Genomic DNA, 115,343 nt, shown 5'->3' on the forward strand with positions numbered 1-115,343 from the left:
GGGCCCATTAACAGAATATACACTCAAATTGCCTCCTTCTTATTTTACAAAGCCTTGGTACTGTTTATTCAGCACCAACGATTCGGCCTGCTTCATCGTATCGATGGCGACACCGACGACGATAAGGACGGCCGTGCCGCCGAAGTAGACGCCCTGAATGCCTGTAATCCAACCGATAAAATTCGGCAAGATGGCAACAAAAGCCAAAAAGATAGCGCCTGCCAAGGTAATGCGCGTCATGATTCGATCAATAAACCTTGCCGTCGGCTGCCCCGGGCGAATCCCCGGAATAAAGCCGCCGTACTTCTGCATATTTTCGGTCATCTGCGGAATATTAAGTGAAATGGCCGTATAGAAGTATGTGAAGAATATAATTAAAACCGCATAGGCAATAGTATTGCCCAAGGTACCCCACCCGAATACAGTCGCCAACCACTGAATGGTGTCATTTTGGATAAACTGGGCGATCGTAATCGGAAACATGAGTACGGACGAGGCGAAAATAATGGGAATAACGCCTGCCTGGTTTACTTTCAAGGGAATATGAGTCGAATGACCGCCGTACATTTTACGGCCCACAATTCGTTTCGCATATTGCACGGAAATTCGCCGCTGTCCCTGTGTTACTTCCACGACGATAACGATCATGAGCAGGGCAATGAGCGCAAAGAGCGCCGCCTGAAATACATTAATTGTTCCTGCCTGTACATATTGATACAGTGTGTTGACGCCGTTCGGGAAACGGGCGACGATACCCGCAAAGATAATCAGCGAAATACCGTTGCCGATGCCGCCAGCCGTAATCTGATCGCCGAGCCACATAAGAAAGCATGTGCCTGCCGTCAGAATGACGGCAACCATGAGAACCATGGTCCAACTGTTGTCGATTAAGGCGTTATTAACTTTCAGGGCATAGCTCATGGCAAAGGCCTGAATAAAGCCGAGAAGGACCGTACCGTAACGAGTGACCTTTTGAATCTTGTCACGACCGTCCTGATTGTCCTTGGACCACTGCTCAAAGGTAGGGACGACCGCCGTCAACAACTGCATAATAATGGAAGCGTTGATGTACGGCGTAATACTCATAGCCAATACGGAAAACTTGCTCAATGCACCGCCGGAGAATAAATCAAGGAGGCCGAACAGGTTACCGCTGTTAAAGAGGCTTTCTATCGCCGTCGCGTCTACACCCGGAACGGGAATATGGACGCCGAGACGAAAGATGACGAACATTATCAAGGTGAATACTGCACGTTTACGAAATTCAGGAACATTTAAGACATTCCGAATGCTGTCCCACACCTTATACCACCTCTACTTTACCGCCGGCTGCTTCAATTTTCGCCTGTGCAGACTTGGTAAAGCCCTGGGCTACGACCGTAAGTTTCTTTTCGAGCTCGCCGCTGCCCAATATACGAACGCCGTCGCGGACATTCTTCAGTATTCCCGCTTCAACGAGAGCTACCGGATCGACAGTCGTACCGTCTTCAAAGCGATTCAATGTGGAAACATTAACTTCCGCATATTCTTTAGCCCAAATATTCTTAAAACCGCGTTTCGGCAGTAAACGATACAGGGGCATCTGGCCGCCTTCAAAGCCGGGACGTACACCGCCGCCGCTACGGGAGTTCTGGCCCTTCATGCCTCTGCCGGCAGTCTTGCCGTTGCCGGAGCCGATACCGCGACCGACGCGATTGCGTTTCTTCTTGGAACCGGGAATAATGCTCATTTCATGAAGTTTCAATTCAGCACACCTCCTTCGTATTAAATTTCTTCTACTTTAATCAAGTGTTCCACCTTGTGCAGCATACCCTTGATCTGGGGCGTGGCTTCTTTGACAACGGTGGAATTCGTTTTATGCAAGCCGAGAGCCGTAACGGTTGCGCGCTGATCGGCAGGACGTCCTGCCAAGCTCCGTACAAGCGTAACTTTAACTTGTGCCATTATTCATATCCTCCTTATTAACCGTAAATTTCTTCTACAGTCTTGCCGCGGAGTTCTGCCACTTTCTTGACATCCTTCAATTGCGCCAATCCTTGAATCGTAGCGCGAACCACGTTGTTCGGGTTGGAAGAACCGAGAGACTTCGTAAGGATATTACGCACGCCGACCAATTCCAATACGGCACGAACAGGACCGCCGGCAATAACGCCGGTACCTTCTGCAGCCGGTTTCAAGAGAACCTGACCTGCACCGAAAACACCTGTCGTCTGATAAGGAATGGTACCGTTTTTTAAGGACACTGTAACTAAATGTTTCTTCGCATCTTCAACACCTTTGCGGATAGCTTCGGGAACTTCACCGGCTTTACCCAATCCTGCACCTACACGGCCGTTTCCGTCACCGACTACAACCAAGGCACTGAAGGAAAAACGACGGCCGCCTTTAACTACTTTAGCAACACGGTTGATAAATACGACATTTTCTTGTAACTCAAGACCTGTATGGTCAACTTTTGCCATGTCTTATTTCCTCCTGATTAGAACTTCAAGCCCGCTTCACGAGCTGCATCGGCCAAAGCCGCTACGCGACCGTGATACAAGTAACCGCCGCGGTCGAATACTACCGTTGTAATGCCCTTTGCCACAGCCCGTTCGGCAACTAATTTGCCGACTGCCTTGGCGCCTTCTTTATTGCCGCCGTTAGCTTGGCCTTTCAATTCTTTATCCAATGTGCAGGCCGATACGAGGGTCGTACCGTTTACATCATCGATGAGCTGTGCGTAAATATGGTTCAAGCTGCGAAATACGTTTAAACGCGGACGTTCCGCCGTACCGCTTATATGCTTGCGCAAACGCCAATGACGCTTTACGCGAATCGCATTCTTACTGGATTTCAAGGAATTCACTCCTTTCTGTGAGAACAGATTATTATTTCTTCGTGCCGGCCTTGCCTGCTTTACGCCGTACATGTTCGCCTGCATAGCGAATACCTTTTCCCTTGTACGGTTCAGGCAAACGATAGCCGCGAATCTTAGCCGCAAACTCGCCTACGTGTTCCTTATTTATGCCGGATACGACGATTTGTGTAGCGCTCGGGCATTCTACGCTGATACCTGCAGGCGGATCCAATTCGAGGGGATGAGAGAAACCGAGCGTCAATGCCAGTTTCGCTCCTTTCATCTGCGCTCTGTAGCCGACGCCGACGATTTCCAGTTCTTTTTTAAATCCTTCCGTAACGCCTTGCACCATATTGGCAACAAGAGCCCGTGTAAGGCCGTGCAGGGCGCGATGGTTCTTTTCTTCCGTCGGACGTTCTACTGTAATAACGTTATCCTGTACTGTTACTTTCATATCCTGATGGAGCGTGCGGGTCAGTTCACCCTTCGGTCCTTTCACCGTAATGACCGGACCGTCAAGTTTAACCGTTACGCCTGCCGGGACATCAATAGGCATTCTACCTATACGTGACATATTGACACCTCCAAATTTACCAGACGTAGGCGATAACCTCGCCGCCTAACCCTAATTTACGCGCCGTCTTATCACTCATCACACCTTTGGACGTAGAGATTACGGCGATCCCCAAGCCGCCTAGGACGCGAGGGAGTTCTTCCTTTTTCGCATAAACGCGCAGGCCCGGTTTGGAAATCCGTTTAATACCGCTAATTACTTTTTCTTTATTGGAACCGTATTTCAACGTAACCTTCAAGGTCTTGCCGTCGTTTACGGACTCAAAATTCTTTACAAAGCCTTCTTCTTTCAGGATGTTAAGCACTGCCGCTTTCATCGTGGAAGCGGGCATTTCCACTTTTTCGTGATATGCCGAATTGGCATTGCGGATTCGCGTGAGCATATCCGCAATCGGATCGGACATTGCCATGTGTAAAAACCTCCCTTCGTTTATACGTTACCAGCTGGCTTTACGAACGCCAGGAATTTGGCCTTTATAGGCCAATTCACGGAATGTGATACGGCTGATACCGAATTTACGCATATAGCCGTGAGGACGACCGGTCACTTTGCAACGATTATGCAGCCGTACCGGCGACGCGTTGGCCGGCAGGCGGGAAAGTGCTTCATAGTCGCCTTTAGCTTTTAATTCCGCACGAAGCGCGGCATACTTGGCTACTATCTTTTCGCGTTTCTTTTCGCGTTCAAGCATCGACTTCTTTGCCATCTATATTTTCCTCCTTATTGCTGCTTTTCAAAAGGCATTCCCATTAAGGCCAGCAAATCGCGGCTTTCTTCGTCGCTGTTTGCCGACGTGACAATCGTAATATCCATGCCGCGAACCTTGTCGATCTTATCGTATTCAATTTCCGGGAAGATCAACTGTTCTTTCAAGCCGAGTGTATAGTTGCCGCGGCCGTCAAAACCGGTTGCGCTGATGCCGTGAAAATCACGAACGCGAGGTAATGCCAAATTCATCAGTTTGTCGAGGAATTCATACATGCGTCGGCCGCGAAGCGTAACTTTGCAGCCCAAATTCATGCCTTCACGAATTTTGAACGCCGCAATGGATTTTTTGGCTTTCGTAATAACCGGTTTCTGGCCGGAAATAATCGTCATATCACCGACAGCCGCGTCCAATGCTTTAGAGTTACCGACAGCTTCGCCTACGGCCATATTGATTACGACTTTCGTCACCTTCGGAATCTGCATTACGTTTTTGTAAGTATATTTTTCCTGTAAGCCTTTTACAACTTCAGAAAGATATTTGTCTTTTAATCTGGACACTCTCAAGGCCCTCCCTTCCTATTAGATAGCTTTGCCGCTCTTTACGGCAGTGCGCACTTTTGTGCCGTCCGCCTGAATAACGGTTCTGACGCGAGTCGGTTTACCGCTTTCCGGGTCGACGAGCATAACGTTGGAAACGTGAAGGGGAGCTTCCTTGGTGATAATACCGCCTTGAGGATTGTTCTGACTCGGTTTTGTGTGGCGTTTAACCTGATTGAGGCCTTCTACGACAACGCGGTCCTTTTTCGGATACGCGGCAATGACCTTACCCTTCTTGCCTTTATCTTTACCTGCGATGATAACGACCGTATCACCGGTTTTGATATGCATCTTTCCCATCTTGGAACACCTCCTCCGCTCTACAACACTTCCGGTGCCAAGGAGATGATTTTCATGAAATCTTTTTCACGCAATTCTCTGGCAACGGGCCCGAAGATACGAGTACCTTTAGGGCTTTTATCTGCATTGATCACGACTGCCGCATTTTCATCAAACCGGATATATGATCCGTCGGCGCGACGCAATCCCTTCTTGGAACGAACAATAACAGCCTTGACGACGTCACCTTTCTTGACAACGCCTCCGGGTGTTGCATCTTTGACAGTGGCAGTGATAATATCACCGATATTGCCGTATTTACGATACGAACCGCCCATGACTTGAATGCACAAGACTTTTTTAGCTCCCGTGTTATCGGCAACGTTCAACATAGTTTCTTGCTGAATCATGGCTTAACCTCCTAATTAATCAAGCTTATTTAGCTTTTTCGACTACCGTCACGACTCGCCAATGCTTCTGCTTGGACAAGGGACGCGTTTCTTCAATACGCACAATATCGCCCATACGGCATTCATTGTTTTCATCATGCGCCTTGAACTTTACAGTCGTAATCATCGGCTTCTTATAAAGCTTATGTTGTTCTTTATATTCAACGGCAACGACAACGGTCTTATCCATTTTATCGCTGACAACTTTGCCTACGCGGACTTTCCGTTCATTTCTTTCCATCTGTGTTGTGACCTCCTTTTAGATTTCCAAGTTCCGACTTATATGTTATGCACGTAATTCAGCTTCACGCTGGATTGTCTTAATACGGGCAATCGTCTTTTTTACTTCACGAATACGCATCGGATTCTCTAATTGGCCGGTCGCATGTTGAAAACGGAGGTTAAACAATTCTTCCTTAAGGCTAACCACCTTTTCATCCATTTCGGCAGCGCTCAGAGCACGGATTTCTTTAACCTTCATTTTATTCACCACCTAATTCTTGACCTTTAATAACGAACTTCGTCTTAATCGGCAGTTTATGTCCTGCAAGACGCATAGCTTCCCGGGCAATTACGGGATTAACACCGCCCATTTCAAAAAGGACGCGGCCCGGTTTTACTACGGCTACCCAGTATTCGGGAGCACCCTTACCGGAACCCATACGCGTTTCAGCCGGTTTGGCCGTGACAGGCTTATCCGGGAAAATTTTAATCCAAACCTTACCGCCACGTTTGATGTAACGGGTCATAGCAATACGAGCCGCTTCGATTTGACGGTTCGTAATCCAAGCCGGTTCCAACGCGACCAAGCCGTAATCGCCGTGAGCGACTTTATTGCCGCGCTGCGCTGTCCCTTTCATACGGCCGCGGAACTGCTTACGATGCTTTACTCTCTTCGGAATTAACATTATTCAGCACTCCCTTTCCGTCTTTTCTGTTGCGGAGCCTTCTTCGCTTCCGGCAAGATTTCACCCTTGTAAATCCAGCATTTAATGCCGATGCAGCCGTAAGTTGTATGCGCTTCGGCCGTACCGTAGTCAATGTCGGCACGAAGCGTATGCAAGGGAATGGAGCCGTCGCGAACACTTTCGCTGCGCGCGATTTCCGCACCGCCCAAACGTCCGGAACACATGATTTTAATCCCCTGTGCACCCATACGCATAGTGCGGCCGATGCTCTGTTTCATGGCGCGGCGGAAACCGATACGGCGTTCGAGCTGGCCTGCAACGTTTTCCGCAACCAAGGTGGCATCCAATTCGGACTGCTTGATTTCAGCGATATTGACATCGACGGTCTTCGTCGTAAACGCTTTCAAGGCTTTTTTAATATCTTCAATGCCCGCACCGCCGCGACCGATTACCATCCCCGGTTTTGCCGTGTGGATAACCAATTTGATTCTCTTGGCGGAACGTTCGATTTCAATACGTGAAACACCTGCAACATAAAGCTGTTTCTTTAAAAATTCACGGATTCGCACATCTTCATTCAAAAGCGTTGCATAATCCTTCTCAGCATACCATCTGGCATCCCAAGGTTTTACAACACCGACACGAAACCCATGGGCATTTACTTTTTGACCCACTACCTTTCCCTCCTTATGCTTTTTCTTTTACTACGACAGTCACATGACTGGATTTTTTAAGAATTTTAAACGCCTGCCCGCGGCTGCGCGGATGAATTCGCTTCATTGTCGAATCCTGGTCGACAAAAATTTCCGAAATGAACAGGGAACCTACGTTCATGTCGTTGTTGTGTTCCGCATTAGCAGCTGCAGAGCGAATAACTTTTTCTACAACCTTGGAGCCTACTTTCGGTGTAAACTTCAAAATTGCCAAAGCTTCGCTCACATCTTTGCCCCGAACCAAATTAGCTACAATACGGATTTTACGGGGAGCTATACGGATATGTTTAGCAATTGCTCTTGCTTCCATCTGTGGTTACCTCCCTTATCCTGTAACTTTTTCCGATTTAGCGTGGCCTTTAAATGTACGGGTAGGCGCGAACTCACCCAATTTATGGCCAACCATATCTTCTGTAATATATACGGGCACGTGTTTGCGGCCATCGTGAACGGCGATTGTATGTCCCACGAAGTTCGGCAAAATCGTAGATGCGCGCGACCATGTTTTTACTACTTTCTTTTCATTGGCTTCGTTCATGGCGTCAATCTTTTTAACCAGATGAGCTGCAACGAACGGGCCTTTTTTTACGGATCTGGACACTTATATATCTCCTTTCACGACTTATTTGCGTCTCTTCACAATGAACTTGCCGGAAGCTTTCTTCGCATCACGCGTCTTTACGCCGTATGCAGGTTTACCCCAAGGCGTAACGGGACGTTTACGGCCGACAGGCGACTTACCTTCACCGCCGCCATGGGGATGATCGCACGGATTCATGACAACACCGCGGTTGCCCGGACGGATACCCAGCCACCGGCTGCGGCCCGCTTTACCTATAGTAATGTTTTCATGATCCGGATTGCTGACGGCACCGACTGTAGCACGGCAGTTTACATGTACTTGACGCAATTCGCCGGAAGGAAGTCTGAGCAACGCGTAATTTCCTTCCTTGGCAATAAGCTGTGCCGACGAACCGGCAGAACGAACGATCTGCGCACCCTTGCCGATTTTCAGTTCCACATTGTGGACAATCGTACCCAAGGGAATGCGGCCTAAGGGCAAGGCGTTGCCGATCTTTATATCCGATTCGGGACCGCTGACTATGACAGTGCCGACAGTCAGTCCGTGCGGAGCAATGATATATTTCTTTTCGCCGTCCGCATAAACAAGCAACGCAATGTTGGCGGAACGGTTAGGATCGTATTCGATCGTAGCTACCTTAGCCGGAATATTATCTTTAATACGTTTAAAATCGATCAAACGATAACGGCGCTTGTGCCCGCCGCCCTGATGACGAACCGTCATTCTGCCGCTGTTATTACGACCGCCCTTATTGGTTACTTTAGCCAACAGAGATTTTTCCGGTTTCGACGTTGTAATTTCATCGAACGACGAAACGGTCATGAACCGACGGCCGGCAGAGTACGGTTTAAATGATTTAATGGCCATTATATAGTGCCTCCTCCTTTATCTCGTTTCTTAAGCCCCTTCAAAGAATTCGATTGTTTCGCCCTCTTGAAGTGTTACGACAGCTTTCTTGTAATCCGGCCGCTTGCCGACATATTTACCCATACGTTTCATCTTGCCGGTTATGCGCAGCGTATTTACGCTTTTGACCTTCACACCGAAAATGGCTTCAACGGCTTTACGGATTTCTACTTTATTGGCACTAAGAGGCACCTTAAAGGTGTATTTACCGTCAGACATGAGCATGGTGGTCTTTTCCGTAACGACCGGTTTTAATAAGATATCATGCATAATCATTATGCGAGCACCTCCTCAATCTTTGCCACGGCACTCTTCGTGATGAACAGCTTCGTATAATGAAGAAGATCGAAGATATTCATATTTTCCGCAGAAACGGATTTTACGCCTTGAATGTTATGAGAGCAACGTGCCATAACATCATCGCCGTCTGTAATAAACAATACTTTCTCGCCGCCGAATTTGAAGTTGTTAACTACTTTAACGACTTCTTTCGTCTTCGGTGCGGCTAAGGTGATTTCATCCAATACGAACAATTCATTCGTGTTTACCTTGTCGCTTAAAGCGGATTTTACGGCAAGGCGCCTTGCTTTACGGGGCATCTTCTGTTCGTACGAACGGGGATGCGGTCCGAACACGGTACCGCCGCCGACCCACAAAGGACTGCGCGTGCTGCCTACACGTGCCCGGCCGGTTCCTTTTTGTCTCCACGGTTTTCTGCCGCCGCCGCGTACGAGGCCTCTCGTCTTCGTGGCATGCGTGCCCAACCGTTCATTAGCCAATTGGCGAAGCACAGCCTGTCTCATAACGGCTTCGTTCACTTCAACGCCAAATACGTTGTCGTTTAATTCTATTTCACCGGTCTGTGCGCCGGTAATATCATACGTACTTACTTTCGGCATTCTATATATCCTCCTTCCCGTTTACACGTTTTATCGGGGTTTTACAGTATCGCGAATCATGACAAGGCTGCCCTTGGCACCGGGGATACCGCCTTTAATCAAAATAAGGTTCTTTTCCATGTCGACTTTTACAACGGAAAGGTGAAGAACCGTAGCCTGATTACCACCCATCTGTCCAGGAAGTTTTTTACCTTTGATGACCTTACCGCCACCGCCGGAAATCATAGGTCCGAGAGACCCCGGTTCACGATGAGACTTGGAACCGTGACCCATAGGTCCGCGGTGAAAACCGTGACGTTTAATCGTGCCGGCAAATCCTTTCCCTTTCGTGGTGCCAACTACGTCGACGAGATCGCCGCTTGCGAAAATATCAGCTGCCAGAGTTTGGCCTACCGTATATTCCGGTGTATCTGTCAGACGCAGTTCGCGCAAATATTTGACAGGGCTTACGCCTGCCTTGTCGAACTGACCCTTAACGGGTTTGGTTAAGTGTTTTTCTTTGATTTCGCCGTAGCCCAGCTGAATGGAATTGTAACCGTCCGTATCAACGGTCTTTACACGTACAACTACATTCGGAGAAGCTTCTACGACGGTGACGGGAACTACCGCGCCTTCTTCGGTGAAGATCTGGGTCATTCCCAACTTCTTACCCAAAATAGCTTTAGACATAATCGCACCTCCTCCTATAATTTGATTTCAATGTCCACACCTGCAGGCAGATCAAGCCGCATGAGAGCATCGACTGTTTTATTGGACGCTTCCAATATGTCAATCAGCCGCTTGTGTGTGCGTAACTCGAACTGTTCACGAGAGTCTTTGTTTACATGCGGTGAACGCAGAATCGTGAAGATGTTCTTTTCCGTCGGCAAGGGAATCGGGCCGGATACCATTGCGCCTGTCCGTTTTGCCGTGTCGACGATTTTCGCCGCGCTCTGATCCAATGTTTTGTGATCGTACGCTTTGAGGCGAATTCTGATTCTTTCCTGTTTTGCCATTACGTAATTCCTCCTATCGTTCGTTTCCCGGAACGAACTGCTCCGCGGGAGTTTCCCCGAAACCGGGCAACATCCCGTTTCATAGTTTTCTACGCAGCCGTAAAAAGGGCATACGAATCCCATTGCCGCGTACTTGACCATTTTACTACAAAACCATATGGTATGCAAGCCGTTTTTTACCATATTTTTGCCTTTTCCGGACACTTTTTTCGCAGCCTTTTCTGCAGGCGCTCCCCAACTCGACAGGATACAAAATCCGTTACGCCGATACAAAGCTGCCGGACCGGTTCCCATAATAGGCGATGCGTTTTATGAGTAAGCATCAGGCCTCGCCGGAGCGAACGAATAAAATGCATCGTCTCCCCCGCAAATGCAAAGAGCCCCGCACTGCCGAAACAATGCGAGACTCCTCTCACTATCCCTATATGCTATGCTTACGCTTCGATTTCCGATACCACGCCGGCTCCCACCGTTCTGCCGCCTTCGCGTATTGCAAATCGCAATCCCACTTCCACCGCAATCGGCGTAATCAGTTCCACGTCCATCTTTACGTTGTCCCCGGGCATGCACATTTCTACCCCTTCCGGCAACTGAATCACTCCCGTCACGTCCGTCGTTCTGAAGTAGAACTGCGGCCGGTAGTTCGTGAAGAACGGCGTATGTCGTCCCCCTTCATCCTTCGTCAATACGTATACCTGTGCCTTGAACTTCGTATGCGGATGTATCGACCCCGGCTTTGCCAATACCTGTCCCCGTTCGATTTCCTTGCGGTCTATCCCCCGCAGCAGGGCACCGATGTTGTCCCCCGCTTCTGCTAGGTCAAGGAGCTTACGGAACATTTCTACGCCCGTTACTACCGTCGTCTTCGCTTCTTCCGACATGCCCACGATTTCTACCGTGTCGCCGACCTTCACCGTGCCCCGTTCTACGCGCCCCGTCGCTACCGTGCCGCGCCCCGTTATGGTGAAGACGTCTTCTATCGGCATCAGGAACGGTTTGTCCGTCGGCCGGTCCGGCGTCGGAATGTAGTCGTCTATGGCATCCATCAGATCCAGAATGCTCTTCTTCGCTTCTTCGTCGCCTTCCAACGCTTTCAACGCCGACCCTACGATGATGGGGATTTCATCTCCCGGGAAATCATAGGAGCTCAACAATTCCCGTACTTCCATTTCCACCAGTTCGATCAGTTCCGGATCATCTACCTGGTCCGCCTTGTTCAGGTATACGACCATTGCCGGTACGCCTACCTGACGGGCCAGCAGGATATGTTCACGCGTCTGCGGCATGGGGCCGTCGGCTGCGCTTACCACCAGGATGGCGCCGTCCATCTGTGCGGCACCGGTAATCATGTTCTTTACATAGTCCGCGTGGCCCGGGCAGTCTACGTGTGCATAGTGGCGCTTATCCGTTTCATATTCCACGTGTGCCGTATTAATCGTAATACCGCGTTCCCGTTCTTCCGGCGCCTTATCGATATTGGCATAGTCGGAGAATTCGGCATAGCCCTTTTCCGACAAGACTTTCGTAATTGCCGCGGTCAGTGTTGTTTTGCCGTGGTCGACGTGACCGATCGTTCCGATATTGACATGCGGTTTGGTTCTTTCATATTTTTCTTTTGCCATGTTACTTTTCCTCCAATGCGATTAAATTTTAGCCTTTTTCACTGATAACTTTTTCCGCTACGTTTTTAGGAACTTCTTCGTAGTGGTCGAAAGTCATCGTATACACACCACGGCCTTGCGTCTTGGAACGCAGGTCCGTTGCATAGCCGAACATTTCAGCCAACGGAACGAAGGCATTGATATGTTCCGCACCGCTGCGCATTTCCATGCCGTCTACACGACCGCGGCGGGAGTTCAGGTCGCCGATGACGTCGCCCATGTAATCTTCCGGAACGACGACTTCAACCTTCACATACGGCTCGAGAAGGACGGGATCCGCTTTGCGGGCGCCTTCTTTAAAGCCCATGGAGCCGGCAATTTTAAATGCCATTTCCGACGAGTCCACATCGTGATAGGAACCGTCAAAGACAACCACCTTGACGTCAACTACAGGAAAACCTGCAAGCACACCCGTTTCCATCGCTTCCTTAACACCTGCTTCAACGGAACCGATGTATTCGCGGGGAATAGCGCCGCCGACGATTTTATTTTCAAACTCGAAGCCTGTGCCCGGTTCCTGCGGAATGAGCTCAAGCCAGCAATCGCCGTACTGACCGCGGCCGCCGGACTGCCGCACGAAACGGCCTTCCTGCTTAACGGTCTTGCGAATCGTTTCACGATATGCAACCTGAGGCTTACCTACGTTGCAATCGACCTTAAATTCGCGGGACATACGGTCGACGATAATGTCCAAGTGCAATTCACCCATGCCGGAAATAATGGTCTGACCCGTTTCGGCATCGGTCTTAACCTTGAACGTCGGGTCTTCTTCGGCCAGGCGCGAGAGGGCAACACCCATCTTTTCCTGATCCGCTTTCGTCTTCGGCTCAACGGCAACGGAAATAACCGGTTCGGGGAATTCCATTTTTTCCAAAATAATCGGGGCCTTTTCATCGCAGAGCGTATCACCTGTCGTTGTGTCTTTCAGGCCGACAATGGCACCGATATCACCGGTATACGCCGTTTGAACTTCTTCACGATGATTGGCATGCATACGCAGGATACGGCCGACACGTTCTTTCTTCCCTTTCGTTGAGTTGAATACATACGTACCCGCTTCCAACGTACCCGAATAGACGCGGAAGAATGCGAGTTTGCCGACGAAGGGGTCGGCCATGATTTTAAATGCCAAGGCGGAGAACGGTTCCTTGTCGTCCGCTTTTCGTTCAGCCGGTTCTTCCGTTTCCGGAATGATACCCTTTACCGGGGGGATGTCCAACGGCGACGGCATATAATCGACAACGGCATCAAGCAACATCTGTACGCCCTTGTTCTTGTAAGCGGAACCGCAGAGCACGGGGAACATAGCGTTCGTTACAACCGCTTTGCGAATAGCTTTCTTCATCTCATCAACCGTCAGTTCTTCGCCTTCCAGGTATTTTTCCATGAGAGCGTCATCCGTTTCGCAGATTGCTTCAATCATGATTTGATGATATTCTTCAGCCCGGTCTTTCATGTCGTCGGGAATTTCGACAACATTGATTTCCTTACCGAGATCATCACCGTAAATTTCAGCCTTCATCGTAACGAGGTCGATAATACCGGTGAAGTCGTTTTCAGCACCGATAGGCAGCTGAATGGCAACGGCATTGGCTTGGAGACGATCCTTCATCATATCTACACAATTCAGGAAGTCTGCACCTGTCGTATCCATCTTATTAATAAAGGCAATGCGCGGTACCTTGTAGTGTTCAGCCTGGCGCCATACGGTTTCGGACTGAGGTTCCACACCGCCCTTTGCGGAGAAAACGGCAACGGAGCCGTCAAGTACACGCAAAGAACGTTCAACTTCGACAGTGAAGTCAACGTGCCCCGGCGTATCGATAATGTTAATGCGGTGATCCTTCCAATGGGCCGTTGTAGCCGCAGAGGTAATCGTGATCCCCCGTTCCTGTTCCTGTGCCATCCAGTCCATTGTTGCGGCGCCGTCATGAACTTCGCCGATTTTATGAACGCGACCGGTATAGAAAAGGATACGTTCCGTCGTCGTGGTTTTACCGGCATCGATGTGAGCCATGATACCGATATTTCTCGTTTTTTCCAAGGAATATTCTCTTGCCACGATGTTCTTCCACTCCTCAATAATAGTAACTTGCTCTTACCAACGATAATGAGCGAACGCCTTGTTGGCTTCAGCCATTTTATGCGTGTCTTCCTTCTTCTTGACGGCAGCACCGGCATTATTGAAGGCATCCATCAATTCAGCGGCAAGTTTCTCTTTCATCGTCCGTTCACCGCGCTTGCGGGCGTAGCCGACAGTCCAGCGAATACCGAGGGAGAGGCGACGATCCGCCCGTACTTCAACGGGAACCTGATAGTTGGCGCCGCCGACACGACGGGCGCGAACTTCGAGTACAGGCATAACATTGTTGAGAGCCTGTTCAAACACTTCCATAGGATCTTTGTTCATTTTTGAACGGATAATATCGAACGCATCATATACGATCGATTCGGCAATGCCTTTTTTACCGTCCAACATAACTTTATTAATGAAGCGCGTTACCAGCTTGGAATGATATACCGGATCCGGCAACACATCGCGCTTCGGCACGGGGCCTTTTCTGGGCATGTTCAATTCCTCCTTAAATGTAAGTCATCAAATTACTGCGGCAAAAACCTATTTGCTCTTTTTAGCGCCGTATTTCGAACGGGACTGCTTGCGATCTGTAACACCTGCAGTATCCAAAGCGCCGCGCACGATATGATAACGTACACCGGGAAGATCCTTGACACGACCGCCGCGGATCAGTACAACACTGTGTTCCTGTAAGTTATGACCAATGCCGGGAATATAAGCCGTTACTTCGATGGAATTCGTCAAGCGAACACGGGCAACCTTACGCAAAGCGGAGTTGGGCTTCTTAGGCGTAGCCGTGTATACACGCGTGCAAACACCACGCTTTTGCGGGCATTCCTTCAAGGCCGGCGCCGTAGATTTCTTTACGGAACGCAGACGACCTTTGCGCACCAATTGGCTGATTGTTGGCATATGGACACCTCCTCTCCAAACAATTAGATTTATATTGTAACCATCATAGGACAAGGCCCTTCAGATGATATTACCGAAAATCAATCCAACAGACCGACGGCTGCCGCTTTTACTTTAATGCGGCATGCCGCGCCGAGTTCTTCCATAGTGTATTCGGAATTAAGGGGTATTCCCGTTTCGGCGGCACAGTCCGTAAGCGGACAAGTAACACGGGCATCACTGTCTTTAGCGACGTATACCAAGGTCACTTCATTTCGTTTCATTGCTTTTAAGGTTTGTTTGGCACCTACCGTCTTGCGGGCCTTGTGCAACGCTTCCAAGCTCACGAAATTCACTCCTTACCCATGCAAATTAGACGCAACACTCATTGCGACACTTACGTATTGTAGCATTCCTATATTTCCCTGTCAATCTTTTTACCGTAACATGCCGCAAATAAATAACATTCATTATTACACGTCCCCTAGTGTCCCATAGTATCTTGTACATCTATTTTGACGGGCAAAAGAAAAGAGGCGAAACCCCTATTCCGCCCCTTTCATCATAATTATTCAACTATGTTTTGTCTTACAGGCTTGCTTTTAAAATATCTACGACTTCATCGCGGCTGAGTACTTTATATCCGCCCTTCAGAATGAACGTACCGTCGGCAACGCCCTCGATCATATCTTCCGTCAGGCCCAGTTCACGGGCGTGCATGACAACACCGATTTCTTCCATATATGCACGCATCCGTTCCAGTCCTTCTTTAGCCGTTTCTTCATCCGTCCTGCCGTTCGGGTCGACATTCCAGACATTTACGGCATAGCGCTTAAACTTAGGCAGGCCAGCCGCAAGGATGTGATAATAATACGGCAAGGACACGGCAGACAGCGTCATGCCGTGCGTTGCATCCGTATAGGCGCCGATGGACTGGCCGAGCATGTGAACCATCCAATCCGTTTTCTTGCCTTTGGCGACGAATGTGTTGAGCGCCCACGTGGCAATCCACATGATGTTGCTGCGCGCTTCATAGTCCTGTGGATTTTTGACGGCAATGCGCGCCGAATGAATGAGAGAGCGCAGGAGACCTTCCATGACATAATCGGACGTGTTGTCGTCTTCGCCGGAAAAATACTGTTCCAGTATATGGGACATAATATCGAAAAAACCGGCTACCATTTGATACTTCGGCAAGGTCAGGGTGTATTCCGGGTTGAGTATGGAAAATTTAGGAAATACATCTTCCTTAAAGACGCGGCCGATTTTACGATTTACACGGCGATTCGTAATGACGGATCCGCCGTTCATTTCAGATCCCGTGCCGACCATAGTGAGGACACAGCCGACGGGGATAACGGGATTGTCGATGTTTTCCATACGGATAAAGTACTTTTCCCACGGGTCGTCGTCACAATAGGCCGAAACGGAAACGGCCTTGGCATAGTCGCAGACGGACCCTCCACCGACGGCAAGGAGCAGATCCGCCTTATGGGCTTTGGCGATTTTCGCACCTTCTATAAGCTTATCGCTCGTCGGATTCGGCATGACGCCTGCGTCTTCGACGACATTTTTATCACAGGCTTTGAGGATTTCCAAGACCTGATCGTAAATACCGTTCTTCTTAATAGAACCGCCACCGTAAATAAGGACAATATTCTTACCGTACTTGAGCAGCTCTTTCTGTAAATAATCGAGAGACTTATTGCCAAAATATAATTTTGTCGGATTGACATATTCAAAATTCCCCAGCATATGCATCCCTCCTTGTAATACCGGGCACCGGTGTCATTTTATTGTAGCATATATTGTCAAAAAGAGGCCGCCTCGCAGCGGCCTCCTGCCCTTATTCTTCCCCTGCAAATACGGGATCTGCCGGGCTTGCTTCGTTTGTATCACATTCAATGATGGGAATCGGCTTTACTACCTTTACCTTGCGGTACCGGCTCATGCCCGTACCGGCAGGAATGAGTTTACCGATAATGACGTTCTCTTTAAGGCCCAGCAGAGGGTCCACTTTTCCCTTAATGGCCGCATCGGTCAAAACACGGGTCGTTTCCTGGAAGGATGCGGCCGACAGGAAGGATTCCGTCGCCAAGGCGGCCTTCGTAATACCGAGGAGCATGACCTTGCCGACTGCCGGTTTGCCGCCGGACGCCTGAATGCGCCGATTCATATCTTCGTACGTATTCATTTCCACATAATCACCGGGCAGTACTTCCGCGTCACCGGAGTCTTCAATCTTCATCTTTCGCAACATCTGGCGAACGATGACCTCAATGTGCTTGTCATTGATTTCAACACCCTGCGATTTATAGACCTTCTGCACTTCGTAAACGAGGTAGCGCTGCGTATCTTCTACTCCCTGAATGCGCAGAATATCGTGCGGATTGATGGACCCTGCCGTAATGCGGCTTCCCTTTTCAATTGTATCGCCTTCATGAACGACGAGGTGTGCGCCGTACGGAATGGTATAGCTTTTTTCTTCGCCGTCTTCAGCCGTAACGTGAACAATATGAATGTCTTCGTGATCTTCTTTTTCCGTAATGGAGACAACGCCGTCGATTTCCGTGACAATAGCGTTCCCCTTCGGTTTACGCGCTTCAAACAATTCTTCGACACGCGGCAACCCTTGCGTAATATCGCCGGCCGATGCGACGCCGCCCGTATGGAAAGTACGCATGGTCAGCTGTGTGCCCGGTTCGCCGATGGACTGAGCCGCAATGATGCCGACGGATTCACCTACATTGACCTTGCCGCCCGTGCCTAAATCCCGGCCGTAGCACTTGGCGCAAACACCGTATCGACTGCGGCAGGTAAGAACGGAGCGAATGCGGACTTTGTCGTAATACTTGACGACCTCCTTCGCCTGGGCTTCCATAATTTCTTCGTTAATGGGCACGATGACTTCGCCCGTATCGGAGTTTACCAGCGTTTCTGCAGCCGTTCTGCCGACGATGCGGTCTTCGAGCGGTTCAATAACCCCGTCACCTTCGACGATGGCCGTCACTTCGACACCGCGAATATCGTTGTTGCGGACGCGAATTTCCGTTGCGTCGCTCACGAGAATGCGTTCAATCGCGTCTTCCGTCAAGGCCGTGCCGGCCGGGCAAATTTCCACGCCCGTTGAATCGTAGACCGTCTTTTCCACGGTCTTGCCGAGCATGTTTTCCACCATGGCATCGCGCAGGGCCGCACGAATGCTTTCTTCCGGCGCACCGAGAGCGACCGTTTCGATGACGTTCGTGTGGTTGAGGTCATCGTTAATATCCATCTGGCTGCCGCGCAGGAGAAGCTGCGGAATCTTGCGCTCCACTACTACATCCAGGTCATCATTGCTGAGAATATGATCTTCCGCAAAGACGAGCTCGCCCGTTTCCGCGTCGATCACATCACGCGCAAGGACGCGGCCGATTAACTTTTCCCGCAACAGATTGACTGCCTGCCGGACGGATCCGGCGAGGCGCGCCCGTTCACGCACAATGTCGAGACCGAATACATCACAATCGTCCTCACGGACGATGACGTCCTGCGATACGTCAACAAGACGACGCGTTAAATACCCCGAGTCGGCCGTACGCAGGGCCGTATCGGCCAAACCCTTGCGGGCGCCGTGACTGGACGTAAAGTAATCCAATACGGACAGGCCTTCACGGAAATTGGCCTTAATAGGCAGATCGATAATTCGACCGGACGGGTCGGCCATAAGGCCGCGCATACCCGCAACCTGACGAATCTGCTGTTTGTTGCCGCGAGCACCCGAATCGGCCATCATGAAGATAGAGTTAAACGGATCCATATTGTCCATCATGGCTTCCGTTACGTCGTCCGTCGCTTTTTCCCAAAGGGCGATGGTTTTGCGATACCGTTCATCTTCCGTAATGAGACCGCGCATAAACATTTGTGTGACCCGGAGTACTTGCGCATCCGTTTTGCCGAGAATGGCTTTTTTCTCGTCCGGCACCTGAATGTCCGAAATGGCAATGGACATGCCGGCCTGACGCGCATAGTGGTAACCGATGGCCTTAATACGGTCGAGGAGAGTTGCCGTTTCCGTATTGCCTACGAGGTGGAAGCAGTCCGCAACGAGCTTGCCGATTTGCTTCTTGTTCATAAGAACGCCGAGGCAATGCACATCAACGTATTCCTTATCCTTTTCAAAAGCTGCAACAGCTTCTTTATCCACTTTACGTGCGACCTTCGGACGCACTGCCAAAAGATCGATACCGCAGTGTTCTTTCAGGGCGCTGAAGCTCCAATCACGGATACGGCCGCCCTCTTCTTTAATTCTGACAAGATGATTGTCATCAATGAGGCCGTTTTCGTAAGCGAAAATCGTATCATGAGGATCCGCAAAGACCATGACTTTGTCCGTATGGTAGCGGCGCAGCTCTTCAAAAAGCTGGTTGTTGTAAAGCATACGACCTGCCGTCGTTTCAATCATGCCGTGGCCGGGAATTCGCACCTTAATAAGGGCACCGATATCTATGACCTTGGCATCGTATGCCAGCATGACTTCGTCGAAATTGGAGAAGGATTTGCCTTCGCCCATGGCACCGGGTTTGACCATAGTCAAGTAATACGCGCCGAGCACCATGTCCTGTGTCGGTACGGCAACAGGTTTGCCGTCTTTCGGCGCCAGGATATTGTGAGCAGAAAGCATAAGTGTCCGTGCTTCGGACTGAGCTTCTACGGAAAGGGGCAAATGGCAGGCCATCTGGTCGCCGTCAAAGTCGGCATTGTACGCCGTGCAGACCAGGGGATGAAGTTTGATGGCCCGTCCTTCCCAAAGAATCGGTTCAAATGCCTGTATGCCTAATCTGTGCAGCGTCGGGGCGCGGTTCAAAAGAACGGGATGTTCTTTAATAACATCTTCCAAAACGTCCCAAACATTGGAATTAACGCGTTCCACCTGCTTTTTTGCATTCTTAATATTCGTAGCCTGTCCGTTTTCAACAAGCTTTTTCATAACAAAGGGCTTGAACAGTTCCAAGGCCATTTCTTTCGGCAAGCCGCACTGGTGCATTTTCAGTTCCGGCCCGACAACGATAACGGAACGGCCCGAATAGTCGACACGTTTGCCCAGAAGATTCTGACGGAAACGGCCCTGTTTCCCCTTGAGCATGTCCGAAAGGGATTTCAACGCTCTGTTTCCGGGACCCGTTACGGGACGGCCGCGGCGGCCGTTATCGATAAGCGCATCGACCGCTTCCTGGAGCATACGCTTTTCATTACGTACGATAATATCGGGAGCTCCCAATTCAAGAAGGCGGCTCAAGCGGTTGTTCCGGTTAATAACGCGGCGATAGAGATCATTCAAGTCGGAGGTGGCAAAGCGGCCGCCGTCAAGTTGTACCATAGGCCGCAATTCGGGCGGAATGACGGGGATTGCGTCCATAATCATCCATTCCGGTTTGTTTCCCGAGTGGAGGAAAGCTTCAATGACTTCCAGTCGACGGATAGCGCGAACACGGCGCTGACCGGAGGAATCGTGCAGTTCTTCGCGCAATTCCCTGTCGAGTGCTTCCAAATCAAGTGCCTGGAGCAATTCTTTAATAGCCGCGGCACCCATGCCGACGCGGAATTTTTCGCCGTACATGTCCAAATTCTGACGATATTCCATCTCCGTGAGCAGCTGTTTTTTCTGCAAAGGCGTGTCGCCCGGATCGAGAACGATATACGATGCAAAGTAAAGCACCTTCTCCAAAGAGCGCGGCGAGATATCGAGGACAAGGCCCATGCGGCTGGGAATACCCTTGAAATACCAAATATGAGAAACAGGTGTAGCCAGTTTAATATGGCCCATCCGTTCACGCCGCACTTTCGAGCGGGTTACTTCGACACCGCAGCGATCGCAGACAATACCTTTATAGCGAATACGTTTATATTTGCCGCAATGACACTCCCAGTCCTTTGTAGGCCCGAAAATGCGTTCACAGAATAAACCGTCCCGTTCCGGCTTTAACGTACGATAATTAATGGTTTCCGGTTTTTTCACTTCGCCGTGAGACCATTCAAGAATCTTTTCCGACGAAGCCAGGCCGATTCGCATGGAATCAAATTCATTTACGTCCAGCACTAATACCGCTCCCTTCTGTACTGCATCCTTATTCTTCCGTATCCTTGTCATCGTCGGCGAGAGCCGTATCATAACTCATACCGATTAACTCCGCTTCATCACCGTTGTCGACAGCTTCCGCTTCTTCAGCAGGCGCTTCTTCATCGGTGCGAACGACCGGTTCCGTTACTGCTTCACTTTCCATAATATGGCGAATTTCATCGTTCTTACCCGTATCCGGTTCCGCATCGTCTTCATCATCCAATTCCTTAATGACCACTTCTTCGCTGTCTTCATTGAGGATTTGGACATCTAACCCGATGGCCTGCAATTCCTTCAAAAGAACCTTGAACGATTCGGGAACTCCCGGTTCGGGAATATTTTCACCTTTGACGATTTTCTCGTACGCCTTGACACGACCGACGACATCATCGGACTTAACCGTAAGCATTTCCTGTAATGTGTATGCCGCACCGTATGCTTCCAGAGCCCAAACTTCCATTTCACCGAAGCGCTGGCCGCCAAACTGGGCTTTACCGCCGAGAGGCTGCTGCGTAACGAGAGAGTACGGGCCGGTCGAACGTGCGTGAATCTTGTCATCTACGAGGTGATGCAGCTTGAGGAAGTACGTATAGCCGACCGTAACGCGGCGATCCATAGGTTCGCCCGTACGGCCGTCGTAAAGAACGGTTTTGCCGTCTTCCGGCAAACTTACGGCACGCAATACGTCAAAGACATCTTCCGCATGGGCACCGTCAAAGACGGGCGTCGCAATGTGGACACCTGCTTTATCGGCCTTAACCATACCGTATGCATCGAGATCGTAACCGACTTCCTTTAATTTTTCGGCGAGCTTATTATCGGGATTCATAATCTGAACACCGATTTCGTGCATGGCCCAACCGAGGTGGGTTTCCAAAATCTGTCCGATGTTCATACGGGACGGAACGCCCAAAGGGTTGAGAACGATTTGTACGGATGTGCCGTCCGGAAGGAAAGGCATATCTTCCTGACGCATGACGCGGGAAACGACGCCTTTGTTACCATGACGGCCGGCCATTTTATCGCCTTCGTGAATCTTACGTTTCTGGGCGATATAGACGCGGACGAGGTTGTTTACGCCCGGCGGCAGTTCGTCATTATTTTCCCGGGAGAAGACGCGCACTTTGACGACCTTGCCCGATTCGCCGTGCGGCACGCGCAGCGACGTATCGCGGACTTCCCGTTCTTTGTCGCCGAAAATAGCGCGCAAAAGGCGTTCTTCCGGGGTCAATTCCGTTTCCCCCTTAGGCGTAACCTTACCGACGAGTACATCACCGGGAAATACGTCGGCACCAACCATGATAATCCCGTTTTCATCAAGGTTTTTCGTACTGTCTTCGCTGACGTTCGGAATTTCGCGCGTAATTTCTTCGGCGCCCAATTTAGTATCGCGGGCGTCGCATTCATATTCTTCTACGTGAATGGACGTGTAAATATCGTTTTTCGGCAGTTCTTCGCTGAGAAGGACGGCATCTTCATAGTTGTACCCTTCCCAAGGCATATAAGCGACAAGGATATTGTAACCCAAGGCCAATTCACCGCCGTCCGTAGCCATGCCGTCGGCAAGGACCTGATCTTTTTCGACGTAATCGCCCTTATAGACAATGGGCCGCTGATTGATACAGGTACTCTGGTTGGAGCGGACGAACTTGATGAGTTTGTACGTGTCAATGCCGCCATCATCGGCAAGAACAATGATTTCATCGCCTGTAACGCGCGTTACCTTACCGGCCCGTTTGGCGAGAACGCAAACTCCCGAGTCGCAGGCGGCCTTATATTCCATACCCGTACCTACGAGCGGAGCCTGTGTGCGGAGCAAGGGAACGGCTTGGCGCTGCATATTCGCGCCCATAAGCGCACGATTGGCGTCATCATTTTCGAGAAAAGGAATCATGGATGTACCGACGGAAACCACTTCCTTAGGCGATACGTCCATAAAATCGACGCGATCCCGTTCCACTTCCAAAACCGCTTCACCGTGACGGCAGGCGACGCGTTCGTTGACGAAGGTGCCGTCCGCCGCAAGCGGTTCGTTCGCCTGGGCAATAATATACTGTTCTTCTTCATCGGCCGTAATGTAATAGACATCGTCCGTAACAATGTGTGTCGCCTTATCGACTCGTCTATAGGGCGCTTCAATAAAACCGAATTCATTTACTTTGCTGAAACATGCAAGGGACGAAATCAAACCGATATTCGGTCCTTCCGGCGTCTCAACGGGGCACATGCGGCCGTAGTGTGAATGATGTACGTCACGCACTTCAAAGCCCGCCCGTTCACGCGATAAACCGCCGGGTCCCAACGCACTGAGACGACGCTTATGCGTAAGCTCCGCAAGGGGATTCGTCTGATCCATGAACTGAGACAACTGGCTGGAGCCGAAAAACTCTTTAATTGCCGCCACAACAGGGCGGATGTTGATCAGCACCTGCGGCGTAATCGTTTCCGAATCCTGCACGGTCATGCGTTCGCGCACAACCCGTTCCATCCGTGTCAGGCCGATACGGAACTGATTCTGCAACAATTCACCGACACAGCGCAGGCGACGGTTGCCGAGGTGATCAATATCGTCCACGTTGCCGAAGCCGTCCATGAGATTCAGCAAATAGCTGATATTGGCAATAATGTCTTCCCGCGTAATCGTACGGTGATCGTAAGGCAAATTGCTGTTATTGCAAATAATTTTATAAACGGAGCCGTCCTGTTTTTCAACGAATACTTCCACCAGACCGTCATGGTTGAATACACCGCTGTCTTTAATCGTCCCGATTTCATTGGCACCGATTTCCGTATGCGCCGCCACAACTACTTCTCCCGTCTCGGGGTCGACAACGGGTTGATGGAGAGTCAAACCGAAAAGGCGGTGCTCCCAACCGAGCTTGCGTCCCGCTTTATAACGGCCGACGCGTGCCATATCATAACGCCGGGGGTCAAAGAAAAGACCTTCAAAAAGGCTGCGCGCGCTCTCTTCCGACGGCGGTTCGCCGGGGCGGAGTTTTTTATAAATTTCGATCAATGCCTCTTCCTGCGTTTCTGTCGTATCTTTTTCAAAGGTGGCCTGCAGACGGGCATCATTATAGAAAAGCTCCATAATATCGCCGTTGGTCTGCCATCCGAGTGCACGAATCAGTACGGTTACGGGAATTTTTCGATTTCTGTCAATACGGGCGTAGACGATTCCGTTCGTATCCGTTTCCAGTTCAATCCAGGCGCCGCGATTCGGAATAATCGTGGAACTGTAGAGACGAATACCCATAGGATCTATTTCACGGCCGTAATACACGCCGGGGGAACGGACCAACTGGCTGACAATAACGCGTTCAGCGCCGTTAATGATGAACGTGCCCGTGTCCGTAATCAAAGGGAAATCACCCATGAATACTTCCTGGTCTTTGATTTCACCGGTTTCTTTATTTAAGAGGCGAATTTGCACGCGAAGAGGCGCTGCATACGTCGTATCCCGCTCCTTACATTCGCGAATATCATATTTCGGTTCTCCGAGGGAAAAGTTTTCAAAGGACAGCGAGAGATTCCCTGCCGCGTCTTCAATAGGAGAAATATCTCTGAAAATATCTTTCAGCCCTTTTTCCAAAAACCATTCGTAAGATTTGATTTGCAAATCCAACAAATGAGGCATCTTCAGGACCTCGTTAATTTTTGCATACGTATACCGAGTTCGTTTCCCTACCTGTACAGGTTTGAACATGCTGTTACTTCACCCCTTATAAAAAGTACATCTCTTTAAAGCCGAAAGTTTTTGCTTACGGAAAAAGCGACAAAAAAGCAAGGCTCTGACGTAACGTGAACCTTGCTTGATTTTCTTCTGATCCGGAATCATTCCTCCGTAGACAAAAATAAACCTTCTGCCGGATATTCTGCAATGAGTTATTATAGCATACGAAAGTGTCTCGGTCAATAATTAATATTTAATCACATCCTTGGAATTTTTATTCTTTTACTTTCGCCAAGGTATATGTCTTCTTCCCCTTACGGACGATAATATATTTCCCTTCCGAGTTTTTGTGCGGCGTAACGACCGCATCGAGGTCCGTCACTCTTACACCGTTGATCGTAACGGCACCGTTCTGCACGTCTTCACGGGCCTGGCGCTTGGACTTGTAAATGGTCGAATCAACAAGCCAGTCGACAATATTTTTCTCATCCGCTCCGACCGTTACGGTCGGCATCTTTCCGAATGCCTGTTCCAATTCGCTCTTCTTGAGCTCCGCAATGCTGCCGTGATACAGGGCTTCCGTAATTCGTTGCGCTTCTTCAAGTGCCGCATCGTCATGAACAAAGCGCGTAACTTCTTCCGCCAGCCGGCGCTGAGCCAATCGTTTTTCCGGCTCTTCCAGAACGGCCGTTGCCAACTCTTCGATGTCCTTCTGACCGAGGAAAGTAAAGAATTTCAAATACCGCACTACATCGGCATCATCCTGGTTAAGCCAAAATTGGTAGAATTCAAAGGGCGATGTCTTTTCCGGATCAAGCCAGATAGCGCCGCCGGCCGTCTTGCCGAATTTCGTGCCGTCCGACTTGAGCATGAGAGGAATCGTAAGACCGTATGCTTCCTGTTCGGCTCCTTCAATCTTATGAATCATATCGATGCCGGACGTAATATTTCCCCACTGATCGGCACCGCCTATTTGCAGCTGCACGTCATACGTTTTCAGTAAATGATGAAAGTCGACGGACTGAAGAATCTGGTATGAAAATTCCGTAAAAGAAATGCCCGCGTCGAGGCGGCTCGCAACAACGTCTTTTGCAAGCATTACGTTAATACTGAACAATTTTCCATAGTCGCGCAAAAAGCCGAGAAGATCCAATTTAGACAGCCAGTCATAGTTGTTGACAACGGAAATATTCGAATTTTCGCCGAAAAGGTGGGTAAACTGTTTTTTCAGTTTTTCACCGTTAGCCGCAATTTGTTCCACTGTTTGCAGTTGCCGTTCCGTCTTACGCCCGCTCGGATCTCCGATAACACCTGTGCCGGCACCAATAACGATATACGGATGATGACCTGCCAATTGAAAGCGTTTTAACATCATAAAGGGAATTAAGTGCCCGATATGCATGCTGTCGCCCGTCGGATCGACGCCGCAATACAAAGAGACACTCTTTTCTTCCGTCAATTTACGCAATCCCGCTTCATCAGTCATTTGGTTGACCGCACCGCGCCAAGTCAATTCATCAACAATGTTCATGGCTCTTCTCCTTTTTCTCATAATTGTATTTATTATATATATAAGAGCAGAGGGCGTCAAATTTTCTATCCTTCGGAATTCTCCTGCAACGACGGTATAATTTTTCTCTTTCATATCAAAAACGACGAGACTCGGAAAGAGAATCGCCGTTTTGTATGATTAGCCGATATTTTGTAAATCCTCTACTGCCGCATCGGCCGTAAGCCATGTGTGAGGCGGCTTAAAACCGGCTTTTTCGAAATCGAGCTGGCAGGCGAATATTTGCGGCACGGCACTCTTGCACACATTGTGTTCGTACATGTAGCGCAAGGTCGTTTCCAAGTCGCTGTCGCAAAGAACGCGCCCTTCTTCCAATAGAACAAGGCGATTGGCATAAGGTACGACCGCTTCCAAGGACTGTTCATTGACTATGAGCGTATGGCCGTATTTTACGTTCAATTCATGCACGAGCTCATAAAATTCATGAGTTCCCTCCGGATCGAGAGCCGACGTAGGTTCGTCAAAAACGAGAATTTCCGGGTTCGTCGCCAAAACGCCGGCAATGACGAGGCGCTGCCGCTGACCGCCCGAAAGGTCGGAAAGCTTTCGCTTCCTGTATTCCGTCAGGCCGACTTTTTCCAAAGCCGCTTCGATGGCCGTTTCGATCTCCGCCGTCTTCATGCCCATATTTTCTAAACTGAAAGCAATTTCTTCTTCTACCGTCATGGCAACCAGTTGGCTGTCATAGTCGTCCAGCATCATGCCGACGTGCTTGGCCAGTTCCACAATGGTCGACTGCGTCGTCGCCTGTCCTTTCACGTAAACCATGCCCTTCATGACGCCGCCGAAGTAATGCGGTACGGCACCCGTCACGGCGAGGCACAGGGTACTTTTACCGCTGCCGCTCTCACCGGTGACGACGAGAAAGTCTCCTTTATTCACAGTAAGCGAAACATCGCTTAATATCGGTATTTTTCGCTTGTTATAAATATAGCTTACGTGCTCGAGAGAAATAAGTGCATCCGTGGCAGGCTTCAGATCGTATTCGCTGTGGTCGGAAACACACTCGCCTTCACTTTCATCCAAAAAGCCTCGAGCCGCAAAGAGGCGCTGTGCAGGAAAATACATGAGCGGTGTAACGACACCGTTTAAGAGGCCGATAGCCGCGACGAGAGGCAGCATGGCCGTAAAATAAACTCCATCAGGCAGGTTCATGACGAACTTCAAAATTGTCACAAAGGCACCGCCGCTGACACAGGTCGCGAGAAACCCGCTGAGAACAGGTAAAAGTGAATATTTTTTAATCTTCAAAAAATCCAGATTCTTCACAAGAAAAGCGCAGGTCAAGGCACCGCAAGGTTCGCTGACCAGATTGCCGTAGGGAAAGCCCGACTTGGACGTAAGTACATTGACAAGAGCCGCCACGAGGCCGATGCCGAAGGCCTGTCGGTACGACGGTTTCGTCAGGCAAATGGCCACGCAATACGTGGCAATGGTCCAATTCGGCGTAATGCCGAAGACGCTCGGCGAAACGAGATGCAAAATCGTACCGATGGCGAGGAGGAGCGTGGAAATAGTAATCCAGCGGAATTGTCCGCCCTGGCGATGATGAAATTCCAGCGTGCTTATATCATTTACAGATTTCACAATATCTTCTCCTTATCCCAAGATTTGAAATAACAACGAATAATCGGTCATTCGCCCGTACACGACGAAAACACTGACAAGAACCATCACGGCCATGAGCGCGTAATCGGCGAAACGCGGCGCCACATTACTCATAAAGCTGTGTTCATTACTGCCGAAAGCGCGCAGTTCCAAACTGAGAGCCATCGTTTCGGAACGGCTCAGGGACTTTAAGATAAGCGGCTGAATGACGGCCATGTAATTTTTTATTTTCTTAAAGATATTCCCCTTCGCCGAAAGTCCTCGGCATGATTGTGCTTCCCGAACGTACCTGCTTTCGGCAATGAAGTCGGGCACGAAGCGCAGAGCCGCAGTAAACATGAAGGCGTATTCGTAAGGGATTTTAATCTGCTTTACAAGAGCTGCCGTCAAGTCCTGAAGGCGTGTAGTCGTCAGCAGGATAATGAAGACTACGGTCATGGAAAGCATGCGCAGGCCCGTAATATATGCCGATTCGAGGCTGCCGCCGCCGAGGAGCTGTACGAGACCGAGAAAAACGGAGAACACACAAAGGCTGAAAAAAGCTTTAAGATTACGCCTCAAATTGCCGCACGCCGCAAGAAGCATCACTTCTACGACGACCAGACCCAAGAGCGGAGCCGGCGTATTAAATACGAGGGCCCAGAACGAAAAAGCAATAGTGCCGAAGAGTTTAGTCAGGGGAACGAGATTTTTTAACATACTCTTACACCTCCCACCCGTTTCAGCATGGCATCGCGAAAGGCCTCCATAGTCGCGCAATAAGGCAGGCCCGGAACCGCCATGGACAGAGTCACCGCATCGGGCCGGTTCAGCCCCAATTCATACAGATCACCGCGCTTCGTAAAAAGCTCTTCCGCTGTGCCGTCAAAGGCCTTCGTCCGATTGCCGATGACAACGACACGACGGCAATAGGCAGCGAAGATATCCATGTCGTGTGTAATGACAAGAATCGTAATGCCCTGTTTGTTCAAATCGGCAAGCAGCTCCATCAGCCGTTCTTTGCCGTTTTTATCCTGACCGCTTGTAGGTTCATCCAAAATAAGGTAGCGCGTTTTCATGGCCAAGGCGGACGCTATGGCAACACGCTGTTTTTCACTGCGGTTCAGGTTGGGCGGATAAGCTGCCGCCAAATCCGTCAGATTTGCGGCTTCCAGCGCCGCATTCACATCAGCACTCACTTCTTCGGGAGTGCGGCCTAATTGCTCAGGCCCGTATGCAACTTCTTCGGCAACGGTGGAACGAAACATCTGCCGCTCCGGCCGCTGAAATACATAACCTATGAAGCGGCTTCGTTCGGCCGCACCTGCAGCGGTCACATCGCGGCCGTCCAAGCGGACAATCCCGCTCGTCGGTTTTTCAAGTCCCATGAGCAATCTCGTAACAGTTGTCTTTCCCGAGCCGTTTCGACCGCCCAGACCGATAAATTCGCCTTCCCGGATTTGCACGTTCAAATGCTCCAAAATCGGCTCGCCGCCGGCGTAAGCGAAACTTACATCTCTCAATTCCAGCATCATTTACTCCTCCTACATACAAAAAACCTTTCGTCCCTGCAATACTACAGGGACGAAAGGTTAATATACTTTCGCGGTGCCACCCTTATTGGTCTTATGACCCGGCTCTACATGTACGGCCTAAGCGATACACGTCTCTGCAATAACGGCTGAGATACACCGTCGCACCCTACTTGTCACCTTTCAGGCCGAAGTCTCGCGAAGCCATTCCGTTTGTTGACCCGTACCGGCCTCTCACCGCCGCCGACTCGCTGCAACCGTCTTCACAAACGTACTTATTTCGTTCATAGACCGAATTTAAAATTATGTACATAATGTACCCGCTTTTTCAATCCTTGTCAATAGGTAAATTTCATTTCTCCATGCTCCGCCGTCGTTCATTCAAACGCCTGACTAAGCTCCAACATGAAGCAAATTGAAATACTGCTTCGACGAAAGGTTCCTAAACGGCATATGGTAAAAATCGCCGGCAGCAACTGCATTTTATTTTATGACGGCATGTTGAATGATGGCCGCAAAGTCGTCAGCCTTCAAGCTGGCGCCGCCTACAAGGCCGCCGTCAATATCGGGCGCGCTCGTAAGTGCCGCAATATTTTCGGCCTTTACACTGCCGCCATAGAGGACGGAAACTGCAGCTGCAAGGTCTTTGCCATATAATCCGGCAATTTTACGGCGTATGGCCGAGCACGCCTCCTGCGCTTCCGCAACGCCGGCAGTCTTGCCCGTACCGATAGCCCAAACAGGTTCATAAGCGACAATAATTCGGTCTATTTCTTCACGGTTGATTCCGTCCAGCGCCGTCGCAATCTGCGCTTCAATGACGGCCGTTGCACTGCCCCGCTCCCTCTGCTCCAAGGTTTCGCCGCAGCAAAGAACGGGCATCAGACCGTGCGCAAGGGCGGCCTTCACCTTTAAATTGACCGTCCCGTCAGTCTCGTTAAAATACGTGCGGCGTTCGGAGTGGCCTAAAATAACATGGGAAACGCCCACGTCAACAAGCATGGCCGGTGAGACTTCTCCCGTATAGGCTCCGCTGTCCTTCCAGTGCATGTTCTGCGCCGCAATTCGCACACCCGTCTCTTTGGCGAGAGAAACCGCTTCGCCCAAATAAGGAAACACAGGCGCCACAATGACTTCCGGCATACCCTTGTCCGCCACATATCCGATCAGAGCCGAAAGTGTTTCTCTTACCTCCGCCCCGGTATGGTTCATCTTCCAATTCCCTGCAATAATCGTTTTTCTCATAAGAGCTCCCGCTTATCTCATTTATCGCGCAAGGCGGCAATGCCGGGCAACGTCTTGCCTTCCAAGTATTCCAACGAAGCGCCGCCGCCTGTAGATATGTGCGTAATCCGATCGGCCAGGCCGGCCTTATTGACTGCCGCAACGGAATCGCCGCCGCCGACTATGGAGACTGCCGAAGCTTCGGCTACAGCCTTGGCAACAGCTTCCGTGCCGCCGGCAAAATGTTCCATTTCAAAGACCCCCATAGGCCCGTTCCAGACAATGAGCCTCATGGCTTGCAGCTTATCTGCAAAAAGCTTGCGGCTTTTTGTGCCGATATCCAAAATCATCCAATCTGCCGGTACATCCGTTACATCCGTTTCTTTAAACGGCGAGTCCGGCGCAAATTCCGATGCCACGACGACGTCGACGGGCAACAGCAGTTCCGTATGCTCTTCTGCGGCCTTTTCCATGAGGGAAGCGGCCAACTCCAGCTTGTCCGTTTCGACGAGAGACTTGCCGATACCCAACCCCTTAGCGGCTAAAAACGTATTGGCCATACCGCCGCCGATAATCATAACGTCCACTTTCGGCAGTAAATTGGAAATAACTTCAATTTTATCGGACACCTTGGCGCCGCCGATAATGGCCGCAAAGGGATGTTCCGGATGATTTACGGCCCCGCCGATAAAGCGAATTTCTTTTTCCAACAGAAAGCCTGCGGCCATGGGCAAAAATTCCGTTATACCCGCAACCGACGCGTGAGCGCGGTGAGAGCAGCCGAAGGCATCGTTAATCCCCACATCGGCAAGTTCCGCCAAGGCTTTCGCAAAAGCGGGGTCGTTTTTTTCCTCTTCCTTATGGTAACGCAAATTCTCCAACAGCAGAACTTCGCCGCTCTTCAGCTCGCGGGCCATCTGCTTTACGACTTCACCGACGCAGTCGGGTGCCAGTTTAACAGGTACGCCCAAAAGTTCGGTCAGTGCTTCCGCTACCGGGCGCAACGAAAATTCCGGCTTTACTTCGCCCTTCGGCCGGCCCAGATGGCTTGCCAAAATAACCGCACTGCCCCGCTCCAGCAGATACTGTATAGTCGGCAAGGTCTTGCGGATTCGCGTGTTATCCGTAATTTGTCCCTTCTCGTTGAGGGGGACGTTAAAGTCGGCCCGTACAAATACGCGCTTATTGTTCAAGCGTATGTCCGTAATCGTTTGTTTCATTGAAAGTACTCCTCCTGTTTCCCCGGATAAAAATCGACTTCATGTTTAATTCCATCCTTTTTCGGCAAGGAACCGCACCATATCAACAATACGGCGGGAGTAGCCCCATTCATTATCGTACCAGGCGACGATTTTCACCATACCGCCGTCCATCGCAAGGGTCAAGGGAAGATCGACGATGGCCGTGTTTTCATTGCCTCTGAAGTCAACCGATACGAGTTCATCGTCATTTGTGTCAATATAGCCCTTGTACGTACCGGCAGCGGCTTTTTGGAAAACTTCATTTACATCTTCCGCCGTCACGTCTTCCCGTTCTAATTCCAGTACAATATCGATAATCGACACGTCCGGCGTCGGTACGCGAACGGCATGGCAGCTGAGCTTACCGGCACACTGAGGCAATACTTTGGCAATCGCTTCGGCGGCGCCTGTCGTCGTCGGAATGATGGACATACCGGCTGCGCGGGCACGACGCAAATCACGATGAGATACATCCAAAATTTTCTGATCCACCGTATACGAATGAACGGATGTAGTCATGCCGCGCTTTACGCCATACGTTTCATCCATCAGTTTAAAGATAACGGCTAAGCATCCCGTCGTGCAGGACGCACCGGAAATGACATGATGCTTTGCCGGATTATATTCATTTTCATTGACACCCATAACCAACGTAATGTCTTCAATCGTGGAAGGGGCCGTAATAATTACTTTTTTGACCGTGCCGCCTAAAGGCAGCTTATCCTGTGACGATTCGTTGACACGACCTGCGTACTTTCCGGAAGCGTCAATGACGATTTCCGCACCCAAGCCGTTCCAGTCGACCTTCTTAATGTCTTTTTCTTTAAAAAGAGGATAGGCGACGCCGTCCATAATGATATGTCCGTCATCATAAGCGATATCGTTGGGCAGCGTTCCGAATATACTGTCATATTTCAACAGATGTGCCATTTGTTTCGGCGTACCTATGTCGTTAATAGCAACGATTTCAATATCATTTCTATACTGCTGCACAATTTTAAACACTTGCCTGCCGATTCTGCCGAAGCCGTTAATTCCGATTTTTACCATTCTCTACACCCTTTCCGCCGATCATTTTTCTGCAAAGAAATTTCCGCCGTCTTTATAATCCTTTAGAGCCGATATATGCGGCCAAGTCATTTACGCGCAGGGAATAGCCCCATTCGTTATCATACCAGGCAACGACTTTTATCATATTGCCGTCAATAACCTGTGTGTCCAAGGCATCTACAATAGAGCTGTGTGTATCGCTGATATAGTCGGAAGAAACGGTAGCATCCTCGGAATAAGCCAAAATTCCTTTTAACGGACCGTCAGCCCATTTCTTCAACGCCCCGTTCACTTCTTCTTTGGTTACGTTCTTTGCCAAAACGGCAACGAGATCCGTCATGGATACGTTCGGCGTAGGCACGCGCAAAGCCATACCGGTAAACTTCCCCTTCAATTCGGGCAAAACGAGAGCTACGGCTTGAGCGGCACCGGTAGAGGTAGGAATGATCGACTGTGTCGCACAACGAGCGCGGCGCAGATCCTTATGCACGGAGTCGACGAGGTGCTGGTCGTTCGTATACGAGTGAACGGTCGTCATCATACCGCGCACAATGCCGAATTCCTGCGACAGAACCTTGGCAACGGGCGCCAAACAGTTGGTCGTGCAGGAGCCGTTGGAAATAATGTGATGTTTCGCGGGGTTATAGGTTTCTTCATTAACACCCATGACAATAGTTGCGTCCGGATTCTTCCCCGGAGCTGTAATAACCACTTTTTTCGCACCGCCGGCCAAATGCTTCGACGCCGATTCACGGTCTTTAAACTTGCCTGTCGATTCGACGACGACGTCGACATCCAACTTTTTCCAAGGAATATCGGCCGGATCCGTTTCATTCGTCACGGGAATCGCTTTTCCGTCTACAACAAGCGTATTTTTCTGTGTATCATATGAAACATCATGCCGCCATGTGCCGTGAACCGTATCAAATTTCAGCAAATCGGCCATGATCGGTCCGACAGAACGATTGTTAATCGCCGCGATTTCCACATCAGGTTGCGAAAGAGCCGTTCTGAATGTACATCTGCCGATTCTTCCGAAGCCGCTGATTCCGATTTTTATTGCCATTATGTTTCCTCCTTACCGCTGTCGTCATGTATCGCCGTAAAACAAAGAATTAAAGGAGACACATTTTCGTCGTTTACTATTTATAAATATATATTAACTTCCTTATATTGTAAACTCTATATATAGCTTATTTTATTTTTTCTCAATAAGCGCAATATCTCAAATTTTAATAGTATATACTATTTATTCCGTATTCCTTCTTAATCGTCGATTAAATTATGTCCCGTCATTTCTGCAGGTTGTTTTATTCCTGCCAAGTACAGCAGCGTAGGCGCCACATCGGCAAGAATTCCGTCATGGAGATGCGCTTTTTTACGGACTTCACTGACGAGAAGGCAAGGCACGTGGTTTGTCGTATGGGCCGTATAAGGGCAGCCGGTTTCCTCATCAGCCATTTTCTCCGCGTTGCCGTGGTCCGCAATGATAAGTGCCTGGCCGCCCTGCTTTCGCAAAACCGCCACGATTTTTCCGATACACTCATCAACCGTTTCCACGGCCTTCTTCGCCGCAGCAAAAACGCCCGTATGCCCGACCATATCGGCATTGGCAAAGTTCAGGATGATCATGTCATACACATTGGTCTCAAGCGCCTCGATGACGCGCTTTGTCACTTCGGGAGCACTCATTTCAGGCAGTAAATCATAAGTCGCCACCTTCGGCGAAGCGATGAGCAGACGATCTTCACCGGCATTTTTTTCTTCTTCACCGCCGTTAAAAAAATACGTTACATGGGCATATTTTTCCGTTTCCGCAATACGGAGCTGTGTTTTGCCCGCTTCGGCAAGAACTTCACCGAGCGTATTATGCAAATGTTCTTTATGATATACGACATGAACGGGAAGAGAGTCTTCATATGCGGTCATGGTCACAAAAAAGAGGTTTTGCAGCGGTCTTCTTGTAAATCCCGTGAAACCGGTACTGACAAAAGCTTCCGTCAATTGTCTCGCTCTGTCGGGGCGGAAATTAAAGAAGACGACACTGTCGCCGTCTTTTATGGGGCAACTGCGTAAAACCGTAGGAACGACAAATTCATCGGACACGCCGGCCGCATAAGATCGTGCCAGGCATTCTTCAGGCGTCTTCGCGTTTTCGCCCTCTCCTGAAGCAACAGCCTTATACGCTTTTTCTACGCGTTCCCACCGTTTATCCCTGTCCATGGCAAAGTATCTGCCGCTGATTGTAACAATTTCACCGACACCGAGCCGTTTCATTTCTTCTTCCAGTTCACGCAAGTATTCTTCCGCACTGCGCGGCAATACGTCGCGGCCGTCGAGGAAAGCATGGATATATACGCGTTCCACCCCATATTGCCTGGCCATTGCCAAAAGGCCGTAGAGATGCTTTTCGCTGCTGTGCACACCGCCCGGTGAAACAAGACCCATAATGTGCAGTGAACGGTCCCTGCGGCGCGCATTTTCCATGGCCTCCTGCAAGACTTTTTTCTTAAAGAATGCTCCCGATTCTATGTCCTTAGTGATCTTCGTCAAAGATTGGTAGACGATACGGCCGGCACCGATATTCAAGTGCCCCACTTCCGAATTGCCGATCTGTCCGTGCGGCAAGCCGACAGCCTCTGCCGACGCTTCCAGATGGGAATGAGGATATTCACGCCAAAGAGCAGGCAATGCCTTTAAATCGGCCTGAGCCACGGCATTATGTTCCATCGCTTCGCTGCAGCCGAAACCGTCCATAATGATCAACATAACCGTTTCTTTCTTTGCCATTATCATTCTCCTTTTACAGATATAATCTAAACGATATGGGAGCACAATACGGACAGGCGGGAGAGGAGCTCTCCGGCCTGTCCGGTGTCAATACTGCAGCCTTATTGCCTGCATAAGCGGCTCAATGCGTGCTGTTATATTCATTCATTGTTGCGATTAAGCGGCACATCGTCTCGGCATAACCGATTTCATTATCATACCATGCGACTACTTTAACGAAGGTATCCGTCAATGCGATCCCCGCTTTTGCATCAAAAACGGCCGTCAAGGGGCATCCCAGAAAATCCGATGAAACGACGGGTTCTTCCGTATAGCCGAGAATGCCTTTTAACTCTCCTTCACTTGCCGTTTTCATGGCCGCGCAGATCTCTTCATATGCAGCGGGCTTCTCCAAATTAACTGTCAAATCGACAACTGATACATCCAGCGTAGGTACTCGCATAGCCATGCCCGTCAATTTACCGGCCAAGGCCGGAATGACCTTGCCGACAGCCTTTGCCGCACCTGTCGAGGAAGGAATAATATTGCCTGAAGCGGCACGTCCGCCGCGCCAATCTTTGGCAGACAGTCCATCAACGGTATTTTGAGTAGCCGTCGTAGAGTGGATGGTCGTCATCAAACCGTCTTTAATGCCGAATGTGTCGTTCAGCACTTTGGCAATCGGCGCCAGGCAGTTCGTCGTACAGGAAGCATTCGACACGATCTGCTGGCCCGCATACAGATCCGTATTAACGCCGCAAACAAACATATCCGCCAAGCGTCCGTCGGAGCCTTTCTTGGAAGGAGCGGAAAGAACGACATATTTCGCACCGGCCTGCAAATGCTTTTCCGCCGCTTCCACCGTAAGAAAACGGCCCGTCGCCTCGACAATATATTCGGCACCTGCTTCATGCCATTTCAGGTTTGCCGGATCCGCTTCGGCAGTTACACGAATACGCTTGCCGTTGACGATGAGCAGGCCTTTCTCTTTATCCGCTTCAACAGTCCCGTTAAAGCGGCCGTGCATGGTATCATATTTCAGCATATATGCCATGTAATCAACAGGGCACAGATCATTTATACCTGTAATTTCCATATCGTCACGAGCCTGCACCAGCCGAAGAACAAAGCGACCGACACGTCCGAAACCGTTGATGCCGATTTTGATCATAACCGATTCCCCCTTGCACAATAAATCACAGTCCGCAGTCTTTATGTAATACATTATGACACATCGGGACATGCTTTTTCAAATATCGGAATGCCCTGAATCCCGATATTTTTCTATGATGCGCAACCGAATTACGGCACTGTTCTTCGTGCAGCCTGCCCTATTTCTTCACATCAATGAGAACTGCGCCGCCCTTACGGGCATACCCCGTATTCCACAACTCATAAAGAGAAAACCAGCGGAACGTACCGTAACTGATAACCTTGACCATAAGCGTGTCTCCAAATTCTCTATAGCCGGCCAACCAAAACCAGTGCCAAACATAGTCACTCAGATTTTTGCTCTGATGCTTAAGATTCAAATACGGTACGGGCATGGACCTGTCAAGTTGTGCTTTAATTTTGTCCGCATAATCTCCGTACGCAGAAGCGCCGCTCAAACCGCGTAAAGAGACGGACGTTACGCCGCAGTCACCAAGATACCGCCTATATCCGTCCGTCCAAATATCAAGTGTATCAATTCCGGTCATGCGGGGACTCAAATAAGGTTTCATTATCTGAGAGAAACGAACATAGTCCGATTCTTTTATTTTTTTCTCATTAAAGGGATAAATGGACACCAAATCACAGCGCCGTGCCAAGTAAATGCTCACATCACAGGCAACAACGGCACCGCAGCCGCCGCGGTTCATCCACCAATCCGTAAAGCGTTCCTGATTATATCCATATCCGTTATTGACTTTAAAAAGCCGTAACTCCCCCACGTTTCTCACCTCTTACAGCAAGCCGACCTTATATCGGTATGAAAATACCGGCTGCGCTATATGCAGCCGGCTAATTGTGCCCGCACAATATTTTTATCTGTTCTCTAACGGCTTAATACCCGCGTTCCGCTTCTGTCTGTCCCACCAAAGATGCAAGCGTACCTATAAATGAATTTCCCGTCATTTCGCTTGCATTCACGGAATAGGAATATAGACCGCTGCGCCAGTATGCCGCATAATTGACGCCGTCATCAGTCGTTACGGAAACAACCGTACGTCCGATGATAACCGGCATCCAGTTATCCGAATAATACCCCGATAAAGCACGCGGTGATAACTCTGCCGCCGCTGCTTTGCGAATCATGAGGCGATTATTATTTTTTACATCGCTTTCCTTATACACAAGTTGCGCCATCTTATCGATGGTTTCGCAGGCAATTAAAGTATAATGCTCATTGCCGGCCAACGTAAGCGGGGCAAAGCCGACCGCATTCGCAACGGCCTGCACGCTCTTATATTCTTTAATGGGGCTGGGTATTTGAACCGCTTGTCCTACGGCAGCCTGCTCCATCCGGGAACTTCCGTTTACAGGCTGCTGCCCTGCGGCAAAAACACCGGCCGACATAGTGAACGCCGCCAAAGCGGCACAGGTAATTTTCTTAATCATCGACATATATCCCCCTTACTGTACCAATTTGTCAAAAACAGCCTTGATTTTGTACTTCGTTTCGCCGTACGATTCTTCGGGCTGCGCTTCATACAACTTCTTGTCACCCTGGAAAAATACGGGCACATAGTCATACATATGACCGGCCGTAACGTCGGGGTTTTCCGTTTCTTCATACCATTCAAGCGGTATATTGCCGTAAGCCGGATTGGCTTCCGTCAATTGGGCAACCGCTTTTTTTGCGTTAGCACAATAAGGACATTCATGTAAATAAAAAGCTGTAATTTTTTCCATTTTCACGCACTCCTATACGTATTGTGAGCAGCCTGCATTCAGCAACGGCGGAAAAACTGATTGTATTATACCATACCGTTTAAGTGTAATAAAGCCCGGTGCAACTCCCGATACGGATATGCCATTGTTTTTAAAGTCAGGCGCTTATTTGTTTTTATAATTTTCAAAGCGTCTCGCATCCGATTAATTTTTTTAGATAAAAATCAGAAAAATTTAAGCGTCTTTTTCCATCTTTTTTACTGGTATTGTAAAAAGAAAAGTGCTAAAATTAATTGATTTTTAAATTAGGGATTTTCCCAAATTTACAGACGAAAGAAGGACTGATAATGAAAACTACTTGTCGTAAAATGTCTTGGGTGCAGCTGACATTCGTCACTGCAGCCAATATGCTCGGTGCCGGCATTATTATGCTGCCGACCCAGCTTGCGGAGGTCGGAACGATTTCCATCTTCTCATGGATCATTACCTCCTTAGGCTCACTCGCCTTGGCCATGACCTTCTCCCGCTGCGGCATGTATACTACTAAACGCGGCGGAATGGGCGGTTACGCCGAGTACGCCTTCGGACGAACAGGACATTTTATGGCAAATTACGCATATGCCGTATCCATTGTCATCGCCAACGTAGCCATTTCCATTTCCGCCGTCGGTTACGGCGCCGGATTTTTAGGAACACAGTTTTCGCCATGGCAAACATGTTTATATACTGTTGTTTTACTTTGGATTGCAGCGTCCCTGAATTGCAACGGCAGCCGCTATTCGGGAAAGCTCACAACCATTACTATCTGGGGTTCCGTTCTTCCCATTCTGGTCATTTCCATTGCCGGCTGGTACTGGTTTAATCCGTCCACCTGGCTGGCCGCATGGAGTCCCACTGCGCTCAATTGGAGCGATGCCGTAGGCAATTCCATCTCCTTGACACTCTGGTCATTCCTGGGCCTGGAATCGGCTTCCGTCAATATGGATGCGGTCAAAGACCCGCAAACGGCCGTGCCTAAGGCAACTTTCATCAGCACGGTCTTCGTTGCCGTCGTTTACATACTCTCTACAAATATCGTTGCCGGTATTATCCCCAACGCGGATCTGCTTTCCTCAAGCGCACCCTTCGGCATGGCTTTTGCCGCCATGTTCGGTTCCACAACGGGACGTATCGTCATGGGACTTATGGCCTTTGCCTGCGCCGGCTCACTTCTTTCATGGCAGTTCACTTTGGCCCGTGTCTTTAAGACCAGCGCCGAAAGGGGGCTTTTTCCGAAAGTCTTTGCCCGCGTCACGTCGGCCGACGTGCCCTTGCGCGGCATGTTTCTCATCCTGTTGATGCAAAGTGTCCTCGCTTTGATGACTGTCAGCCCGTCTTTATCGGAACAGTTCGAGCAACTGGCCAATCTCGCCGTCGTTACGAACGTCATTCCGTACATCTTGTGCGCAGCCTCGTTAAAGGCGATTTTGGAACAGGAAAATATTTCCAACGCCGCCTGCAATAGAAATGTGTCTTATTTTCTTTCGGGCGTTTCCGTCATGTATTGTCTCTATGCCGTAACAACCGTAAACACGACAACCTTTATCGGCGGCTGCATTGCCGCCACAATCGGTTGGGTAGCGTACATGGTGCGCTTCAATCTCTTAAAAACGCACTTCATTGTTGAACAGGAAGTTAAATGAACGGCAGAAACCGCGTTGCCCTTGAGGACAACGCGGTTTGATTTTATGTATTACTGCTTCCATACGGCCGTTTTCAAAACAGTCAGCGCATTTCCCATACCTATGGCCGCCCACATAAAAAACGTATAGCTCACAAGGGGCAAGATAAAAATCAAGGGATTGTTGCGAACCGTCAAGTATTGAAACTCATACGCCCACAAGCCGGTCGTCATATTTACGGCTGTTTGCACAAAGATAAAGACGCAAACCATAAAAACCAGGCGAAAAAGAGCAAAGACGCGGTCTCTCATGAAGGGGTATCTCGTTTTGGCCGGATAAAAATAAAAGGCAAACGCAGCGATGATGAAAATATTATAGGCCGCAGTGTTAACAAAAAAGAACAGGCCGAAAAGGCCGGTGATAAATTGCTCCGGCCCGCTTACGCCGGCAAAGTTCACAGCCGGAAAAAAGAAAAGAGCCATGAGCGCTGTCGGCAGCGGCAAGGCATACATAAGGGGATCAATAAATTCGGCAAAAAGCCGGTGCCGTCGGTTTGCATACCAATATTCAAAAAGCCAGGCCAAAACGGCCTGAAGAAACAAAGTGCCCAGAAGCCAAAGAAAATAAACGCCCAATCGCAAAATATAGAACTTCCAGAGCTCCGTTTCGCGCAACGTACCTAAAAAAGCCGTGGCAAAAATCGCGCCGATAACATTGCCATAAAAAAGATATGCCGCTGCGGCATAAGCGCTCTGCCCGTGCCGCTTCAAATCCCGTCGGCGCAGCATAAGCGTTATAATTAGAGCGGTCAAAAAAAAGTACGGTACGGATAAACTGACAAAAAAGCGGCGGTCCGACACAAAGATACCGAAGGGAATCGGAATAATCCACAGTGCCGACCAAAAGACGGCTCTCACCTTATTGACTATATCCGTTTTCACTGTTCCCCACCCCTGTCAGTATCCCGCTTCAGCAGACGACTGAGACCATATGACGTAAAGAGCATAACGCACAGGTCGGCATACATGAGGATGATAAAGATAAAATCCCGCACGACGGTCGGCCAATTCCAAAAATCCTGTGCTTGCCACCAAAAATCACCGTATTTGACCAGGCAGACAAACACCGCCATGGCCGCCAGCCGCACGAGAAAAAAGATGGGCGGCCATATGCACCGTGCAGGCTTGCCGAACCCGGCCCCTTGTCTGCCGACATAGCTGAAGGGTATGAAAAAGGACAAAAAGATGTAGCTTACAAGGGCGACGACCGCACTGGAGCCGCTGTGAATCGTATAGGCGCCGATAGGAATGAGTATGGTAAAAAAGCTCATATATACGGATTGTTTAAAAATATCTCGCCACCAAGCCATGATCTTCCTCCACAAATGTAATATTCTATTCGTTCAGTATAGCAAAAAACCTTTTCCCTGAGTAGAGTACGACAGCATTTTCATAGCCTGAGAAATATACTATAATAACACCTGTACCACATATGAATAACACAAAACTATACATGAGGTAGCTTATGGCAAAGACATTTGAAACGCTCGGCATCACGCCGGCATTGACGGAAGCGTTAAAAAATCAACACATTCAGACACCGACACCCGTCCAGGAACAGGCCGTTCCGGCAGCGCTGAAGGGACGAGATCTGCTCGTCCAGGCACAAACGGGAACGGGGAAAACACTGGCCTTCCTCCTGCCCGCTCTGCAGCGAACAAAAAAAGACCGTTTTTTTGAACAGGTGCTGATCGTTGCGCCGACGCGGGAGCTGGCCAGGCAAATCGCCGAAGTCGCAGCTGCGTTTATACCGGCAACGGCTCTCGATATATTAAGCCTTGTCGGCGGCAAGACGATTGAAAATCAACTGCAAAAGCTGCACCGCCATCCGCAGGTCATTATCGGCACGCCCGGCCGTCTTCTCGACCATTGCCGCCGCAATTCCCTTGATTTGAGCGGCGTGCGCCATGTCGTCGTTGACGAAGCCGACCAAATGCTGCAATCGGGATTTCTCGAAGAAGTGGACGAGCTCATCAGTATGACGCCGAAAAAGCGGCAACTCCTCTTCTTCTCCGCCACCTTTCCGCCCAAGGTCCGCAGCCTGGCAAAAAAACACATGAGCCAGCCGCTCAGCCTGACCGTCCGCGAAGGTGAAACGGTCACGCTCGAAAATATTGAACAGCGTATTTATGTAATAAAAGAAGATGATAAATTTTCTTTTCTCTGTAAAATGCTGCAGGAATGGAACCCTTATTTGGCAATCGTCTTCTGTAATACAAAAGAACGCGCTGCGCAACTTGCAGGCAAACTCATTGCCAAGGATTTTAACGCGGCCGAGCTGCACGGTGATATGACGCAGGGGCGACGCACGCAGGTCATACGCGACTTTGCCAAGGCCAAGACGCAGATCCTCGTCGCTTCGGACATCGCAGCCAGAGGTATCGACATTGAAGGCATATCGCATATATTCAATTACGACGTACCTCGCGACGTCGATTACTACGTGCACCGCATCGGTCGGACAGGGCGCGCGGGAAGCTCGGGACTCTCCGTCATGTTCGCCACCGCTGCCGATACCGATTGGGTACGGCGCATTGAGCATGCCATTGAGGCGACGATCATAAAATACACGGCTGACGGCCGCGTAAAAGTAAAAGCGGCAAACAAGGCTCCAAAAAAGAAAAAAATTATCACGGACAAGCTGCCTGCCGCTACGTACAGAGCGACAAAGAAAAAAGAACATAAAATAAAACACAAAGGCGCCGACCATCGCCGCCGGCGCTAAAAGGGAGCGGATTCCGTTTATCCGCTCCCTTTTTGTCAGATATACTTATGGTGTCTCCATGTATACGGTCTCACCGGCGACAATCGTCCGCCTTACATGTAAATCCCCGTCGTCCAAGAAAGTAATATCCGCCTGCTTGCCTTTTTCCAAGGACCCCAAACGTTCGGCTACGCCCAAATCCCGCGCCGGATTTATAGTCGCCATGGCAATAACGTCCGGCAGGGGTGCGCCTGTATTGACAAGAAAATTAAATACGGCCCGGTCCATCGTGACGATGCTGCCCGCTAAAGTTCCGTCGGCCAGTCGTGCCCGTCCGTCCCGAACAAGGACCTCGCGGCCGCCCAGTTCGAACAGGCCGTCACCCATGAGGCAGGCCCGCAGCGAATCGGTTATGAGTATGAGTCCGTCACGGCCCTTCGCCTTATACGCCAAGACCTGTGCCGTCCGGTGCACATGAATATTATCACAAATGAGCTCGCAATGCGCTCTGTCATCTGTCAGTGCGGCGCCGATAAGGCCGGGCTGCCGATGGTGAAAGGCCGGCATGGCGTTAAAAAGATGCGTTACATGATACACGCCGCAATCCGCCATACCCGCCATTTCTTCATATGTTGCCGCGCTGTGCCCGACAGAGACGACAATGTCCTTATCCCTGCACAATGCAAAAAAAGTCTCGTCGTCTATGGTCTCCGGAGCAAGAGTAATAATTTTGATAATGTCGCCATAGTCTTCAATAAGAGATATATCCGCTTTTGCAATCGCCGCGGCCTCCTGAGCTCCCTTATACTGCTCATTGATAAAAGGTCCTTCCATATGGGCACCCAAAATGCGTGCCCCTTGCGGCTTTTTGCACCGGGCTGTACGAATTCGTGTCAGTGCGGCCTCTATGCGGGAGCGCTCATAGGTCATGGTCGTCGGCAAAAAAGCGGTCACTCCCGTCTGCGGCAAGAGCGCGGCCATCGTTTCCAAGGCATGGTCGGCCTCATCCATCGCATCGGCCCCGCCGCAGCCGTGTATATGTTCATTAATGAATCCGGCCGTTACAAAACAGCCTGTCGCGTCTATCACTTCTTCACACATACGCGGGCGAAAAAAGCGCTGCCCCATTATGTCCCGAATAGTGTCGCCTTCATATAAAAGAACCTGCCCCGACACGATCTCCCGCTCAAGCACAAGATTGCCGTTAACGACCGCCTTCACGGCATTCACTCCGTTCCGCCTCTGCCTCCGAACCACGAAAATCAACGCGCAGGTGTCTACATAATACCTGCTTTTTTCATCATATTCTCAAGGAATTTCTTAACCTCGTCGTTTGCTTCCACCATGGGCAGGCGAAACGTTCCGCCCGGAAGGCCGAGCATGTTGCAGCACGTCTTAATGGGCGTAGGGCTGACCGTGCAGAAGATACCGGTCATGACATCGACGTATTTCCGGTGCAGCCGCGCCGCTTCGGCAACCTTGCCGTCTTTATGCGCCTGTACGATAGCGTTCATTTCCCTGCCGATTATATGAGAAACGACGCTGATGACACCTGTCCCGCCGACGGCAACAATGGGCAGCGTCAGCGAGTCGTCACCGCTGTACACATAAAAGCCGTCATGCGTGTCGCGGGCAATGACGGAAGCCGCTTCCAGACTGCCGCTCGCTTCTTTAATGCCCACAATATTGGGGAAATCCTCCGCCAGGCGCACGACGGTTTCCGGTAAAATTTTACCGCCCGTCCTGCCGGGTACGTTATAAATGACAATAGGCAAGTCCACTGCCTTCGCAACAGCCGCAAAATGAGCATAACAGCCGTCCTGATTGGGTTTATTATAATACGGCACGATAACAAGGAGACAGTCCGCACCCGTCTTTGCAGCCTCCTTGGCAAAGGCGACGGTTGCGGCCGTATCATTGGAGCCTACATTGGCCATCACCAAGGTTTCCCTGCCGAAATTTTCTACAGCCAGGCGAAACAGCTTTAATTTCTCTTCGGCCGTCAAGGTTGCGCCTTCGCCTGTCGTACCGGCTACAAGCAAACCGTCCGAGCCGTTGTCAATGAGATGCCGCCCGACGGTGAGAAAAGCGTCGCAGTCAACGGTACCGTCCGCCTTAAAGGGGGTAATCATAGCGGTAATAACATTTCCGAACTGTAACATATAACCACTCCTTTATTAAATATTGTGTGCAATCATATATTCAGCTATTTGCAGGGCATTCAGTGCCGCGCCTTTGCGGATTTGGTCTCCCGACACCCAAAGGTTGACGACATTGGGATTAAAGATGTCCTTGCGAATACGCCCTACATAGACATCATATTTTTCCGACGTATAAAGAGGCATGGGATATTCCATATTTGCCAAGTTATCTTGAACCTGTGTCCCCGGGAAAGCATCAATAGCTTTGCGAACGGCTTCTACGGAAAGGGGCTCTTCCGTTTCCACATAAATCGATTCGGCATGGCTGCGAAAAACGGGTACACGTACTGTTGTAGGAGATACGGCAATGCCGTCGTCATGCAAAATTTTATGTGTTTCATTGACCAGCTTCATTTCTTCCTTTGAATAGCCGTTATCCAAAAAAACGTCTATATGAGGCAGCAGATTGAAAGCAATGGGATAGTGCTTGTCCAGGCTCTTCGTCGGCAAGATACGGGCAACCGGTTCTTCGCCTTTCATATACGCTTCCACCTGTTCCTTGAGCTCGTCAATACCCTCTTTGCCCGCACCGGACACGGCCTGATACGTGCTGACAACGATTTTTTTTATGGGCGACAAATCATAGATGGGTTTCAAAGCCATGAGCATAATAATGGTCGAACAGTTCGGATTGGCAATAATCCCCTTGTGCCCGGCAATGTCTTCGGGGTTTACTTCCGGCACGACGAGCGGTACCTGCGGCTCCATGCGAAAGGCGCTGGAGTTGTCGATGACGACACAGCCATGCGCTACGGCCGCCGGTGCGAGTTCCTTACTGACGGAGCCGCCGGCAAACAAGCCGATATCTACACCTTTAAACGAATCGGGGCAAGCTTCTTCAACAATATACGCTTTCCCTTTAACGGTCATCGTTTTGCCGACCGAGCGCTTCGATGCAAGGAGCTTCAAATTGCTGTACGGGAAATTGCGCTCTTCAATTAAGTTTATAAATTCCTGCCCCACAGCGCCTGTAGCCCCTAGAATGGCTACAGAAGGCATTTTTGACATCATAACATGCGTCCCCCCTGATTATAAGTAATGCTCCAGCCCGAAAATCAGGCCTTTCTGTTTCGGCGCTTTTTTTACAGCCAAAATCACGCCGGGCATAAAGGATTTGCGGTCCAAGGAATCATGTCGAATCGTGAGTGTTTCCCCGTAACCGCCGAAAAGAACCTGCTGATGGGCGACATACCCGGGCAGACGTACGCTGTGTATAGGCACGGCTTCTACGACGGTGCCGCGCGCACCGGCCAAACTCTCATGAGTCTTATCGGGTGCGGGCACGGCGTCTGCAGCCTGACGGGCAGCGGCAATTTTATGAGCCGTCATAATGGCCGTCCCCGACGGCGCGTCCAATTTATTATTATGGTGGAGTTCAATTATTTCCGCATCCGGCAAGTAAGCGGCAATTTCCTCGGATACCTTCATCATCATGACGGCACCGATAGAAAAATTCGGCGCAATAAAGACACTTATTCCCTTGGCCTCTGCCAGTTTTCCCAGTTCCCCACGCTGCGCCTCCGTCAATCCCGTTGTACCGACGACCGTATGTACACCGTGGGCCATACAGGTTTTTACATTCTCAAAGACGGCTTGCGGTATGGTAAAATCGACGACTACATCCGGCTTTATTTCCTCAAGGGCGGCCGCCAGACCTTCGCGGACAGCGATACCCAAGGGACCGATGCCTGCCAGTTCGCCTATATCTTCACCTATATGTGTAATGCCGACGGCACCGACCGGTTCCGTTGCCGCATCTTCCGCAATTGCCTTCACGACCTGCAGCCCCATTCTGCCGGCCGCACCGTTTATAAGAACTCGAATCATATATGTACACCTACCCTGTATAAAATTAATTTTATTGCTATATTTTTATGATATACCGTCCGCTTGTTTCAGTCAATAAAGTTCACATTGTCTTTTACCTTATAAATTAATTCTTCCGCCGCCTGTAAACTTGTATCGGTCACGTCGTTACCGGAAAACATGCGGGCAATTTCGGCGACATGATCCGCTTTATGAAGGACGCGAGCTTTGGTGACCGTCCTCCCGTTCGTCTCTTCCTTATAAAGAAAGAAATGATTATCGCCGATAGCCGCCGTCTGCGGCAGGTGGGTAATGCAAAAAACCTGACCTGCAACACCCAGTCTGCCTATATGGGAGGCAACCTGCAAGCCCGTCTGCCCGCTGATGCCGACGTCAATTTCATCAAAAATAACTGTCTTTTCCTGCCTTTTTTCATGAAAGACCGACTTTAAAGCCAAGGCGATACGCGACACTTCGCCGCCTGAAGCAACTTCCGCCAAGGGCTTCTCCGCTTCGCCGCTGTTGGCGGAAAAGTATAAATCAACGGATGATGCACCGGCAGCCGTAATTTTATCCATCGGTTCAATGCGAAAAGAAATGCGGCTTTTCTCCAGCCCCAAATGCTGCAAGACGGCCTCTGTCTTTTCCTTGAAGAGATCCGCCCCTTCCAGGCGCGCCTGAAAGAGCTCATCTCCGACACGGCTTAATTGCGCTTCTTTTAAAGAAATTTGCTTCTGCAAGTCGGCCATTCTGTTTTCCGAATCGCTCAGCCGTTCTCTGTCTTCTCTGGCCTTTGCTTCAAAAGCTCTGATATCCGCCACTGTAAAACCGTATTTTCGCTTCAGCTTTTCAATGGCCGCCAAACGGAACTGCATCTTGTCGAGAGCCGCTTCATCGAAGTCCATGGAGTCGGCATAAGTGACAAGCTCATCATGAATGGATTCAAGCTCATAGGAAATACTTTCCGCCTTGGCCGCAAGCGGTGAAAAAACTTCATCATAAGCGGCGTTTTTCTCCAGATTGCGCTGCACGAGGGAAACGGCATCCAACATCCCCTGCTGCCGCTCTCCCCCTTCAAGAGCAAAAAGGGCTTCTCGTAAGCCCTTGGTAATATGCTCGGCATGAGAAGCACGGTGAATCTTTTCTTCCAGTTCTTCATCTTCACCGTCCTTCAAGCGGGCCTCTTCAATTTCGCTGATTTGAAAGTCCAAGATACCGAGAAGTCTGGCCTTTTCGCCTTCGTTCCGTTCCAATACGGCCGCTTCATCACACAGGGCACGCCACTCCTTATATAAGCCGTCGTATTCTTTGCGGATGCGGCGCGTTTCCGCCGTAAATCCGTCGAGAAGCCGCACGTGACGTGTCTTGTCAAAAATAAGGCGGCTGTCATACTGGCCGTGAATATCGAGAAGAAGAAGTCCCAAACGACGGACAACGGCCAGCGGCACAATAGTTCCGTTCACAAGGACGGAACCTCTGCCGCTGCGGTAGAAGCACCGTGAAATGACGAGTTCTCCCTCTTCCGCCTCAATATGAAGCTCTCCCAGGAACGAACGTATGCACTCATCGTCATCAGGCAAAAAAAACGCGCCTTCAACGAGAAACGCTTCCGCTCCGTTACGGACGAAAGACGCTGATGCGCGTTTTCCTGCAAGCATGCCGATAGCATCGAGCAAAATGGATTTCCCCGCTCCCGTTTCCCCCGTAAAGACGGTAACGCCGGCAGAAAAGTCTAAATGTAATTCTTCAATTAAGGCAAAATTCTTTATGTGCAATGATTGCAGCATTCTTTATTCCTTCATGAGGGATACGATTAATTTTACAAGACGCGGCACACTGTCCGCATTATTCGTAATAATCAGGATGGTATCGTCGCCGGCAACGGTACCGATGACGTTTTCCCACTTCGCATGATCCACGGCGGAAGCAACCATATTGGCCGAGCCGGGAATCGTATGGATGACAATTTGATTAAGACACGAATCGACGCGCACGATAGAGTCCTGAAACAGGCGTGCCATACGGTTTTTAGACATGAGCATGTTCTGTTCCGGCGATAAAGCATATCGGTAGTGGCCGTCACTGGTCGGCACTTTGATCAGCATTAACTCCTTAATGTCTCTCGATACGGTAGCCTGCGTAACTTCAATCCCTTCTTCCTGCAAGGCTTTTGCTAATTCTTCCTGCGTTTCGATAGGCCGAGATTGAACAATTTCTTTGATCTTGGTGTAACGGAATCTTTTCATGGCTGCCCTCTCTTTTGAATAACAAACAATACCGGCGGTTCATGGGCCTGATTGACAGGCTGCCAGCATGACACGTCAAACTCCGTTTGCCTTAAGGTCCGCAAAAATTCGGCAAGTTCCGCTTTCTCTCTTGCCCCGTCCGGAGTCCCCGGGTATGCTGTTATCATAATTATCCCATTTGCAGAAACTTTATGCAAGCACAAATCGACAGCTTTCAATGTAGTTGCACTATCCGTATGTATGGCATGGTTTCCGCCGGGTAAATAACCTAAATTGAATAATACAAGATCCGGATTTTCTTTTATTTGAGCCAGTAACATTTCATGTGAACCGTGTCGTACAAAAATGCGTTTATGTGCAAGGCCCCGTTCATACAGAAGCGCCGTCGTTGCCGCAACGGCCTCCTCTTGTATATCAAAAGCATATAAAACGGCCGTATCCTTCATGCATGCCGCGAGAAACACCGTATCATGACCGTTGCCGCAGGTCATATCGACGAGCGTGTCCGCACCGCCTATATGGGGCTGCACCAGGGCATGGCAAACGGCAACGGCATTGCGCAGCGAATAAGCATCCACCTTACTCGGCTCCCCTCATTTTCTTAAAGAGATTGGCATAAAAGTAACCCTTATCAAAACGGATAAGCCGCAGTGTTTCCGCCGCCTTCCTCACGTGCAGCGTCATATCGGCGGCAAACTCGCAATCCGTCATGCCGTCGATGGAAATACGTACGACATTGCGACTGTCGCCGACAGTAAAGCTCAGCTCGTCTTCGTCACTGATAACAATGGGCATTTTTAAGAGCAGGTGGGGGCACAAAGGTGTCACCATCATACCTTTAACATGAGGCGGCACAATGGGTCCGCCTGCAGAAAAGGTATATCCCGTACTGCCTGTCGGAGTAGCGACGACGATGCCGTCTCCCGGATATTGCTGTACAAAGCAGCCGTTGATGCTCATATCGACGCGTACCAGTTTGCCTACATTACCGTGACTGATAACGACATCATTCAAGGCGGCAGGCAAGGACTGTACCATACCGTCGGCATAGACGAGCTCACTCTTGAGCATAATCCTCTTTTCCATAAAGTATCTGCCTGCAAGAATATCTTCAAAGCGTTTTTCCAACTCTTCCCCTTCCACTTCATAGAGAAAGCCGAGAGAACCGAGATTGATGCCGCACACGGCAATATGATGAGCCGCGAATTTTCGCGCCGACTTTAAAATCGTGCCGTCGCCGCCGAGAACGAAGGCCACGTCAATACATTCATAAATAGTATCATCCCTGCGGAGCCGCTCTTGTTCGACATCCGCATAAACGGCCTCTGCCGCCATGCTTTCGCAGTAGGCCAAATAATAATCACAACCATGTTTACGGCACAGCTTCATAATTCGTTGAGCCAGTGCCGTACTGCCTTCCTTTACTAAATTCGGAAAAATACCGATGCGCATTTATTTCACCTACATTTCGTGAGATGCCGCAACAACTTCGGCAATCACATCTTCCGTGACGGCATTGGCAAGAACACCGTTTTTGCGGCAATATAACAAATATTCCACGTTGCCGTCAGCTCCCTTTACGGGCGAAAAGGTCAATCCTGCCGGCGCCAGGCCGGCGGCGGCAATACCTGCCGTAACGCGGGAAACCACTTCTCTATGCACGGCAATATCGCGCACAATGCCGCCTTTGCCGACAGCCGCCTTTCCCGCTTCAAACTGCGGCTTTATAAGCACAACCGCCTCGCCGCCGTCTTTTAGAAGGGGCACGACGGCATCCATAATTTTGAGCAGCGAGATAAAGGACACGTCAATGGAAATAAAATCGACAGGCCCGCCTATGTCTTCGGGGGCGACATAGCGAATATTGGTCCGCTCCAAATTGACGACGCGTTCATCGGTCCTGAGCTTCCACGCCAATTGACCGTACCCGACGTCAACGGCAATGACATGAGCCGCCCCGTTTTGCAAAGCGCAGTCCGTAAAACCGCCGGTCGACGCGCCGATATCCATCATAGTACGGCCCGTCAGGTTGACGGAAAATACGTGCAACGCTTTTTCCAGCTTCAAACCGCCCCTCCCCACATAAGGCAGAGCGTTGCCCTTGACCTCAATCTGCGCATATCTGTCTATTTTGGTTCCTGCCTTGTCGACACGTACACCCTTGACGAAAACCGTTCCGGCCATGACGGCGGCCTTTGCTTTTTCGCGGCTTTCAAAAAGGCCCCGCTCCGTCAGCAGCACATCCAGCCTTTCTTTTTCTTTCATGTGCGCCCCTTTATTCCACCCGCTCGCTCAGGTATACGGCGAGATCTCGTAAAAACCGGGCTTTATCGTCAAATCCGTCCAGTGCCGCCAATGCCTTCTGTGTGGCGGCGGCTGCCTGTTCTTTAGCTTCGTCCAAGGATAATAAGGTTACATACGTAGCCTTATTATTTTTTTCGTCACTGCCGACGGGCTTGCCCATAAGAGCTTCATCACCGACTGCATCTAAAATATCGTCCGTAATTTGAAAAGCAAGGCCCATGCTTTCGGCATATACACCTAAAGCGGCACGCGCACGGTCATCGGCACCTCCGAGCAGAGCCGCCATCTCAACGAGAGCTGAAAAAATAATGCCCGTCTTGCTTTTGTGGAGCAGCCGCAAGCCCGAAAGGCCGATGTCAAGATTTCCTTCTGCCGCAAGGTCGAAGGCCTGTCCGCCGACCATACCGGCCGGCCCGGCCGCATGCGCAAATATGCGAATGCATTGAAGGACTGTCGCCGGCTCCGCATCCGGCTGCGCCGCCATCAGCTCGAAGGCATAGGTCAGGAGGCCGTCGCCGGCAAGTATGGCCACTCCTTCACCGTAGACCTTATGATTGGTCGGTTTACCGCGACGGTAGTCATCATCATCCATGGCCGGCAGATCGTCGTGGATGAGCGAATAGGAATGAACGCACTCCAAAGCGCAAGCCAAATCAACATACCTGGCCGAATCCTTGCCGAGCGCTTCCAAAACGGCGAGAAATAAAATCGGCCTAATTCGTTTGCCTCCGGCGTTTAAGCTGTAGTTCATGGCTTCGTAAAGCTGCGAGAACTGCGGTACATCCGTTCGAACAAGTTCAGCTAAACGCGCATCGAGCATTTCTTTTTGGGAACGCATATATTCTTTAAAAATCATAGGTCCAATATTCCTTCTTCCATAGCATCGCCCGCCGCTTGAGACGCATTATTTTCTGCTGCCGCCGGAACAGGGCCGTCCTGTGCGTCACTAAGCTCCGCCGCCCGTTGCCGGGCGTAGTCCAGCGCGTCTTCACAAGATTTGGAAAGCTTTACGGCCTTTTCAAAAATATCCAGAGATTCTTTTAAGGTTAGAGCGGAATCATCCAAAGAGCTCACCAGCTTTTCCAAGTCCGCATAGTCCTGCTCAAAGTTTTTTAATTTATTCACCGTTTTTGCCACGACCGGTCACCTCTTTCACATCCGTTACAATTGTTCCGTCCGCCATTTCTATTGTCAGGGGCCGGTCTTTTTTCACAGCCTTCGCCGCCGTTATGACCTTGCCGTCCTGCTCCAGCCGGCCGTATCCCTTACGCAGGAGGGAAAGCGGGTTGAGCACCTCCATGCGCGCCTGTGTTTTGGCGAGCTCGCTCTCCTTCTGCAGGAATAAATAATCCAACCGCTGCTGCGACGCCGTCAGAAGATGGCGTAAATTTTCCGCCTTGGCCGCCAAAAAATCGTCGTACCGCCGCAGTTGAATACGCGCCGTCACCTGCTCCAATTCGTGCTGCAACCGCTCTATACGCAGCCTCATCGTTTCATAGACAGTCTCGGCAAGAGAAGACAATTGCAGCTCCATGTCTTCAAAGCGCGGAAAAGCCAATTCGGCAGCATGGGTCGGCGTAGCGGCCCGCACGTCGGCCGCATAATCGACGAGCGTCGTGTCCGTTTCATGTCCGACAGCCGTAATAATCGGAACTTGTGCCGCAAAAACGGCTTCCACTACACGGGCATCGTTGAAGCACCACAAATCTTCCATGGAGCCGCCGCCACGGGCAAGAATGAGTACATCCAGGGACTTATCGTTTCCCGCCGCAGTCAAATTTTTGACAAGTTCCGGCACGGCGCCTTCGCCCTGTACCGGTACGGCATAAAGAATCGGTTGAATGTAAGGATTCCGTTCGGCCCTGATTTTCTCTATATCATGGAGGACGGCGCCGGTCCGGGATGTCAATATGCCGACACGCCAGGGAAAGCGGGGCAAGGCCTTTTTACGATCCTGTGCGAAATACCCTTTCGCCGCAAGCTCCGCCTTGGTTCGCTCATATTGAGCCTGTAAATTTCCCATGCCCTGTGAAAACAGGCGCTCAATAATAAAGGATAAGGTCCCGCCCTTTTCGTAAACGTTGATCGAACCGACGACAACGACACTGTCGCCTTCACGAACGGTATTCATCATCGTCCCGGCCCGGCCGCGAAACAAGACGGCCCGAATGGACGCGCCGTCATCACGAATATTCATGTACCAATGCCCGTTGGACGCTCGCTTGAGACCGATAATATTACCCTCCATAGCTATGCTTTGCAGCCGATAGTCGCGCTGTAAATCTTCCTTTATGCGATTGACAACGGCTGAAACACTTTCATATTTCATGTCATTCCGCCTTTATGTACTGCGCAGAGCTGCCCAAAAAGCTGCACCCGACGCATTGTCCGCACTATATCCTTTTTCCGCAGGAAGGAAGGAAAACCCTTCACGCTGCGCGTAAGCCGCAAGGGCACTGCGCAAATACGTATTTTCCATGACACCGCCTGCCGCCACAAGGAGCGATGTTTTATCGCCTTCTGTTCGCTCCAGGAGTTTACGTATGCCGCGCCAAACGGTTTTCAACGTTTCCGCGCAGAGCGGTCCCTTTTCCGTCTCTCCCGCCACAATGCGGCGCTGTATGTCCGACTCGGGGCCGGAAAAGCTGACTTCTCCATCCTTATAAAAAACGGCTGTCCCTTTGGCGGTGTCCAAAAAGTCTCTGCTTTCCATATCAACCGATTTGCCTGCCGGAAAAGGAAGCCCCAAGGCGACGCCGACACGGTCGATAAACTGGCCGGCACTGATGTCGGATGTACCGCCGATGCGCGTAATATCGAGTCCCTCCGCATCGGGAGAGACCGACAGAAAATCCGTAGTACCGCCGGAAATATGGAGTGCCCGAAAGGGTGTGTCCGTATAGCCCGTGCCGCGCAGGACCGCAAGCAAATGATTTTCCTGATGGCTGATCGTATAGAGGGGAACCCCCAAAAGAGCCGCTATAGACCGCCCGTAACCGATACCGCTTAAAAAAGCGGGCATATACGAATCCTCCCGTCGGCGCGGCTTATTCGTCGCAGCAACGGCGCGTATCGTATTGCCCGCCAATGAAGGTACCAGCTTTTCCGTTAAATCGGGAAGATTACGCACGTGCTGATAAACCATTTCCGACTGTGACAGGCCTCGCTTACCGGGCTTCACCGTAAGAAGACGGCGCTCATCGGCAACAATGCGGTACGCTCCGTCAACAAGACATAAAGAGGTCGTATAACAGCTCGTGTCAATGCCGAGAAAGACGTCCATTATGCCAAAGTCCTCGCATAGGCGCCCAATATGCCGTTGACAAACTGAGACGAACGAACGCCGCCGAATTCTTTAGCCAAGCGAACAGCTTCATTAATGATAATGGCCGGCGCCAAGGGATCCTGCGGATAGACAAATTCGCAAAAAGCCACGCGCATGACCGTCTTATCGGCCATGTTCATCCGCCCCGGTTCCCAGCCCTTGGCAAAGGAACGTATCAGCGCGTCCAGTTCGGCATGATGGAGAGACACCGTTTCTACAAGGTACTCGCAATACTTTTCCGTGTCCGCCTCGCCTTCATCACTGTCCGCTTCCGTTCGAATATCTTCAATCTCCGACAAGTTGACGGCGTTTTCATCTAATTCTTCCTCACCTATTGCCTGCGGCTCCGGCTTTCGGTCTACGATCGTTTCATCGTCGTCCGCCAAAATTTCCGTTTCTGTGAATTGAATATCCATTTCATCATGAAATTCTCGAGAAAATAAGATTTTCAACGCCCGCCGGCGTGCTCTGTGTCTGCTCACGTTGTCCTCCCGGTATCATGCCCGTGCAGGCATAACAATATCTTCAATAGTCACGTCTATTTGCATCACATCCGGATCAATCATGTCCTGAACGGCCTGCGCCGTATGATGCTGCACGGCCAGAGCCAATTCACGCAGCTTGCTGCCGTATACGGCGGCAATGCTGATTTGAACGGTAATACGACCGTCTTTTTGCCTGACTGAAAAAGAAGAGCCCTTTTCCTTTGCCACGCCTTCCGTGCCCAAGGCGGCAGTGCGGGCAATCTTCTCGATAGCCGAACGGCTGACCGTATAAGCTGTTTCTTCATGCTTATTCATTGCTCCTGCCCTCCCCTTCACGCGGCAACGCGTCTTCAAAGATAACGTCCTGCACCGTAATATGCACGGCCGTGACAGCGCATTCACACAGTGTTTCTACAGTACTCTTTACCGTTTGCTGTACTTCTACGGCCAAATCGGGAATCCGCACACCGTGACGGACAATAAGGCGCACGGTCAATTCCGCTTCCATGCCGTCAATAGCGACATCAATACCTCGGCCGCCTGCAGCCTTGCCGATTTTCTCCGTAAAAGTCGATGCCAGCATGACGACACCCGACACGGTTAAGGCGGCTTGAGCCGCAACAAAGGCAATTACTTTCGCCCCGATATGAATGCTTCCCAGTTCATTTATTTCCGTTGTTACCATAAACTCCGCTCCATGAAACAAAAAGCGATGAGATACTCATCGCTTTTTCCCGTCTCTTACTTATGCGCGCCCTGTATATTGACCTGTTCTCGTGTCGATGGTCAACACTTCGCCTTCATTAATAAACAGCGGCACCTTAACTACATAGCCTGTTTCCAAGGTAGCCGGCTTGCTGCCGCCCGTCGCCGTGTCGCCGCGCACGCCCGGATCCGTCTCGACAACGCGAAGCTCAACGGCTGCAGGCAAGTCAATGCCGATAACTTTGCCCTTAAAGAGCATAACGGAAACGGTCATTTCTTCCTTCAGGAAATTGATAGCCGTGCCGAGCGCTTCCTTATTGAGTTCAATCTGTTCATACGACTCGTTGTCCATGAAACAGTACATGCCGTCCGTTTCATAGAGATACTGCATTTGCCGGCGATCGACGCGGCCTTCCTGCACCTTTTCACCTGCGTTCCACGTACGTTCTACGACGGCACCCGTTTCAAGGTTCTTAATTTTTGCGCGGACAAAGGCGGCGCCCTTCCCGGGCTTTACATGCTGAAATTCCACTACCTGCCACACCTGGCCGTCAATTTCAATCGTTACGCCCGGTCTGAAATCATTACTTGTAATCATAACCAATCTCCTCCTATAACAGCTCCATCAGTTCTTTTGAAGTTTTTGTCACTATTTCGTGTCCCGTCTTTGTTACGATAAGGGAATCTTCTATACGAACACCGTACAGGCCTTGCTTATACAATCCCGGTTCTACGGTGACAATCATATTTTCCTGCAATACTCCCTGCGCGCGCGGCGACAGAAGCGGTTCTTCGTGTATTTCGAGGCCCGTACCGTGCCCCAGAGCATGTGTAAAATACTGTGCACACTCACGGTCTTCAAAGAATTTCCGCACGATACCGTCCACTTCGCTGCATACGACTCCGGCCTTAACAGCTTCCGCTCCCAACAACTGCGCTTCCAAAACGAGTTCATAAACCTTCTTTTGCTCGTTTGAAGCCTTGCCGACGACGACGGTTCTCGTCATATCCGAATGGTAGCCGTCCCAAAGGGCGCCGAAATCAAAAGTGATGAAATCGCCTTTTTCGACGACTTTATCCGTCGCCGTGCCGTGGGGCATGGCCGACCGCTTTCCGGAGGCGACAATCGTATCGAACGACTTCCCTTCGGCGCCGCCCAAGAGCATATTGCTTTCCAACCGCGCCGCCAGTTCCCGCTCCGTTACGCCCGGTTCGATATAAGCCAAAACGTCCGCAAAGGCCTTGTCCGCTATGGCGCTCGCCTTACGCGTCGCCTCAAGCTCATACGGCTCTTTAACGGCTCTGAGAGCCGTCACGGAAAGACCTTCAAAGGATAATTCCTCTTGCGCCAGAGCCTCATAAAAGGCATGTGTCATATAATTTTTTTCATAGCCCACTACGCCGGCGCCCTCCGCCAAAAGCCCGGCTGCGGCCAGGGGCAGCCGACCGCCGTGGTTCTCAATGCGTACGGACGGATCGCATTCCTGCGCGGCCTGCTCAGTGTAACGCAAATCCGTCCAAAGGACGGCCTCCTCCGGCGTGACGACAAGTGCCCCTTCGCCGCCTGTAAAGCCGCTGAAGTAGCGTAAGTTTTCAGGCTGCAGCAAAAGGACCGATTCAACATGCCGTTCCTTTAAAAACCGGCGCAATGCCCTTATTCGCTCATCAATCATGGTATCACCTGATTTTATTCAACTAACGTCAATCATACCATAGAATAAGCGCTTTGAACAAGCTTTTACTGCCCTAAAAGGGGCAAAATCACTTCTTTATCGGCAAGCATTCTGTATGCCCCCGGAGCGAGGCTCTCGTCGAGCGCAAGAGCACCGACGGAACGGCGGTGAAGTGCCGTGACATGCAGGTCCACGGCGGCACACATACGCTTTACCTGATGAAACTTTCCTTCGCACACGGTGATTTCAAAGGTATTCTCCCTTATTTGCCGTATAGCCGCAGGCAAACACTGCAGCCCGTCGGCAAGGATGATTCCCGCCGCAAAGCGCTCGTTCAAATCGGCAGGCACGTCGCCTTCCGTTTCCGCCACGTATACTTTAGTAACGGAGTTCTTCGGCGTAATGATGTTATGCGCCCACGCGCCGTCATTGGTTAACAGTAATAATCCCGTCGTGTCCTTATCAAGTCTGCCGACCGGAAAAAGGCGAGCGGCCCTAAAGAGAGGCGGCAGCAGATCAAGGACCGTTTCGGAGCGCTTGTCCTCCGTAGCCGTAACGACACCGGCCGGCTTGTTGAGCATAAGATAATAAAACTCCCGATACTGTACAACCTCACCCCGGACGGCAACCGTGTCCGCCGCAGGATCAACCTTTACACCGCTGTCCGTACAAGCCGCGCCGTTTACGGTTACATCACCGTGCCTGCAAAGAGCTTTTATTTCCCGCCGCGTACCGTACCCGCTGTGCCCGAGGAGCTTATCGATACGCATCATACGACTGAACTCTTTCATCTACAAGCTGACCATGGACGACCATTGCTCCTGATGGCCTTCCGTGCCTTCCAGATGACGTGTCGAGTTCATGACGGTCATGACATTTTTCGTGCCGTAATAGTCAATAATATTAAAGGCCGTATTGAACTGTTGAAAGCACCAGACGCGCGTAAGCTTCAGCCCCAGCAGGCCGAAGATGAGGCAGCGAATGGTCGCACCGTGGGAAACGACGAGAACCGTGTCGCCGTCCCCGTGGTTTGCCAGAATGTCGCGAATCTTAGTCATTGCCCGCTCTTCAACCTCGGCAAAAGATTCGCCACCGCGGGCACGCATGGTGCCGTCGGATTCATAAAAGGCTTCTATTTCGCCGGGCCACTGCTCAATAATCTCGTTATACGTGTGTCCTTCCCATTCACCGAAGTTGATTTCCCTCAATTCCGCATAAGTCGTGACCGGCAACCTGTGCGGTGCGGCTACGAGCTCCGCCGTTTTTTCCGCCCGCAACAAATCGCTGCTGTACACGGCCGTAAATTGCTCGTCCTTTAAAAAATCGCCTAAGTATTTCGCCTGAACAATGCCTCTTGCGTTCAAAGGCACATCCGTCGAGCCCTGATACCACTGCTGCGCGTTACCGTCCGTTTCGCCGTGGCGGACGAGATAGAGTTTTATCATTACCATTCCTCCGACTTTTCCTATATATAAAGTATGGTACACCTTAAAACCGCAGCCGCTCCTACGAGAAGAACGGCTTCCGTAAATTCGATGACCGCCCCGTACGTATCGCCCGTCACGCCGCCGAGACGCTTACAAATATACCGATTGGCAAGCACCGTTATGATAACGGCCGCCATGAGAACGGGTATATACATGACCCCGACGAGCAACAGGGGAACAATATTGACGGCAAGGCTTTTCCGCAGGGCATGAGGCGGCGCATATTGACCGAAGGCCTTACCCAAACCTTCACTGCGGGCATAGGGAAACTTTAAAATACTGAATAAGGCTGCAAAGCGAGTTGCTGCCGGAACGGCAACGAGAAGCTGCCACGGCGAAAGGATTTCCGCCAGGCTGAAAATTTTAAAAACGGCCAAAAAGAAAAAGGCCGTAACGCCTGTCGAGCCGACGCGGCTGTCCTTGAGAATTTCGAGCATCCGCTCACGGCTGCGTCCGGAAAATATACCGTCCGCCGTATCCATAAACCCGTCCGCATGGAGCCCCCCTGTAAGGCAGTACCAGGCGGCAACTGTAAGGCCGGCCGTCAAAAGAGGTGAAAAAAGAAAGGCCGCCGTCCCGTTCAAGACTGCCAGAATACAGCCTGTGAGCGTGCCGACAAGGGGAAACCAGAGGATGGACGCGCCGAATTCAGTATCGGACCAAACGCCCCTGTCAGTCAAATGGATACGCGTCAAAAACTGCAGGGCAATTAAAAATGATTTCATAAGTGTTCTCCTGCGCGTACCTGCCGGCCTTTAATTTCCACGGCAATACCCGCCACGGTCAAATAAACGTTGTCCGCCGCAGCGGCAAAAGACTGATTGACCATCCCCGCCACGTCGCGATAAAGGCGGCTGGCCGCATCTCCCGGAACGATACCGCTTCCCACTTCGTTTGTCACGGCAATGACAACCTTCCCTGAGTCCGCCATAAGGCGCAGCATGTCCTGCACCTCCGACCGGGCAATCCGCTCAATTACGTCGCCCTGTTCATGACGCAAATCATATAATAAAGTCGCCACATATACGGTCAGGCAGTCCAAAAGAACCACGTCCGTATTGACCAATATATCCGGCAAGGCCTGCACCAAATGCCGCGGCACCTCAACTGTCCGCCAATCCGCCGGTCGACGACGGCGATGCATTTCGATACGCCGCCTCATTTCGTCATCAACGATTTCGGCCGTAGCAATATATGTTTTTTTCCCTGCCGTCTCCGCCGCCAGGGATTCGGCAAAAGCACTCTTACCGCTGCGCGCCCCGCCGGTGACAAGAATAATCCGACCTGCCATAACCGCTCCTTATTATCTATAACGGGTTTATTATATCATATACCGGAAATACTGCCGCCATAAGCCGTGAAAAACCTGCCGCGCCCTAAGGTCACAACAGGTTTTCCGCACTCTTATCAGGATTTACTGATTTCCGCTTTAATATGATAAATCTCGGGGATAATAATCTTTTCCATGCCTACCTTTATGATACCCGTATGTCCGGGCAGGCAAAATATGGGGCACTGGCGAATAATCCCTGCACCGCCGCGATAGGCCAAGGCTTCCATGCCGCAGGCGCGGCGATAGGAAAGAAATGTCAGTATGCCGTTAAACTCGGGAATGGTCTTATCAAAGAGGGGCTCCAACGTTTCCAGTGTCACGTCCCGTCTCGCCAAGCCCGTACCGCCGCTCGTAACAATCATATCTACGCTGCACACCCATTCGTGTACATACCGTAAAATAGCGTCGCCGTCATCCTTTACAATAGCATAATCCACTACCTGATGACCTGCTTTCGTGAGCAGAGACTGAATCATGAGTCCGTTTGTGTCATCCGAGTAGGTCCGACTGTTGCTTACCGTCAAAATGGCGGCTCGTAAAGGATGTTTTTCCGTTTCTTTACCGGCCAACTTCGTCACCTCCTGTCTCAGTTTCTTCTTATTTATATTATACGATAAAACGGCAGTCTGTCATACTGCTGTTCATAACTTACCGTCTCCGGCCGTTCGGCGGCCTTGCGGTTTATATAGCGACGTCCCTGTAAGAAAACGAACTTCCAGTAAACACTCACCTCTTTACATACTGAAAATTATGGATTCCATTGTATCACCGTTTTGCCTGATTCCCTCACTCGGAGAATCTAATCCTCGCTCCTTCTCCAAATACTCATCTGCTTTATCGGGAAAATAAAAAAGACTATCCCTAAAATAAGCCTTTTTACGTAAATTTCCGGTCTGCTTTAATTCCATATAAATAGCTCTGTCTATTTCCGACACATCTTGCAATGAGTCCCTTAAAATCAAAAACATAAAATATGCGTCCAGCACGAGGAGTATTAGTATTCCAACTATAGTTTTAACCGGAAATTTGAGCCAAACAGCTCGTTTAACAATGGCCAGCAACACGCTCCACCAAGCAATCACCCACAATAAAAAATACACGCAACCGGTTACGAAGCTATTACTTATCATCATATATAGTATAGGAGCCACGTTATAAACATAGTCTTCAAACATTATAAGCGCAGTAAGCGGTACATATCCCAAAACAAATTGGGTTCGTGAACTAACTCCTGCAAATGATAACAATCCTTCTGTAAGCCCTTTACTGTACTGGAGAGCACTACCAAGGCAAACCAAAAAGGTAAAATACAACAAATTACTTTGCTGTATAAAATGAGCAAGCATATTAAGCCGCTCCTATTACGTTAGAAACTTTGTTATTTTTATAGCTAAATCAATGATTATCCCTATAAAAATAATAATCACAATAAGCCGAACAAACTGTGTCTCCGTAGAATCTTTTGGAAGCGTCTTAACCCCTTCTTTTAAAATACCTTCATCCCTTAATAGAGCATATGTTCTAAAATACTAAGAGTATTTAATCGCCAAGATAACTGTAGGCAGTAAAATAATATCTTTTATCATTTTTATCCTCCACACTTTTTCAATGAATCCGATTCACACAAACTACTTTATGCGATCTTATTTTCCCGGTGTTGCCTGAAAACTATAATGCTCTATCGTATTTTGTATAGCCTGGAGCTTATTTTCATCATAAGCATCCTTCGAATACGCAATATAGTCGGTATCGGGCTCTACGGGCAGTCTTTTAATCTCTCCCGTCTTGCCGTCGTATATGAAGGGTCGATATTCATATATAGGTTGGTTTCTAAAGATATTTTCCCATGCCCGCTCCCAGTCCATAAATTCTACATATCCCGGTTGGTGCGGTATCATGCTATAAATATTATTGTATGCCATAATCATTTTATTAGAAAATTTTTCTCTTTTCACTCCTTGTAAATCCGTAATAAACGTTCCTCCGACTCCGGAAATAAAAATTTTTTCCCCTTCCTTTGCCCAACCTTCAAGGTATTCTCCTTTCTGAAACATAAAATAAGTTCTCTCTTGTGGATATGTTTTAAGCATATTGGCCTGATCAACATAAATAATACCGGTCTTTTCATAAGACAAAAGATCATTTCCATTGCTGCGAAGATTATAACCCGTAATAACTTTATTTACTTCCACAAAATTAGGGGAAATCAGATAAATATCGGTATTCACCTGCACCCAACATCCTAAATTATTGACCATAAGCGCTAACTCAGTCTTAGGTTCACTGTTTGGGATACTTGTTTGTTTAACTTTATTCTCCGAAATTTGCATAATAATTAATTCCGATTTATCTGCCCTCATAAATAATATGGTTAACTTATTATTCGTTAAGTTTATCCTTCTTATAGTTCCCGGAATATTTGTAAAAATCTTCTCTACCTCAATCTTCTTCATGTGCTTCATATCGTTAGGATCTATAAATTCAAATTTATTATTAATAATCGTTCCCGCATATACAGCCTTTGATACATCAAAAATATATTTAGTTACATCAATAAGATTTTCAAAGCCCACCACTACAGCGAAAATCAGCACTATTACTGCAAAAAGTTTTTTCCCGTTCTTCATAAAGACTCCTTAAAATAGTCGAGGTGTGCTTACAATAGCATCCTTTCAAAGTCAACTCTATTCCCCCACTCTTGTTGCCGAATTTGTTTCCTGCCGGCATGGAGCCGAGTTCCGCTACGGCCGGAATCCCACCTTGTCCGGTTTTCCGTCTCTATCGTAGTAATGGAGCAGTTCATCCGCATTCTTCATAAACAGGCGCGACAGTTCCTGCCGCTCTTCGAGCTTCTTCTTGTCGAAGATTTTCCCCAGCCGATTGAGCGAGTTGGCCGTATCTCTGTTTATCTTGGTAAGGTCAACGTCTTCCTTTGTCGTTGTAATCGTTCCCGGGGCGATGGCGGATTTCGTCGCGGTATGTACGTCCTTCTGTACACCCGGCAATACATCCGGCGTCAGGAAGACTTCCGCCTTATACCCTCTGTGCCGTGATTTATGCGGCCACCGCCGCTTATACGTATAGCTTGCCTGCGCCTTCCCGTCGTCAGGACGGCGCGACTCGTATTGATGAAGCCGCCGCCGTTTACACGGATGCCGTCGGGATTGGCCACAACGACAAAAGCCGCCCTGCCGGCCACTTCCATAAATCCGTTGAAGGCCGTAGGGCGGCCGGAGGTCACTTCGTTTACGATGACCTTGGCGGTGCCGCGATTCATATGGGGGTTACCTTCTCCTGTAACTACTGTCCTATCTATTATTTATGGACAGTATAGCACAGTTTTATGCCGATTTTTATTCGCTGTTAGCGGACAGCGCCGCTTCATTCAGCTTTAAGTCATACATATCCGCCAAGTCGCGCAAATTTTTTTCCGTCACGGTCTGTCGTTTCCCGCCCATAGCAATTATTTCACCGCAGATTTGGGCCGATTTTTCCAAAACATCCATGAGACCGAACGTGTCACCGAACGTGTCACCGCAAACAAAGGTCCCGTGATGTGCCCAAACAACAACGCGATACGAACGCATTTTTTCGAGTGTTGCCGCGGCGGCAGCTTCACTGCCCGGAATTACCCACGGTACGATGCCGATGCCTTCAGGAAAGACAATAGGATTTTCTATATCCATTTCCCAAAGTTCCCGCGTAAAGAGCGCATCGTCAAGCGGCAAAATAAAGGTTAAGGCGATCAGGTGCGCCGGATGGGCATGGTAAATGACGCGATTTCCTTCCTTACCGCCTGTACACTTCAAGGCGTGGACGGCCAGATGGGTAGGCAGCTCACTCGTCGGCTTGCCGTCTGTAAGGCCCCAAACAAGGCGGTACGCGTTGCCGGCAGCGTTAATTTCAATAATACCCGTATTTTCGGCCGGTGCAAAACGGACATTGCGCATACATTTGCCGCTTCCCGTGAGGAGAAAAAAGGAGCCGCCCAAAACCGGCACGGCCGTCCGTATAGCATTCCACGGCGCCGTATTATAAAAGCAGTCGGTGCACGCTTCTATCTCGGCGGCAGTCAGGCGATAACTTAAATTCCCGCCGTTTCGCTCATGCCAGCCGCGCGCGTCTCCGTCCGTGGCGAGGCGTATAAATTCCTGCGCAAAGGCTTGTTCTTCCAAGTTCATACAGCTTCCCCCTTTCCACCGCTCTCGCCGCCTGCCGTAAGTTTTTTCCGTAAGGTCACGCCCATGGCCAGGCAGGCGATTACGGCAAGAACGCTCAATACATACAGGGCAGAGGCGCTGCCGGCGAGCGTGCCCGCTGCCAAGTCGTCGATGTGAGCCTGTTGACCCGACACGACAACAGTAGAGACGACAGCCGTACCGACGGCACCGGCCAGTTGCTGCAGCGTATTGCAAACGGCATTGCCGTCACTTTGCCGCCGCGGTACGAGCAGGCGTACGCCGGTCGTCAAAATATTGCCGGCTGCAAAGCCCTGCCCTATTGTATAGGCAATATAAATGAGCGTAAGCGACTGTGTCGTCGATTTTTGCAAGGACAAAGCAAAGGTCACGGTTGCCAAAACGATCATAACCGTACCGAAGATGACAGGACGCCGCGGGCCGTATGCGTCGAGGACGCGGCCGCTCACCGGGGCCAGCAACGCGCCGATAAGACAACCGGGCAGCAAAATGCAGCCTGCCGCAAAGGGCGTTTCACCGTGGACGAGCTGGGAAAAGTTCGGCAAGAGAAACCCCAGTCCCAAGGTAATAAACTGGATGATGAAGAGAGCCAAGACACTGAGAGAAAAATGCCAATCGGCAAAAATATCCAAGTGAATGAGGGGCATTTCAATTCTGCCGGAACGACGGGCAAAGCAAGCGAGCAAAATAAAAAAGAGTCCAAGAAGGGTGATTATAGGCAAGCTTCCCCAGCCGTAATCACCGGCAAAGCTCACAGCAAAAATGAGAGCTGCAAAGCTTCCTCCTAAAAGAAAATACGACGGTATGTCAAAGGCCGGCCTGCTCAGCAGAGACGACTGACGAACAGCATACATGCCGCAGCAAAACGACAGGCCAAGAACAGGGAGCAAGGCGAAAAATATGGCCCGCCAGCCGAAGGTTTCCACTACCCAGCCGCCGAAGGACGGCCCTACGGCAGGCGATAGGGCGCAAATGAGCGAGGCCACGCCCATCATCATGCCCATGCGGTTAAGGGGCGCCTGCTCCAAAATGATATTGAACATAAGCGGCAAGGCGATGCCTGTGCCGATGCCCTGCAAAAGCCTGCCGACAAGAAGCACTGTAAAGGTACCTGCAAACGCGCCGAGAAGTGTACCGCCGACAAAGAGGACGCTTGCCGTGAAAAAGAGGCGTTTCATGACAAAGCGGGCCTTCAAAAAAGCCGACAAGGGGATGATGACGGCAAGCATGAGGAGATACCCTGTCGTAACCCACTGAACGGCAGATATATTAAGAGAAAATTCCCTCATGAGCGTCGGAAAAGTAACATTCATGGCCGTCTCAATGACAATACCTGTAAAAGACATGAGACCCGTTGCCAATATGGATAAAAACAGTTTACCGTCAATGCGCCGTTCAAAGCGACCATTGTCAGTCATACGCCTGCTCCTTTCGGTATCGTAAAAAGACACATAAATAATACTGCTTCCCTACTATACTAAAGAAAAAGGGGGCTTTCAAGTCCGGTTCCTTTTGCTCGGAAGAAAACTTTTCTATATTGACAATCCCCGCTCCCATGTCTATAATTAACGACAAGATAATTTCACATGCATTTATCCAGAGTGGCGGAGGGACTGGCCCTATGAAACCCGGCAACCGTTAACACGGTGCTAATTCCTGCGGAGATTTCCGAGAGATAAACCCGTTTAATCCCTTTTCTCTCGGAAAGGGATTTTTTAATGGATATTTTGCCTGGATTATCATTTTCGCAAAGGAGGATTTACTCATGCATTCATTTAAAAAACTCACCTTACTTGCCGGCGCGGCGCTTATTTCCGTGACGGCGCTGCTTGCCGGCTGCGGCACATCCACGCCTGCAGGCGGCACGGAAGCGACGAAAAATACGGTCGTCACCGTAGCGGCAACGCCTGTCCCGCACGGCGAAATACTCAATGAAATTAAACCTCTCCTGGCCAAAGAAGGCATAGATCTGAAGATTATCGAATTTACGGACTATGTCAAGCCGAACCTGGCCTTGGCCGACAAGGAAGTGGACGCGACTTTCCACCAACATATCCCTTTCCTGGATAAATTTAATGCCGAACACGGGACAAAACTGATTTCAGCCGCAAAAATTCATGTTGAGCCCATGGGCGTGTACTCGCACAAAGTCAAAGATCTGAATTCCCTTGCGAACGGCGCGAAAGTGGCCATTCCGAATGATCCGTCCAACGGCGGCAGAGCACTTCTCATCCTGCAAAGCGCCGGCCTCATCTCCTTGAAAGACGGCGGCAACGTATCAAGCACAGTTCAGGACATCGTCAAGAATGACAAAAACCTGCAATTCGTCGAATTGGAAGCCGCACAGGTTCCCCGTTCCTTAGATGACACGGATATTGCCGTCATCAATACGAATTTCGCTTTAGAAGCAGGACTCAATCCCTTAAAAGATGCCCTCTTCCTGGAAGCGAAAGACTCGCCGTACGCCAATATTCTCGCCATCCGTGAAGGTGACGAATCGCGGCCGGAAATTCAAAAACTCGTTAAGGCTCTCCAATCTCCGGAAGTAAAGAAATTTATTGAAGACAAGTATAAAGGAGCCATCTTACCGAGTTTTTAACCGCTCATCCGCAAGATCACATAAGAAAGCCGCAGCAAATGTCGCTGCGGCTTTCTCTATTACGGCAGACGCCTTATTTCTGCGCCTGTTCCAAATCCTTATTTACTGCTTCTATAAACTGATTGTAGTTGATCGTCGCGCCGGAAATAGCGTCGACCTTGCTGAGATCCTGTTTCTTCAGCAGTTCGTCCACATATTGGCTCTGCGCCCGGTAAGCGACTTGCGCTTTTTTGGCATTCGTCGGATCCTTGTCTTTGCCGTAGTCGGAAGTCTTGACGGTCGTGCCGTCCTTGTCGATGCCCTTATAGTCGACGGCCGTAATCTTGTGATCCGCAATGGTCAAGGTAATGACAGCTTTGCCGTGTACCTTGTCCATAGAGCTTTCTGCCGTATACGTACCGTCTTTTACCTTGCTCATGTCGACAGTCATTGCCTGAGCGGGCTGTTCCTGCGGCGCTTCATCCTTATTGTCGTCGCTGCCGCAGCCGGACAACAACTGTACTGCCGCAAAAGCGGCAAAAAGAAGTATGGCGTATTTGCGTATTTTCATATTTCTTCACTTTACTCCTTCTCAACTATGTGTCCGTGTTCAATAATAACGCACCGCTGAGCTTCGGCACCGACTTCAGGCGAGTGCGTTACTGTAATAATCGTATGACCTTCATCATGAAGCTCGCGGAAAATCTTCATAACCAGGTTCTGGTTCGCTTCGTCCAAATTCCCTGTCGGTTCATCGGCCAAGAGAACAACCGGATAGTTGATGAGCGCTCTGGCAATGCAGACACGCTGCTGTTCGCCGCCGGAAAGCTGACTCGGCAAGTGGTCCGCTCTGTCCTTGAGCCCGACGCGTTCCATCATTTCCATCGCTTCTTTTTTATCGGGCATACTGTGATAGTACTGCGCTACCATGACATTCTCCACGGCTGTCAAGTAAGGAATCAAGTGGAACTGCTGGAAGACCATGCCGATTTTGCTGCGCCGCATTTCCGTCAAATCCGTGTCGGAAATATTGCGCAAATCAATTCCGTCGAGAACTACGGAACCGCTCGTGGCATGGTCCATACAACCGATAATGTTCATCAGCGTCGTCTTGCCGGAGCCGGACGGGCCCATGATGGCAACCCATTCACCTTTTTCGACGGACATATTAATATGCTGCAAAGCCATAACTTTGCCGTTATAGGCCATTGATACGTCTTTTAATTCCAATAAGCTCATGAAAATCCTCCTTATTCGCCGCGCAATACGATTGCCGGATCAACGCTTGTCGCAATACGTACGGGCACGAGGCTGGCGGCGCCCGTAACCACGATGGACAAGACAATGGATATAATCACGACGGACGGCGAGAATGAAATAGTGCGGCTGAATACATTCATACTGACACTCTGGGCAAAAACATAACCGAAGGCACTGCCCAAAATGCCGCCGAAGGCACCGAGAACGCACCCTTCGCCGAAGAACTCAAGAACAATATTCTTGTTGCTCGCACCGATAGCCTTCTTCAAACCGATTTCTTTACGTCGTTCCGTAACGACAGCCATCATCGTCGTCGTAACGCAAATCATGGTCAGCAAGAGGACGACAACCGTAACGAGGAGCATGAGAACCTGCAACTTGCTGAGCACATTCCATTCGGAACGGGCAATTTGCTGTACAAGCTGCGGCTGAACAGCCGGGTCTTCTTTTTGCAGCATGGTCTTAATATTGTCCAGCTTGGTGCCGTCGGCAACGATACTGATTTGACCTAAGCTGATTTTATTCGGCTTTTGCGTCAAGTCCTGCATTTCATCCAAATTAATGAAGGCGAATTGTTCTTCCTTGCTGCCCGTGCTGGCAATGCCTGTTACCTTAAAAGGACGGACGGCCTTGCCTTCACCGGCGCTGATGCTGACGTTCTGTCCGATGAGCTTGTCCGGATCCCGGGAGATTTTTTTCGCCAGCTCCGCGCCGAGCAATACTTCACGAGCGCCTTCTTTCGGCCATTCGCCGCGTACCTGCCAGTACGAGCTGACCTCCCGGAGAGACTTGAAGTCCGTCCCCGCCGTCGTGACGGGCTGTTTGTTTACTTCAAGCGTATCGTAGAGATAAGGCGTAATGCCGACAATTTCATTACCGGAGAGCAAGGTACGCACCTTATCGAGCTCACCCTTGTCGTATGTCGCTTCATCCCCGTTCGGCAGGATGAGGAGATTTGCACCGTAAGCACGGAATTCACGCCCCATCTGCTGCGGCACTTCACGATATACCGTAATCATGCCGGAAATAATCGTCGCGCCGACGGCTACGGCCAACAGAGCGACAAGCATACGCGTGTGTCTGCGCAGCAGGGCGTGTATAACCATTGTAAAAAACATTTTATATTTTTTTATCATACATATCACCTGCCATGAAGAACACTTGCCGGCTGCAACGAAAGTAAGGTCCGTATAGCCGGCAGACTGCCCAGTAATAATACGAGAACCATGAGTCCCCCGACGATGGGGATGACGACAAGGTTATTGGCAATTGCCGAACCGAATACGGTATAGCCGATAATCTGTGCCAAACCGAGACCGCCGAAGTAACCGACAATTCCGCCCATAATACCGGCAATCAAGGTTTCCGTCAAAATCATAACTATAACTTCATAATTCATAGCACCCAGGGCCTTCATGAGACCGATTTCCCGACTCCGCTCCATAACGTTGGCACTGACCAGGTTCGATACGCCCAACGCCGCGCTGAGAAGACTCAAGATGGTGATGAGCAGCATGAGAAGCTGCGTCTTATCGAGAATTTTGCCTTCCGATTCGGCAATCTGACGTACGGGACGGGCCGACGAGTTTTGTACGACTTCTTCAATTTGGAAAGCAATGGAGCTTACATAAGCAGTGCAGTACCAAATTTCGCGTTCCGACTGAGACAACCGTTCCGGATTGGCTGCCGCCTTGCGGGCCAAGTCGTTTTCCGGTGTCGTAATGGCGCTTACTTCAATTTCACTTACCTTGCCGGGCAGTCCGAGCGCCTGTTGCACCACGGGAAGGCTCGCCAGGATTTCGTTGTCTTCCGCGCCGCCGCCGGCAACAATGCCGGTTACGACAAAAGAGCCTTGCGTACCGTCAACCTTTTGATAGGCTACGGTATCGCCGACCTTCACTTGCAGCGTTTCCGCCAGTTTCTGACCGACCAGGACCTGCTGCGTCCCGTCCTTCGGCCATTGGCCGTCAATTTGCCACCAGGACTTCATCATTTCTACACCCGTGTCGAATTCTTCACCCGTCGGCAGGGACATGTGATAGTTGAACCACGTACCCGTAAGGTTTACGGACCTGTCCTTAACCGTTACGGTACCGTTCAACGTCGGCGCAAAGGCGACTATATTATTGGTCCAGAAAATCGTCTTGATTTTTCCCAAATCTTCTTCTTTTAAATACTCCCTGTGCCCGCTTTCACTGTTGACGCCGTAGACGTCATTGAGCAGCGATGCGTTTTTCGGCGCAACCGTAATGTTGGCGCCGAAGGCTTTCAATTCCTGATTTACCTTATTGCCCACGTCGAACATAACGTTCAACATGGCAGCCGCCAAGGACACCCCCAGAGCAACCGTAAGGGCGATCAGCAAGAATCGGCCGCGCTGCCGTATGAGGGCACCTTTTACCATGAGCCAAAACATACCGTCACCCCTCCTTAGCGGAATATCTTACGCTGCGCTTCCAGCTCATTTGCGTCTACGATGAGCTGTCCGCCTTCAATAGTGTATTTAATAGGAATCGGGTTGCAGCCGCCCTTCGTTCCGATAGTCGCCTTGTTCATGACGACATCGCAAAGTTTGCAAACAACCTGTCCGTCTCTTTCGTAATAACCGGTAGCGCCGCAAATTTCACAAGCATCAAGACCGACACCGTAAGCGGAGCCTCCCTTGAGGATGACGATAAAACGCACGCCTTCACCGCCGGACGCTCTGTACGAATAGCGGTGCAAATGACCGTCCGCGAATTGGTCCAGACCGATGGAAATCTTGCCGTTTGTAGCACTCACCTGCACGGCCGGCACGATTTCTTCCTTTTGGTTGGCATAAGACCAACCGAAAGAGGAAAAGCAGGCCATGGCGACAAGGCAAATAACCGTCCCTACGCCCCAACGGCGTTTAGCCTTGGCAACGGACAGAATCTTGCGATACTGCGCCGGGTTCGAACCTTCCGGCCGTTCCGGCTTCGGCTGCGAAAACAGTGTCAGCGGCACGAAGAGAAGGGCCGCATAAATAACAAATGTCAACATTTCCTGATGATTAATAATGGGCGCCATGATCTTAATCAACGACGCGCTCGGCAAAAACTGCCGCGCCATGGCAATGCGCAGAATGTAAATGACCTGTTCAATAAAAAGCGCAACAATTTGGATGGTAAACACAAAAATAAGTCGCTTATAATTGAGGGCTGCCGCCGCTTTATACGTAATAACGGAGCTGATGACGGAGAAGAAAAGTCCGCAAACGAAACCGAGTATTTTAATAAAGAAATCAACAGTAAAATACTTTCCCGTCGCACCGATAAAAGCCGTATACGGCATAAGCCACAATTCCATACCGTGGAAAAGAATAAACATAATCGCCAAGATAAAAGCACTCATCGTGACGACTTTATTGACTTTTTCCGATAAATTTTTGGCAAAGAAAAGCATTGCCAAAAGAACGAACTCCGCGGCAAAAGCAATGACGATGGTCAACGCTTCAAACCCCTCGCGGGTGATGGCATTACGTGTGCCGACTTTGACGACCACGAAGAACAGAGACAACCAAAACCCCACGTAAAGAGCCCGTTTTAATGTATTTTTATATTCCGGCAAAGCCAGACGTAGAAAGATGGCCAACAAAATCCCCAAGGGGACTGCCAAAGTTACGCCCTGTACCATGGCGGGAATAAACTGCAAGAGAAATGCCTGTAACATGCTGTACTCCTTTACATAGGAATAAAGTCCCGTCGATAACCGTAAAAGTATATACCGTTACGGCTTGGCGACAGGACTTTTCCTCTAGGTTGAACTGACTTGCAATTAATTACCAGTTACGGGGAACGTAGTTGAATGTCCAGTGGAGAACAACCGGTTCATTCCAGAAACGACCTGTAACGCCCGTTTCTTTGTCGACGTGCAAACCGTAATTCATACGATACGGGCTGTCGATCGTGAATTCGCAATCATACGTGCCTGCGCCGAGCATCTTCAAGTTGGCACCGTAGTGCGGGCCGTCGTCAGCGTTCATGGGCATGAATACACCTTCCATCGTTTCGCCTGTTTCCTGTTTTGTGAATTTGTAGTGGACAGTCAGGTAAGGAATCCATTCGCCGACACCGAAGCCCGTATCGTTACCTTCTGTCGCGTGGATATCCGTTTCCATGTGGATATCCGCCTTGTCCGGGCTGAGCATAACACCGGTCGGCACCATTTCCACCGGCTGGAAATATACGAGAGCAACGTTAAAGTGCTGATCCTTTACTTCCTGTTCTTCACCGATCGGATATTCCTCAAAAGCCTGTGTCGGCTGACCGCCGAATACCGCGCAGGAACCTGCCAAAGCGCATACGGCCAAAGCTACCTTTAACTTCTTGAACTTAGATCCCATCATAATAACACTCTCCTTTATAAATTATTAGCAGTTTCATCGCCTTTGCGACTTTTTCTGCTTCTATAATAAACCATACCGATAGCCAACAAGATCATGATCCCCTGGGCACCGAGCGTCTCTACAGTCGGATAAATTCCCAAATAGTCGATCGTCGGCACAGGCACCGACTCAATAACCGTCTGCGCGATAACGCCGGCTTCCTGGAGCTCGGAAATGCCGCCACCGGCAAAGCTTATTGCCAATAAATACATCAACACGCTGGTAAAGATAAAAAACGGGCGTAAGGGGATGGACAAAATCCCTTTTTGCATGAGCAGGAAAAGGATGGCCAATACTACGCAGCCTGCGCCGAATCCCCCCCAAATCAAATGCGTGTCGGTGGACGAGTTGTTAAATAAAGCCTGGTAGAAGAGGATGACTTCCGCGCCTTCACGATACACGGCAAGGAACGCAGCCATGCCCAAGGCTCTGGCACGCCCCGTCGTCATGGAGTTTTCAATCATGCCTTCAATATACTTTTTCCAGACATTCTTATCGGACTTCACGCCGAGCCAGGCACTCGTGAAGAAGAGGACGACGACCGCAACAAGGGCCGTAACGCCTTCGATCAACTCGCGGCTCGCACCGACACCGGCTTCTTCCGAAATGATCGCACTGAAAATATAAGCCGTAATAAAGCTGGCTACAATAGCCGCCAAGGAATAATTGTATACCGTCTTCAAATACTTTCCGTTTCCCGACTTGCGCAGATACGCGATAATAGCCAGGAGAACAAGCATGGCTTCAATACCTTCACGCAAAAGAATGAGGAAGGCCGGGCCGAAAGTCGCCCAACCGCCGGTAGATGCACCTGTCCCTTCAAGCTTTTTCACATCGTCCGTAACCATTTGATTCAGCTTATCCGCCTCAGCCCGAACCTGTTCGCCGTTGTTCGGCTCACTCATGACTTTTTTCAGCTTGCTGAACTGGTATTCCGTCAAAGCCGCATCCTTTGCGGCGACGCTTGAACGAATGGCAGGTTCCAAACCGTCTTTTTCGTAAATTCCGTAATACGCATTGCTAACAGCCGTTTTTGCACCGTTCGAGTCACCGGAATTATATATATTTACGGCATTATCAATTGCCTGTGTTACCTTTTCACCGACCTGACTCCACCGCGGTGCGGCTTGTGAATTCGGTACGGCAACGAAAAGCATCAGGACTGCCGCCGTCATAACTAACCACTTGCGTAATTTCATGATTTTCTCCCCTTATTATTCCTTTTCCAGCTTAGGCGGTTGATTGAACGGAATGCTGATATTCTTGTACGTTTCAATGGCATTACCGTTTTCGTCCGTAGCCGGTTTGAACAACCACTGGCTTGCGTATTCGGCCGCCAGCTTATTGATCTTGTCCATTTCCGGATTTTTCCTGTCCCTGACCGGAGTCATCAGCTTGGTTTTCTTAACGGTCCCGTCCTCTTTGATAAGGGACTGTACCGTAATGTACCCTTTAAATTTAACGATGCCTTTAGGCGGATATACGGGCTTCAGTGTAATGGGCGGGTTGCCCTTGCCCTGTTTCTTTTTACCGCCTTTTTCCCCTTTATTGCCGGCTTGGTTGCCGTCGTCTTTTTTCGTTTCCTTTTCGCCTGCATCTTTCTTCTCGGCAATGGCATTATACGGATCCTTGGCCGTAACGGGCGAGGTTATATTTTCCTGCACCGGTACGGGTGTTTGCGGTTCCGGCTGCTGCTGCGGCGGTTCTTCTTCCGGCTGCTGCTCTTCCTCTTGCTGCTCGTCACCGCTGCCGTCGCCGTTATCAGCCGAACCGTCGCCGGACGAATATTCGACCGTCGGTTCCGGCGGTTTCTCGTCGACCGCGTCAATCCAAGGAATGAGGAAGCCGAAAATACCGATAACGACAATATGCAGTGCCAAGGCAATAACAATCGCCTGTCTCCATCGTAACGAAAATTTCATTCTTTATCCGCCCACCTTACTGTTTATCCACGGAAATAGAAATGTGCTCTACTCCTGCCTCTTTCAGTGTATCCAAGGCGTAGGCAATATTCTCATACGGGGCCTTACGGTCGCCGCGAATGACAAATACGGCGTCCGGATCCTCTTTAACCTTGGCCCTTATTTTTTCTTCAAAATCGACGCTCTTCTTCGTCTCCTGCTCATAGAGAACATCGCCCTTCTCCGTAACCGTAATCATGACGGTATGCGGCTTCATGTCGTTTTCGGCCGATGCACCGGCCGGTAAGTTGACGCGAATAGCATTGGCCTGAATCATGGAAATACTGCTGATCATGAAAAAGACCAACAGAAAGAGCATAATATCAATCATTGGAATGATAATAACCGCAGGTTGCGTTATAATCCTGTAATTTCGTCTCATCGTTCTTCTCCGGCCTTCCCGGTTGCAGCCAAAATGACGGCGGACGCCTTATCCAAAGCAGATAAAATTTCATCCAACCGCTGCGCTAAAAACGTATGAATAACCAAGGCCATAATAGCTACGCACAAGCCCGTCGCCGTGGCAATCAGCGCTTCACCGATACCGCCCGTAATGGCAAGCGGTTCGCCGGCCTGCATACTGAAGACATTGAACGACGAAATCATGCCGGAGATGGTACCCAACAAGCCGAGGAGCGGCGAAAGGGTAACGATCATCCCTAAGTAATTGAGGTATGCCCGCAAGTGCGTGGCCACTTCGTTATATGCAGTATCCAAAGCCAAATTGACGTCTTCACCGCGCAGTGCGGCCTTTAATCCGGCAGCGGTCAGGAAGGTCACGGCATTTTCGTGTTCTTCACAGTCTTCCAACGTCGATTCCCAACCGTTGTTGCGCAGTGCAATAGGCAACCGCGCCAGAAATTGAGTCAACCCTTCACTCATATGCCGGTAAAAAAGAAACCGCTCCACGCCGATGGATACGACGCAAAACGAGCAAAATACCAACACATACATGACGGCACCGCCCTTTTCAAAGAGTTCCAAGCCGTTCAATGTATCATCCCCCTCTGTCATCTGTAAAAGACAACATATTTCAGTAAATATATCGTGATTTTTCGCGATTAATAATAACATGAAAGTAATTGTCATTATCCCGAATTGCACACATAGTATAGCAAAGTAAATTTTATTTTGTCAAATTTACCGACTTATAGATAATGCCGTTTAGTTATCTATTTTATGCCGTTTTTTGTAAATTCTTCAAACCTTGCGAAGAATGAACGGACCGTCTTTTCTTTTTTATTAAAGAGCGATGCTCGTCATCGCACCTGAATGTCCCGTTTGACAGGCCTTTTCGGCAATTCTATAATAAATTTACATAACATTGATTTATATATAAGGAATCGCACCATGCTTTCAGAAAAAAATACTTCCTTCAAAGACAGCCACTCCATATTGTACAGGCTCTGTTTAGTCGGTCTGGCCTGTCTTATAATCGCCGCATGCGCAGGCTTTTACGCAAAAATGCCGAAGCTCCTGCCGCCCGCCGCCGTCGACGCTCTGGCAGGACCGACGAGGAGCAGCCGATGAGAACATTTTTCCGACTGATCGCTACGGCCGTACTCATTCTTTTCATCCTGCACGGCATCCTCGGTGCCACATCCATGACCGGCCTCAGCAACATCGACATCTACCCGCTCACAGTAGCTTTTCTCGTCCTCTTGGGCGCACATATCCTGTGCAGCCTGCACTATGTGGCCCAATCGCTGACACAGACCAAACGGCACTACTTCCGTTTGAACCGCAACCTGTGGATTCGCCGCTTCAGCGGCCTTGCCGTCCTTATCCTGGCCTTGTGCCACGCCTATTTGTTCCGTTTTTTGCCGAATTTGGACCTGGACACGAAGACTTTTATCTTTACGGCGATTAACGTTCTCCTCTTGTCGGCGACATACATACACATTCGTTACAATGTGGATGCTTACATTATTTCGCGCGGTGCCGAACACTACCGTAAACGGGCCGTTGATTTGCTCGTCTTTTTGACGGTTTTTTTTATCTATTTTCTCTTGGCCAATTTCTATTTTTACTTCCAATAAATAAGGACGATGAATCCATTGCAAACAGTCATTCTCGGTGCCGGCATTGCCGGCATGAGCGCGGCCCTGCATTTGGCACGCCGCCATATACGGACCATTATTGTCGCACCCGTCCCGTCCGTGCGCAGCCAGTCGGTCATGGCCGAAGGCGGAATCAACGCTGCCTTGGGGCCCGACGACAGTGCGGAGCTCCATTTCCGCGACACATGGAACAGCGGCTGCCGTCTGGCCGATCAAGAAGCAGTATACCACCTCACGCGGCGTGCGCCTGAAGTCATTAAAGAGCTTGTCGATTTGGGCATGGCCTTTACGCTCGATAAGGACGGCAAACCGGCCTTGCGCCCCTTCGGCGGCCAAAGTGTCAACAGGACGGCCCATGCCGACTCGACGACGGGCAAACAAATTGTAACGGCCCTCATTTACGAGCTGCGCCGTCATGAGGCGGAAGGTCTGATTAAACGGCTGACGGGCTGGCAGTTTCTCGATTTGGAAATTCATGATGACGCGGTCTGCTGCCTGCATCTATACAATCGCCGCACAAAAGAATCCGCCCGCATTCCCTGCAGCCAAGTCATTTCCGCGGCCGGCGGTCTGAACGGGCTGTTCGGGAATACGACGGGCTCCGTCGTCAACACGGGCGACGTGTCGGCACGGCTTTTCACGCGCGGTGTCACCTTTGCCAACGGCGAGCTCGTCCAGTACCATCCGACCACCTTCCGGCGTCCCGGCAAAAATATGCTCATTTCCGAGGCGGTCCGCGGTGCCGGCGGCCGCTTGTTTACGGAACTGAACGGCAAGCGGATCTATTTTATGGAAGAAAAATTCGGTCCCAAGGGAAACTTAAAGCCCCGTGATGTCGTTTCTAAAGAGGAGTATCACGTCGTCCACGACTTGGGCGGCCATATTTACCTCGACGCTACGGGCATTCCCGCATCCGTCTTCACGGCATCCCTGTCCGGCTTTGCCCACGACTGCCGCGAATATTTTAATATAGACCCGCAAACGACGCCCTTACCTGTTCTCTACGGCATCCATTATTTCATGGGCGGCATCCATGTGGACTTGCACCATCGCACCAATATACACGGTCTTTACAGTGCCGGCGAAAATGCCTGCCAGTATCACGGCGCCAACCGCTTGGGCGGTAATTCCCTCCTCGGCGCGTACTTCGGCGGCCTCGTCGCGGCGGAAAGCGTTGCGGCCGTCGTATTGCCGGAAGACTGCGGCAATACGGACATAACCGTCTTCACGGCACCGGCAGACGTTGTGGCGACGTACGGCAACAAAAAGAACCGCCCCGGCAGTTACGCTCATGCCGTCAGTGAACTCCAAGCCCTTATGCAAAAGAGCATGGCCATTTCCCGCGATGAAGAGGGACTGCTGCAGGGTCTTGCCGCAGTTCGCGCCTTGCAGCGCCGCATAGCCGACACATATGACCCGGAAGCGGCATATGACGAAAACACGCTCCTGCCTCATCGGCTCATCCTGGCGGAAGCCATAATGCTCGGTGCCTTGGAGCGAAAGGAAAGCCGCGGCGCCCACAATCGCAGCGATTATCCGCAAACGAACGAAGTCTATGAAAAGACGCACATATATACGTATAAAGATGACAGAATTTCATTATCCTGGCAAAAGGAAAACCCATGATAACTTTATATATTAAGCGGCAACGGTCGGCAGCCGGCAAGGCCTATACGGAAACGTTTACATACGACGGCGCGGACACGATCACAGTTGCCGACTTTTTAACTCAGCTGAATAAAAACGGCAACCGCCGCACGATCGACGGCAAGCGGACCGAGCCGGTTGCTTGGGAATGCGGCTGCCTGGAGGGCAAATGCGGTTCCTGCGCCATGGTTATCAACGGCATGCCCCGTCTGGCATGCCGCGCCTTCCTCCGAGATACGGCAAAAAACGGCAAAATCTACATAGAGCCGCTCAGCAAATTTCCCCTCATCAAGGACCTCTCCGTCGACAGACAGGATGTTTTCGACACCTTGCGCAAGCGGAAAATCTGGACGAATACGGCCGTCATCAAGGAAAACAAAGAGACGAGACATCTCATTTACACAGCCGGCCAATGTCTTGAATGCGGCTGCTGTCTTGAGGTCTGCCCCAATTTTAAAGGACAGTTTCTCAAAGAAAAACAAAGAGAAAAGGCTTTTCCGGGCCCGCTCTTCGTGAGTGAAACCTACCGTGCCGCCCGTACGAGCGGTGACGCGGACCACATTAAAGATCTGAAAAAACAGTATAAATCCCTTTTTTATAACACATGTGACAACTCCCTCGCCTGCCGTGACGTTTGTCCGGCCAAGTTGGACCTCGGTGAAATGCAGGCGCGGTTAAATAAAAAAGGCGATTCATAAATAACATAACGGCAATCATAAAAGCTCGGCAGACGGAAATATCCTTTTGCCGAGCTTTCGGCAATATTTATTTATAATCCTGCAGGGCCGCCACACGGTGGTAGCCGTCACTCTTGCCCTTGTTGGCAAAGACGCGCAGTACCTCGCGAGCCGTATCGAGGGATGTCAGGCAGGGAACGGCGAGTTCCACAGCCATGCGCCGCAAGTTGAAGCCGTCCCGTTCAGGCCGCTTACCGAAAGTAAGCGTGTTGACGACGAGGTCGATTTTACCGCTGCGCAAAAGAGTCGCAATATTCTGCCCTTCTTCATGAATCTTGCGGACAATATCGACCTGCAGACCGTGTTCCGCAAAGTATTGACCTGTCCCTTCCGTAGCGATAATGTGATAGCCCAACTTTTGAAAGCCGCCGGCCAAATAAATGGCTTCTTCCTTATCCCGGTCCGCTACGGTAAGAAGAATTGTACCGCCTGCAGGCACCTTCATTTTAGCGCCGCCGACAGCCTTATATAAGGCCTCCGAGTAGGTTTTGCCGATACCCATAACTTCACCGGTTGACTTCATTTCCGGGCCCAAGGCGATTTCGGCAAGTCCGATTTTACTGAACGAGAAAACGGGAGCCTTTGCCGCCACATAATCCTTAGCCGGCAAAAGTCCGCTGCCGTAACCCATGCTTTTAAGCGTATCGCCCAAGGCAATGCGCGTCGCGATCTCAACCATAGGAATACGCGTAACCTTGCTGAGGAAGGGCACGGTCCGGCTGGAACGGGGATTGACTTCAATGATGTACAGTTTGTCCCGTGCCGCGACGAACTGAATGTTGACACTGCCCTTTACTTGCAGCTCAAGTGTAATGCGCGTCGTATAATCGACGATTTGCGCCACCATTTCATCACTTAAATGCTGCGGCGGATAGACGGCAATAGAGTCGCCCGAATGGACGCCGGCCCGTTCGATCTGTTCCATAATACCGGGAATGAAGACGTCCGTCCCGTCGGAGACGGCGTCGACCTCGAGTTCCCGGCCGACCATGTATTCGTCAATCAGGATAGGATGATCCGGCGAAGCGATGACGGCTTCACGCAAATACCGTTCCAGTTCGCTTTCGTTGTAAACAATTTCCATAGCCCTGCCGCCCAGCACATATGACGGGCGCACGATAAGAGGAAATTCCAATTCCGACGCGACACGCATGGCTTCCGTATCACTCGTCGCAATGCGTCCGGCCGGGCGGGGAATGCGGAGCTTGCTCAAGAGGTCGTCAAACTTTTCCCTATCCTCGGCCCGGTCCATGCCGGCAACGGAAGTTCCCAAAATATTTACCCCCCGTGCCGCCAAGGGTGCCGCCAGATTGATGGCCGTCTGTCCGCCGAACTGGCAAATGACGCCGACGGGCTTTTCTTTTTCAATAACCGCCATGACGTCTTCCACCGTGAGCGGCTCAAAATAGAGGCTGTCGGATGTATCGAAGTCGGTGCTGACCGTTTCCGGATTATTGTTAATAATAATGCTCTTTATGCCCGCCTTGCGCAGGGCCCACGACGAGTGAACCGAGCAATAGTCGAACTCGATTCCCTGGCCGATACGGATGGGACCTGAACCGATGACGACGACGCTCTTTTCACCGAGAGGCTTCACTTCGTCTTCGTCGGCATAGCACGAATAATAATAAGGCGTTTCCGCTTCAAACTCGGCGGAGCACGTATCTACCATCTTAAAGGTCGGCATGATACCGGCCGCCAGGCGATAGGTGCGAACTTCTTCTTCCGTCTTGCCGATAAAACCGGCAATAACGCTGTCGGGCATGCCGTACTTTTTTGCCGCTCTGACACTGTCGTCGGCAAGGCCGTTCTTCTTCAGTTCTTCTTCAAGTATGACAATGTTCATGAGCTTTTTGAGGAACCATATGTCATACCCCGTAATATAGTGAATCTTTTCGGCGCTGATACCCATACGCAGGGCTTGCGTAATGACAAATATGCGCTCATCGTCCTGGCGCTGCAGAAGTTGGACAATGTCGATGAGGGACTTACTTTCGAGTGAACGCAGGGACAGGTAGTTGACGCCGATTTCCAAGGAGCGCACAGCCTTCAGGACGGCACCTTCAAAGGTACGGTCAATGGCCATGACTTCACCTGTCGCCTTCATCTGCGTACCCAAGGTCCGATCGGCGAGAGCAAATTTTTCAAAGGGCCAACGCGGAAATTTGATGACGCAGTAGTCGAGAGTCGGTTCAAAGCACGCCATGGTTTTCCCCGTTACGGCATTGGGAATCCGGTCCAACGTCAAGCCTGTCGCGACTTTGGCGGCAACCTTGGCAATAGGATAGCCTGTCGCCTTGGAAGCCAACGCCGATGAGCGGCTGACGCGCGGGTTGACTTCAATGACGTAATAACGGTTGCTCTTCGGGTCGAGCGCATACTGGACATTGCAGCCGCCTTCAATTTTCAGACGGCGAATGATATTCAGAGACGCCGTGCGCAAGAGTTGATACTGCAGGTCGTTCAAGGTCTGACTCGGCGCGACGACGATGGAGTCACCCGTATGGACGCCGACGGGATCGACGTTTTCCATATTACAAATAATAATGCAGTTATCCGCCTTGTCGCGCATAACTTCATATTCCACTTCTTTCCATCCCGCTACAGACCGTTCGACGAGGATCTGGTTGATCGGGCTGAGCTTGATGCCCCGCGTCGCAATGAAAAAAAGCTCGTCCTCATCGTGAGCAATACCGCCGCCCGTACCGCCCAGCGTATAGGCCGGGCGCACGATGACGGGATAGCCGATTTTGTCGGCAAAGGTTGTCGCCGCCGTGACGTCTTCAAAAATATCGCTCTCCGGCACAGGCTGGCCGATATCTTCCATGGCCGCCTTGAAGAGTTCTCTGTCTTCCGCTTCTTCAATGGCGCTCAGCTTCGTTCCCAAGAGGCGTACGCCGTATTTATCGAGAACGCCGCTATTGGCGAGCTCAATGGCCATATTCAGGCCTACCTGACCGCCCAAGGTGGCCAAGAGGCCGTCAGGCCGTTCCTTTTCTATAACCTCCGTCACATAGTCGAGGGAAATGGGCTCAATATAGACACGGTCCGCTATATCCTCGTCCGTCATAATTGTCGCCGGGTTGCTGTTAATCAGTACCACTTCCAGGCCTTCTTCTTTCAAGGCGCGGCATGCCTGCGTACCGGCATAGTCAAATTCGGCGGCCTGGCCGATGATAATCGGGCCGGAACCGATAACGAGCACTTTCTTTAATGTCTGTTCCATCTATTTGCCCTCCATCATCTTGACAAACTGCTCGAACAAATACAAATTATCCGACGGCCCCGGTGAGGCTTCCGGATGGTATTGGACGCAAAACAGATTCTTTTCGGGATAAGCGAAGCCTTCAAGCGTATTGTCGTGCAAGTTACGATGCGTAACGATTACATTTTTCGGCAAGGTCGACTCGTCAATAATATAGCCGTGATTCTGCGACGTAATGTGTACGCGGCCGGTCCGCACATCCTTGACGGGATGGTTCGATCCGCGGTGCCCGAAGGCGAGCTTCCGCGCCTTTCCGCCCAGAGCAAGTCCCAATAATTGCAGGCCCATGCAGATGCCGAAGATAGGCTTCTTACCGATTAATTTCTGCACTTCGCCGTACATTTCAGGCACGTCCTCCGGATTGCCCGGCCCGTTGGACAGGAAAATGCCGTCCGGCTTGACCGCCAGCACAGCTTCCGCCTTTGTATAACACGGGAAAACCGTAAGGCGGCAATCATTTTTTACGAGTTCCCGCAAAATATTATCCTTTGCACCGTAGTCCATGACGGCTACATGATACTTGCCGTTGCCATACGTCTTGACCTTGCGCGTCGACACTTGAGCAATAAGGTCTTTATCAAGTTCCGTCTTCATAAAATCCGCAATATCCGCTTCTTCCATGAACTCGGGCACGATAACCCCCTTCATGACGCCGCGGCTGCGAATGGCCCGCGTTACGGCGCGCGTATCGACATCGTAAATACAGGGAATGTGGTGCATCATGATAAAAGTGGACAAGGCGCCTTCATTTTGCCAGTTGCTCGGAGCATTGCAGATTTCGCTTAAAACGAAGCCCTTCGCGTAGGGTCTGTCAGCCTGTTCAATTTCATGGAACAGGCCGTAGTTACCGATGAGCGGATAGGTCATCGTAATAATCTGACCTGCATAGGACGGATCCGTAAAAGTTTCCTGATATCCCGTCATCCCCGTATTAAAGACAACCTCGCCTACTGCCGGCATCGACATCAGGAGCTTGCCGCGAAATTTCTGCCCGCTCTCCAAAATAAGAAGTCCGTTCATGCCAATACCTCCCCGTCTTTCATGACAACCATTCCATCAACAATGGTAGCCGCCGCCCGCCCTCTCAGCTTCATGCCGTCAAAGGGCGACGACTTGCCTTGAGAGTAAAAGGCCGTCGCATCGACAACCCATTCCCTGTCCAGGTCTATAAGTGTCAAGTCCGCAGCCTTACCGACGGCCGCATTGCCCGCATCGACGCGCAGCAGGGCGGCCGGATGTACCGTCATGGTACGGATGAGGCTTATCAAATCGAGCTTGCCCGTGTGATAAAAATACGTCAACATAAGGCCCAGGGATGTCTCCAAGCCGACAAAGCCGCTCGGCGCCAAGCTGAACTCGCAATCCTTTTCTTCTTCCGCGTGAGGCGCATGATCCGTCACGACGGCGTCGATTGTCCCGTCCAGGAGACCTTCTTCTACGGCGCGGCGGTGGTCTTCGGAGCGCAGGGGCGGATTGACCTTAAAGCTCGTATTATACGTGCGCAGGCCTTCATCCGTCAAAATAAGGTGCTGCGGTGTCACTTCGGCCGTTACCTTAAGGCCCTTCGCCTTGGCGCGGCGTACCATAGCGACAGCATTCTTCGTGCTGATGTGCGCAATGTGCACGGCCGCACCCGTCGCCTCGGCGAGAAGAATATCGCGTGCAACGGCAATGTCTTCAGCCACGGCCGGCCGCCCTTTCAGGCCCAGTTCATTGGAGACGGTGCCTTCATGCATTTGTCCGCCTGCAATAAGAGTCTCGTCTTCGCAGTGATCAATGACGATTTTGTCGAACATGCTCGCATATTCCATGGCCTTACGCATAAAATCGCAGCTCTGTACGTAGCGGCCGTCGTCGGAGAATGCGACGGCACCGGCCGCAGCCATACCGCCCATAGCGGCAAGTTCTTTCCCTTCAAGGCCCTTGGAAAGAGAGCCGATGACATCGACCTTGACGAGACCTTCCTTTGCAATTTTATATTTCAGCCCCTCTACGATAATCGTGCTGTCAATGACGGGCTTTGTGTTCGGCATGGTCGCGACCCGTGTAAAACCGCCGGCCGCAGCAGCCATAGTGCCGCTGCGAATGGTCTCTTTCGCAGACTGTCCCGGTTGACGCAGGTGGACGTGCATGTCGATAAGACCCGGCGTGACGACGAGCCCCCCGGCGTCCAAGACGACTGCATCCGGCGCATCTATGGTCGGCGCAATTTCTTTTATAACTTCCCCTTCAATCAAAATGTCGCAAACCCGGTCTTCACCCGTCGCCGGGTTGATAAGTCTGCCCTGCTTAACGAGTAATGCCACTGTCATCGCCCCCTATAATCGTCAAATACAATACAGCCATGCGCACGGAAACACCGTTTTTAACCTGTTCCTGAATGGACGACTGCGTCCAGTATGCTGCATCCGGTTCTATTTCAAGACCTCTGTTCATCGGCCCCGGATGCAGAATGAGGACATCTTTTTTCGCCCTTGTAAGGCGCTTGCGGTTGATGCCGTAAAGGGTGCGGTATTCGCCTTCACTCGGGAAAAAGCCGACACCTTGCCGTTCCTTTTGAATGCGCAGAATATTGACCACATCCGCTCCGTCAAGGGCTTCATCCAAATTATAATGAAGTTTTACGCCCATGGCCTCCATTTCCGGCTGTACGAGCGTCCTAGGTCCGACGAGATGTACATCCGCACCGAGGCTGTGCAGGCCGTAAATATTGGAACGCGCCACGCGGCTGTGGTCGATATCACCGACGATAACGACCTTCAGTCCGTCTATATGCCCCTTTACTTCCATCATCGTGTATAAATCGAGGAGCGCCTGCGTCGGATGCTCGTGAGCGCCGTCGCCGGCATTGACGATAATCGGGTCCGCATACGTGTCGGCAAGAGCGGGCGCCCCTTCCTGCTTATGGCGTATGACGATGGCGTCGACACCCATGGCCGTCACGGTCAGAAGGGTGTCGCGAAAACTCTCGCCTTTGACGAGGGAGCTGCCGCTCGGCGTAAAATTGATGACACTCGCGTCCAAGTATTTGGCTGCCAGTTCAAAGGAACCCCGTGTCCGGGTGCTCGGTTCCAAAAACATGTTGACCACGGCCTTGCCGCGCAGTAAAGGTAATTTCTTGTTATCACTGTTTACAACGTTCTTCATCTTTCGGGCCGTATGCAAAATGAGTTCTATATTCTCTTTCGCCACGCCTTGCAACCCGAGTAAACTCTTTCCCTTTAAACCGGTCACCATATCCTCCTTTACACAAACGAAAAAGCCTTTGCCGAAAGGCAAAGGCCATATTATGCACACAACAAAATATGTCCCTTTTTAGCCTCTCCGGACTATATTAAAGGTACAAAGAACTTGCTTTTGAACAGTTCGGCCTCACGGGACCGTCGTATATTCTTTCCCTATTTTATATATGCGGCCCCGTAAAGTCAAGAAATTTACGATACCGACCGCTACCTTATGAGTGCTTAACGAACGGCCGCATCACCGTCAAGATAGGCCCGCTGCGGCGCAATTGTCAACACGCCGTCCGTTATGGTGACATTATTGAAGAGATCGCGGAAAAACTCTGCCGGCACGTACATGCGGCCGTCAATAATTTGTGCCGCCGCGCCGTACGTGAAATCCTGCGTCAAGTTAATAACCTTGAGTTTTCCCTTACGTCCGTACGTCGTGCTCCCGGGCACGGCCGACAGGGACGCAATGCTCATATCCGCCGTCGCCACCCGCTTCTCGCCGTCCCACGTGACCGTATAGCCGAGACCTTCAGAAACGACCCGCAGGGGCACCATGTAGGCACCCTTTTCTTCATAAATCGTTCCCGCTGCAACCGTGCCGTCAACGGACAGCCTATAGGCCGTCGGCGTCATAGCGCCTGCCGTAACCCCCGGCGTACTGCACAAACAAAATAAAAATAAGAAAACTGCCTTAAATCGTTTCATTGTTTCTCCTTATGTCCAAACCGCCCTACCATTGAAAAATACTGCTGCTTACAGGTGCCACCTCGGGCAATCCTGTCGGTACAGGCTGGACGAGCCAGAATATGAGTACTGCCAACACGGTCATGCCCAGCGCAAGGTAGGAGAACTTGCCGCGCTTCCCGTAGTCATAGACGCCGAAGAAACGAATTGTCAGAGCCGAGCCGATAGTTGTAAACAAGGCGCCTACAGGGAAATAACCGTAAATACCGTAGCCTACGAGGAGGGCAGCAACCATGGCGCTATATATGACGATGGGGTATACCTTGGATAAAAGAGATTCTTTTTCCCGTTTCATAGCGGCAAACCAATCGTCGGCCACAATGCCGCAGAGGCCCGTAACCAAGGCGGAGCCGTAGAGAACGGCATCCCAAAGGGAAACATATTTTCTTCTGTTCCCGGCCATTCCCATAAAGAGAGCGAAGAGAAGGATTAAAAGGCCGGCAAGGAGGTAATAGTATTCCGCCGGAAACCATTGCACCAGCGCCGTGCCGACGGACATAAGAGCGGCCGCCGCAACGGTCAGTTCGACTATGTCTCTTTTATTCGGACGGGAGCGGCCGTCCATGGTACTATACATCCTGGCAAAGGTCTCCGCCAGGAAAAAAGCGATGAAGATAATAATGCCCAAAAATGGGCTGACTACAGCGACGGCAATAGTGAAGATAAGAGGGATGGCCATCTTAAGCCCCGGAAAAAAAGTCAATTCTTTAATTCCCATAACATGCTGCTGCGTATATACCGTGAAATAGGTAAACGTATTGAAAACCAGCATGGTAAGCACGACTTCTACGGGCGTACCGCCGATGTACAAGAGCGAAAGCAGGACAGCCATGCTCAGATTCATGCCCGTAAAGCGGGCCAGTACGGCTGCAATGACGCCGACATCAAAAAACGGTAAAAGTGTCCAAATATTTTCCATTACTGCGTTTCTCCTAAAATTATTTTAAGTGATGGCTGCCCCGTTCGGTCAGGGCCGTGCCGGCAGCACACAAGGGGCAGGCAGCCGGTTCGTACGTCGGTACGGTCAAGTGCAGGAGGGCCTGTATGTCTTTTTGCGGTACGCCGAATTCGGCCTTACCGCCGCTTCTGTCGACGAGAAGTCCTACGCCGACAATGTCACCGCCTGCGGCCTTGACGACGTCGACTACTTCCTTAACGGAGCCGCCTGTCGTCACAATATCTTCCACAATGAGAACCCGCTCGCCCGGCTCGATACGAAAACCGCGGCGAAGCGTCATCTTCCCCTTTTCCCTTTCCGTAAAAATGGCGCGCGTCCCCAAAGCTTTGCCCACTTCGTGAGCGAGCAGAATACCGCCCGTCATGGGACCCATAACGGTCTGTACCCTCTTATTTTTAAAGCGTTCGGCCAATTCCCTGCAGAGCTTCTCCGTATATTCCGGGTGTTGCAGGACGTTGAACTTTTCTACATACAAGGGACTGTGCAGACCCGACGTCAATAAGAAATGCCCTTCCAGCACGGCTTCCGTTTCCACCAAAAGAGCACGTACTTCCGCTTCCGACAACATGCTTATACCTCCTTGATTTCCGCAGCTATCCGCTCGGCAGCCGCCTTCGGGTCGGCGGCCTGCGTAATCGGCCTGCCGATAACCAGCTGCGTTGCACCGTCACGCAAAGCCTCTGCCGGCGTGGCAACGCGTTTTTGATCATTTTTTTGCGCAAAAGACGGGCGAATCCCGGGCGTGACGATTAAGAAGTCCTTGCCGCAAGCCGTACGTATTGCCGCCGCTTCCCGAGGCGACGCGACAACGCCGTCCATACCGGCCTCCTTCGCCAGCCGTGCCAACCGTTCCACCGACGTGCCGACAGGCTCGCCGTGACCTAAAGCCGCCCACGCGGCCTCATCAATACTCGTAAGCACGGTCACGGCCAAAAGACGCGGCCGTTCCATGCCTAAACGAGCCGATTCATTCCGTGCCGCCTCCGCTGCAGACTGCAGCATCAACGCTCCGCCGCTGCCGTGAAGAGTCATCAAATCGGCGCCGAGGCGAATCAAGGCCCGCACGGCCTGAGCCGCCGTATTGGGGATATCATGAACCTTGAGATCGAGAAACACTTTTTTCCCCATATCTCTCAAACAACGAATCGTATCGGGGCCGACACTGTAAAAAAGCTCCATGCCCACCTTGTAAAAAGTCACAGAATCACCCAAGGTAATTACCATTTTCTTCATATCTTCCAAAGAGTGAACATCTAAGGCCGTAATAATGCGGTTATCTGCCATATCCTCACCTCTGCGCCGAAATAACAGGAATACCGGTACATATCTGTTTGATTATCACACGCTTTAATTTTACTGTCAAATATGCCTTCCCATGACCGGCCTTAGATATGAATTTTACAGGTCCATTCCGTAACTGCCAGCTTAATCACACCCATAGTCGGAACTGCAGCTGCCGGGATTTCCCACTCGCTGCTGCCCGTATACGTGCGCATCAATTCCGTCAAGGCCTTTTTCTTCTCATCCCTGTCGGTCAGAACAACTATATCGCCTTTGCCCATGACGGAACGGAAACGAAATGAATGGGCACAGGCTTTCTCGGCATAAACCGTTTCATGTGCCGTGTCCAGTTCAAAAGATGCCCGATTTTGCCGTTTCAGTAAATCATATTTTTTTCCTTGCGCCGCTCCGTGAAAATAAAAGACACCGAAATCTCCTTCCGCAACAAAGGCAAAATTCAGCGGCACAATGTAAGCCAGGCCGTCGTCGCCGATAAGCCCCAAACGGCAGCAATCACACTCACCGACTACCTTACGTATTTCTTCAACCCGTGTCTCTTCCCGATCCTTACGTCTCATCCCGACGCCTCCCTAATTATATATAAATTTACTATATCACAAAATGAGTGCGTGTATAAACAAGAACGACCGAGAACAGTTCCTTTATTGCCTCTTCTTTACAAGCGCGCAGTTTTCGAAACGGTTCTCCTAATGGGCGACACATTTTACAAGTGAACATCAGACCGTGTTATGTCACTACGAAAAAGGCCCTGCGCTCCGAGCTTTCGCTCGGGCCGCAGGGCCTGTATTATACTGAAAGGGCAGTGTCTGTGATTCACAGACGGAATTAACGAATTTCTATTTGCTTACTTTCTTCCGTCTGTTGAGCATCTTCCTTGGGCAGGACGACTTTCAACACGCCGTCGGCAAAGGAAGCGTCAATTTTGCTTTTTTCTACGTGAGGAATAATAAGACGGCGGCAGAATGCCCGGTTTATCCGTTCGCGGTAAACGTAATTCTTTTCGTCCTTATCCGTTTCCTCCTTGTGCTGTGCAGTTACGGACAAGACATTGTTGTCATACGTAACCTGTACGTCTTCCTTATTCATGCCCGGCAAATCTGCTTTCAATTCATATTTGTCGCCGCAATCTTCCAAGTCGATTTTCGGCACGCTCAGAGTCGGTGCGGCGCCGACTACATCACTGAAAAAGGTGCGAAATACATCATGCGGAAATAAAAAGTTGTCGCTGTTTACGAGAGGTAATAAGTTTCTCATCATAATCCCTTCTTTTCTTTGTACAATATTTGTTCTTTTGACTTTTATAGGTATCATGTAGTTCTCTTGACTACGTTTATATCATACATCCTTTTAGCACTCATGTCAATAGAGTGCTAACAAAATTTTTATGGTATAATACGTATCGTTATGATTTACTGCGAAAGGATATATTTCCATGGCGGCTATGAAAATACAAAAACTGACTAAATCCTTCGGTGTGCGCACCGTTTTTAAAGACGTCTCCTTCGAACTCAAACGCGGCGAACGGCTGGCCCTCATCGGCGCCAACGGCACGGGCAAGTCGACGCTTCTCAAGTGCATTACAGGCGAAGAAGACTTCGACAGCGGCAGCATCGTCATTCCGTCGGGCGAGCACTTCGGATATTTACGCCAGGATATTACGATAAACGACGACCTGACTCTGCGCGAAACGATAGACTCGGCCTGGCAGGATCTGCACCGTTTGGAAAAAGAAATCAAAAAAACGGAAAAAGACATGCAGACAGCGCCGGATAACACGGATTTAACGGAGCGCTACGCCGGTTTAATGACGCGTTTCGAAGATGCGGGCGGTTTTTCGTATGAAGCCATGTCCCGCAAAATCGCCGCCGGTCTCGGCTTTACCTCGACCGATTGGGACAGACGGGCACAAGATTTTTCCGGCGGCCAAAAGACGCGCATCAACTTGGCCAAGGCCCTCGTCCGCCGCCCGGAGTTTCTCCTCCTCGACGAACCGACGAACCACCTCGACACGGACATGCTCGAATGGCTCGAAACCTTTCTCCTCTCTTACAGCGGCGCCATCCTCATCGTCTCACACGACCGCTATTTTCTCGACAAAGTGGCGACGGGTATCTTGGAACTGAAGCAGGGCGCACTCACACAGTATAAGGGAAACTACTCGCGCTACGTACGGCAGCGCGACGAACGGCGCAAGTCCTTGGAGCGGGCGTATGAAAAACAACAAACTCATATTAAGAAAACGGAAGAATATATTCGCAAGTACAAGGCAGGCATCAAATCCAAACAGGCGAGAGGCCGCCGGTCGCAGTTGGACAGACTGGAGCGAATTGAATTGACCCCTCACGAAAAAACGCTGAAATTTCGTTTCGCTCCCGTAGAAACGTGCGGTGATAAAGTCCTCGTCCTGGACAACGTGTGCGGCGGCTTTCCGGACAAAGAGCTTTTCCGCCATCTGTCCCTCCTCCTGCGCCGCGGCGAGGCGGCTTCCCTCATCGGCCCCAACGGCGCCGGCAAGACGACACTCCTGCGCATGATTCTCGGTAAGCTCGAGCCAACAAACGGGTACATTACCTTGGGCAACAAGGTTCACGTCGGCTATTTTGCCCAGGAACACACGGAACTGCACGGCAGCCTGCCTCTCTTGGATGAGCTCATGAGCGACTTTACGATGAATGAAGAAACGGCCCGTTCCGTACTGGGACGCTTCCTTTTCCGCGGCGACGACGTCTTTAAGAACGTAAATTCCCTGAGCGGCGGTGAAAAAGCACGCTATGCCTTACTGAAGCTTCTGTTGTCGGGACCGAACTTCCTCATTCTCGACGAACCGACAAATCATTTGGATATTCCGACACGGGAAATATTGGAACAGGCGCTCCTCGCCTTCGGCGGCACATACCTCATCGTTTCCCACGACCGCTATTTTCTCGACAAGATTACGACGCGCACATTAATCTTAGAGGACAAGCGCCTGCACGATTTTGCAGGCAACTACTCATATTACAGGGAAAAAGAAAACGAATCGGCGGCGGCGAATACAAATGCCGCTGACACCGCACCGCAGGCGACGGCAACACAAGAAAACGCGTATCCCGAGACACCGGCCGCAACACCGGTCAAGGTCGTCTCTGGAAGCACGCCGCAGCGACTGGAACAGGCGGAAATAAAAATTGCCGAACTCGAAGCGACCTTGAAGATGTACGAAGTACAAATGAACAGCGCTTCGTCGGACGAGCTCGTTGCCCTCAATGAAGCATACGAGAGAACGAAGGAAGACCTGACCGCCGCCTACGAATGCTGGGAAATGCTGGCCGACTAAAGTGCTTGCCAACGCCCCGTGTTTCATGATACTATTATACATGTTCTGAAACATATGGGGGTGTAGCTCAGCTGGGAGAGCACCTGCCTTGCAAGCAGGGGGTCAGGAGTTCGATCCTCCTCATCTCCACCAATGAAAAGGGACCGCTGTCGAAGCGGTCCTTTCTTTGTTTCTCCTACATTAATTATTCGGCACCGTTTACGGCGTCCATAAATTCCTTGCCGAACCGTACGCATTTCTTGCGCGCATCTTCGTCAGGAACCCACATGAGTTTAAATTCGTCTTTAATTACGTCAAATCCGCCTGCTTTGAGGTGCTCCGCAATCATCTTGGGCGCGTCACCGCTCCATCCGTAGCTGCCGAAAGCTGCGGCTTTTTTATTTTTAAATTTTAGGCCTCTGATCATTTCCATAATGCCGCCAATGGAATACATAAACCCGTAGTTAATGGTCGGCGAACCGATGAGAATAGCCTTGGACTTAAAGACTTCCGTGCAAATGTCGTTCTTGTCGAGCTTGGACGAATTACAAAGCTTAACCGTAACGGACGGATCCGCTTCTCTAATACCTGCGGCAATGCATTCGGCCATGCGGCGCGTTGAATTCCACATTGTATCGTAAACAACAGTCACCTGGTTCTCCTGATATGCTTCAGCCCACTTCTGATACGCTTCAACTATCTGCATCGGGTTGTCGCGCCAAATAACACCGTGGCTGGGACAGATCATCTTAACGGGCACGTTCATGGCGAGGATTTCTTTAATCTTCTTGGCTACCATGGGACTGTACAGGTTAAGAATATTCGCATAGTACTTCATGGCTTCATGGTACAAATCACCCTGGTCGACCTTGTCGTTATAGAGGGATTCACTCGCATAGTGCTGGCCGAAGCCGTCGTTGCTGAAGAGGATTTCTTCGCCCGTCATGTACGTGAACATCGTGTCGGGCCAATGGAGCATGGGCGCTTCAATAAAGACCAGCTTGCTGCCGCCCAAATCCAGCGTATCGCCGGTTTTGACGTTGACGAAGTTCCAATCCTTGTGATAGTGACCGCGAATGATGGCTTCCCCTTTTTTCGTACAGTAAACGGGCGTATCCGGAATTTCTTCCATGAGCAGGGGCAGGGCACCGCTGTGATCGCTTTCGTTATGGTTCATGACAATATAGTCGATGTCCTTGAGGTCAATGACTTCTTTCAAGCTTTCCACATATTCTCTGCCGAAAGGCTTCCACACCGTATCCATGAGAACCGTCTTTTTATCGCGAATCAAATAAGAATTATACGATGAACCTCGATCCGTCGAATATTCTTTGCCGTGAAAGTACACGAGTTCCCAGTCGACTTTGCCGACCCACGTAACCTTATCCGTAATTTTCTTTGCCATAGTGCTACCTCCTGTATAAAAACAACTGCTCCTTACGTTTGTCAGTATACACTTTTCTCTCGTAATTGTTCGTTGTTTTTATAACTTTTTCCTGACAGTTTGTACAAAAAAGCCTGCCGTTCTCAACAGGCAGGCTTTTTTTTACCATTCGCGGCAGTCGTGTTCAAAAATATAGCCCTGTCGATAGGCCGCCAGGAGCCGTTTCAAGTCGGCAATCATCTGCAGGAGCTTTTTACCCGTGTCCGTATCACCGATCATGATCCGCTTCGGTTCAAGCTCGATCTGCACGGAATCGGAAAGGATATCCGTGTTGGATTGCAATACGGATTCGACGTTTGTAAAGGGATAATGTGACTTTAACCGCAAGCCGTAAGAATTGAAGATAAGCGTATATCCGGCAATTCCCGTCGAATTCTGATAGGCCCTGCAAAAACCGCCGTCAATACAAATTCCTTTACCGTCGGCACGAACGGGGCTTTCCCCTTTTTTCACTTTAACCGGCGTATGACCGTTAATGATATGTCCCTGCGGCGAATCGATACCGAATTCTCTCAGCATGGCCGCACAGGCATCTTTGTCCCTGTTCAAGGTGTAATAAGGATTCTGAGGTTCTTTCCATGTCGACTCGTCGGCAATATAGCTCCGTTCCAGTGTCTTTACAACGCGTCCCGACATGGGCGAGTCATAGCCGCACCACAGATACCACATGTAGTCGAGGCTGTACTCGTCGCGCTGCTCGAAAGCGCGGCGGGCAAGGAAGTCGGCTTTGTCCATAAAGGCCTTACCGGCATACTTTTTCCCTTCCAGCAGGACTTCCGTAAAACTGCCGTCTTCATTCATGGGAATACCGCCGTGGAAGAGGAGGTTGCCGTTGTAAGCACGGTATACCGAGCCGTGGCTGTAAAGGAAGCGTATATGTCGCTGCAGGCGTTCGCTGCCGAGAAAGCGCCGTTTCATTTCCGCCATCAGCTCCGCTTCGCCCTCGCTCAGAGCATACGGGTCGCTGCGGTCGACGGTGGGAAAATCTTTTGTCGTAAGCTCATACGTTCCCGACGGCAATGTGACCGTACCTTTATCGAAATCGAAATTCTTGAATATGAGCCTGTCATCCATGCCGTACTCGGGGCGGCGCATAATCGTCTGTCCTTCAAGCTTGCAGAGAAGGACGTTAATGGCTTTGACCATGGGGTCGATACCGTCGCCGGCGGTATACGTATTGACTGCAAAGAGAGCCAATGAACGCAGACTGATGCCGTAACCGTTTTCGAGAATTTCCAGATTATGGTAACGCACGTTATTGCGCAGTACATTAATGATACACGCCAAATCACCGGCAGCCGCGCCCATCCAGAGGACGTCATGGTTGCCCCACTGAATGTCCAGGGAGTGGTGATGCATGAGTTCGTCGACAATTTTATCGGCATGGGCGCCGCGATCGTAAATATCCCCGATAATGTGCAGATGGTCGACGGCAAGGCGCTTAATGAGAGCCGTCAGGGCAAAGATAAACTCGTGAGCGCTGACCGTTTCCAATATGGTATCAATAATCTTGGCGTGATAAGCATAACGGTTTTTGTCTTCATCAGGGCGGGCGTGCAAGAGCTCATCAATAACATAGCGAAAACTTTCGGGCATGGCTTTGCGGACTTTCGACCGCGTGTATTTGGAAGAAAGCAGTTTTGCCAAGCGCAGAAGCTCTTGCAATATCGTGCGCGTCCGCCCGTCGTTGAGAAGTTTTTGCTGTTCCATAAGAGCCAGCTTTTCTTTCGGGTAATACACAAGCGTCAACAAGTCATCCTGCTCGTCTTTGGTCAGGGATTCACCGAAGAGGATCTCCACCTTCTCCCGGATAACACCGGAACAATTATTTAAAATATGATAGAACGCCTCGTATTCACCGTGAAGGTCGCTCATGAAGTGCTCCGTCCCCTTCGGCAAATTAACGATGGCCCGTAAATTGATAATTTCCGTAAACGTAGCGGCCTGCGTCGGGTAATCCTTGGCTAAAAGCGCCAAATACCGAAGCTCCTCCGGCGTATATACCAGTTCTTCCTTCATACATTGCACCACACTTTTCTCTATCAGACTCTGCCTAAACAGTACCTATTATGTATTCTATTATACCATACTGTCGAAAAGACCACACACAGAACATACCAAAAAGAGATGGCCGCCGCAACCATTTCGCACAGATGAAACACGGTTTTCCCAAGCTCGGAAAACAATATATTGAATAGTTCCCATAGTATGGCAAGGTATGCCGATTTGCCTCCGAACCGTACGCGAAAAGGCCGCACCCCCGCCGTACCGGAATGCGGCCTTTCCGTTTATGGAGATGTTATATAATAGTCTAATCGCAGTTAATTATTCGCGCATACTCTTCATGACGGTCTGTATTTCTTCGGGCGTCATGGAATTCATGGCTTCCGTCATCATGGCCATGGCTTCGGGCGTCGGTCCGCCGCCGGCGGACTTGGCTTTTTTCATGGCATCAATAATGCGCCGCACCTTATCACTCATGGCCTTCGTTTCTCCGCCTTCCTGGGCGGCAATGCCTTGCAGGGACATGGTCTCCTCTCCTTTAATCAAATAATTGATACATTCAACGGTAGTCTGCGCCAGGTTCACCTGCCAGAACTCGCCCGCTTCGGTCAGACGATACTGCACACCGTTATACGTCACGAGGCCCTGTTTTTGCCAGAGCTCATAGAGCCACTGCAAATCGGCAAGCCGTCCGTCCGCCTCTGCGAGAGCATGTAAATCGAAGTACCCCTGCTCCAGCTGAGCTAAGGTTTTACTGACGAGGGGCTGTACGTCCGACTGTTTGACGAGAGCCATGAAGGGCTTTTCGCTCTTTTCCACAGCCTTTTCATACGTGTCGAGCGTACGATAGAGCATGGTCGAATAACCGTCCAGGTTGCCGCCGGCACCGCTGCCGAAGGGAAACATGGTCACGCCTTCTTTGGCATACGTATTATAGAGGCTGCGTTCCCTGTTCGTCCGGCTCCAATGGCAGGCGCTGAGACGATTGTATTTGCGTGCTTCCAAATAGCTGCGTCCGAAAGCAAACATACGCGCCTGCTCCTTCGTCGTTGCTGCCGGCGGCAAAGCACCGGCCTGTATGCGTTTGGCCAGATCGCTGTTGTCGAAGACATTGAGCTGGTACAAGTCGACGCCGTCCACGCCGGACTCAATAAGGCTATTCAAATCGGCCTTCCAGATTTCATGTGTCTGACCGGGCAGACCGTAAATGAGATCGATGACGACAACGCACTGGTTATAGGCACGCAAAGCGGCGAGATTGCGCAGCACCGTCTCCTTATCGTCCAGACGTCCTACTTGCCGGCGCACGGTCGTATCAAAGGACTGCACGCCCAAGGACATGCGGTTTACGCCGCCGGCCATCCAAGTATCCATCTTCTCCGGCACGAGGTCATGAATACGGCCCTCCATGGTCAGCTCATAATCATTAGCCAAGGGCAGGCATTCACGAATGGTCTGCAGAAGGCGCTGCGCATTGCGCACGGACAAAGACGTAGGCGTGCCGCCGCCGATGAAGACGGAGTGAAGCAGTCCGTTCTTTAAACGGGGCGCCGCACTTTCCCTCTGTAAGTCGAGAATAAGGGCATCCACATAGGCGTCTTCTACTGCCTGATCCGTCCCGTTCTGAAAAAAAGCGCAATAAAGGCACTTGGTCTTACAAAAGGGAATGTGGATATATGCGGTCTGCGTCGGGTTACCGACAGGTTCTTTTTCCATGAGACGCTGCCAAATATGCTGTGCTTCGGCAGGACTTACAGGCGTACCGTCAATCCCGGCATGTACGACGCGTTTACGCGGAAAGGCTTCGATCAGAGGATCCGCGCCAATCCGGCCGAACTGAAATTCCCGTTGCTCGGACGTCATTTTTTCGTATAATGCGGCCAATGTGCCCATGTTATGCCTCTCGTCCCTTACTTAATACGCCGGCCGCAAAGGCTTTTGCCGCAGCCAAATCCGCCGCATCGGGATGCTTGGCCGCTTCGGCGTGCAGGGCGTCCCGTTCGGGACTCTTGCCGTGCGCTGAACCGGCGGGAAACATTTTGTACATCATTTCGATCAACTTCGGATCGACCGCACCTTGGCAAATAAACGAATCGACAACAGTCACACCTTCCGGTACCAAAGCGGCCCCGTTGGCCAGAGCCTGTGCGGCGTGTTCCGATTTCGGATCGGCGCCGAGAGTTGCGAAGATGCCGGCCTTGCAGGCAGGCAGATTTTTCAATATTTCCTGCGCTTCCGCATTGGCATTGCCCTTGTCTACCCAAAACCCGACAAAAATATAATCATATGCCGACAAGTCGGCAGGAACTTCTTTCACATCAACGCAGGCCGTCCCTGCCGGAAGCCCTTGGCAAACTGCTTCGGCAACTTTTTTCGTATTACCCGTACGCGAAGAATATAAAACAATGCAATTCATGTAGTGTCCTCCTTAATCTCTGCAGTTGTCACCCGTTTGCTCGTCAAAACAACATCGTCCAACTTCTTGTATCATAACAAAGTTATATACTTGTTTCTACTCCATTCAGTCGCCAAATAATCCAATCGGACACGATTTTCGTACTGCCTTGTCCGGAACTCAAAAAATGCCGCCCCACATCTTTCAGGCAACATTTTTCGGCTTTATGTGACACTTACTTCAAATTTTCATATTCTTCATCCGATACGGGTTCGCACCACTCGTTACTCGTCTTTTCGCCGGGCACCCCAATGGCAAGATGGGAAAAGTAGCTGTCCTTTACTGCGCCGTGCCAATGCTTAACGTTTACGGGAATATTCACGACATCACCCGGATAGAGTTCGCGTACCGGTCGGTCTTCTTCCTGATAGTAACCGCGGCCTGCAACACAGACGAGGACCTGGCCGCCGCCCTTCTCGGCATGGTGAATATGCCAATTATTACGGCAGCCGGGAGCAAAGGTCACGTTGTGAATGGGAATCTGCTCCGTCGAGAGCGGTGCCAAGTAACTTTTGCCGCTAAAATACCGTGCATACGCATCGTTCGGCGCGCCGACGGGGAAGATCATAGAATTCGCATATCGCGCGAAGGCATCGTCCGCACACTCCGGCTCCGACCAGACATCTCTGGCGAGAGTAAATGCCGCCCACGCCTTAGGCCAGCCCATATAGAAAGCGGCGTGTGTCAGTATTTCCGCGATTTCGGTCTTTGTGATACCGTTCTTCCTTGCCGTTTCCAAATGATAACGCAGTGAATTGTCCGTAATCCCCTGCGCAACAAGGGCTACAACGGTGACAAGACTGCGGTCGCGCAGAGAAAGCGCATTCTCCCTGCTCCACACTTCACCGAAGAGCACGTCATCGTTGAGCCGGGCAAATTCCGGAGCAAAATCCCCCAACTGTGTTCTGCCTGCCGTTTGTTTAATCGCCATCATACAACCCCCTTGTCTCTTCCTGTTATCAACCAATCATAAGTCGGCACTTATATTATATGCCAATTTCAAAATTAACGGAATCGGCATCTTTGCCGGCATAAATCATAACCACCAGTAGAACTGGTGGTTTGCTCTGACCCTATAAGGGTCTATCTCTTGTGGTAGCACCAAATGGTGCACTGAATAAAATCCGGCAATCACATCACTGTTACTGGCAGCCCCCTACTCGGGGGCTCTTTCTTTGCCTACTTATGTACTCTTCTTACCCGTAAACGGGTCTACATACTCTTTGAAATCCAACGTGTCCTGTGCTATATCTTCCTGCAGTTGTTGTCGGATATAGGTTTTTATCGCACCTTCGTATTTTCCTACCGTGTCCACATAGTAACCCCGACACCAAAAATGTCTATTGCCATACTTATATTTTAAGTTTGCATGTTTATCAAATATCATTAAACTGCTCTTACTTTTTAGATATCCCATGAAACCGAATACACTTAGATGTGGTGGTATTGTCACCAGCATGTGGATATGATCCGGACAACATTCTGCTTCCAGTATTTCTACGTGCTTCCGGGTGCACAACTCCCGCAATATTTTTCCTATATCCACCTTTATGGTCCCATATATAGCTTGTCTTCTATATTTGGGCGCAAATACGATATGGTATTTGCATCTCCATTTACTGTGTGATAAGCTTTGTACGTCATTCATTGACAGTGAACCTCCTATCCGTTATGTGATGTGGTTGCCAGACCATCATCATTCTAACACAGGAGGTTCCTTCTTTTTCTATAAGTATTTTTTGCTCCCCCAGTAAACTGGGGGTTTAGTCATGCCTGTTCGGCGCCAAACAAAAACGCCTGTAAGGAATTTTCTTACAGGCGTTTTGAGACTAACAGCTGCGACGATATTCACCGGGAAGTTGCCCTGTCAGTTTTTGAAAGGCTACTGCAAACTTGCTGCTGTTTTCGTATCCCACATAGTTGGCAATTTCCATAATGCTGTCCTGTGTATTTAAGAGCAGTTGCTTCGCCTTACTGATACGATATTCTTTAATATATTGTGAAAGGGTACTGCCGTAAACACCTTTAAAGCATTTTTTCAACGTCGTCGGCGCGATACCGTGTTTTTTTGCCAATTCTTCAATCGTAAATTTCCGTTTCATGTTTTTTGTAAGTTCCCATTGGATTTCCTTGACAATATTAACCTGCTGAAGTGTAAAGGTTTCTCTTTTCTCAGCGGGAATTTCTTCAATTGTACTGAAAAAGAGAAGAATTTCCAACAGTTTAATGCGAAAGTACTGCTTTTTTATAGATTCGGGAACGTGGTACAGCTCGTAAAACAGATGCTTCAGTTTTTCATCTTCCTGCATGATGGCCGCAAAGTCCGTATGCCGGCAAAACCGCCTGCTCATACATTCCAAATCGATAACCTTTTTACCGAGCTGCCGATCCAATGCTTCCTGCGCCTGCGGCAGAGAGAGAAGAATTGTCACACCGTGGTAATGAGAGGACGGAAAAAATGATTTATGGCAGTAGGCGCTGCGCCGCCGCCAACCGACGGACATATCGCCCTTTCCCATATACAAATATTCACCGTTATGGAAGTTACACTCAATTCGACCTTCTTCACAGTGGTTGATGGCAAACACATCGGGCATAGGCCGCGCTTCACAATCCAAATAAGGCATATGGATATCCAAGTACATCAAAGTAATTCCCGGATATACGGCATACCCCGTCATCTTCGCCTGCCCCGTTTCGTCTTTGATTTCATAGACGTTACCATGGTGCATGCTGTTTGTCATTTGCATTTCCTGCGCGTTTTTCATAATGTATGTCCTTTCCGCATACGAATACTTATATAAGGTTGAATACCTTTTTTGCATACTTATATTATGCTTTTATTGATAGCATATGTCAATATTCTCTTAAGTCCGTCTAAATTGTTCCATATATAATTCGTAATACAAGCCTCTTTTTTCCATTAATTCCTCATGTGTTCCCGCCTCTGCAACTCTGCCGCCTTGCAGAAAAACAATACAATCCGCATGCCGCACCGTTGCCAGGCGATGAGCAATCATAAGAGTCGTCCGCTTTTCCGAGAGAGCCGATAAGGCTTGAAGAACAGCTTTTTCCGCCTTGTTGTCCATAGACGCCGTCGCCTCATCCAGGATGAGAACGGGCGGATTTTTCAGAAATATGCGGGCCGCGGCAATACGCTGTTTTTGCCCGCCCGACAATTTTACACCCCGCTCACCGATAAAGCTTTCATAGCCGTCGGGTAAAGCGCGAATAAACGAGTCGGCGCCTGCGGCAACGGCGGCGGCAACGACTTCTTCATCCGTCGCATCCTCTCGGCCGAGGCGAATATTCTCACTAATGGAATCGGAAAATAAATACACATCCTGCTGCACGATACCTACAGCCCGTCTCAGCGATGCGAGCGTATACGAGCGCACATCCTTTCCGTCGAGCAGAATTCTCCCTGCCGTCACGTCATAAAAACGCAAGAGCAGAGATACAATGCTGCTCTTGCCGGCACCGGTCGCGCCGACAAGGGCAATTTGTTGGCCCCGTTTTATGGACAGATTAAAATCCTGCAACACGGGGAGACCCTTTTCATAGGAAAAGTCGACGTGCTCAAAAGTGATATTCCCACGGACTGCCGCCGGCTCAAGCTCAAAAGAGCCGTCCTGTACGGACGGAGAAAGAGCCATGATTTCCTCATAGCGGCGGAACCCGGCCATGCTGCGCTGATACTGCTCCGTTAACATGGTCACCTGCATGATGGGCCGAATAAAAAGCATGAGGTACATGAGAAAGGCGACAAGATCCGTCAGTTCCAGTTGCCCATCTATAATGAGGATACTGCCCACGAGGATAATGGCCAAATTGATCGTATTGGAAAAAAAGACAATCGTCCCTGACAAATAAGCCTGAAACTTGAACGTACCGCGTTGGGCCGCCGCCAAGTCATCCGACGCTGCCGCAAAACGCTGCAGCGCCTTCGCTTCTCCCGCAAAAGCCTTGATAAGGCGCACGGCACCGAGGAGTTCTGTCGCCTGTCCGCTCAAAGCGCCGAGCTTACGGCGAGTTTCGGCAAAGGATTTCTTCATGCGGCGGTTAAGGAGAATCGTATCGCCCGTTTTCAGTAAAATGAGCAGGAGCACGCATACTGCGAGAAACGTATTGATGTAAAAAAGAAAAAAGGCACTGCCGCCCATGGTGATGAGACAAACGACGGACAAGTTGGGCAATTGAAACATAAAGTTGCCTACTTCCGAGATGTCCCCGGTCAGGCGCGATACGAGGCGGCCTGTCTTTTTTCTGTCAAAAAAGGCAAAATCGAGCCCTTCCAAATGGCGAAAGAGGGAACGGCGCAAGTCGTTTTCTATGGATACACCCATGTTGCGGCCACAGCGATAGACAGTGTACGTCGACACGAGGCAGACACAGTAGAGCATAAATAGAAAGGCCCCTTCGCGCCAAAGCTCTCCTATATCCCGCGCCGGCAGGACAACGCTCAACATGTGACGCACGATCATGGGAAAGACGATTTCCAGCCCTGCCGCCAAGAGGGCTCCGCCGATGACAAGAACCAGGCTTTTTTTATAAGGTCCGTAAAATTTCCAAAACTTCATAATTTCTCCTAAAGAAAACGGCAGGCTCACAGATTGCGTGGCCTGCAAGCCTGCCGCTTCGGTCTGGCATAACCTTACTTGTCCCGCGAGACAAATACCAAATAGTCACCATCTTGCCGATGTTCTTCCGCAAAGGAAACGATGTCACCGTCATCGGCTTTGTATTCAATAGAGTCGACAATGATTGTTTTCAGTTGCGGTCGTAAGACCCGCAGTTTTTCAGGAACACCGAGCCCCTCTTCGCTGTGAAAAGCACCTTGAACATGAAAAATGAGAGCATCTTTATGGGCTGCCGCATAATCGCTTATACTTTCGGCCATCGCATCGTCCTTCAAGCACTGGGCGCGAAACATGGGTTCTATCCGTTCTTCCGGAACGACCATGGCACCGGCAGTCATGCCCTTCATGGTCATAGTGAACTTTTCTCTGTACGCCGCCGAACCCTCTCTGTGGATTCGCGGCAAATACAGCTTATCAGCCGCATCCAAGCCGTCAAGAGCCGTGCCGTGTGCATACGCGGCAGCCATGCGCCGCGGTATATTGGCAGCCACTACGGGAATTCCCTTCTCCTTGGCAAACATAATCAGCGGCCTGTAGGCGGATTCATAGTTGGGCCACGGCCGGGATTTGACAAGAAAGGCCGTTTCATCCGTGCGTCCGCTCAAAAAATCGTTCACTGTATCTTGCGTATCGCGTTCAAACATTTCCATTGAAAGGACGGTACGCTCACCGTACCGCCGATACAGCGACTCGAGCAAGGCAAGCTCCGCCGCATGCGCCTGTGTACTGTCGTGAAGTTCGCCGAAAAAAACGACGCCGCCCTGACGATCGCAAGCCGCAGTAATGTCATCAACCGATACGTTTTTCAACGCAGCCGACTCCACTATGGGCGGAATCGGCCCCGCGACGGCAAAGACATTACTGCCGATACATAAAAACACGCCGATACTCACCGCCAGTCGAATCAGCCGGTCCATTACCATTTCCATTCTGCGCCGACGCGCCACATTCTGCCGTCCACGTACAGGTCGTCCACTTTCTTATTAAAAATATTGTCGACACCGCCATATATGGAGAAAGCTTCATTCAGCTGCTTGTTAAAAGAGAAATTAACCGTATTATAGGTGTAATCATCCCCGTCATACCGGTAATCCTGCGCGAACTGATCCCAAAGAATGGCGCTGAAGCCGGTTTGCTTATTGTTGTCGTCGTAAATGAGTTGTGCCGTCGTCGTCGCTCTGGCGCGTCCGTTCAGCCGTTCGTGACTGTGCTTGTCGGTCGCATCCAGCCAATTGTGTGTCAGCTTCACAGTCCAACGCTTGCCGAAATGCCTGCCCACTTCAGCTTCGACACCATTGATCTGCGCGTCATCTATATTGACATAGTGATATTGCACTCCTGTGGAGCCGGGGATCCGTTCCGTCGTGATCAAATTGGAGACTTTGTTGTTAAAATAGGTGACCTTGCCGAACCAGTCCCCTTTATTGCCTTCCACACCGAAATCAAAGCTGCGCGATTTTTCCGGATCCAAATCGGGATTACCGTAAATATTTACGGTCGTCACACCCATAGCGCGGTGCATACGCATGTAGAGTTCACTGATCGTCGGCGCCTTGTAACCGTATCCCCAGTTCGCTTTAAACCGCCAATGAGGGTTGAAATTATACGTCAGGCCGACCTTAGGCGTCACTTCCGATCCGAACTGGCTGTTGTGCTCGAAGCGCAGGGACGGAATGAGGTAAAGCTTATCGTTTACCTGCCACTGGTCCTGAATATATGCGGCATATGAATCGATGTGGTGCGATTTTTTATCCTTCGACATGCCAGAAGCGGAATCGCCCAAGCGGGTACCGGTATATTTTACGGTTCTGTATTCGCCGCCGAAAGTCAAATTATGCTTGTCGCCGATGTACATCGTATTTTGCGCTTCCGTTACCCACGTGCTGTATTTAGCCGAATCCATATCCTCTTTCGGATATTGCAGATTATAATTTATCGGTCCCATCGGAGTTATGACGGAGCCGGCAGGCAATACCCGTTCATTAAAGAGATGGGAATATTTCTTCAGTTCATTATAATACGAGCGTACTTTATATTCATTCCGCTTGGTCTTTCCCGAGTATTCTACACTGAACCCGCGCTGTTCATTATCATACCATTCTTTCTTGTTTTTATTGGTAAACCTCCATGCCACCGGCGGAAATGTACCTGTAAAAATACGCGACCGCGTATCGGGAAAATCGGAGCGGAAGTTTTCTTTGCCGTAATCGATGTCAAAGCGCAGCTTGTTCTTATTGGCATTTTCAAAATCATATTGCGACGCCAGATGGAAGAGCTTTCTCATACCGTACATAGAACGCGTATAACCGTCCGTTATGGAGCTTACGGCATGTGTCATAGGACTGATCGTCTCCGTATAGGTATAGCGATTATAAGGACGTCTTCTTTCCAAACGGCCGTCAATGCTTGTAGTCCATCTGCCATGCTTGCCGAAGTCGAAGTTGAAGTATTCCGACGTATGCAGCGTGCCCGTCGACACGCCGACTCTGCCGCCCGCCTCTTTCGGCACCTTCGTAATAATATTGATAACGCCGCCCATCGCATCGGATCCGTAAAGAGAACTCGACGGACCGCGAACGATTTCAATCCGATCAATATCACTCACGTTCAGGCGCTGCAGGGCGTAGACGTTCGTCGTATTACTTGCATCTTCACCGGAATAGCGTTTGCCGTCTACAAGAATAAGCGTATGATTTGTACTCATGCCCCGGATCTGCACGGACGTTCCCGTCATTCCCGCCTTGGACAGATTTAAATTATTGGCCAAAGCCAGCGCGGTCAACACGTCATCGGCCCCCATCCGTCTGATATCCTTGGCCGTAATAACTTCCGCCGCCTGCGGCTCCGCCTTCAGCGTTTCTTCCGTACGCGAAGCCGTGACGAGGATTTCCCCCGTATCGAGCCTGTTGCCTTCATTATCGGCTGCTGCCGCCACATTTCCCATAAGCGTCGCCGTCAATGCGGCAAAGACGGCAAGCCGCTGTGTTCTTTTCATGTATATTTCCCCTTTCTATATATGTTCACGTAAATAAGGCATGCAAATCGGTTGCACTCTGTTTCCCTGCTGTATTTCCGTCACGCACACGTTGACATCGTATAACCGCTCCAGTACGTCTTGACGAAAAACCTCGCCGACCGGACCGTCCGCCACGACGCACCCGTTTTTTACGGCAATGAGGCGCTGACTGAAGCGGGCGGCGTAGTTTAAATCATGCATGACCATAATAATCGTAATCCCCGTCTGCGTATGAAGACGTGTAATGAGTTCCATCAACTCCAGCTGATAATGTATGTCGAGAAATGTCGTCGGCTCGTCAAGCAGGAGGATCTTCGGCTCCTGAGCCAGCGCCATGGCAAGCCACGCCCGCTGCCGTTCTCCGCCGGACAAGGCACCGATACGCCGCTCCTGCAACTCCGTCAACCCGGTGGCGGCGATGGCTTCATCAACAGCCCGTTCGTCGTCTCTCGTAAGGCGTGAAAAAGCCGAACCGTAAGGGATGCGCCCGCACGTAGCCAAATCCCGCGCCGTCATGTCGCCGGGTGCCTGCGCCGACTGGGGCAGGACGGATATCCGCCTCGCAATGGCGGAGGAAGGCATGTCCCGCATGTCCCGTCCGTTCAGATAAACGGCGCCCCGACGCGGCGGCAATAAGCGGCCCAGAGCCTTTAAAAGCGTCGACTTGCCCGACCCGTTCGGACCTATGATAGAAACGATTTCCGGCTTCATGAAAGAAGCATTCATGTGCTCGGCAACAACGCGTTTGCCGTATTGTAAAAGACCGTCTCTGATTTCCAAAGTATCGTTCATGTATGCATCCTCCTCTTCAACAAGTATAAAAAGAAGGGCGCTCCCAAAAAGGAGAGAAAAATACCGACGGGAACTTCGACGGGACTGAACACGGTGCGTGCCGTCATGTCCGCAAAAACGACGAGAGCCGCACCGAAGATGGCCGACGCGGGCAGGAGAAATTCAAAGTCCGAGCCGACGATAAGGCGCATAATATGAGGTACAATAAGACCGACAAACCCGAGAAGGCCCGCAACGCTGACCGCCGAGGCGGCGAGAAGAGCGGCCAGGGTAAGCAGAAAAAAGCGTGTCCGCTCCACCTTGATGCCGAGAGAAGCAGCCACGTCGTCACCGAGCTGCAGTGCATTCAACTTGCGGTAACTGCACAGTGCGGCAATGATGCCGACGCAGCTGTACGGCAGAATCATGAGCACATGACGCCAACTGTCGCCTGCAAAACCGCCGGCCATCCAACTGACCGTGCCCTGGATTTTGTCAGAAAAGAAGACCGACAGGGCTGCCGTGCCGCCGCCGAAGAAGGCCGCAATGGCAACGCCCGCCAAGATAAGACGCAGCGGATGAATGCCGTGTTCCCAGGCGAGCATGAAAACTATAAGCGATGCGAGAACGGCGCCGCCAAAGGCTGCAAAGGGAACGAAGTATGTCAATTCCGGTGTAATGAGCATCAGCGCCATGGCCGCAAGACCGGCACCGGCCGTTACGCCGATAATACCGGGATCGGCCAGGGGATTGCGCAAAATCCCCTGCAGGATACAGCCGGCCAAGGCAAGGTTCGTCCCCGTCAGGGCGGCACAAAAAACGCGGGGCAGACGAATGTAATAAATAATCCGATAGTTTTCCGCCGTCGTCAGGCCGCACAACACATCGGCCACTTCGTGCAGCGTAATAGGCACGGCGCCGGCTGCAATGCCGCCGAAAAGTGTGACGGCAAGCAGTCCGACGCCGACCAGGAGCGTTAAATACCGGCGCGTCAGCCTTTTATCTTCGTGCATTATTCATTGCTCCCGTCTTCATACAAATCGTGATAGAGAATATCCATGGCTTTGGCAATGCGCGTGCCCGGATTTACGGAAAAGAGATCACCCGACAGGTAATAGATACGGCCGTTTTTGACGGCGGTTACATCTTGCCACAAGGGATTTTCAGCGAGGTCTTTCTTAAACGAATCGACAATAGCCGGATTGGGCATCATACTGATAAAGAGAACGGCCTGCGGATCTTGCTTGACAATATATTCCATGCTGAGCGGCACAAAACTGTCCTCAACGGATACAGTACCGTCGGCAATATTGACCGCTCCCAATTGCTTTGCCAAATCGCCGCTGAAGGACTTGCTCGTCGCCATGCTGAAGCTGCCGGGTGCGCCGAAGACGATGAGTGCCCGCGGCGGCGTCTTGCCCTTCGTCTTGGCAACGACGTCTTTGTACTGCTCTTCAATCCGCTCCTTTTCAGCTTTTGCCATATCTTCCTTACCCGTAAGCTCGCCGAAGAAGGTCAGCGTATTGAGTACATCTTCATACGTGTTCAGATTGTTGATGTACAAGGGAATACCCGCTTTAGCCAGTGTATCGCGAATACCTGTATGGAAGGGAACATTGACGCCGATAACCAAATCCGGCTTTAAAGAAAGGATGGTTTCAACATTGGGATTATGAATAATACCTACTTCCGGCACGTCGGCCACTTTTTCCTTCAAGTCCGGTGCAATAGATTGGGATGTCGGCTTGCCCACGGCCGTACCGCCGACAGCATAGTACATATCCAGGTTGGATGCGTTCAAAAAAACGACTCGCTGCGGGTGAACCGGAATGGAAATCTTCGTTCCCGTGCTGTCCGTCACGTCCCGCATGGCTGCCGTCGTCATGCCGTTGTCGCGCAAACCTATCCAGGCGACGGCACCGAGAAAGCAGACGACAATGAGGCATAAAATAATTTTGATTACCTTACTCATAAGACCTCCTTATTTTGATTTTATTTTTCATTTACGTATATAATCTTATAAAATGGAAAGGTATATGTCAATTATAAATACTGACCAATATAGTTATTTTCCCGTTTCAGCACAAAAAAAGCGAGTGTATATGAATATACTCGCTTTTCTGTGCTGAAATTATTTATTGTTTAATTTTTTAGTGAGCAAATGCCGTTCCTTCCTCAGGTGTCACATGCGACACGATTTCATGCGTCTTAAAGTAGTCGATGCACCGATTCATATCCTGCATTAATAAAGATACCAAATCACGGCTTACGCCGTGGCGAATGAGTGCCCGCTGCACAACCGTATCCTCCGCCCGTGCCGGCAGGGAATATGCCGGTACCTGCCACCCTCTGGCGCGCAGACGATCGGCCAAATCATATAACGTAAAGTTGATTTTCGCGTTATCCCTCAGCTTCCATGTAACGGCCGGAATTCCCTCTTCCGGATTGCCGTCATAGACGACTTCAAAAAGACCCGTCTTTTCCAGTTCTTTTGCCAAATAGGATGCCGTCTTGTAGCAATTCATATGAATTTTTTTATACCCTTCCCGGCCCAAACGCAGAAACAGGTAGTACTGCGCAATAATTTGCCCGGCAGGGCGGGAGAAATTAAGCTGAAAAACGGACATGTTGCCTCCCAAGTAATTGACATGGAATATCAAATCCTCCGGCAGATCCGCCGCATCACGCCATAAGACCCAACCGCAGCCGAGAGGTGCCAGGCCGAACTTATGACCTGACGCGCTGATGGACTTAACGCGAGGCAGACGAAAATCCCAAAGGATATGCGGTGCGCAGAAGGGAGCCAAAAAACCGCCTGACGCGGCGTCCACATGAAGATCGACAGATATGCCCGTTTTCTTTTCATATGCATCAAGAGCATCCGACAGAGCTTTTATCGGTTCGTATTTACCTGTAAAAGTCAGACCGAAAGTTGCGACGACGCCGATTGTATTTTCATCAATGTACTTCACCATATTTTCAGGCGTCATATAAAAGGCGTCCCTTTCCATAGGCACTTCACGCAGCTCTATATCCCAGTAAGCGGCAAATTTATGCCAACATACCTGAACCGGGCCTGTAACGATATTGGGCCGGCTTACGTCTTTGCCTGCGGCCTTTCTCTTAGCTCGCCAGCGGCGATACATAGCCAAACCGCCGAGCATGCATGCTTCCGACGAACCTACTGTGGACGTACCGACGCTGCGGCTCCTGTCAGGAGCATTCCATAATTGAGCCACCATGCTGACGCACCGTTCTTCGATTTCAGCGGTCTGCGGATACTCGTCCTTATCGATCATATTCTTACTGATGGAAATATCCATCAGTTCATGCACTTCGTCACTCAAATACGTCTGGCAGAAAGTCGCCAGGTTCTGCCGTGCATTGCCGTCTAAGAAAAGTTCGTCTCGAATGAGTTCCTTAATAACTCGCGGCGCACTTTCCTTTTCAGGCATTTTATACTTCGGCAATTCCACGTCGCTGTCGCGGCTGCTGAATATACTTTCGTATTTTGAATCTTTATTCATTGCATATACTCCCATCATAAAAGCCTTCTCTCTTCAATACAATACATAACTATATAATACTAATCAGTACATCTCCTCTACTCTTTCTTCTGCTCCGGGTCCCGCAGAAAAGGCGCCAGTTCTTCACCCTGCCGTTCCATAACCCAGGACGGCCTGCGGCAGGCGTAAATAATGAGCGGTAATCCGACAAAGAGGACGTACCCGCAGAAGAGGACACTGTACCAGATAGCAGTACTGCCGACTTTAATCTGTGCAGGCGGTAAAAAGCCCAGCACAAAAGCCATGGCAGCTCCGATGCAGCCGACGAGTCCCCAGAAATAGATCCCGTACTTACCTCCGGGAACAGTAAAAGGACGCTTCAGCTCCGGATACATATGACGCAATTTCATTCCCGATAAAAAGAGGAGAAAATACATGCTCAAATAGAGAATTGCCGTGAGTTGTCCCAGAATTTGATATACGGCCTGGACGGACGGCATAAACGTAAAGAGCAAAATTAAAACCGTCACGATTCCGCCTTGAACAAGGAGAATGTTTATCTGCACGCCCCGGTCATTTGTCTTTTGTAAAAAAGGCGGTAAAAAGCCGTGATGACCTACTGCCAAAAGTCCCTTGCTCGGTCCGCCGATCCACGTGGATACACCGGCAAGGACACCGATGACCAACATGAGAGCCACCAGGGGCGTCAGTGCGGTCAATCCGTAAGCAGTCAAATACTTGTCGAAGGCGACGAGCAGTCCCTGCGTGAGATTAATAGACTGTGCCGGCAAGACAAAGGCGATGGCAAGGGTTCCGAAGACGAAAATGCAGACCGTCAGGATCGCCGCCGCAAAGATAGCACGCGGATAATTGCGCTGCGGGTCATCTATTTCCATAACATGGACGGCTGAAAGCTCCATGCCGGCAAAAAAGAGAAATATACTCGACGCCAAAACAAGATTATTCAGCTGCGACAAGTCCGGTACAAATGTGAGGGCAGACGTATCCATCGCCAAAGGCTGCCCGCCTGCAAGCCACAGGATACCGAAAAAAATCAAAAAAGCTGCCGGAATGATCGTGCCGACCAAACCGCCGTACTTACTGATCTTTGCGCTTGCAGAAAGGCCGCGCAGATTTATAAATGTGGCACACCAATAAATGACAAAGCAGGCGGCGGCCACATAAATTCTGTTATTGGCCAAAGGTACTTCCGTCGCCGCCGGATCGGCACCGATATAAGCGATGGAGACGGCAGCAAAGGTGAGGACCGTCGGAAACCAAATAGTGTTTTGAATCCATTGCAGCCAAATGGCTACAAACCCCGCTTCAGGTCCGAGAGCTTCACCGACCCATCGGTAAACTCCTCCTTTTTGCGGAAAGGCGGCCGCCAGCTCCGCCGAAATCAAAGCGACGGGAATAAGAAAAACAACAGCCGCAAAAAGATAGTAAAAGATAGAGCCGAGCCCGTAACCGGCTTCACTCGGCAGCCCCCGCAGGCTGACGACGGCGGCAACATTCATGACGGCCAGTGTGAACACGCCGAGGCCGCGTGACTTACCTGCAGTTTTTGCCGTTGAATCTTTATCCATATAAAGTCCCCCCTTCTTCCGCCTACATTATAGTCTTCTTTATTTTCTATGTCCATAATTTTAAAATGCAATCTCATTTATTGACAAAATATATAAATTTACCTGTCCTGATTGTGTTGAAAAACAAAAAGAGCCGCATCACCAAGATACGGCATCATTTTGTGTCACTACACTATTTCTTTTCGTGTTTTCTTATTTCCGCCTTTACTTTCTCCAACAGCTCATCCGGTTCAAAGCCGCCGCGACGTGCCGCCATGCCGAGATCCGCCAATCTGCCCATAGCGGCGAAGATAACGGGATTTTTCAATTTCTGATAAACCGGTGAAAGCTCAACAAAGAAATCCTTCAAATAAGGGTACTTGTCAAACAACCCTGCCATCGTGATAGAGGTCGTCAAATCATCGACACCGGCGGACGGTTTCGTTTCCGCAGGTGCCGCGGCGGTCGGTGTCGTTACAGGCGATGCCGCTTCTTTGCGTTGTTCTGCAGCGATGCTTTCACCGTCTTTCGCAAAGGGCGTCACATCTTGCATAGTTTCCAATACGCCGCGGAAATTGCCTGCTTCATCATGGACACCGATATATTCGATATGGACTATTCTTCCTTTTTTCTTTAATGTAAATTGAACTTTGTCTTTTTCGCCGGAGCGCAGGGATGATACAACGCGATTAACGATGGGCCATACTTCGCGAGGATGACAGTTCTGCAAAAGTCTGCCGATGATCCCCGCACTGCGGTCAAAGACACGTTCCTTTGTGTCCGTGTAAAATTTGACGATATCATTTTCATCTGTAAAGGTCAGATCCATAGGTAAATGCCTGTAAATAAGGTTAATTTGTTCCAGCGTAAGCCTGCCGTTGGCAACATCCAGTATTTCTTCAGCCGTCTTGCCGATCTTATACTTTTGCAGGAGCGCATTGAACTCGTCCGCAAAGCCCTCCGTCGGCCCTTCTGCCATAACCTTTGCAGGTACGGCTTCATCCTGCTTTGTTTCCGGAAGGAACCCCTGCGGCTCGTCTATATTGGCAAAGCCGATTTCTTCTTCACCGATACGCATTTGACGAAACTCCTGTTCCGTCAGAAGCTTCAGCGACGTCGGATAAAGAATGGTCCGTTCTTTGAGCATAATATCTTCTATTTTTTCGATAACTTCGGGCTGCAATTCACGAAACGCTTTTTCGTCATCCTTATCGAGAAGCTTTTTACCCTTGCCTATAACATTGCGCACGGCATCGTCAAAGCTCCACATAATAGCCGTCGGCCTGTCAAACCCCTTCTGTTCAAGGAAGGGGAAAAGCTGATTGTGCTTGCGCGCAAAGTGGCGTTGGTACAAGAGAAGCTTATCGTACACTTCAAGCCACTCATTTTTAATAAATTTGTCTTTGGCGAGGAGCGCTTTCATATGGCCGACAATCTTTTCCATGACTGCGTTTTCCGCCATGAACGTGCGAACGGGGTGTCCTTCAGGAAGCGCTTCCAAGGCCGGCTGCCGCAAAATACCGTCAAAGAGGCGGATAATGTCATTCATGCGGTCATGCATTTCTTCGTCCGCCATGCCTTCTTCTTTCAGCTTCTGTTCGCCGTATGCAAATTCCTCAGGCGTTACATAGTCAAATTTGGATTTCAGTTCCCGCCGTGCTTCGTCAAAGGACAGGCGCCCTGCTACATAGTCCATTTTGATGCGAACTATTTCTTCACATTTTTTTACATCTACATCAAATACACGTGCTTTATCCGTCATAAGACTTCACTCCTTACGCAAAAATTAATTCCGTAATGAAACAGTTTATCATCTCTATGGTCGGAGTATACGTCTTAGAAGAGTATTCGTCCATTGGATTTACAACAAAGGAGCGATACTTATTCTTTGTTCCGTTCTTTGGCGAATTCGTCGGCGACAGCACGACGCAGGTCCGCGTCAGCCGCCAATTTCAAGACGACATTGCCCATAATTTCGGCACCGCGCATAATGACCGGCTCAATTGTCTTATCTTGTACCATCGCCGCGATTTCCCGCGAATGGCCGGGGTAATACGTATTCCCTCCGGCAAGGCGAATATGCAGTGTCGGGCATTCGTGACTCACATTGCCGATATCGGAGCTGCCGCCGGCGCGGCGGCTTACCGTATAAGGCACGGCGAGTTCCTGCAATACTTCTTCCGCAAGGCCCGCAGCCGCTTCATTCCAAAGCATTTCATCATAATCCAGGCCCATGGAGATGACGTCATATGTCGTATCCGTTGCAATAGCCGCCCCTTTGATACAGTTCATGACTTTGCCTACGAGTTCATCTAAATAAGGCCGCGACGTGTAGCGAAGTGTACATTCAAGCTCCGCTCTGTCAGGCACGATATTTGATGCCGTACCGCCGTCGACGATATACGCACCTATGCGCGCTTCCGGCCGAATGTGCTGGCGCAGCATGTCCATGCCGTGCAGGGCGAGCATGGCCCCGTTCAACGCGTTTCGGCCCTTCCAGGGATCGTTGGCGCCATGAGCCGTCCGACCGTGAAAAACGACGCGGTAACAGCTGAGAGCGAGAAAATTCTCATTCGGTTCCGTCTCATTGGCCGATATGTGAGTCATCAGTGCCAAATCATAGTCTTTAAAAATGCCGGCCCGACACATGAGGACCTTGCCGCCGCGCAGCTCTTCATCCGGAGTGCCGATGAGGTCGATATCTGCAGGCAGGTCACTGAGCTCACTCAGACCCAGGCAGGCAAGGAGACTCATGGCGCCGTTTGCCGAGTGTCCGCAGCCGTGCCCGATTTCGGGAAGTGCGTCGTATTCGGCGAGTACGGCCACCTTCATGACAGGTTTTTTTGCTCTGCGCACGGCGGCACGAAAGGCCGTCGCCTGCCCTGTAAATTTCTCTTCCACTGCGAACCCGCAGTTCTTACAAAGTTCCACATAAGCCGCGCAGGCACGATATTCCTCGCCGGACAGTTCCGGATCGGCGGCAATGGCGTAATTGAGCGCAAAGGCCGTTTCTTTATTTTTGTCTATCTTTTCTGCAAGCGCTTCCTGAAGCCCCATGAGCCTATCCCCCTATACTGTGTTCTTTCCTGCTGCAGCCTTTTCATACAGAGCCGGTCTCCTGTCCGCAAAGACCGTGATTTTTTGCCGCACTCGCCCCGTTTCCACGGGCTCTATTGTCGCCTCTATAATATCTTCAGCGTCGCCGCCCTTTGCCGAGGTTTCACCAAGCGGGCCGAAGACGGCCGAACCGCCGCCGCCGATTTTCCCCTTTACGTCGTCAACTGCGTTAGCCATAACGACATAGCACTGGTTTTCAACGGCTCGAGCCCGCCCCAAAAGATGCCAATGGTCGATACGCGCCGCCGGCCACGACGCCGGTATAAAAAGAACCTGAGCCCCCGCCAGAACGGTCAGGCGCACCCATTCACAAAAACGCAGGTCATAGCAGATAACGGCACCCATATTCACGCCGTCAAGGGAAAAAAGACCGGGCGCGTTGCCCGGCGTGAATTTTTTATCTTCCCCGGCCGGAGAAAATAAATGGGCCTTGTCATATGTTGCCGTAAGGCTGCCGCCGCGGTTATAGACATACATACGGTTATATGCC

General features: G+C 50.4%; 120 protein-coding genes, 1 tRNA gene, 1 pseudogene, 1 riboswitch and 1 other annotated feature (2 of these 124 only partly in view). Of the genes and pseudogenes, 9 read left to right on the plus strand and 113 right to left on the minus strand.

What is annotated here, in order from left to right; all coding sequences use genetic code 11:
* The 44 genes from BQ2674_RS05715 to BQ2674_RS05930 form a co-directional block, all read right to left on the minus strand.
* Positions 1-23 carry the 5' end (the start) of an adenylate kinase gene (locus BQ2674_RS05715; protein WP_075572857.1) on the minus strand. The gene continues 628 nt to the left of window position 1, outside the view, so only the first 23 of its 651 coding nucleotides appear in the window; it begins with the start codon at positions 21-23; its stop codon lies off the left edge, out of view.
* Between the two features lie 16 nt (positions 24-39).
* Positions 40-1,302 carry a preprotein translocase subunit SecY gene (secY, locus tag BQ2674_RS05720; protein WP_075572858.1) on the minus strand — a complete coding sequence of 421 codons (1,263 nt, stop codon included), beginning with the start codon at positions 1,300-1,302 and terminating at the stop codon, positions 40-42.
* A 1-nt stretch (position 1,303) separates the two neighbouring features.
* Complete coding sequence (rplO, locus tag BQ2674_RS05725; protein WP_075572859.1) at positions 1,304-1,744, minus strand: 50S ribosomal protein L15; 441 nt, start codon at positions 1,742-1,744, stop codon at positions 1,304-1,306.
* A gap of 20 nt (positions 1,745-1,764) precedes the next feature.
* On the minus strand, positions 1,765-1,944 hold the full coding sequence (rpmD, locus tag BQ2674_RS05730) for a 50S ribosomal protein L30 (protein ID WP_075572860.1): 180 nt from the start codon (positions 1,942-1,944) through the stop codon (positions 1,765-1,767).
* Positions 1,945-1,961: 17 nt separating this feature from the next.
* Complete coding sequence (rpsE, locus tag BQ2674_RS05735) at positions 1,962-2,462, minus strand: 30S ribosomal protein S5 (protein ID WP_075572861.1); 501 nt, start codon at positions 2,460-2,462, stop codon at positions 1,962-1,964.
* Positions 2,463-2,479: 17 nt separating this feature from the next.
* The gene (rplR, locus tag BQ2674_RS05740) at positions 2,480-2,839 is read right to left on the minus strand and encodes a 50S ribosomal protein L18 (protein WP_075572862.1); all 360 of its coding nucleotides are present in this window, start codon (positions 2,837-2,839) and stop codon (positions 2,480-2,482) included.
* 31 nt (positions 2,840-2,870) lie between these two features.
* A complete protein-coding gene (rplF, locus tag BQ2674_RS05745; RefSeq protein WP_075572863.1) occupies positions 2,871-3,413 on the minus strand; it encodes a 50S ribosomal protein L6 in 543 nt (180 codons plus the stop codon).
* A gap of 16 nt (positions 3,414-3,429) precedes the next feature.
* Positions 3,430-3,822 (minus strand): 30S ribosomal protein S8, encoded by a 393-nt coding sequence (gene rpsH / locus BQ2674_RS05750; protein WP_075572864.1) that lies wholly within the window; start codon positions 3,820-3,822, stop codon positions 3,430-3,432.
* Between the two features lie 27 nt (positions 3,823-3,849).
* Positions 3,850-4,119, minus strand: coding sequence for a 30S ribosomal protein S14 (rpsN, locus tag BQ2674_RS05755; RefSeq protein ID WP_075572865.1), 270 nt, complete (start codon positions 4,117-4,119; stop codon positions 3,850-3,852).
* A gap of 14 nt (positions 4,120-4,133) precedes the next feature.
* Positions 4,134-4,679, minus strand: a complete 546-nt coding sequence (rplE, locus tag BQ2674_RS05760) for a 50S ribosomal protein L5 (RefSeq protein ID WP_075572866.1) — start codon at positions 4,677-4,679, stop codon at positions 4,134-4,136.
* Between the two features lie 21 nt (positions 4,680-4,700).
* Complete coding sequence (gene rplX / locus BQ2674_RS05765) at positions 4,701-5,018, minus strand: 50S ribosomal protein L24 (protein ID WP_075572867.1); 318 nt, start codon at positions 5,016-5,018, stop codon at positions 4,701-4,703.
* A 20-nt stretch (positions 5,019-5,038) separates the two neighbouring features.
* Positions 5,039-5,407, minus strand: a complete 369-nt coding sequence (rplN, locus tag BQ2674_RS05770) for a 50S ribosomal protein L14 (RefSeq protein WP_006943106.1) — start codon at positions 5,405-5,407, stop codon at positions 5,039-5,041.
* A gap of 25 nt (positions 5,408-5,432) precedes the next feature.
* A complete protein-coding gene (rpsQ, locus tag BQ2674_RS05775) occupies positions 5,433-5,687 on the minus strand; it encodes a 30S ribosomal protein S17 (RefSeq protein ID WP_075572868.1) in 255 nt (84 codons plus the stop codon).
* A gap of 45 nt (positions 5,688-5,732) precedes the next feature.
* Positions 5,733-5,927, minus strand: coding sequence for a 50S ribosomal protein L29 (gene rpmC, locus BQ2674_RS05780; protein WP_075572869.1), 195 nt, complete (start codon positions 5,925-5,927; stop codon positions 5,733-5,735).
* 1 nt (position 5,928) lies between these two features.
* The gene (gene rplP / locus BQ2674_RS05785; RefSeq protein WP_075572870.1) at positions 5,929-6,354 is read right to left on the minus strand and encodes a 50S ribosomal protein L16; all 426 of its coding nucleotides are present in this window, start codon (positions 6,352-6,354) and stop codon (positions 5,929-5,931) included.
* Positions 6,354-7,028, minus strand: a complete 675-nt coding sequence (rpsC, locus tag BQ2674_RS05790; RefSeq protein ID WP_075572871.1) for a 30S ribosomal protein S3 — start codon at positions 7,026-7,028, stop codon at positions 6,354-6,356. Before rpsC ends, rplP begins: the two co-directional genes overlap by 1 nt.
* Positions 7,029-7,041: 13 nt before the next feature.
* Complete coding sequence (rplV, locus tag BQ2674_RS05795; protein WP_075572872.1) at positions 7,042-7,377, minus strand: 50S ribosomal protein L22; 336 nt, start codon at positions 7,375-7,377, stop codon at positions 7,042-7,044.
* Positions 7,378-7,392: 15 nt separating this feature from the next.
* Positions 7,393-7,668 (minus strand): 30S ribosomal protein S19, encoded by a 276-nt coding sequence (rpsS, locus tag BQ2674_RS05800; protein WP_075572873.1) that lies wholly within the window; start codon positions 7,666-7,668, stop codon positions 7,393-7,395.
* Positions 7,669-7,689: 21 nt separating this feature from the next.
* On the minus strand, positions 7,690-8,517 hold the full coding sequence (gene rplB / locus BQ2674_RS05805) for a 50S ribosomal protein L2 (RefSeq protein ID WP_075572874.1): 828 nt from the start codon (positions 8,515-8,517) through the stop codon (positions 7,690-7,692).
* Between the two features lie 30 nt (positions 8,518-8,547).
* A complete protein-coding gene (gene rplW, locus BQ2674_RS05810) occupies positions 8,548-8,832 on the minus strand; it encodes a 50S ribosomal protein L23 (protein ID WP_075572875.1) in 285 nt (94 codons plus the stop codon).
* Positions 8,832-9,455 carry a 50S ribosomal protein L4 gene (gene rplD / locus BQ2674_RS05815; protein ID WP_075572876.1) on the minus strand — a complete coding sequence of 208 codons (624 nt, stop codon included), beginning with the start codon at positions 9,453-9,455 and terminating at the stop codon, positions 8,832-8,834. Before rplD ends, rplW begins: the two co-directional genes overlap by 1 nt.
* Before the next feature lie 30 nt (positions 9,456-9,485).
* Positions 9,486-10,124: a 50S ribosomal protein L3 gene (gene rplC, locus BQ2674_RS05820; RefSeq protein WP_075572877.1), complete on the minus strand. Its 639-nt coding sequence runs from the start codon at positions 10,122-10,124 to the stop codon at positions 9,486-9,488.
* A 14-nt stretch (positions 10,125-10,138) separates the two neighbouring features.
* Positions 10,139-10,450 carry a 30S ribosomal protein S10 gene (rpsJ, locus tag BQ2674_RS05825; RefSeq protein ID WP_006791160.1) on the minus strand — a complete coding sequence of 104 codons (312 nt, stop codon included), beginning with the start codon at positions 10,448-10,450 and terminating at the stop codon, positions 10,139-10,141.
* Positions 10,451-10,884: 434 nt separating this feature from the next.
* The gene (gene tuf / locus BQ2674_RS05830; protein ID WP_075571962.1) at positions 10,885-12,072 is read right to left on the minus strand and encodes an elongation factor Tu; all 1,188 of its coding nucleotides are present in this window, start codon (positions 12,070-12,072) and stop codon (positions 10,885-10,887) included.
* 28 nt (positions 12,073-12,100) lie between these two features.
* Positions 12,101-14,173 carry an elongation factor G gene (gene fusA, locus BQ2674_RS05835; protein ID WP_075572878.1) on the minus strand — a complete coding sequence of 691 codons (2,073 nt, stop codon included), beginning with the start codon at positions 14,171-14,173 and terminating at the stop codon, positions 12,101-12,103.
* Positions 14,174-14,209: 36 nt separating this feature from the next.
* Positions 14,210-14,680 carry a 30S ribosomal protein S7 gene (gene rpsG / locus BQ2674_RS05840; RefSeq protein ID WP_075572879.1) on the minus strand — a complete coding sequence of 157 codons (471 nt, stop codon included), beginning with the start codon at positions 14,678-14,680 and terminating at the stop codon, positions 14,210-14,212.
* Between the two features lie 48 nt (positions 14,681-14,728).
* Positions 14,729-15,100: a 30S ribosomal protein S12 gene (gene rpsL / locus BQ2674_RS05845; protein ID WP_075572880.1), complete on the minus strand. Its 372-nt coding sequence runs from the start codon at positions 15,098-15,100 to the stop codon at positions 14,729-14,731.
* 80 nt (positions 15,101-15,180) lie between these two features.
* Positions 15,181-15,426 carry a ribosomal L7Ae/L30e/S12e/Gadd45 family protein gene (locus tag BQ2674_RS05850; RefSeq protein WP_075572881.1) on the minus strand — a complete coding sequence of 82 codons (246 nt, stop codon included), beginning with the start codon at positions 15,424-15,426 and terminating at the stop codon, positions 15,181-15,183.
* 241 nt (positions 15,427-15,667) lie between these two features.
* Positions 15,668-16,834, minus strand: coding sequence for an iron-containing alcohol dehydrogenase (locus tag BQ2674_RS05855; protein ID WP_075572882.1), 1,167 nt, complete (start codon positions 16,832-16,834; stop codon positions 15,668-15,670).
* A 91-nt stretch (positions 16,835-16,925) separates the two neighbouring features.
* On the minus strand, positions 16,926-21,158 hold the full coding sequence (rpoC, locus tag BQ2674_RS05860; protein WP_075572883.1) for a DNA-directed RNA polymerase subunit beta': 4,233 nt from the start codon (positions 21,156-21,158) through the stop codon (positions 16,926-16,928).
* A 28-nt stretch (positions 21,159-21,186) separates the two neighbouring features.
* Complete coding sequence (gene rpoB / locus BQ2674_RS05865) at positions 21,187-24,885, minus strand: DNA-directed RNA polymerase subunit beta (RefSeq protein ID WP_075572884.1); 3,699 nt, start codon at positions 24,883-24,885, stop codon at positions 21,187-21,189.
* A 241-nt stretch (positions 24,886-25,126) separates the two neighbouring features.
* A complete protein-coding gene (gene tyrS, locus BQ2674_RS05870) occupies positions 25,127-26,383 on the minus strand; it encodes a tyrosine--tRNA ligase (RefSeq protein ID WP_075572885.1) in 1,257 nt (418 codons plus the stop codon).
* 159 nt (positions 26,384-26,542) lie between these two features.
* Positions 26,543-28,009, minus strand: coding sequence for a tryptophan transporter (locus BQ2674_RS05875; protein ID WP_075572886.1), 1,467 nt, complete (start codon positions 28,007-28,009; stop codon positions 26,543-26,545).
* Positions 28,010-28,021: 12 nt separating this feature from the next.
* Positions 28,022-28,729 carry an energy-coupling factor transporter transmembrane component T gene (locus BQ2674_RS05880; protein WP_075572887.1) on the minus strand — a complete coding sequence of 236 codons (708 nt, stop codon included), beginning with the start codon at positions 28,727-28,729 and terminating at the stop codon, positions 28,022-28,024.
* Positions 28,723-29,541: an energy-coupling factor ABC transporter ATP-binding protein gene (locus BQ2674_RS05885; RefSeq protein ID WP_075572888.1), complete on the minus strand. Its 819-nt coding sequence runs from the start codon at positions 29,539-29,541 to the stop codon at positions 28,723-28,725. Before BQ2674_RS05885 ends, BQ2674_RS05880 begins: the two co-directional genes overlap by 7 nt.
* A gap of 45 nt (positions 29,542-29,586) precedes the next feature.
* Positions 29,587-29,838: a binding site (T-box leader), on the minus strand.
* A gap of 186 nt (positions 29,839-30,024) precedes the next feature.
* Entirely contained in the window at positions 30,025-30,786 is a 762-nt protein-coding gene (gene tpiA, locus BQ2674_RS05890) for a triose-phosphate isomerase (protein WP_075572889.1), read from the minus strand.
* 17 nt (positions 30,787-30,803) lie between these two features.
* Positions 30,804-31,985, minus strand: a complete 1,182-nt coding sequence (locus BQ2674_RS05895) for a phosphoglycerate kinase (protein ID WP_075572890.1) — start codon at positions 31,983-31,985, stop codon at positions 30,804-30,806.
* A gap of 45 nt (positions 31,986-32,030) precedes the next feature.
* A complete protein-coding gene (gap, locus tag BQ2674_RS05900; protein ID WP_075572891.1) occupies positions 32,031-33,056 on the minus strand; it encodes a type I glyceraldehyde-3-phosphate dehydrogenase in 1,026 nt (341 codons plus the stop codon).
* A 52-nt stretch (positions 33,057-33,108) separates the two neighbouring features.
* A complete protein-coding gene (gap, locus tag BQ2674_RS05905) occupies positions 33,109-34,122 on the minus strand; it encodes a type I glyceraldehyde-3-phosphate dehydrogenase (RefSeq protein WP_075572892.1) in 1,014 nt (337 codons plus the stop codon).
* Between the two features lie 200 nt (positions 34,123-34,322).
* Complete coding sequence (gene gpmI, locus BQ2674_RS05910) at positions 34,323-35,846, minus strand: 2,3-bisphosphoglycerate-independent phosphoglycerate mutase (RefSeq protein WP_075572893.1); 1,524 nt, start codon at positions 35,844-35,846, stop codon at positions 34,323-34,325.
* 121 nt (positions 35,847-35,967) lie between these two features.
* On the minus strand, positions 35,968-36,996 hold the full coding sequence (gene gap / locus BQ2674_RS05915) for a type I glyceraldehyde-3-phosphate dehydrogenase (RefSeq protein ID WP_075572894.1): 1,029 nt from the start codon (positions 36,994-36,996) through the stop codon (positions 35,968-35,970).
* A 160-nt stretch (positions 36,997-37,156) separates the two neighbouring features.
* Complete coding sequence (locus BQ2674_RS05920) at positions 37,157-37,759, minus strand: hypothetical protein (protein WP_075572895.1); 603 nt, start codon at positions 37,757-37,759, stop codon at positions 37,157-37,159.
* A gap of 112 nt (positions 37,760-37,871) precedes the next feature.
* Positions 37,872-38,426 carry a hypothetical protein gene (locus tag BQ2674_RS05925; RefSeq protein WP_075572896.1) on the minus strand — a complete coding sequence of 185 codons (555 nt, stop codon included), beginning with the start codon at positions 38,424-38,426 and terminating at the stop codon, positions 37,872-37,874.
* Positions 38,427-38,441: 15 nt separating this feature from the next.
* The gene (locus BQ2674_RS05930) at positions 38,442-38,720 is read right to left on the minus strand and encodes a glutaredoxin (protein WP_075572897.1); all 279 of its coding nucleotides are present in this window, start codon (positions 38,718-38,720) and stop codon (positions 38,442-38,444) included.
* Between the two features lie 326 nt (positions 38,721-39,046).
* Between BQ2674_RS05930 and potE the strand changes: the two genes are divergently transcribed.
* Positions 39,047-40,381, plus strand: a complete 1,335-nt coding sequence (gene potE / locus BQ2674_RS05940) for a putrescine-ornithine antiporter (protein ID WP_075572899.1) — start codon at positions 39,047-39,049, stop codon at positions 40,379-40,381.
* A 50-nt stretch (positions 40,382-40,431) separates the two neighbouring features.
* Here the strand turns inward: potE and BQ2674_RS05945 are convergent, their stop codons facing one another.
* Together BQ2674_RS05945 and BQ2674_RS05950 are read right to left on the minus strand one after the other, a co-directional pair.
* The gene (locus tag BQ2674_RS05945; protein WP_075572900.1) at positions 40,432-41,301 is read right to left on the minus strand and encodes a hypothetical protein; all 870 of its coding nucleotides are present in this window, start codon (positions 41,299-41,301) and stop codon (positions 40,432-40,434) included.
* Complete coding sequence (locus BQ2674_RS05950) at positions 41,298-41,729, minus strand: hypothetical protein (RefSeq protein ID WP_075572901.1); 432 nt, start codon at positions 41,727-41,729, stop codon at positions 41,298-41,300. Before BQ2674_RS05950 ends, BQ2674_RS05945 begins: the two co-directional genes overlap by 4 nt.
* A 155-nt stretch (positions 41,730-41,884) precedes the next feature.
* On the opposite strand from BQ2674_RS05950, the gene BQ2674_RS05955 reads away from it, so the two are divergent.
* Positions 41,885-43,144 (plus strand): DEAD/DEAH box helicase, encoded by a 1,260-nt coding sequence (locus tag BQ2674_RS05955; RefSeq protein ID WP_075572902.1) that lies wholly within the window; start codon positions 41,885-41,887, stop codon positions 43,142-43,144.
* Positions 43,145-43,189: 45 nt separating this feature from the next.
* On the opposite strand, the gene nagA is transcribed toward BQ2674_RS05955, so the two are convergent.
* The 29 genes and pseudogenes from nagA to BQ2674_RS06100 form a co-directional block, all read right to left on the minus strand.
* Positions 43,190-44,353, minus strand: coding sequence for an N-acetylglucosamine-6-phosphate deacetylase (nagA, locus tag BQ2674_RS05960; RefSeq protein WP_235828826.1), 1,164 nt, complete (start codon positions 44,351-44,353; stop codon positions 43,190-43,192).
* A gap of 47 nt (positions 44,354-44,400) precedes the next feature.
* A complete protein-coding gene (dapA, locus tag BQ2674_RS05965; RefSeq protein WP_075572903.1) occupies positions 44,401-45,285 on the minus strand; it encodes a 4-hydroxy-tetrahydrodipicolinate synthase in 885 nt (294 codons plus the stop codon).
* Positions 45,286-45,300: 15 nt separating this feature from the next.
* Complete coding sequence (locus tag BQ2674_RS05970; protein WP_075573372.1) at positions 45,301-46,332, minus strand: aspartate-semialdehyde dehydrogenase; 1,032 nt, start codon at positions 46,330-46,332, stop codon at positions 45,301-45,303.
* Positions 46,333-46,353: 21 nt separating this feature from the next.
* Entirely contained in the window at positions 46,354-47,151 is a 798-nt protein-coding gene (gene dapB, locus BQ2674_RS05975; protein ID WP_075572904.1) for a 4-hydroxy-tetrahydrodipicolinate reductase, read from the minus strand.
* A 68-nt stretch (positions 47,152-47,219) separates the two neighbouring features.
* On the minus strand, positions 47,220-48,917 hold the full coding sequence (recN, locus tag BQ2674_RS05980) for a DNA repair protein RecN (protein WP_075572905.1): 1,698 nt from the start codon (positions 48,915-48,917) through the stop codon (positions 47,220-47,222).
* Between the two features lie 3 nt (positions 48,918-48,920).
* Complete coding sequence (gene argR / locus BQ2674_RS05985) at positions 48,921-49,376, minus strand: arginine repressor (RefSeq protein ID WP_075572906.1); 456 nt, start codon at positions 49,374-49,376, stop codon at positions 48,921-48,923.
* Positions 49,373-49,954, minus strand: a complete 582-nt coding sequence (locus tag BQ2674_RS05990; RefSeq protein ID WP_075572907.1) for a tRNA (mnm(5)s(2)U34)-methyltransferase — start codon at positions 49,952-49,954, stop codon at positions 49,373-49,375. The genes argR and BQ2674_RS05990 overlap by 4 nt, the downstream gene beginning before the upstream one ends.
* Position 49,955: 1 nt before the next feature.
* Positions 49,956-50,828 carry an NAD(+)/NADH kinase gene (locus tag BQ2674_RS05995; protein WP_075572908.1) on the minus strand — a complete coding sequence of 291 codons (873 nt, stop codon included), beginning with the start codon at positions 50,826-50,828 and terminating at the stop codon, positions 49,956-49,958.
* 9 nt (positions 50,829-50,837) lie between these two features.
* Positions 50,838-51,641, minus strand: coding sequence for a TlyA family RNA methyltransferase (locus tag BQ2674_RS06000; RefSeq protein ID WP_075572909.1), 804 nt, complete (start codon positions 51,639-51,641; stop codon positions 50,838-50,840).
* Positions 51,642-51,651: 10 nt separating this feature from the next.
* Positions 51,652-52,536: a polyprenyl synthetase family protein gene (locus BQ2674_RS06005; RefSeq protein ID WP_075572910.1), complete on the minus strand. Its 885-nt coding sequence runs from the start codon at positions 52,534-52,536 to the stop codon at positions 51,652-51,654.
* A complete protein-coding gene (gene xseB / locus BQ2674_RS06010) occupies positions 52,533-52,805 on the minus strand; it encodes an exodeoxyribonuclease VII small subunit (RefSeq protein WP_235828827.1) in 273 nt (90 codons plus the stop codon). The genes BQ2674_RS06005 and xseB overlap by 4 nt, the downstream gene beginning before the upstream one ends.
* Positions 52,798-54,009 carry an exodeoxyribonuclease VII large subunit gene (gene xseA / locus BQ2674_RS06015; protein WP_075572912.1) on the minus strand — a complete coding sequence of 404 codons (1,212 nt, stop codon included), beginning with the start codon at positions 54,007-54,009 and terminating at the stop codon, positions 52,798-52,800. Before xseA ends, xseB begins: the two co-directional genes overlap by 8 nt.
* Positions 54,010-54,021: 12 nt before the next feature.
* On the minus strand, positions 54,022-54,963 hold the full coding sequence (locus tag BQ2674_RS06020) for a tRNA (adenosine(37)-N6)-threonylcarbamoyltransferase complex transferase subunit TsaD (protein ID WP_075572913.1): 942 nt from the start codon (positions 54,961-54,963) through the stop codon (positions 54,022-54,024).
* On the minus strand, positions 54,963-55,487 hold the full coding sequence (gene nusB, locus BQ2674_RS06025) for a transcription antitermination factor NusB (protein ID WP_075572914.1): 525 nt from the start codon (positions 55,485-55,487) through the stop codon (positions 54,963-54,965). Before nusB ends, BQ2674_RS06020 begins: the two co-directional genes overlap by 1 nt.
* 15 nt (positions 55,488-55,502) lie before the next feature.
* Positions 55,503-55,805, minus strand: coding sequence for an Asp23/Gls24 family envelope stress response protein (locus BQ2674_RS06030; protein WP_075572915.1), 303 nt, complete (start codon positions 55,803-55,805; stop codon positions 55,503-55,505).
* Complete coding sequence (locus BQ2674_RS06035) at positions 55,798-56,175, minus strand: Asp23/Gls24 family envelope stress response protein (protein WP_075572916.1); 378 nt, start codon at positions 56,173-56,175, stop codon at positions 55,798-55,800. Before BQ2674_RS06035 ends, BQ2674_RS06030 begins: the two co-directional genes overlap by 8 nt.
* A gap of 60 nt (positions 56,176-56,235) precedes the next feature.
* Complete coding sequence (gene efp / locus BQ2674_RS06040; RefSeq protein WP_075572917.1) at positions 56,236-56,793, minus strand: elongation factor P; 558 nt, start codon at positions 56,791-56,793, stop codon at positions 56,236-56,238.
* 13 nt (positions 56,794-56,806) lie between these two features.
* Entirely contained in the window at positions 56,807-57,868 is a 1,062-nt protein-coding gene (locus BQ2674_RS06045) for a M24 family metallopeptidase (protein WP_075572918.1), read from the minus strand.
* 65 nt (positions 57,869-57,933) lie between these two features.
* Positions 57,934-58,641 carry a pseudouridine synthase gene (locus BQ2674_RS06050; protein WP_143696404.1) on the minus strand — a complete coding sequence of 236 codons (708 nt, stop codon included), beginning with the start codon at positions 58,639-58,641 and terminating at the stop codon, positions 57,934-57,936.
* Between the two features lie 18 nt (positions 58,642-58,659).
* Positions 58,660-59,313: an alpha-ribazole phosphatase gene (cobC, locus tag BQ2674_RS06055; protein WP_075572919.1), complete on the minus strand. Its 654-nt coding sequence runs from the start codon at positions 59,311-59,313 to the stop codon at positions 58,660-58,662.
* 20 nt (positions 59,314-59,333) lie between these two features.
* Positions 59,334-60,080 (minus strand): adenosylcobinamide-GDP ribazoletransferase, encoded by a 747-nt coding sequence (cobS, locus tag BQ2674_RS06060; RefSeq protein ID WP_075572920.1) that lies wholly within the window; start codon positions 60,078-60,080, stop codon positions 59,334-59,336.
* Positions 60,077-60,646: a bifunctional adenosylcobinamide kinase/adenosylcobinamide-phosphate guanylyltransferase gene (cobU, locus tag BQ2674_RS06065; protein ID WP_075572921.1), complete on the minus strand. Its 570-nt coding sequence runs from the start codon at positions 60,644-60,646 to the stop codon at positions 60,077-60,079. Before cobU ends, cobS begins: the two co-directional genes overlap by 4 nt.
* Before the next feature lie 116 nt (positions 60,647-60,762).
* The gene (locus tag BQ2674_RS06070) at positions 60,763-61,257 is read right to left on the minus strand and encodes a MogA/MoaB family molybdenum cofactor biosynthesis protein (RefSeq protein WP_075572922.1); all 495 of its coding nucleotides are present in this window, start codon (positions 61,255-61,257) and stop codon (positions 60,763-60,765) included.
* A 165-nt stretch (positions 61,258-61,422) separates the two neighbouring features.
* Positions 61,423-62,034, minus strand: a complete 612-nt coding sequence (locus BQ2674_RS06075) for a hypothetical protein (RefSeq protein WP_075572923.1) — start codon at positions 62,032-62,034, stop codon at positions 61,423-61,425.
* Between the two features lie 297 nt (positions 62,035-62,331).
* Complete coding sequence (locus BQ2674_RS06080) at positions 62,332-63,315, minus strand: hypothetical protein (RefSeq protein ID WP_075572924.1); 984 nt, start codon at positions 63,313-63,315, stop codon at positions 62,332-62,334.
* A gap of 114 nt (positions 63,316-63,429) precedes the next feature.
* Positions 63,430-63,693 (minus strand): hypothetical protein, encoded by a 264-nt coding sequence (locus BQ2674_RS06085; RefSeq protein ID WP_075572925.1) that lies wholly within the window; start codon positions 63,691-63,693, stop codon positions 63,430-63,432.
* A gap of 89 nt (positions 63,694-63,782) precedes the next feature.
* A pseudogene (locus tag BQ2674_RS06090) lies at positions 63,783-63,977 on the minus strand (two-partner secretion domain-containing protein); the annotation flags it as partial.
* 64 nt (positions 63,978-64,041) lie between these two features.
* Complete coding sequence (gene rhaD, locus BQ2674_RS06095; RefSeq protein WP_075572927.1) at positions 64,042-64,869, minus strand: rhamnulose-1-phosphate aldolase; 828 nt, start codon at positions 64,867-64,869, stop codon at positions 64,042-64,044.
* Complete coding sequence (locus tag BQ2674_RS06100; RefSeq protein ID WP_075572928.1) at positions 64,866-66,305, minus strand: DHA2 family efflux MFS transporter permease subunit; 1,440 nt, start codon at positions 66,303-66,305, stop codon at positions 64,866-64,868. The genes rhaD and BQ2674_RS06100 overlap by 4 nt, the downstream gene beginning before the upstream one ends.
* Before the next feature lie 171 nt (positions 66,306-66,476).
* Positions 66,477-66,569, plus strand: a riboswitch (SAM riboswitch).
* Positions 66,570-66,652: 83 nt separating this feature from the next.
* Between BQ2674_RS06100 and BQ2674_RS06105 the strand changes: the two genes are divergently transcribed.
* Positions 66,653-67,486, plus strand: a complete 834-nt coding sequence (locus BQ2674_RS06105) for a MetQ/NlpA family ABC transporter substrate-binding protein (RefSeq protein WP_075572929.1) — start codon at positions 66,653-66,655, stop codon at positions 67,484-67,486.
* A 73-nt stretch (positions 67,487-67,559) separates the two neighbouring features.
* On the opposite strand, the gene BQ2674_RS06110 is transcribed toward BQ2674_RS06105, so the two are convergent.
* The 10 genes from BQ2674_RS06110 to BQ2674_RS06155 all read right to left on the minus strand — a co-directional run bounded on the left by BQ2674_RS06110 (position 67,560) and on the right by BQ2674_RS06155 (position 76,105).
* On the minus strand, positions 67,560-68,036 hold the full coding sequence (locus BQ2674_RS06110) for an FMN-binding protein (RefSeq protein ID WP_075572930.1): 477 nt from the start codon (positions 68,034-68,036) through the stop codon (positions 67,560-67,562).
* Positions 68,037-68,047: 11 nt separating this feature from the next.
* The gene (locus BQ2674_RS06115; protein ID WP_075572931.1) at positions 68,048-68,704 is read right to left on the minus strand and encodes an ABC transporter ATP-binding protein; all 657 of its coding nucleotides are present in this window, start codon (positions 68,702-68,704) and stop codon (positions 68,048-68,050) included.
* A gap of 11 nt (positions 68,705-68,715) precedes the next feature.
* Positions 68,716-69,861, minus strand: a complete 1,146-nt coding sequence (locus BQ2674_RS06120) for an ABC transporter permease (protein ID WP_075572932.1) — start codon at positions 69,859-69,861, stop codon at positions 68,716-68,718.
* A 5-nt stretch (positions 69,862-69,866) separates the two neighbouring features.
* Complete coding sequence (locus BQ2674_RS06125; RefSeq protein ID WP_075572933.1) at positions 69,867-71,141, minus strand: ABC transporter permease; 1,275 nt, start codon at positions 71,139-71,141, stop codon at positions 69,867-69,869.
* Positions 71,142-71,155: 14 nt separating this feature from the next.
* Entirely contained in the window at positions 71,156-72,415 is a 1,260-nt protein-coding gene (locus BQ2674_RS06130; RefSeq protein WP_075572934.1) for a DUF2318 domain-containing protein, read from the minus strand.
* Between the two features lie 109 nt (positions 72,416-72,524).
* Positions 72,525-73,091, minus strand: coding sequence for an iron transporter (locus tag BQ2674_RS06135; protein WP_075572935.1), 567 nt, complete (start codon positions 73,089-73,091; stop codon positions 72,525-72,527).
* 14 nt (positions 73,092-73,105) lie between these two features.
* A complete protein-coding gene (locus BQ2674_RS06140) occupies positions 73,106-74,329 on the minus strand; it encodes an FTR1 family iron permease (protein WP_075572936.1) in 1,224 nt (407 codons plus the stop codon).
* A gap of 15 nt (positions 74,330-74,344) precedes the next feature.
* Positions 74,345-75,052: a hypothetical protein gene (locus BQ2674_RS06145; protein WP_075572937.1), complete on the minus strand. Its 708-nt coding sequence runs from the start codon at positions 75,050-75,052 to the stop codon at positions 74,345-74,347.
* Between the two features lie 16 nt (positions 75,053-75,068).
* Positions 75,069-75,473 (minus strand): ExbD/TolR family protein, encoded by a 405-nt coding sequence (locus BQ2674_RS06150; RefSeq protein ID WP_075572938.1) that lies wholly within the window; start codon positions 75,471-75,473, stop codon positions 75,069-75,071.
* The gene (locus BQ2674_RS06155) at positions 75,470-76,105 is read right to left on the minus strand and encodes a MotA/TolQ/ExbB proton channel family protein (RefSeq protein WP_075573374.1); all 636 of its coding nucleotides are present in this window, start codon (positions 76,103-76,105) and stop codon (positions 75,470-75,472) included. The genes BQ2674_RS06150 and BQ2674_RS06155 overlap by 4 nt, the downstream gene beginning before the upstream one ends.
* Positions 76,106-76,441: 336 nt before the next feature.
* Between BQ2674_RS06155 and BQ2674_RS06160 the strand changes: the two genes are divergently transcribed.
* From BQ2674_RS06160 to BQ2674_RS06175, 4 genes are read left to right on the plus strand one after another with little or no spacing between them, the layout of a single operon-like run.
* A complete protein-coding gene (locus tag BQ2674_RS06160) occupies positions 76,442-76,621 on the plus strand; it encodes a hypothetical protein (protein WP_075572939.1) in 180 nt (59 codons plus the stop codon).
* Positions 76,618-77,130, plus strand: coding sequence for a hypothetical protein (locus BQ2674_RS06165; RefSeq protein WP_075572940.1), 513 nt, complete (start codon positions 76,618-76,620; stop codon positions 77,128-77,130). The genes BQ2674_RS06160 and BQ2674_RS06165 overlap by 4 nt, the downstream gene beginning before the upstream one ends.
* Before the next feature lie 18 nt (positions 77,131-77,148).
* Positions 77,149-78,777 carry an FAD-dependent oxidoreductase gene (locus BQ2674_RS06170; RefSeq protein WP_187364810.1) on the plus strand — a complete coding sequence of 543 codons (1,629 nt, stop codon included), beginning with the start codon at positions 77,149-77,151 and terminating at the stop codon, positions 78,775-78,777.
* Entirely contained in the window at positions 78,774-79,496 is a 723-nt protein-coding gene (locus BQ2674_RS06175) for a 2Fe-2S iron-sulfur cluster-binding protein (RefSeq protein WP_075572942.1), read from the plus strand. Before BQ2674_RS06170 ends, BQ2674_RS06175 begins: the two co-directional genes overlap by 4 nt.
* 67 nt (positions 79,497-79,563) lie before the next feature.
* Here the strand turns inward: BQ2674_RS06175 and carB are convergent, their stop codons facing one another.
* The 10 genes from carB to BQ2674_RS06225 form a co-directional block, all read right to left on the minus strand.
* Complete coding sequence (carB, locus tag BQ2674_RS06180) at positions 79,564-82,761, minus strand: carbamoyl-phosphate synthase large subunit (RefSeq protein WP_075572943.1); 3,198 nt, start codon at positions 82,759-82,761, stop codon at positions 79,564-79,566.
* Positions 82,762-83,820: a glutamine-hydrolyzing carbamoyl-phosphate synthase small subunit gene (gene carA, locus BQ2674_RS06185; RefSeq protein ID WP_075572944.1), complete on the minus strand. Its 1,059-nt coding sequence runs from the start codon at positions 83,818-83,820 to the stop codon at positions 82,762-82,764.
* Positions 83,817-85,106 (minus strand): dihydroorotase, encoded by a 1,290-nt coding sequence (locus BQ2674_RS06190; protein WP_075572945.1) that lies wholly within the window; start codon positions 85,104-85,106, stop codon positions 83,817-83,819. Before BQ2674_RS06190 ends, carA begins: the two co-directional genes overlap by 4 nt.
* Positions 85,090-86,037, minus strand: coding sequence for an aspartate carbamoyltransferase catalytic subunit (locus BQ2674_RS06195; protein WP_075573375.1), 948 nt, complete (start codon positions 86,035-86,037; stop codon positions 85,090-85,092). The genes BQ2674_RS06190 and BQ2674_RS06195 overlap by 17 nt, the downstream gene beginning before the upstream one ends.
* 227 nt (positions 86,038-86,264) lie before the next feature.
* Positions 86,265-86,738, minus strand: coding sequence for a copper amine oxidase N-terminal domain-containing protein (locus BQ2674_RS06200; protein WP_075572946.1), 474 nt, complete (start codon positions 86,736-86,738; stop codon positions 86,265-86,267).
* A gap of 25 nt (positions 86,739-86,763) precedes the next feature.
* A complete protein-coding gene (locus BQ2674_RS06205) occupies positions 86,764-87,696 on the minus strand; it encodes a hypothetical protein (RefSeq protein WP_075572947.1) in 933 nt (310 codons plus the stop codon).
* Positions 87,697-87,715: 19 nt separating this feature from the next.
* Complete coding sequence (gene pyrE, locus BQ2674_RS06210; RefSeq protein ID WP_075572948.1) at positions 87,716-88,303, minus strand: orotate phosphoribosyltransferase; 588 nt, start codon at positions 88,301-88,303, stop codon at positions 87,716-87,718.
* 2 nt (positions 88,304-88,305) lie between these two features.
* A complete protein-coding gene (gene pyrF / locus BQ2674_RS06215) occupies positions 88,306-89,019 on the minus strand; it encodes an orotidine-5'-phosphate decarboxylase (RefSeq protein ID WP_075572949.1) in 714 nt (237 codons plus the stop codon).
* A 101-nt stretch (positions 89,020-89,120) separates the two neighbouring features.
* The gene (locus BQ2674_RS06220) at positions 89,121-89,594 is read right to left on the minus strand and encodes a pyridoxamine 5'-phosphate oxidase family protein (protein WP_075572950.1); all 474 of its coding nucleotides are present in this window, start codon (positions 89,592-89,594) and stop codon (positions 89,121-89,123) included.
* 268 nt (positions 89,595-89,862) lie between these two features.
* A complete protein-coding gene (locus tag BQ2674_RS06225; protein ID WP_083222350.1) occupies positions 89,863-90,294 on the minus strand; it encodes an Hsp20/alpha crystallin family protein in 432 nt (143 codons plus the stop codon).
* A gap of 175 nt (positions 90,295-90,469) precedes the next feature.
* Here BQ2674_RS06225 and BQ2674_RS06230 point away from each other — a divergent pair, with 175 nt between their 5' ends.
* Positions 90,470-92,353, plus strand: coding sequence for an ABC-F family ATP-binding cassette domain-containing protein (locus BQ2674_RS06230; RefSeq protein ID WP_075572951.1), 1,884 nt, complete (start codon positions 90,470-90,472; stop codon positions 92,351-92,353).
* A 56-nt stretch (positions 92,354-92,409) separates the two neighbouring features.
* Positions 92,410-92,485 (plus strand) — tRNA-Ala (locus BQ2674_RS06235).
* A 52-nt stretch (positions 92,486-92,537) separates the two neighbouring features.
* Here the strand turns inward: BQ2674_RS06235 and BQ2674_RS06240 are convergent.
* The 18 genes from BQ2674_RS06240 to BQ2674_RS06325 all read right to left on the minus strand — a co-directional run.
* Positions 92,538-93,737: an anaerobic nitric oxide reductase flavorubredoxin gene (locus tag BQ2674_RS06240; RefSeq protein WP_075572952.1), complete on the minus strand. Its 1,200-nt coding sequence runs from the start codon at positions 93,735-93,737 to the stop codon at positions 92,538-92,540.
* A 141-nt stretch (positions 93,738-93,878) separates the two neighbouring features.
* Positions 93,879-95,795: a fructose-1,6-bisphosphatase gene (locus BQ2674_RS06245; RefSeq protein ID WP_075572953.1), complete on the minus strand. Its 1,917-nt coding sequence runs from the start codon at positions 95,793-95,795 to the stop codon at positions 93,879-93,881.
* 306 nt (positions 95,796-96,101) lie between these two features.
* The gene (hutW, locus tag BQ2674_RS06250; RefSeq protein ID WP_075572954.1) at positions 96,102-97,673 is read right to left on the minus strand and encodes a heme anaerobic degradation radical SAM methyltransferase ChuW/HutW; all 1,572 of its coding nucleotides are present in this window, start codon (positions 97,671-97,673) and stop codon (positions 96,102-96,104) included.
* Position 97,674: 1 nt separating this feature from the next.
* Positions 97,675-98,196, minus strand: coding sequence for a flavodoxin family protein (locus BQ2674_RS06255; protein ID WP_075572955.1), 522 nt, complete (start codon positions 98,194-98,196; stop codon positions 97,675-97,677).
* A gap of 214 nt (positions 98,197-98,410) precedes the next feature.
* Entirely contained in the window at positions 98,411-99,169 is a 759-nt protein-coding gene (locus tag BQ2674_RS06260; RefSeq protein WP_235828829.1) for a carboxymuconolactone decarboxylase family protein, read from the minus strand.
* A gap of 249 nt (positions 99,170-99,418) precedes the next feature.
* The gene (gene tnpA, locus BQ2674_RS06265; RefSeq protein WP_075572382.1) at positions 99,419-99,883 is read right to left on the minus strand and encodes an IS200/IS605 family transposase; all 465 of its coding nucleotides are present in this window, start codon (positions 99,881-99,883) and stop codon (positions 99,419-99,421) included.
* A gap of 181 nt (positions 99,884-100,064) precedes the next feature.
* Positions 100,065-101,003 carry a helix-turn-helix domain-containing protein gene (locus BQ2674_RS06270; protein ID WP_083222311.1) on the minus strand — a complete coding sequence of 313 codons (939 nt, stop codon included), beginning with the start codon at positions 101,001-101,003 and terminating at the stop codon, positions 100,065-100,067.
* Positions 101,004-101,102: 99 nt separating this feature from the next.
* Complete coding sequence (locus tag BQ2674_RS06275; RefSeq protein WP_075572957.1) at positions 101,103-102,815, minus strand: ABC transporter ATP-binding protein; 1,713 nt, start codon at positions 102,813-102,815, stop codon at positions 101,103-101,105.
* A 74-nt stretch (positions 102,816-102,889) separates the two neighbouring features.
* On the minus strand, positions 102,890-103,804 hold the full coding sequence (locus tag BQ2674_RS06280; RefSeq protein WP_083222312.1) for a ChaN family lipoprotein: 915 nt from the start codon (positions 103,802-103,804) through the stop codon (positions 102,890-102,892).
* The gene (locus BQ2674_RS06285) at positions 103,792-105,870 is read right to left on the minus strand and encodes a TonB-dependent receptor plug domain-containing protein (protein WP_083222313.1); all 2,079 of its coding nucleotides are present in this window, start codon (positions 105,868-105,870) and stop codon (positions 103,792-103,794) included. Before BQ2674_RS06285 ends, BQ2674_RS06280 begins: the two co-directional genes overlap by 13 nt.
* 15 nt (positions 105,871-105,885) lie before the next feature.
* On the minus strand, positions 105,886-106,683 hold the full coding sequence (locus BQ2674_RS06290; protein WP_075572960.1) for an ABC transporter ATP-binding protein: 798 nt from the start codon (positions 106,681-106,683) through the stop codon (positions 105,886-105,888).
* Complete coding sequence (locus tag BQ2674_RS06295) at positions 106,680-107,675, minus strand: FecCD family ABC transporter permease (protein ID WP_075572961.1); 996 nt, start codon at positions 107,673-107,675, stop codon at positions 106,680-106,682. Before BQ2674_RS06295 ends, BQ2674_RS06290 begins: the two co-directional genes overlap by 4 nt.
* Complete coding sequence (locus BQ2674_RS06300) at positions 107,675-108,634, minus strand: ABC transporter substrate-binding protein (RefSeq protein ID WP_075572962.1); 960 nt, start codon at positions 108,632-108,634, stop codon at positions 107,675-107,677. Before BQ2674_RS06300 ends, BQ2674_RS06295 begins: the two co-directional genes overlap by 1 nt.
* 178 nt (positions 108,635-108,812) lie before the next feature.
* Positions 108,813-110,189 carry a glutamate decarboxylase gene (locus tag BQ2674_RS06305; RefSeq protein WP_075573378.1) on the minus strand — a complete coding sequence of 459 codons (1,377 nt, stop codon included), beginning with the start codon at positions 110,187-110,189 and terminating at the stop codon, positions 108,813-108,815.
* 77 nt (positions 110,190-110,266) lie between these two features.
* The gene (gadC, locus tag BQ2674_RS06310) at positions 110,267-111,757 is read right to left on the minus strand and encodes a putative glutamine/gamma-aminobutyrate antiporter GadC (RefSeq protein ID WP_075572963.1); all 1,491 of its coding nucleotides are present in this window, start codon (positions 111,755-111,757) and stop codon (positions 110,267-110,269) included.
* Between the two features lie 172 nt (positions 111,758-111,929).
* Positions 111,930-113,498, minus strand: a complete 1,569-nt coding sequence (locus tag BQ2674_RS06315; protein WP_075572964.1) for a PAS domain-containing protein — start codon at positions 113,496-113,498, stop codon at positions 111,930-111,932.
* A 119-nt stretch (positions 113,499-113,617) separates the two neighbouring features.
* Positions 113,618-114,793 (minus strand): amidohydrolase, encoded by a 1,176-nt coding sequence (locus tag BQ2674_RS06320; RefSeq protein WP_075572965.1) that lies wholly within the window; start codon positions 114,791-114,793, stop codon positions 113,618-113,620.
* Positions 114,794-114,805: 12 nt separating this feature from the next.
* A protein-coding gene (locus BQ2674_RS06325; RefSeq protein WP_205407615.1) for a carbon-nitrogen family hydrolase crosses the window boundary here: on the minus strand, positions 114,806-115,343 show its 3' portion. The gene runs 275 nt beyond the window's last position; the window shows 538 of its 813 coding nt (coding positions 276-813); its start codon lies beyond the right edge, outside the window; the stop codon is at positions 114,806-114,808.

The organism is Megasphaera coli, from assembly GCF_900095855.1.
GTDB classification, from domain to species: Bacteria; Bacillota; Negativicutes; order Veillonellales; family Megasphaeraceae; genus Megasphaera; species Megasphaera massiliensis_A.

What these genes read in the sequence shown, in the direction of transcription:
- BQ2674_RS06280 (WP_083222312.1), bottom strand. Translation starts at nt 103,804, where the DNA reads ATGGAAATGGTAATGGACCGGCTGATTCGACTGGCGGTGAGTATCGGC.
- efp (WP_075572917.1), bottom strand. Translation starts at nt 56,793, where the DNA reads ATGATTACAAGTAATGATTTCAGACCGGGCGTAACGATTGAAATTGAC.
- BQ2674_RS06200 (WP_075572946.1), bottom strand. Translation starts at nt 86,738, where the DNA reads ATGAAACGATTTAAGGCAGTTTTCTTATTTTTATTTTGTTTGTGCAGT.
- cobC (WP_075572919.1), bottom strand. Translation starts at nt 59,313, where the DNA reads ATGATAAAACTCTATCTCGTCCGCCACGGCGAAACGGACGGTAACGCG.
- cobU (WP_075572921.1), bottom strand. Translation starts at nt 60,646, where the DNA reads ATGGCAGGTCGGATTATTCTTGTCACCGGCGGGGCGCGCAGCGGTAAG.
- tpiA (WP_075572889.1), bottom strand. Translation starts at nt 30,786, where the DNA reads ATGAGAAAAACGATTATTGCAGGGAATTGGAAGATGAACCATACCGGG.
- BQ2674_RS05855 (WP_075572882.1), bottom strand. Translation starts at nt 16,834, where the DNA reads ATGCTGGGGAATTTTGAATATGTCAATCCGACAAAATTATATTTTGGC.
- BQ2674_RS06285 (WP_083222313.1), bottom strand. Translation starts at nt 105,870, where the DNA reads ATGAAAAGAACACAGCGGCTTGCCGTCTTTGCCGCATTGACGGCGACG.
- BQ2674_RS06165 (WP_075572940.1), top strand. Translation starts at nt 76,618, where the DNA reads ATGAGAACATTTTTCCGACTGATCGCTACGGCCGTACTCATTCTTTTC.
- hutW (WP_075572954.1), bottom strand. Translation starts at nt 97,673, where the DNA reads ATGGGCACATTGGCCGCATTATACGAAAAAATGACGTCCGAGCAACGG.
- BQ2674_RS05930 (WP_075572897.1), bottom strand. Translation starts at nt 38,720, where the DNA reads ATGGAAAAAATTACAGCTTTTTATTTACATGAATGTCCTTATTGTGCT.
- rplX (WP_075572867.1), bottom strand. Translation starts at nt 5,018, where the DNA reads ATGGGAAAGATGCATATCAAAACCGGTGATACGGTCGTTATCATCGCA.
- BQ2674_RS06155 (WP_075573374.1), bottom strand. Translation starts at nt 76,105, where the DNA reads ATGACAGAGGGGGATGATACATTGAACGGCTTGGAACTCTTTGAAAAG.
- gpmI (WP_075572893.1), bottom strand. Translation starts at nt 35,846, where the DNA reads ATGGCAAAGAAAGAAACGGTTATGTTGATCATTATGGACGGTTTCGGC.
- pyrF (WP_075572949.1), bottom strand. Translation starts at nt 89,019, where the DNA reads ATGGCAGATAACCGCATTATTACGGCCTTAGATGTTCACTCTTTGGAA.
- BQ2674_RS05955 (WP_075572902.1), top strand. Translation starts at nt 41,885, where the DNA reads ATGGCAAAGACATTTGAAACGCTCGGCATCACGCCGGCATTGACGGAA.
- rpsG (WP_075572879.1), bottom strand. Translation starts at nt 14,680, where the DNA reads ATGCCCAGAAAAGGCCCCGTGCCGAAGCGCGATGTGTTGCCGGATCCG.
- recN (WP_075572905.1), bottom strand. Translation starts at nt 48,917, where the DNA reads ATGCTGCAATCATTGCACATAAAGAATTTTGCCTTAATTGAAGAATTA.
- rpsQ (WP_075572868.1), bottom strand. Translation starts at nt 5,687, where the DNA reads ATGGAAAGAAATGAACGGAAAGTCCGCGTAGGCAAAGTTGTCAGCGAT.
- rhaD (WP_075572927.1), bottom strand. Translation starts at nt 64,869, where the DNA reads ATGAACTTGGAAGAACAAGCCTTTGCGCAGGAATTTATACGCCTCGCC.
- BQ2674_RS06080 (WP_075572924.1), bottom strand. Translation starts at nt 63,315, where the DNA reads ATGAAGAACGGGAAAAAACTTTTTGCAGTAATAGTGCTGATTTTCGCT.
- potE (WP_075572899.1), top strand. Translation starts at nt 39,047, where the DNA reads ATGAAAACTACTTGTCGTAAAATGTCTTGGGTGCAGCTGACATTCGTC.
- BQ2674_RS06120 (WP_075572932.1), bottom strand. Translation starts at nt 69,861, where the DNA reads ATGATAAAAAAATATAAAATGTTTTTTACAATGGTTATACACGCCCTG.
- BQ2674_RS06110 (WP_075572930.1), bottom strand. Translation starts at nt 68,036, where the DNA reads ATGAAAATACGCAAATACGCCATACTTCTTTTTGCCGCTTTTGCGGCA.
- rpsE (WP_075572861.1), bottom strand. Translation starts at nt 2,462, where the DNA reads ATGGCAAAAGTTGACCATACAGGTCTTGAGTTACAAGAAAATGTCGTA.
- rpsL (WP_075572880.1), bottom strand. Translation starts at nt 15,100, where the DNA reads ATGCCAACAATCAGCCAATTGGTGCGCAAAGGTCGTCTGCGTTCCGTA.
- xseA (WP_075572912.1), bottom strand. Translation starts at nt 54,009, where the DNA reads ATGAAATATGAAAGTGTTTCAGCCGTTGTCAATCGCATAAAGGAAGAT.
- BQ2674_RS06160 (WP_075572939.1), top strand. Translation starts at nt 76,442, where the DNA reads ATGCTTTCAGAAAAAAATACTTCCTTCAAAGACAGCCACTCCATATTG.
- BQ2674_RS05880 (WP_075572887.1), bottom strand. Translation starts at nt 28,729, where the DNA reads ATGTTAAAAAATCTCGTTCCCCTGACTAAACTCTTCGGCACTATTGCT.
- BQ2674_RS06315 (WP_075572964.1), bottom strand. Translation starts at nt 113,498, where the DNA reads ATGACGGATAAAGCACGTGTATTTGATGTAGATGTAAAAAAATGTGAA.
- gap (WP_075572891.1), bottom strand. Translation starts at nt 33,056, where the DNA reads ATGGTAAAAATCGGAATTAACGGCTTCGGCAGAATCGGCAGGCAAGTG.
- rpmC (WP_075572869.1), bottom strand. Translation starts at nt 5,927, where the DNA reads ATGAAGGTTAAAGAAATCCGTGCTCTGAGCGCTGCCGAAATGGATGAA.
- BQ2674_RS06300 (WP_075572962.1), bottom strand. Translation starts at nt 108,634, where the DNA reads ATGAGTAAGGTAATCAAAATTATTTTATGCCTCATTGTCGTCTGCTTT.
- BQ2674_RS05885 (WP_075572888.1), bottom strand. Translation starts at nt 29,541, where the DNA reads ATGCTGGAATTGAGAGATGTAAGTTTCGCTTACGCCGGCGGCGAGCCG.
- argR (WP_075572906.1), bottom strand. Translation starts at nt 49,376, where the DNA reads ATGAAAAGATTCCGTTACACCAAGATCAAAGAAATTGTTCAATCTCGG.
- BQ2674_RS06150 (WP_075572938.1), bottom strand. Translation starts at nt 75,473, where the DNA reads ATGAGACGAAATTACAGGATTATAACGCAACCTGCGGTTATTATCATT.
- gap (WP_075572894.1), bottom strand. Translation starts at nt 36,996, where the DNA reads ATGATCAAAATCGGCATCAACGGTTTCGGACGTGTCGGTCGCTTTGTT.
- carB (WP_075572943.1), bottom strand. Translation starts at nt 82,761, where the DNA reads ATGGAACAGACATTAAAGAAAGTGCTCGTTATCGGTTCCGGCCCGATT.
- tnpA (WP_075572382.1), bottom strand. Translation starts at nt 99,883, where the DNA reads ATGAATGACGTACAAAGCTTATCACACAGTAAATGGAGATGCAAATAC.
- BQ2674_RS06305 (WP_075573378.1), bottom strand. Translation starts at nt 110,189, where the DNA reads ATGAATAAAGATTCAAAATACGAAAGTATATTCAGCAGCCGCGACAGC.
- BQ2674_RS06115 (WP_075572931.1), bottom strand. Translation starts at nt 68,704, where the DNA reads ATGAGCTTATTGGAATTAAAAGACGTATCAATGGCCTATAACGGCAAA.
- BQ2674_RS06320 (WP_075572965.1), bottom strand. Translation starts at nt 114,793, where the DNA reads ATGGGGCTTCAGGAAGCGCTTGCAGAAAAGATAGACAAAAATAAAGAA.
- BQ2674_RS06140 (WP_075572936.1), bottom strand. Translation starts at nt 74,329, where the DNA reads ATGAAATTACGCAAGTGGTTAGTTATGACGGCGGCAGTCCTGATGCTT.
- BQ2674_RS06275 (WP_075572957.1), bottom strand. Translation starts at nt 102,815, where the DNA reads ATGAAGTTTTGGAAATTTTACGGACCTTATAAAAAAAGCCTGGTTCTT.
- gadC (WP_075572963.1), bottom strand. Translation starts at nt 111,757, where the DNA reads ATGGATAAAGATTCAACGGCAAAAACTGCAGGTAAGTCACGCGGCCTC.
- BQ2674_RS05995 (WP_075572908.1), bottom strand. Translation starts at nt 50,828, where the DNA reads ATGCGCATCGGTATTTTTCCGAATTTAGTAAAGGAAGGCAGTACGGCA.
- rpoB (WP_075572884.1), bottom strand. Translation starts at nt 24,885, where the DNA reads ATGTTCAAACCTGTACAGGTAGGGAAACGAACTCGGTATACGTATGCA.
- BQ2674_RS06035 (WP_075572916.1), bottom strand. Translation starts at nt 56,175, where the DNA reads ATGGTAACAACGGAAATAAATGAACTGGGAAGCATTCATATCGGGGCG.
- BQ2674_RS06220 (WP_075572950.1), bottom strand. Translation starts at nt 89,594, where the DNA reads ATGAGACGTAAGGATCGGGAAGAGACACGGGTTGAAGAAATACGTAAG.
- rplP (WP_075572870.1), bottom strand. Translation starts at nt 6,354, where the DNA reads ATGTTAATTCCGAAGAGAGTAAAGCATCGTAAGCAGTTCCGCGGCCGT.
- BQ2674_RS06125 (WP_075572933.1), bottom strand. Translation starts at nt 71,141, where the DNA reads ATGTTTTGGCTCATGGTAAAAGGTGCCCTCATACGGCAGCGCGGCCGA.
- BQ2674_RS06175 (WP_075572942.1), top strand. Translation starts at nt 78,774, where the DNA reads ATGATAACTTTATATATTAAGCGGCAACGGTCGGCAGCCGGCAAGGCC.
- BQ2674_RS06045 (WP_075572918.1), bottom strand. Translation starts at nt 57,868, where the DNA reads ATGATTGATGAGCGAATAAGGGCATTGCGCCGGTTTTTAAAGGAACGG.
- tuf (WP_075571962.1), bottom strand. Translation starts at nt 12,072, where the DNA reads ATGGCAAAAGAAAAATATGAAAGAACCAAACCGCATGTCAATATCGGA.
- rplC (WP_075572877.1), bottom strand. Translation starts at nt 10,124, where the DNA reads ATGTCTAAAGCTATTTTGGGTAAGAAGTTGGGAATGACCCAGATCTTC.
- rpmD (WP_075572860.1), bottom strand. Translation starts at nt 1,944, where the DNA reads ATGGCACAAGTTAAAGTTACGCTTGTACGGAGCTTGGCAGGACGTCCT.
- BQ2674_RS06290 (WP_075572960.1), bottom strand. Translation starts at nt 106,683, where the DNA reads ATGAACGATACTTTGGAAATCAGAGACGGTCTTTTACAATACGGCAAA.
- rplB (WP_075572874.1), bottom strand. Translation starts at nt 8,517, where the DNA reads ATGGCCATTAAATCATTTAAACCGTACTCTGCCGGCCGTCGGTTCATG.
- BQ2674_RS06020 (WP_075572913.1), bottom strand. Translation starts at nt 54,963, where the DNA reads ATGGACGTCTTTCTCGGCATTGACACGAGCTGTTATACGACCTCTTTA.
- rplV (WP_075572872.1), bottom strand. Translation starts at nt 7,377, where the DNA reads ATGGAAGCAAGAGCAATTGCTAAACATATCCGTATAGCTCCCCGTAAA.
- rpsJ (WP_006791160.1), bottom strand. Translation starts at nt 10,450, where the DNA reads ATGGCAAAACAGGAAAGAATCAGAATTCGCCTCAAAGCGTACGATCAC.
- BQ2674_RS06130 (WP_075572934.1), bottom strand. Translation starts at nt 72,415, where the DNA reads ATGTTACAGGCATTTCTCTTGCAGTTTATTCCCGCCATGGTACAGGGC.
- BQ2674_RS06005 (WP_075572910.1), bottom strand. Translation starts at nt 52,536, where the DNA reads ATGATTTTTAAAGAATATATGCGTTCCCAAAAAGAAATGCTCGATGCG.
- carA (WP_075572944.1), bottom strand. Translation starts at nt 83,820, where the DNA reads ATGAACGGACTTCTTATTTTGGAGAGCGGGCAGAAATTTCGCGGCAAG.
- rpsN (WP_075572865.1), bottom strand. Translation starts at nt 4,119, where the DNA reads ATGGCAAAGAAGTCGATGCTTGAACGCGAAAAGAAACGCGAAAAGATA.
- rplD (WP_075572876.1), bottom strand. Translation starts at nt 9,455, where the DNA reads ATGCCGAAAGTAAGTACGTATGATATTACCGGCGCACAGACCGGTGAA.
- BQ2674_RS06205 (WP_075572947.1), bottom strand. Translation starts at nt 87,696, where the DNA reads ATGGAAAATATTTGGACACTTTTACCGTTTTTTGATGTCGGCGTCATT.
- BQ2674_RS06240 (WP_075572952.1), bottom strand. Translation starts at nt 93,737, where the DNA reads ATGGCAAAGAAAATTACGGATAAGGTTACGTGGGTCGGCAAAGTCGAC.
- rpsH (WP_075572864.1), bottom strand. Translation starts at nt 3,822, where the DNA reads ATGGCAATGTCCGATCCGATTGCGGATATGCTCACGCGAATCCGCAAT.
- cobS (WP_075572920.1), bottom strand. Translation starts at nt 60,080, where the DNA reads ATGAAATCATTTTTAATTGCCCTGCAGTTTTTGACGCGTATCCATTTG.
- BQ2674_RS05925 (WP_075572896.1), bottom strand. Translation starts at nt 38,426, where the DNA reads ATGATTAAGAAAATTACCTGTGCCGCTTTGGCGGCGTTCACTATGTCG.
- BQ2674_RS06245 (WP_075572953.1), bottom strand. Translation starts at nt 95,795, where the DNA reads ATGAAGGAAGAACTGGTATATACGCCGGAGGAGCTTCGGTATTTGGCG.
- BQ2674_RS06295 (WP_075572961.1), bottom strand. Translation starts at nt 107,675, where the DNA reads ATGCACGAAGATAAAAGGCTGACGCGCCGGTATTTAACGCTCCTGGTC.
- BQ2674_RS06135 (WP_075572935.1), bottom strand. Translation starts at nt 73,091, where the DNA reads ATGATGGGATCTAAGTTCAAGAAGTTAAAGGTAGCTTTGGCCGTATGC.
- rplF (WP_075572863.1), bottom strand. Translation starts at nt 3,413, where the DNA reads ATGTCACGTATAGGTAGAATGCCTATTGATGTCCCGGCAGGCGTAACG.
- dapB (WP_075572904.1), bottom strand. Translation starts at nt 47,151, where the DNA reads ATGATTCGAGTTCTTATAAACGGTGCGGCCGGCAGAATGGGGCTGCAG.
- BQ2674_RS06075 (WP_075572923.1), bottom strand. Translation starts at nt 62,034, where the DNA reads ATGCTTGCTCATTTTATACAGCAAAGTAATTTGTTGTATTTTACCTTT.
- BQ2674_RS05895 (WP_075572890.1), bottom strand. Translation starts at nt 31,985, where the DNA reads ATGAAACAAACGATTACGGACATACGCTTGAACAATAAGCGCGTATTT.
- BQ2674_RS06030 (WP_075572915.1), bottom strand. Translation starts at nt 55,805, where the DNA reads ATGAATAAGCATGAAGAAACAGCTTATACGGTCAGCCGTTCGGCTATC.
- BQ2674_RS06000 (WP_075572909.1), bottom strand. Translation starts at nt 51,641, where the DNA reads ATGAAAGAAAAAGAAAGGCTGGATGTGCTGCTGACGGAGCGGGGCCTT.
- BQ2674_RS06145 (WP_075572937.1), bottom strand. Translation starts at nt 75,052, where the DNA reads ATGAAATTTTCGTTACGATGGAGACAGGCGATTGTTATTGCCTTGGCA.
- gap (WP_075572892.1), bottom strand. Translation starts at nt 34,122, where the DNA reads ATGGCAATAAAAATCGGAATCAGCGGCTTCGGAAGAATCGGCAGATGT.
- pyrE (WP_075572948.1), bottom strand. Translation starts at nt 88,303, where the DNA reads ATGTTGTCGGAAGCGGAAGTACGTGCTCTTTTGGTGGAAACGGAAGCC.
- BQ2674_RS05970 (WP_075573372.1), bottom strand. Translation starts at nt 46,332, where the DNA reads ATGTCAAAAATGCCTTCTGTAGCCATTCTAGGGGCTACAGGCGCTGTG.
- BQ2674_RS05950 (WP_075572901.1), bottom strand. Translation starts at nt 41,729, where the DNA reads ATGGCTTGGTGGCGAGATATTTTTAAACAATCCGTATATATGAGCTTT.
- BQ2674_RS06195 (WP_075573375.1), bottom strand. Translation starts at nt 86,037, where the DNA reads ATGGTGACCGGTTTAAAGGGAAAGAGTTTACTCGGGTTGCAAGGCGTG.
- BQ2674_RS06105 (WP_075572929.1), top strand. Translation starts at nt 66,653, where the DNA reads ATGCATTCATTTAAAAAACTCACCTTACTTGCCGGCGCGGCGCTTATT.
- tyrS (WP_075572885.1), bottom strand. Translation starts at nt 26,383, where the DNA reads ATGAACATTGTTGATGAATTGACTTGGCGCGGTGCGGTCAACCAAATG.
- rplN (WP_006943106.1), bottom strand. Translation starts at nt 5,407, where the DNA reads ATGATTCAGCAAGAAACTATGTTGAACGTTGCCGATAACACGGGAGCT.
- BQ2674_RS06260 (WP_235828829.1), bottom strand. Translation starts at nt 99,169, where the DNA reads ATGATGGCGATTAAACAAACGGCAGGCAGAACACAGTTGGGGGATTTT.
- rplW (WP_075572875.1), bottom strand. Translation starts at nt 8,832, where the DNA reads ATGATTATGCATGATATCTTATTAAAACCGGTCGTTACGGAAAAGACC.
- BQ2674_RS06050 (WP_143696404.1), bottom strand. Translation starts at nt 58,641, where the DNA reads ATGATGCGTATCGATAAGCTCCTCGGGCACAGCGGGTACGGTACGCGG.
- dapA (WP_075572903.1), bottom strand. Translation starts at nt 45,285, where the DNA reads ATGTTACAGTTCGGAAATGTTATTACCGCTATGATTACCCCCTTTAAG.
- BQ2674_RS06270 (WP_083222311.1), bottom strand. Translation starts at nt 101,003, where the DNA reads ATGAAAAACGCGCAGGAAATGCAAATGACAAACAGCATGCACCATGGT.
- BQ2674_RS06230 (WP_075572951.1), top strand. Translation starts at nt 90,470, where the DNA reads ATGGCGGCTATGAAAATACAAAAACTGACTAAATCCTTCGGTGTGCGC.
- BQ2674_RS06225 (WP_083222350.1), bottom strand. Translation starts at nt 90,294, where the DNA reads ATGATGAGAAACTTATTACCTCTCGTAAACAGCGACAACTTTTTATTT.
- BQ2674_RS06100 (WP_075572928.1), bottom strand. Translation starts at nt 66,305, where the DNA reads ATGACTGACAATGGTCGCTTTGAACGGCGCATTGACGGTAAACTGTTT.
- BQ2674_RS06255 (WP_075572955.1), bottom strand. Translation starts at nt 98,196, where the DNA reads ATGAATTGCATTGTTTTATATTCTTCGCGTACGGGTAATACGAAAAAA.